Raw genomic sequence first — 115,343 nt, forward strand, 5'->3', positions numbered from 1 at the left:
ATTGTCGATCTGTTGCCGGGTATATGGTTTGCCTTCGAGAAACTCGAAATCGAGCACTTCCCAGAAAGTATCATCGGTGAACTTCTGGTCGATGGTCAGTTTTTTGTTGTTGATATAGGTATTCGTCGGTTGGTGGAAAGAAGTGATGGCCACCTTTTCCGGAGTTTTCATTTTTTTGACGTAATGGTCAAGAAAGTAAAAACTGGGCGGGCCGTTCTGGCTAAACCCGTGTTTTTCGCCGGTAAGCCGCATCATGCTGATGTAGAGGTTGCGGCTGCGATGCGCGTCGGGATAGGAGGAATCGACCAGGTGATCGGAAAACGCGGTGAGCACCATGATGATGGTAAGCGAAAAGCTGATGCCGAAAAGACTGATGAAAGTGAAGAATTTTCTTCTTTTCAGCACGGCTATTGCGATCTTGAAATAGTTTTTGAGCATGGGAAAGGTTTAAAGGTTATTGCACCTGTGATCCGTCGAACAAACGCACGAGGCGGTGTGTTTTGCGGGCCATGTTTTCGTCGTGCGTCACCATTACGATGGTGGTGCCTTCGTCTTTATTCAGCCGGATGAGGATGTCCATCACATCGCTGCCCATGGCGCTGTCCAGGTTGCCGGTGGGCTCGTCCGCGAGAATGATCTCCGGTTGCCCGACGATCGCCCGTGCGATCGCCACGCGTTGTTTCTGCCCGCCGGAAAGCTGTGTGGGGAAATGTTTGGTGCGGTTGCTGAGCCCTACTTTTTCCAGCGCTTCCAGCGCCAGCTGTTTTCTCTCTTTGGCGGTGCTTTTGCGGTAAAGCAGCGGCAGCTCCACGTTGTCGAGCACGCGCAGGTCGTTGATGAGGTGATAGCTTTGGAAAATGAAACCGATGGTGCGGTTGCGGAAATGCGCCAGCTGTTTGTCCGAAAGTTTGTCCGCCGTGCTGTCCGCAATGCGGATGCTGCCACGGGTAGGCTCATCCAGCAGGCCCATGATGTTCAGCAGCGTGCTTTTGCCGCAGCCGGACGGGCCCATGATGGAAAGGAACTCGCCTTTGGCCACGTTGAGGTTGATGCTGCTGAGGGCCTGTGTTTCCACCGTGTCGGTACGGTATACTTTCTCAATGTTCTGTAAATGTATCATACGTGATCTTTTTATTTTGTTCGAAATCGTATAGGGATAAATAACGTAACTCGTAATAAGCGCCCCAGAACCCGCGCAGGGCCAGTATAAAATCGCGTTTGGCCTGGTCTTTTTCCGCGAAGGCGATGCTGAGGTCGGTGATGCTGAGATCGCCCAGCACGTAACGGTTCTGCGCAATATCGTATTTCTCCGACGCAATGCTGTCCGCATGCGCGCTGAGCTGCACCTGCGCTTTCATCATGTCGAACAGGGTTACCTGCGTGGTAACGGCCTGCATGAAATTCTGTTTGTCCTGCTCCACTTCGTACTGCGAAAATTCGAGGTTGGCTTCCGCCGTTTTGGTGCGGGAGCGCGAGCGGCCCCAGTCGAGGATGGGGATGGCGAACGAAATTTCCACCAGCTGCTGGTTTTGCGGGTTGCTGTACACTTTCCGCACGGAAGGCGCCGTGTTGGTATAGCCCAGGTTCGCGTTGAGCGTGGCGTTGAGACCGGTTTCGCCGCGGGCTTTCGCCACGTCGCGTTTGGCTTCCTGGATGCGGCGCAGGTACCCGATCGATTCGGCGTTGTTCCGGAAAGCCTCTTCCAGCACCCGTTCCGCCTGCACGTTCATGTCTATCACGGCCGGTGGCAATTCCAGCGCTACTTTCCCGGCGTTTTGCAGGCCGGTATAGGCACGCAGGTTGAGACCGGCGATCTCCATATCGCGTTTGGCGGCGCCAACGGACTTCTCGGCTTTGAGCGCTTCCAGCTGCAATTGTAATATTTCGTTGCGGGAAATTTTCCCCAGCGCGAATTTTTCATCGGCAATGCGTTGTATCTGCCGGGTATTTTGCAGGTTGGTTTCCGCGATCTGGTGATTTACCTGCGCCAGCAGCAGGTCGAAAAAATACCCGCTAGCCCTCACGGCGATCAGCTCCATATCCGCGATGTATTGCTGGCGGCTTTCCTGGTAGCGGAGCGGCTCGATGCGTTTATCCCACTTCAGCTGGTTGAACTGGAACAGCGGCTGGCTGTACCCGATCGTATAGGGGATGGCGTTATAGAGCGTGGTATTGCGGTCGAAGTCGTCGAAACGCTGCAGCTCCGTGGCCCCGTAAATGCGCCCGCCGGTGGCGGTAATGCTCTGGCTGAAGGCGAGGTTGAGGGTGGAGTTGTTGTTATGGATCGGCTCGAACTTCACGGTGCCGTTCGGCTGGGTAACGGGCGTGGTGGTTTTCATGAAACCGGGCAAAGTGCCGGTGAGCGCCAGTTGCGGCTGGTAATTGGAGCGGTAGGTGCGCCATTCCCAGTATTTTGTTTTCCTGACGGTGCTGGCCTGTTTGGCGGCGATGGAACCGGCGCGCGCCATGTTCACCACTTCGGGAAGGGTCAGCAGCAGGGTATCGTCTGTTTTGCCGGCTTCGTGTTGCGAACTGCTTGCCGGCGCCGCGGGCTTTGCGGCAAACCGTGCTCCGTGCAACGAAGCATTGGCGGGGGCAATGAGCTTTGCTATTTGTAACGAACGGTGCCGCGAAGCGGCATCCTGTGCAAAGCACTTCGGCATGCCGGCGCAAATGTTCGCCCAAAGTATAATGATCAGTGTCGTTTTCATTTCAGCATAATTTCACGGGCGTTCCTGAATCGGCTCATATCGGAAGTAATGATCACGTCGCCGGGACGCACATTGTCTTTCAGCTCCACATAATCGAAATTGCTCATGCCCGTGTGCACCGTTCGGCGCACGGCCTTGTTGCCCTGAACTACGAACACGCCCTGGCCGGACGGGCCTTTGAACGCCGGGCCGTTTTTGATCCGCATGATGTTGTTGCCCGTAGCGGTCACCAGGTACACGTCTACCTTCAAATTCGGCCGCAATGCCGCATGATGCGGCTCTTCCAGCCGTATGTCGAACGTAACGGCGCTGTTCTGCACCGCCGGGTACACGGTTTGTATGCTGCCCCTGATCTCTTCTCCGTTGATGCGGATCACCACCGGCATGCCTTTCGAAAGCTGGCTGAGGTAGCTGTCTGCGATAGTGCCCGTGGCTTTGAAGCTGCCGAGGTCCGCGATCCGCGCCAGCGCTTCGCCTTCGCGCACCACCGTGCCGATGTTCTTATTGATCCAGGTCACCACGCCGCCGCGGCTGGCCGTAACGCTGGCCTGGTCCAGTTTCCGTTTTAATTCTTTTACTTCCTGCGCCTGTATGGCCGCCGTGATCTCGGATTCACGCATTTCCAGTTTCATGGATTGTTGTTTGTTGCGGATCTCGTTTTCGAGCTGTGTTTTTTCGAGCTGCGCTACTTTGAGGTTCATTTCGGCCTGCTCGATGTTTTCCCGCGTGCCGCCGCCGGCTTTGAACAGGCGTTTGCTGTTCTCCACGTCTGCCTGCAGCGCATTGATGCGCAGCTGTTTGATCTCGTTGCTGCTTTGCAGGTCGAAATAACTTTTGTCCAGCGCCAGTTTCAGCTTGCGCAGCTCGTTCTGTTTCGATTCGAGTTGGAATTTTCCTTTTTCATATTCCCCTTCGATGCCAGATTTGTCGAGGCGCAGCAGGCTTTGCCCGGCTTCGACGGCGCTGCCCGCATCGGCCAGCACTTCCTGTACGGACGCGCTCACCGGGCTGGTGATCACCGCTTCGAACTCGGGCAATATTTCCCCGGAAGCATTCAGTGTATTTTCAATGCGCCCGGTTTCCACAACGGCCGTGGTAACGGCGGAACGCTGAATGGAAGGGTGAAGGAAGGCGCGCAGCAGGAGCGCGCCGGCGATCAGCACGCACGCCGCAATCAGCAGCAGCAGGAGGCGCTTTCTTTTGCGTTGTGCAACATAGGCGGCGGGTAGCTCTTTATCCATGAAGGTTTTTAAATTTGTCCGCCCAGTTGTTTCAATGAAAATGCCAGAATTAAATATTTATAAATCAATTTGTTATGAAAAATCAATGAGCGGTTTTTGTCCGATATCGGACAAAATTTCCGTTATCGGAAATTCAAATTCACGCCCTGAGAGCAAACCTTGACGGGAATATATTATTTTGAGGCAGTCATTACTTAAATTTTAAAATTCCATGTACACAGTTTTGAAAACTATGCTCTGCGCATTGCTTTCCCTCATACCCGTTACCGGCATTTTCGCGCAGGGTTATCTCAGGGCCTCCGGCCAGCAGATCGTCAACGAAAAAGGCGGGAACGTTTTACTCCGCGGTATCGGCCTGGGCGGCTGGATGCTCCAGGAAGGATACATGTTGCGCGTGCCCCGCGAAGGCCAGCAGTACCGCATCAAAGAACGGATCGCCGAACTGGTGGGCGCCGAAAAAACACAGGCGTTCTACGACGCATGGCTGGCCAATCACACCACCCGGGCAGACATTGAGGCCATGAAAAAATGGGGCTTCAATTCCGTCCGCCTGCCCATGCACTTCAACCTGTACACGCTGCCGGCGGATAAAGAGCCCGTGGCAGGGCAGGACACCTGGATCGAAAAAGGGTTTACCATGACCGACAGCCTGCTGGCCTGGTGCAAAGACAACGGCATTTATCTCATCCTCGACCTGCACGCTGCGCCCGGCGGCCAGGGCAACGACTTCAACATTTCCGACCGCGACGGCTCCAAACCTTCGCTCTGGGAAGATGAAAGGCATCAGCGCAAAACCGTGGCGCTTTGGCGAAAACTCGCCGAGCGGTACAAAAACGAGCCCTGGATCGGCGCGTACGACATCATCAACGAGCCCAACTTCGGCTTCACCGATCCGAAGGGCGATAAAAACGGCACGAAGGAAAAAGACAACTCCCGCCTGCGGAAACTCATGGTAGAGATCACCGCGGCCATCCGCGAAGTGGACCAAAACCATATCGTGATCATCGAAGGCAATGGCTGGGGCAACAATTACAACGGGGTGTTGCCGCTCTGGGACAAAAACATGGTAATGAGTTTCCATAAATACTGGAACTACAACGACGAAAAATCCATCGCGCACATCCTGCGTTACCGCCAAGAAAACAACGTGCCGGTATGGATCGGCGAAACCGGCGAAAACTCCAATGTATGGTTCACCGAAGCCATTCGCCTGATGGAAACGAACAACATCGGCTGGGCCTGGTGGCCGCTGAAAAAGATCGGCATCAACAACCCGCTGGAAGTAAAAAACAATGCGAATTACCAGCAGGTGCTTGCTTACTGGCTGAACAATTCCAATCTCAAACCTTCCGCTGATTCCGCGTACCAGGGCCTGATGGAACTGGCCAACGCAACCAATTTCCGCAATAATGTGCCGCACAAAGACGTGCTGGACGCGATGCTGCGCCAGCCCGCCAATCCGGAGGCGGTTCCTTACGCGAAAGTGGATGTAAAAAAGGGCGTTGTGATACCCGCGGCGGAATACGATCTTGGTGCGAACGGTTATGCGTATTATGATATGGACACCGCGAATTACCGCGTGTCTAACCCCAATCACACCGGCGGCAACCGCGGCGGCGCATTCCGGAACGATGGCGTGGATATCCGTCGAGAAGAGGGCGGCTTCGCCATCGTGAATATCGAAAAAGGAGAGTGGCTGCAATACACGGTAAACGTGCCGAAAAAAGCCAGTTTTACCGTAAAACTGCTGGTGTCTGCAGGCAAAGAAGGCGGCAGCATTCAGCTGCTGGGCGATGGCGGTACGCCGCTGGCCCCCGCAAAAAACATCGCGGTGAAAGAAGGGTGGCAGGAACTGGAAATACCCAACGTGTCCCTGAAAAAAGGCGAACAAACGCTGCGCCTGCTGGCGGATACGGGCGGTTACAGCCTGAAGGAGATCCGGTTCGAGTAAGCTGTTAAAATCATACCAGGAAAGATCAATCGGGGATCAACATCCGATCGGGGAATTGCTTTAATTGTGGTAGCATATTTTGTGCTCACAGTTAAAGCAATTCCACTTTATGAAAAAAAAGCTACACCTTTTTTTATTGCTTCTTATTGCCCTGAAAGTACCGGCGGCCGTGATACCGGTCAATTCGCTGACAGCCCTTCAAACGGCTATCAACAACGCGGTTCCGGGCGATGTGATCGTGCTCGCCAACGGCGTGTACACGGCAACGTCAGACATTACCATCAACAAAAAGGGCACTAAAGACAAGCCCATCGTGATCACCGCCGCCACTACCGGCGGGGTGGAGCTGAAAGGCACGGGCGGTTTCAACATCGTCAGTCCCGCGAGCTACATCGTGGTGCAGGGATTTTATTTCACGCACAATGCGGGGCGCGCCAAAACGGCCAGCGGCACTACATTCTGCCGGTTCTCGCACAACATTTTCGAAAACCCCGGCGATGGCGACAATCTCACCATTTCCGGCAGCGATCACGAAGTGGATTACAACACTTTCCGGCATAAAGACGCGATGGCGCGTTTTCTCGCCATCCGTGGCTCCGGCAGCCAGATAGCGCAGCGCCTGCACATTCATCACAACTATTTTTACGATCACAAACCACAAGGCGCCAACGGAGCGGAAAGTTTCCAGTTCGGGCTCAGCGGCTTCAGTATGTCGCTCAGCAACAGTATTGTCGAATACAACGTGTTCGAAGCGCTGGACGGTGAAAACGAGGCGATTTCCATCAAAGCGGGCGGCATCGTGATCCGTTACAACACCATCCGCGATTGTCCCGGCCAGCTTACGCTGCGCCACGGCAATCACAACGACGTGTATGGCAACTACTTCCTGAACACGCCCGGCATCCGCATTTTCGGGGACGATCATAACGTGTTCAGTAATCATTTCGAGAACTGCAATCCCGCCATCAACATCGGCAACGGCGACGGCGAGGTGGCGGACGGGGCGGCGCTTACGGCGCACGACCGGCCGGACAGGGTGCTCATTGGTTTTAACACGATGGTGGACAATCCCGTGAACTATGTGCTGGCCAGCCGTACCAACGGTTTGGGGGCCACTTACGTTTCATTCGTCCACAACATCATCCAGGGAGGCGGCAATGCCGCGAGGATCTCCGGGCCGTACCCGAACGCGGTATGGAAGGGCAATATTTTGCACAACGTTCCCGCATTGGGCAACATGCCGGCGGAAGGCGCAATAACCGCGGACCCGTTGCTGGCAAGGGACCTCACGGGCACATACCATCTTCAGGCCGGCAGCCCGGCCATTGGCGCGGCGGACTCGCTTTTCCCGGTAGTGCTGCATGATATGGACGGGCAGGCCAGAACGCAGCCGCTGGACGCGGGGGCAGACCAGGTATCCGCTTCACCCGTAACCGCGCGCATCCTTACCAGCGCGGATGTGGGGCATCTCGCGGCGGCCGGCAAACCCGTGGCGGGCGTAAGCAGTCCTGCCAACGGCGCGGTGCTCGATGGCGGTATTGTGTTGCCCATTACCGCGGAAACCGTTTCGTTGGGAGACAGCATTGTGCGGGTGGATTTTTTTATCGACGGGGCGAAAGCGGGGGAGGCGCTTGCACGCCCTTTTGTTTTTAACTGGCAAACGGAAGAAGGCGCGCATACCATCGGCGTAAAAGCATTCGGCGCAAACGGCGCGGAAAGCGACACCGCGAACATCAGCGTGATCGTGAACGCCATTGGCACAAACGTGCGCATCGTTTCGCCGGTACAGAACGCCCTGCTCACTACGCCGCTGAACCTCACCATCAGCGCGGAAGCCGCCGATTCCATCAGCGGTGTACAACGCGTGGAGTTTTATAACGGGAGCACCTTTTTGGGCGCCGATTCCAGCAGTCCGTACGAATATGTATGGAACAACGTTCCCGCATCTGCTTATACCTTGCAGGCAAAAGCGGTGAACAATAACGGGAAAACCGCGGTGTCCACGCCGGTAAAGATCGCCGTGCAAACGCCTTCCGCCACATCGTTCGACATTACAGACAATGGCGGCGTAATCACCGGCCAGTACCCGAACACCACCAAACCCACGGAAGACGTGCCTTCGCTCATCGACAACACCACCGCCACCAAATATTACCGCAGCGGAAGAACCGCGCTATGGGTGCGTTACCAGTCCACCACGCCCGCGATCGTAGTGCGTTACACGATCAGTTCCGCCAACGACGTGCCCGGCCGTGACCCGAAAGACTGGCAGCTGCAGGGCTCCAGCAACGGCAGTAGCTGGACGACGTTGGACACGCGTACCGGCGAGGCTTTCACCGGTCGCAAACAAACGCGTTCCTTTACCGTGGCCAACGAAACGGCGTATTCATTTTATCGTCTCAATATCACTTCCAACAACGGCGAAACCGGCACGCAGTTTTCCGAATGGGAACTGTATGAAAGAAAACGCCAGACCGTTATGCTCGACAGCATCGGCGACCTCGCTTACGGCGAGCCGCCGGTGATACTGAACGCCTTGTCCAGCGCAGACCTGCCGGTTACGCTCGAAGTGGTTTCCGGTCCTGCGCAGTTAGAGGATTCGCTGCTGACCGTAACAGGAACCGGCGTTGTGACCGTGCGCGCATTTCAGCCGGGCGACGCCAACTTCTTCCCCGGCGATACCACTATCACCTTTACCGTTCACAAAGCGGAACAAAGCGTGTACTTCAAAGAGATCGGCGACAGGACCTACGGCGATTCCGCTTTCCCGCTGATGGCGAACGTAACATCCGGGCTGCCGGTGCATTTCAGGATCATATCCGGCCCGGCCGCGCTGGACGGCTCGCTGCTGCACATCACCGGTGCAGGCGAGGTAACGGTGATGGCGGTGCAGGAAGGCAATGAAAACTATTCCGCCGATTCGCTGGAGCAAACGTTCACCGTACACAAAGCCACGCAAACCGTAACGTTCCCGGTGATTGCGCCGCGCATCAAATACCAGACGGTAACACTGACTGCCGGCGCTTCCAGCGGTTTACCGGTGACGTATTCGCTGGTGGCCGGTTCTGGCGTGATAACGGGCAACCAGGTCCGGCTGACCGGTGAAGGCATTGTGGTGATAAAAGCCACGCAGGCGGGAAATGAAAATATTGAAGCGGCTTCCGCCGAGCAAAACATCCTGGTGCTGGGCGCGGGCCTTATCAAAGACCCGGTGGAGATCACCGTGTATCCCAATCCCACGTCCGGCCCGGTGCGCGTACGTCTCGACGATAAAAAAGACCGAACCTACACCTTCCGCATCATCGACCGGATGGGCAACCAGGTGGCCATCGCTACCATCCCGGCGGGGCAAAGCACGCGTGAGATAAGTTTCGACCTCAGCAGCCGCCGGGACGACTTGTATTTCCTGCACGTCAGTGACGGCGTGGGCACAACGGTGCGAGTGATCATTAAATATTAAGATGGTATGTCTATATGTAGCGCCGGGCGGGATCTTCCATTCCGGCGCTGTTATTTTTCCTACGGCCATTGTGATGGTATTTTGCTTTTCATAAAAAAGCCTGCCGGTGAACGCTGTGAAATAACCGGGAACCCGCCACGGTAAGTATAGGTTGAGCCGGACCCTGATGGGGTGGTGAAACGGGTGAATATCCTATCAGGACTGGTTGTGGCGGCAGTATTGCCCGGATCATACGCGGCCGAAATGACCCCTGAACAACATAAAATTATGAAGTAATAAAAATTTAATATATATTAGTAGTGAAAATTGCTTATTTAGCTACCGGATATGCCTTTACAATCTGTCATAAAGCGGTTCGAAACCAGCTGTATAGCCTGTGACATGTGGATCATAGCATACCATTCGTCTGCCTTCCCGCAGCCGTATTACCTCGTTTGGTACACGGGCAATGCGACGGGAGACAGGCTTTTGATGTTCAGGAAAGCCGGCATTTTCGCCACGGCGGACCTGGCCAACCTGCCCGCGGAGGCAGAAGCCCGGCTGGCTTCCCTTCAGTATGCAGACAATACCGCGCGTTGGCTGAAGCAGGTAGAGGGGCTGGAGCCTTCCGTCAGCAACGTGTACGATATGGACTATATCGCCAATGCTTTGCGGAGAAAAAAACTCAGTCTGAAAGTGATGGACGCCTTGTCTAATTTCATCGATCTTTTCGGGGACTATGCTAATTCGCTCGCATCCACGGATCATTTGCAGGCATTCCGCGAGCACCCGGTGATCGAGGCGTTCATTGCGCATTATTACCAGTATATTTTCTGGCCCCGTTTGCAGCGCGGGGAAAAGTTCAGGGATGCGGAAAGGCCCGAGCTGGCTGTTGACCACCGAGCGCTGCTGGATGTATTCCGGGAAATGAGAGGGCATTTTGAAGCGGACATCCGGGTGATGACCCCCATGGCACATTAATTCCTAAACCTGTATATCAACATGGAAAATTCCAATCTGTTCGACCTGAACATCGACGCCGAAGTGTCCGGCTACTTAAATGAAACGGCCCGCTGGGGCAAGTTCCTGGCTATTTTGGGGTTCATCGGCTGCGGTTTTATGATCTTTGTAGCGCTGATCATGAATTTTATGCCAATGGGGCCTGCCGGGTTCGCCGGCGAAGGCTATGGTTCGGGAGGCGCAGTAACGCGTACGCTGGTAATGGTCATTTATCTCGTCTTGGGCATTATTTCCATCTTTCCGTATATCTACCTTATGAGATTTTCAAAAAGGGTACAGCTGGCAATACAGTCCAACGACCAGGGATCGCTGGCATCGGCGTTCTCCAACCTGAAATCGCTTTTCAAATACGTGGGCGTGCTGACGATCATCATGCTTGCGTTTTTCGTGTTGGCATTGATCGGCGGGATCTTTGCGGGTATCATGGCCGCCAGCGGCAGTATATAGGAAGAATAAATTCTTATAGAAATACCCCGCGGACTGCGGGAAAATGAACATGCTTTTAAATACGGGCTGTTGTTTGTTGATCCTGTACTTTCAGTCCCTGGCAAAACATCGACCGCTGTATATCTTTTCTAAAAAAGCCGGCCCGGAATAATCGGGCCGGCTTTTATAATGTAAAGGTGGGCAAGGATCAGTAATCTTTGTTCTGGGAAAGGTTCCTGTTCAGGTCTATTTCGCTTTGCGGAACGGGGAAATAAAGATGTTTGGGTTCGGTATAGTTGACTTTGTTTGCTTTTATTTTGATGAACTCGCTGGCTTTGCCCGTTCTTCTGAGGTCGAAAAAACGCTGGCCTTCGCCGAAAAATTCGATGCGCCGTTCCTGCAGCACTGCGTTGCGGAAAGCGTCTTTCCCCAGGGCGGGCAGGGGATTCAAACCGGCGCGCACGCGGATGCTGTCCAGGTACGGGGCGGCGGCCGCGGTCTGATTGGTTTCGTTGAGCGCTTCTGCATAGATAAGCAGCACTTCCGCATAACGGATCACGGGCGCGTTACGCGCACCGTCGATATAACCTTCTGTTTTTACCGGCGGGTCGCCCACGATGTATTTGGCCAGGCTGGTACCGGTTGTGGACCATGTGGGGTCGTACGGCACTCCGTTGTATACGGAGCCAGCTTCGAATATATTTACCGCCCGGCGTTTGTCGTTCGGCTCGTAGATGTTTGCGTGATTCATTTCAGGAACGATAATACCCCATGCGCCGGACGCTACGTAGGGCCCGGGAGGGCCGGTGTAGGAGGGCATCCAGTTGCCTTCGTTCGGGCCCCAGCCGCCGGTGCCAGCCACAAACTGGATCTCGAACACGGATTCCACGGAGTTTTCATAAGCGGTCTGGAAATTTTTGATATAAGCATCATGGAGGTGATAAATGCCCATGTCTATCACTTCCTTGGATTTCGCGGCTGCTTCCGCAAATTTTCCCTGGTAGAGATAACTCCGCGCGAGAAATGCCTTTGCAGCGCCCCGTGTGGCCCTTCCGGCCTCCGTTGAAGGGTAGGATGCCGGTAAAGCCTCCGCGGCTTTAAAATCCGCTTCGATTTGCGCCCATATCGTTTCCTTCGGATCTCTTTTTACAGACATCAGCGCGGCCTGGTCCAGTTCTTTAAGGATCAGCGGCGCGTCTCCCCAAATGTTGACGATGTTGAAATAACATACCGCGCGCAGGAAATGCGCTTCGTTGATGAGCCTTTCTTTTTTCTCCTGGTTCATCTCGATGGCCGGCACCCGCTGGATAACGGAATTTGCGCGTGCCACGCCGGCCCACCACGCCCGCCACGACGCTTCCACCTGCAGATCGTCTGTCGTGACCGTGAAGTTATCCATCTTTACGAACCAGTTGGGATCAAAACAGTTCATATCATCGCCGGCCACATCGCCGAACATCAGCAACCCCAGCCTGTATCCAAGGTCCATCTGCAGGGCGTCGTAAATGGCGTTTACCGCATATTCCGCGTCCTGCTCGTTTTTCCAGTAACTTTCTTCGGATATCTGGTTCAGCGGCGGCCTCACCAGGAAGTCTTTGCCGCATCCCGCAAAAAACGCAGGCACAAGCAGCAGCCAATACAGGAATTTCTTTTTCATATGATGAATGATTTTGAATGAAGAATGATGCTAAAACCCGACGCTGATGCCCGCGAGAAAGATCCTGCTTTGCGGATAAATGGTGTTGTCCAGGCCGTTGTTGATGTTCTGCTGGTTTTGTGCGCCGATATCGGGGTTGTATCCTTTGTATTTCGTTACGGTAAACAGGTTTTCGGCGGAGAGATACACTCTTACTGCAGACAGTGACAGCCTTTTCAGTACAGCCTCGGGCAGCTTGTAGCCCAGTTGAACGTTCCGCAGGCGGAGATAAGAACCGTCTTCCACGAACCTGTCCGAAAACCGGTCGTTATAATTCGGATCGGTATTGATCGCCCTGGGATAAGTGTTGCCGGGGTTGGCGGTTGTCCAGCGGTTCAGCATGTCCCTGCTTTTGTTTTCGGTACCGGTGCTCGATTCGGTAATGAAACGGTTGACATTGACGATCTGGTTGCCCTGCACGCCCTGGAAAAGAATGTTGAGGTCGAACTTCCGGTAGTTCAATCCTGCATTGAGGCCATACGTAAAATTGGGAATCGGGCAGCCGATGTAGGTTTTGTCTTTATCGTTGATCACATGATCGCCGTTGAGGTCTTTGAACCGGATGTCGCCGGGCGCGGTGCCCGCGTTGATGAAAGGAACGGAAGGGTCGCCCAGCTGGTTGGCGTCCGCCACTTCCTTGTCTGTCTGGAAAATGCCGTCTGTTACGAACCCGTAAAATTCACCTACTGAACGCCCCTGCGTAGTGCGGGTGAGGTTGCCCTGCGTGGTGTTGCCGGTGCTGCCGCCGATGATGTCGTCGTCCAGCCTCACGACTTTATTGGTAAACGTGGTAAGGTTTGCGCCGATGCTGTAAGTGAAATCGCCTTTTCCGCCTTCGTAATTCAGCGCAAATTCGAAGCCTTTATTGTCTACATTGGCGCTGTTGACGGGCTGGCTGGTAGCAATGGTGTAATACACGTCGCTGATGATGCCGCCGTACATGGGAATGATCTTCTGGGTGATCATGTCCTGGTAACGTTTTACAAAATAATCCATGGTGATGCTCAGCTGGTCGTGGAAGAGGCCGATATCGAGGCCGATATCCGTCTGCGTAACGGTTTCCCATTTCAGCCGGTTGTTGGGTATGCGATTGGAAGCCATGCCTGAAACGGGTTTTCCCCCGAGATTGTAAAGATATCCTGCTGCGATGGTCGCGTATTCTGCGCCTGTGCCCAGGCTTCCGTCTATACCTACCTGCCCCCAGCTGCCCCTGAGCTTCAGGTTGCTGACCAACGGCAGCGCTTCCATAAAAGGTTCCCCCGAAATGCGCCATCCCCCGGAGAAAGACGGGAATACGGCGTATTTGTTCAGGGAGCTGAATACGGAAGAGCCGTCCCGGCGAACGTTGGCCGTGAAAAGATATTTATCGCCAAAGGAATAATTCAGCCTTGCCAGGTAGGAAATATAGCTGGTCTGGTTCTTGTTGCCGCCGGCGAGGCGGCCGGTAGTGGCACCCGCATCTACGGTGATCACGGTATTGGTGAGATGGTTCAGCGAAAGCGCATTTACGTTTTCGTAGGTGGAAAGCTGCGCGGTATAACCCGCAAGCGCTTCCAGTTTATGTTTTGTGCCCAGGTTCAGTTTGTAGGTCAGCGTATTTTCGGAGAGCACATTCGCCAGTGTGCTTTTGGATGAAAAGGCTTCGGGAATATTGTTCTGCAGCACGCCTTCCGTGTAGCTGGGGCGGAACCGGTTAAAATTCGTAAGCACGTAATCGATACCCAGGCTCGATCTGAAGGTGAGGCCGCGGGCCAGGTCCGCTTCGCCATAAACATTGCCCAGCGCGCGCAGTCTTTCGTTCGGGTTGTGATTGTCTGCGGCAACCCTTACCGGGTTGAGAATGTCTCCCACGATGGGCCTGTCGACGGCGTCTGGCCCGGCCCAGGAGCCATCGCTGTTGTATACGGGCAGGGTGGGCGAGCGGCGCAGCGCCAGCGCGGTAATACCGTCGAATTTATCGCCGTTGCCATTCGTGAGCGAAATATTGTAGGTGCGGCTGAGCGTGAGACTGTTGCCGAAACGGATGCGGTCTGTCACCTGGTTGTCCAGGTTAATTCTGAGCGAATACCGGTTGAATTTGGAGCCAGTGATAATGCCGTCCTGCGAAGTATAGCCGCCGGAAATAAAGTACTGGCTTTTTTCGCCGCCGCCCGATACGGACACCGCGTAATTCTGCGTAGGCGCCGTTCTGAATATTTCTTCCTGCCAGTCTGTACCCGCTCCCAGCGACGCCGGATCGGAAAATCTCGGGTGCACCGGCTGACCGGCCGCCTGGCGGGAAGCATTGCTGAAAGCCGCGTATTCACCGGCATTCATCAGGTCGAGTTTTTTTACGACTTTTTGAAAACCGTAATATGCGTCCAGCGTTACGCGCGGCTTGCCGGTCTTGCCGCGTTTAGTGGTGATGATCACCACGCCGTTCCCCGCACGGGCGCCGTAGATCGCGGAAGCGGAAGCGTCTTTCAGGACGTTCACAGAAGCGATGTCTGCCATATTCAGGGTAGACAGCGGGTTGTTGGACGTGGAATTGTCGCTGTAAGTAATGATCACGCCATCCACAACATACAGCGGTTCGCTTCCGCCGAAGCCGCCCATGCCGCGCACGCGTACAGACAAGCCTCCGCCGGGCTCACCGGAGTTGCTGGTCACATATACGCCGGATATTTTGCCCTGGAGCGCCTGGTCTACGCTCACTACCGGCGACCGTACGATATCTTTTCCGCTGATGGACGCTACCGAACCGGTGAGGTCTTTTTTCTGCTGCGTGCCGTAACCGATCACCACTACCTCACCCATGGTCTTTGTATCCGGCTGCAGGGTAACGTTCACGACGTGACGCCCGTTAATGCTTGCCTCCTGTGTGGCGAACCCCATGTAGGAAAATACCAGCACGCCGTCGCTGCCGGGGATGGCGAGGGAATAACCGCCGTCGCTGCGGGTGGCGGTACCGGCAGACGTGCCTTTCAGCATGACGCTGACGCCGGGCAAACCGGTGCCGTCCGGCGATGTAACGCGGCCGGTGACAGTTGCGGCGGTTTCCCGTGCGGAAACATTCAATGCGCCGCCGCGCGATGCCGGTTCGGGAAGGGCCGCCATGCCGGTCAAAAACGCGTGGCGGGAACTGCCGCTTTCGGTTCCTTTGCGCTGACCGGGAAGGATCAGGTAGATCCTGCCTTCGAGCTGCTCGAAGTGCAGATTGAGCGGATGAAGCAATTTGTCCAGCGTTTCGGGAAGCGTGTTGTAGAGGATGCTGTCTGCCTTCACACGTTTGTTTTCAACCGTGTTGCGGTCGAAGGAGAAAGAAACTTTGTACCTGTGTTCCAGGTCTTTTAAAACGCTCTTCAGCGTCCGTTCCCCTTTTGCCTGCGGCGGCGCGGCCGTGCTTGCGCCGGTAAGCGCGAGCGTTTGTGCCTGAGACGGGGAATGGGTATGCAGCAGCATACAGACCGCAATAAGGGACTGCGGCAGGAAAGTAGAACATTTCATGCTGTGTGGAATTTATATGAAGGTTGATCGGTTATTGCATAACTGCGCTTAATGCGAGGGGGTGGCGCCAAGCCTGACCTCAGCGCCGTTCCGGCTGATATCCAGCTGGTAGGCTTTGGACAACGCCTCTAATAATACGTTCACGTTGCCGGCGGGGAAAACGCCGTTGAATTGATGATGTTGGAAAGCGGTATCTTCGAAAATGACCTTCAGGTCGTAATTATCTTCCAGCACGCCTGCGATTTCCCTGATACTGGCATTCTCAAACTCCAGCCTGCCCGTTTTCCAGGAGGTATATATTTTGGCGTTCACTTTTTTCCGGACCGTATTACGGGTTCCCGGCGTGTATTTGACGAGCTCTCCGGGCGTCATCACAAGGGTGGCCGCGTCTTTCACATGTAGCTGCACCTTGCCGGATTCCAGCACTACGGTGGTTTGTTCACTGCGTTGTTTTACGTTGAATTTTGTGCCGAGCACTTCCACCTGCAGGTCTTTCGCGTGTACCAGGAAACGTGCCTGCCGCGTGGTGGACTTTACCTCGAAAAAACCTTCGCCGTTCAGCCATACTTCGCGGTTTCCTTCCGCATTCCAGTTGCCTGCGAGTTTCAGCGAGGAACTGGCGTTCAGCGTAACGGAAGTGCCGTCTGGCAATATAAACGACTTCGTTTCGCCGGGCGCCGTGGCATAAACGACCGGTTCGCGGGGCCTGAGCAGCACGACGGCGAATATCACCACTGCGGCTGCTGCTGCAGCCCAGCGGAACGCGCGGCGACGGTACAGCGGAACTGTTTTTACGCCGTTCAGTGCGCTCATCAGGCGGTCGCGGGCCTGGAACGTATGCGCGGACGCCGGGTGCAGTTCTTCCGTTTCCAGCAGCGAGAGCATACTGACCGCTTCTTCGGCAACCGCTTTATTAGCGGGGTTTCCGGCCATCCATGCCTCCCAGCGGCGGGCTTGCGTACGGTCGGTCCCGCGGCGCCAGGCTATAAAACTCTCATCGCCCAGAAAATCTTCCGGCGTTTGGTAATGTTCGTTCATTTCGTATGTGCTTTCATATATCCAGTGTAAACGAGCGCATTTTTATAATCGATTTTTTGAAATTATTTTTTGTGTATTTTGGAAAGCATTCGAAAACATCCCTACATGTCAGATGATCCTATACTTTGGCGGCGTTTCAAACAAGGTGATCAAAAGGCTTTCGAAGCATTGTTCCTGCATCATCATCGCCCGCTTTTCCAGTATGGAAGCAAAATGCTCAGGGATCGCCAGGTGCTGGACGATTGCATACAGGAATTGTTCCTGGAACTGTGGGATACCCGGGAGCGCCTTACAGACGTAGTTTCCGTCAGGGCGTACCTGTTCAGGGCGTTGAAGTTCAAACTGGCGCGGGCGATCAAAAAACGGGCGGCGCATTCGGAATTGTCTGAAGAAGGAACCGAATTGCTTGCGTTCAGCTACGAAACGGAACTGATCGCCAGGCAAACGGACGCGGACCAACGGGAGCGGCTGCTCAGGTCCGTCAGGCAACTCACGCGCCGGCAGCAGGAAGTGATCTACCTTCGTTTTTACAACCAGATGAGTTACGAGGAGATCAGTGTTACGATGGACATTAGCTACCAGGCAGTCGTAAACCTGGTTTCCCAGGCGCTGAAAGCCCTCCGCGTGATCTATATCGCATAATTTTAAGGGGAATATATTAAAAAGCCGGTCTGAATTTTCAGACCGGCTTTTTGTTTATGAAAGATTATTTTCCAGCGCTTTGACGAGTGAAACTTCCGGGGGTGGTATTTCCTGGTGAAGGCGGCTCAGTTCCTGCATAAATTCATCTGCCCAGAACTCGATATTATAATGACTGACGATCTGGTACAACCGTTTCATCCTGATCTGCCTTTCGGCGCGGTTCATGGAAATGGCTTCCAGCAACGAATCGATCATCGATACATTGTCGTACGGATTGGTGAGTATTGCGTTGGGCAGTTCCACCGATGCGCCGGCAAATTCAGACAGCACGAGCACGCCTGCAGAATCGGGGTTCAGTCCCTGTACGGCCACGTATTCTTTCGCCACGAGGTTGAGCCCGTCGCGCAGCGGCGTGATCCAGGCTACGTCTGCGACGGCGTAATAGGCCAGCACTTCTTCAAAAGAAAAAGAGCGGAAAAAGAAATGAATGGGCACCCAGTCGATCGTGGAATATTGCCCGTTGATCTTGCCGATCAGCTGTTCCATTTCCTGCTGTACCTGTTCGTATATTTTCATGCCGCTGGCGGGCGGTGTGCAGATGTTGATCAGTTCTACCTTGCCGTGCATGTTGGGGTGCTGCTCGAGGAACTGGTGGAAGGCTTTGAGTTTTTCCAGCGGTCCTTTCACATAATCCAGCCGCTCGATGCTGAGGATGGTCTTTTTGCCGGTGGTGGGTTTTTTCAGCTGCGAGATCAGCGCCTGAACGGAAGGTTTTTCCGTCAGTTCGCGGATATAGTCCACGTGCACGCCGACGGGATTGGCGCCGAGGCGTACCTTGCGGCGGCCTGTGTCTATCTCGCGGGTCATTACGCCGGTGCCCATGGCGCAGCTGTAAGTGAGGAAGCGCGGCGCGGCGTTTTCCTGTTCGGTGATCTTCACCGGCATCATGCTTTTCACCACATCCACAAAATTCTCCACGTACCGCGGGATGTGAAAACTTACGTAATCGCATTGCAGCAGGCTGTGGATGATCTCGCTGCGCCAGGGTATGATGTTAAACGTGTTGGCGGCGGGAAAAGCGGTGTGGTGGAAGAAACCGATCTTCAGGTCGGGCCGCAGCTGGCGCAGGTAACCCGGCACCATCCAGAGGTTGTAATCGTGTATCCACACCATCGCGTTGGGCTCCGCTTCGGCGGCGGCCTTTTCCGCGAAAATACGGTTCACCTTCAGGTAATGTTCCCAGTGCTCGTGGTTGAACTGCACCTTTTCGATAAAAGAAAAGATAGCGGGCCAGAATGCTTCTTTGGAAAAAAGTTTGTAGAAGATATCGATATCTTCTTTTTCCAGCATTACGGGACTGGCTTCCAGTTCGGGATACAATTCACGGTCGATATGAAAATTATCCGCCTGCTTTTGTCCTTTCTGCGCTTCCTGCCACGCGATCCAGAGGCCGGGCCTGCCGGTTTTGAAAAAGCTGGTGAGCGTGGGCAAAATACCGTTCGGGCTTTTGGGCGCGCGGCGCACTTTTTTGCCGTTCTCTTCCACGGTTTCGAACGGGAAGCGGTGATAGAGCATCACAAGCTGGTCCGATTCCGTTTCGGGAATGTCATTTTCCGGCATCTTTTTATAGAAAGGCCTGAAGGGCTCGAAATGATGCAGCGCTTCGAGAATGCCGCCCGCGCCGGCCGAATCGGCTACGTACACGTCGTGCAGGTCCTGCGCGGCTTCGGTGAGCGCTTCTTCCGCTTCGCCCACGATCACGCCGCGAAAGCCGCGGCCGTAGAGCGAAAGGTCGTTCAGCGTATCGCCCGCCACCAGCACTTTGTCTTGCGGTACCTGCAGAAGGTCTACCAGGTTGCGCAAAGTGCTGCCTTTGTTCACGGAAGAGGGCAGTACGTCGAGAAATTTGCCCGCGGAAAAAATGATATCGCAGCCGAGGGTGTCTTCCAGCCGGGAAACATGTGATTTTACACGCTCGTCGTCAAAAAAGAACGACACGCGCCGTTGCTGCGGCACCTGCTGGAGGCGGATGCCTTTTATATTTTTCACCGCTTCCATGACGGCTTTTTTGCCGGGCCATTTCAGTTCGATGTTGTTCTGTATGGGCTGAACGGGGCGGAGAGTATGGCCGTCGAGCACGGTGGCGCCCACGTCGCATATAATATAATCAGGCCTGGGGATCACGGGGTCGCTAAGCAGCGGGAGTACGCTTTCAACTCCGCGGCCCGTGACGAAAATAAGCCTGAAATCGTCGTTTTCCCTGATGGTTTTATAAAGATGTTCCTTGTGCTGTACGCTTCCGCCTAAAAATGTACCGTCCAGGTCTGTTGCTAAAATCATGCTTGTTTTTTTGGTGAAAGAAAAGGCATCATAGCCGTCGGCTATAGGATAATGCCATGAAATTCAATGAGTGATACGAGGGGTATCGGGTCCTGATAGGGATCACAAAGGTACGAAAAAATGAAGGGCGAAAGGGTGACAACTTGGCGAAAAAGGTGACTATTAGGCACTTGTACTGCTGAATTTTTTCGTTAACTTGGCTATAATGATACAGCCAAAACGATTATTTGACGCATTAGCGGTACAGCAGGAGAAATTCCCGAAAAAGGACATGCTTGTTTCCAAAGCGAACGGTGAATGGACGCCATGGGCTACGGAAAAGGTGCGGGAAACGGTGAACAGGCTTTCCGCGGGCCTGCTCAGTCTGGGCGTGGGCGGAAACGACTTTACCCCCGAAGGTGCGGACAAGATCGCCATTATCAGCAATAACCGGCCCGAATGGGTGATCGCCGACCTGGCGGTGCAGCAAACGGGCGCCATTTTGGTGCCGCTTTACCCCACCACCAACCCGCTCGAAGTTACATTCATTCTCAACGACGCAGGCGCGAAGTACATTTTCGTGAGCAATACTGAAATGTATGAAAAGATACAGGCCGTAAGAGGAGAAGTGCCCAGCCTGCAGCATATCTATACGTTCGACGAAGTTCCCGGCGCCACACACTGGAGTGAAATACTGAACGCATCCACCGATGCGCTGCAGGAAAAAGTGGCCGCCATTCGCGATAAAATAGACGAAGAACATCTCGCTACGCTGATCTATACTTCCGGCACCACCGGCACGCCCAAAGGCGTGATGCTGTCGCACAAAAACATCGTGAGCAACGTGTTTTTTTCCAAAGAAAGTTTTCCTTTTCCCGACGACCCTTCCTGCAAGGTGCTTAGCTTTCTGCCGCTGAACCACATCTTCGAGAAGATGGTCACTTATATTTATCTTTTCAGCGGCATCAGCATTTATTACGCGGAAAGCCTGGACAAGATCGCCGACAACCTGCGGGAAATACAACCCGACGGTTTCACCACCGTGCCGCGGCTGCTGGAGAAGGTATATGAAAAGATCATGAGCAAAGGCAACGAACTGACCGGCATCAAACGCGGCCTGTTCTTCTGGGCCGTGGCGCTCGGCAAAAAATACGACAACAACATCAGCGGCGGCCCCTGGTACAATCTCCAGCTCGCCATCGCGAACAAGCTCATCTTTTCCAAATGGCGCGAAGCGCTTGGCGGAAGGGTGTCTTTCATCGTAACTGGCGGCGCCGCCTGCCAGGAAAACCTGCTGCGCATTTTCAATGCCGCGAAGATCCCCGTGTACGAGGGTTACGGCCCTACTGAAAACAGCCCGGTGATCAGCGTAAACCGCCGCTACCCGCCCGGTAACACCATGTTCGGCACCACGGGCCCGGTATTGAACGGGGTAGACCTGAAGTTTAGCGAAGAAGGCGAGATCTGTGTGAAAGGCCCCAGCATGATGAAAGGATATTACAAACGCCCCGATCTCACCGCCGAAACCATCATCGACGGATGGCTGCACACCGGCGACATCGGCACGCTGATAGACGGGAAATTCCTCAAGATCACCGACCGCAAAAAAGAGCTGTTCAAAACCAGCGGCGGCAAATACGTGGCGCCGCAACCGATCGAGAACAAAATGAAAGAAAGTCCTTTCATCGAGCAGATCATGGTGATCGGGAACGAAAAAAAATTCGTGAGCGCCCTGGTGGTGCCTTCTTTCAACATCCTGAAAAAATGGATGTCTCAAAACAACATTCCTTTTACCACCAATGAAGATGCCTGTAAAAACGAACAGGTGATCGCGATGTATCAAAAGATCGCGGAACGGTATAACGCCGGGTTCAACCATGTGGAACAGGTAAAGAAAATTACGCTGATGCCGCAGGAATGGGGTGTGGATACGGGGGAAATGACGCCCAAGCTTAGCTTGAAGCGGAAGGCGATATTGGAGAAGTATAAAAAGGCGATCGATAAAATGTACGAGGGATTGCAGACGCACGCTTAAGTAGCTGGTGTAAGTCTTGTGCGCAGGCCCTGCGTGAGCTGACTTGTCCGGACGAAGGATGCTGATATTTCAATGCTATTCAATGTGCCAAGAAAACAACAAGGTCTGGGAATCCGTACAGACCTTGTTGTTTCGCTGAATGCTAGCCATTCCCCACCACCTTCGGCGGTATCAACTTATACACCACCGGCGTTACAATCCTCGATAACAAGGTAGAACTGATCAATCCCCCGATCAAAACAATCGCCAGCGGCGCGATCAGCGGGTTGTTGGAAATCGCGATCGGCGTAAGCCCGCCAATAGCTGTCAATGAAGTCAGCACAATTGGAAGAAACCGCACTTCCCCCGCTTCACGTATCGCTTCGTCCAGCGTACGGCCCTGTTCGCGCAGCTGATTGGTGAAATCCACCAGCAGGATCGTATTTTTTACTTCTATTCCCGCCAATGCGATCAGGCCGATAATCGCCACGAACGACAACGAATTGCCCGTGATCCACAACGCCAGCGCCGCGCCCACGATACCCAGCGGTATCACGGAGAGGATAATGAGCGTGCTTTTGAAGGTCTTGAACTCCAGGATCAGCACGGCAATGAACAAAAATATCGTCACGATGATGATGTTCTGGAACCCGCCAAACGACTGTTTCCTCGATTCTACTTCGCCGCCCATTTCATAATCATAACCCGTTGGCAGCTTCATCACATCCATTTTCGCGATCACTTCGTTGATCACCCTGTCTGCCAGGAAACCATGCCGCACAAAGGCTTTCACTGCCACTACGCGGCGTTTTTCCTGGTGGTTGATGTTCACCGGCGATGTTTCCATCTTCAGTTCAGCCACTTGTGAAAGAGGAATGGCCTTGCCCTGGAGGTTGTTGATGTAGAGGTTGCGAAACACGTCGAGCGTGGGCCTTCCTTCACGCGCACGGGTTAGCAGGATATTGTATTCGTTGCTGTTTTTGTCGGTGTATTTGCCCAGCGTCAGCCCGGCCACGGCAAGCCTTACCGTACGGTCTATCTGCACGAACGGAATGCCCAGCTGCTGCGCTTTTTCCGGTATAATGCCCACACGGATGTCGCTTTTGTTGAGGTCCACCGGGTTGTCTACGTACATGGTGCCCGCGGTTTTCCTTAACATCGTTTCCACGTTCGCAGCCAGGTGACGCAAAGTATCCAGGTCGTCGCCGAAAAGCCTTACTTCAACCGGGGCGGCCACTGGCGGGCCCTGCTCGAAATCTTTCACCTCCACCTTCGCGCCGGGGAATGGCGTCCAGGCTTTACGGAGACTTTCCATGATCTCGGCTTTCCGTGACGGATTGGTATGCTCGTCCAGCTGCACGAACACCTGCGCGAATTCGGTTTGTTCGTTGCGCGGGATCACATTGTAATAGATACGCGGATTGCCCTTGCCGACGTTGCTGGAGAAATATTTTACGTCCTTTTCCCGCTCAAGCCTTTTTTCGATCTGCCGCACAATGCCGTTCGTATACCCCAACTTCGACTGCGGCGGCGCTTCCACGTTGATCAAAAATTGCGGCTTCTCGGAATTGGGGAACAAACTGAAACCGATCAGCTGAAACACCACCAGCGAGCCCGCGAAAATGATCACCGTGATCACGATGGTGAGCACCGGGCGTTGCAGCGCTTTGTCCAGGAACCGTGCATAACTGCCATGGATCAGCTTTTTGAGCGCGCGCATGAAAATATTGCCGTCCGGGTGACCGGTATGATGTTTTAATATTTTACTGGTCATGAACGGGATGATGGTGAGCGAAACAAACATGCTCGCCAGCACGCAGAATATCACGGCCAGCGGCAGGCTGCGGATAAAATCGCCCGCGCCTTCGGGCATGAACACCAGCGGCATAAAAGCAATGATCAGCGTTACGGTACAGCCCACCACGGCCATGCCGATCTGTTTGGTGGCTTTCAGCGTGGCTTCCAGCGCACTGTGACCTTCCAGCATCCACCGCTCGATGTTTTCCACCACCACGATGCTGTCGTCTACCAGCAGGCCGAGCGCCACCACAAGCCCTACAATGCTGAGCTGGTTGAGGTTGTAGCCGAACAGCTGCAATAAAATGATGCCGATGGAAAGGCTCAGGGGGATGGAGATCATCACGATGATGGCCTGCCGGTAACCCAGCGGCAGCAACGTAATGGCCACGAGGCCGATGGCGAAGATGAAGTCCATGCCAAGACTGCCCAGCCTACGGTTTACATTATCTGCCTGGTCGAAATGCTGCACCATGTCGATGTTGGCGGGAAGGGTTTTGCGGAACTGCTCAAGTACGGGCTTGTAGAGCTCCTGCGTTTTGGTGATGTTCTCGCCCTCTTTCTGCGCGGCCGCCACAAACACGCAGCGGTAGCCGTTCAGGCGCGTCTGGTAACTTTCGTCGGCGTAACCGTAATACACTTTGGCAATGTCTTTCAGGAAAATATTCCTGCCGCCGCCGGTATATACGATGGTATTTTGTATTTCATCGAGACTATGGAAGTTCCCGCTGGTCTTGATGTTGAACGTGCGGTTCCCCGCTTCCACGGCGCCGCCGGGAATGCTGAGCGTTTCGTTTTGCAGGCTGGAGATCACATTGTTGACGGGCAGGTTCATCTGCGCCATTTTTTCGAGGTCGAGCTCGGCGCGCACCTGCTGTTCGGGCAGGCCAAAGATCTCCACGTTTTTCAGCGGCGTGATCCTTTCCAGTTGCTCCTGTAACTTGTCTGCATAGAATTTCAGCCTGTTGCGGGGCGCGTTCTCTGAGATCAGCGCCAGTTGCAGCACGTTTACGTCCGACGGCTGGAACTTTTCCACTTCGATGAAAAGATTGTCCTGCGGCAGATCGCGGCGTTTGTTGTTCACCACGCGCACTACTTCCTGGTATTTGTCTTCAACGTTGCTGTTGTATTTGTATTCGATACGGAACACGGCCAGCCCGTCGCGGATGGAGGTACGGATGCGCAGCACGTTTTCCATGCCGCTGAATTCTTTTTCCAGCGGGTCTACGATGAGTTCTTCCATGTCTTTCGGGCTGGTGCCGGGGTATACCGCCACTACGGAATAAGTAGGGGCGTGCATTTCCGGGTCTTCCGAGCGCGGCATGTTGAGAATGGTGGTGATGCCGAGCGCAATGATCATGATGAAGATCACGAGGGTAAACTGGTAGTTCTTTACGGCGTAATTGGATATTTTCATGGCGGCGGTTTATGGAATGATGCGGATGCGGCTGCTGTCCGTCAAATAGGCGCTGCCGGAAATAATAAGCTGCTGGGCGTTTTCGAGGCCCGCGCTGATGAGCACATGGTCTTTTTCGATGCCGGCGACGGTTACCGGTATTTTATGCGCGGTTTTGCCGTCGTTGGTGACGAACACGAAACCGTTGCTGCCATCGCCGTCCAGCAGCGCGTCGTAGGGAATGGACCAGCCGGATGCCCCGCCGTTGTTTTGTGCGCTGGTGCTGATGCTGGCTTTGCCGAACATGCCGAACGCGATGCTGGAAGGTTTTTGACCGGTCAGTTTAATATCTACGGTAAATGCGCCCGTTGCAGGATCGATACCCTCGCCACGGCGGGAAACAATGCCGGTAAAGGTTTTCCCGGGCACCGATTCTACTTCCACGCTGGCTTTATCGCCCAGCTGTATCGCGGCCCATTCGCGGTTGCTTACGGCCACACGCAGCAGCCATGCGCCGGATTGCGCGCCGTTGGTCTGCACCACGGGCGTGCCGGGCTGCACCATTTGCCCTTCGGCGGCCAGTTTCCGTAAGACGAACCCGTTACCAGGCGCGGAGATCACGCTGTGACTGCGGTTGAACTGCGCCGTGCGCAACTGCTGAGCGGCCATTTCTTTGGCGGTTTGCGCGTTCTGTAATTGTTCGAGCGTGGCCACGCTGTCGTTGTACAGGTTGGTGGCGCGCCGATGGTCCCTGCCGGCTTTTTCGAAGGCAAGCTGCGCCTGCTGCACGGCGGCGTCTATTTCGGTGGTGTTCAGCGTAGCGATGGTCTGCCCACGGCGGATGGCGTCGCCTTCTTTTACGAGTATGCGCTGGATGATACCGCCGGTTTTGAAGGACAGCAGTACTTCATCGTCTGTGGTGAACATGCCCGACACGGGAATGTTGCCGCCGGCGGGCTTCGCGGAAAGCGGCAGCAGTTTTACGGGTATCGCGTCCTGCGTGGGAATGCCGGAGGCGGTGGACTGGTCGCCGCATGCGCTCAGCAGGGCGGGGGCCGCTAAAAGAAGAAAAAGGTAAGATTTCATATGGAATGCGTTTATCCGGTGCTGTGGTTAGTTGTTAACGGTTGAAACAAGCGGGTAGGAGGCCTGCGCCCGCTCGATATCTGCCTGCGAGATCTGCACCTGCGCCCATGCCTGCAGCAGCTGCAAACGGGCATTGGTGAGCTGGTTCTGCGCATCGAGCAGCTCGATGTAAAGCAGCTGGCCTTCTTTGTATACTTTGAACTGGTCGCGGTAATATTTTTCGGCGAGTTGCAGCTGTGTGCGGGCGCTGCCGAAATTAGCCGCGGCGCTGCGGTGGTTATTGGCGGAGCGGTCCAGCTCCAGCTGTATGCCCTGCTGCGTTTCATTGTAAGCCGTCTGCGCGATCGCCGCGTCCGCGCTGGCCTGCTGGATGCGGTATTTGCGCTGGCCGCCGGTGAACAGGTCCCACTGCAGGTTCAGGCCCCAGAGATAATAACGGGTGTCTTTATTAAAAGCGAAATTAAATCCCTGCGAACCGAGATCGAGAAAGGTGCTCACTTTGGGCGTGAAAGCGGAGCGTTCTTTTTTTTCGGCGAGCAATGCCATCCTGCGGCTGGATTCCAGCTGCACGAGCTCTTCGCGCTGCTGCGGGCCGGTGGCGGGAAGAGCGGCGTCAGGGTTGAGGATGGCGCTGTCCAGCACGATGGAATCCTGCAACCCGCGGTTGAGCAGGAAATTAAAATAGGCTTTTGCGTTCAACCGGTTGTTCTGCGCCTGCTCGATAGCGGCTTCCACGCGCTGCTGTTCAGTTTGCGCGCGGGTGAGGGCGGTGTTGTTGCGAATGCCGTTGTCCAGCATGCTTTTGTTCACGCGGATATTTTCCATTACCAGCTGCAGGGCGTTGCGGTAGATGTCTACGGCGCGCGTAGCCTGGAAGTATTGATAGTAGGCCGTTTTGATGTCTTTTACCAGCTGGCGTTTATACACGTTTACGATGGCCTGCTGCCGGGTGATGTCTTCCTGCCGGATCTTTTTGGCGTACCAGATCTCGGTGTTCACCAGCGGGAGGGAGGCGCGCACTTTGGCGTCGTAGAAGTTGTCCGGCGAAAGTTGTATGGATTGGTTCTCCAGCTGCGGGAACTTCTGGCTTTGCGTCAGCTGGTTCAGCGTGGCGTACACGGGGTTGAGCATGTCGCCGGTGGGAATGTCTATCGTACGGCCGCCGCCGGCTTTGGTGTAGGTGCTGATCACGCTGGCGGTAGGCATAAAATAGGCGCGGGCTTCCTGGAGGGCCATCATGCTTCGTTCCAGCTGGAAATTCTGCCGGGCGATGGCCTGGTTGCGGCTGAACCCTTCCTGGATGTACGCGTCCAGCCGGCTTTCCTGGGCAAAAATGCCGCCGGGCAGTCCGATAAACACAATAAGGTTAATGACCTTTGATAACATAATGAACGGTGTTTAGTAGTGTGCCTTAAAAAAAGCAATCCGGAGATTGCGTGTTGGAGAAGAACGGATGAAGCGTTATGCCTTGATCGTTCTTAAAAATTCTTTGATCGAAAGATGGATCATGTTGCTCACCTGGTCGTCTGACAGCTGCATGACCTTAAACCGGCAACGCACCTGCAGCGACACGAGGCCGTGGCCCATCGACCAGATGGAGAGCGCCGCCACGCGCGGGTCTGAATACCGCAGCAGGCCTTTTTCCATACATTCCCCGATCGTATCGGTGAGGTAGTTGAAACAGGCGTCCCCATTGTCCCAGTCGCCTTTTTCCTCCGCCGTGTTCATCGGCGCGCGGATAATGAACATCAGGTCGTAGAGGTCCGGATGTTTGATACCGAAGTTCACGTACGAGTAAGCGATCTGCTCCAGTCTTTTCCAGGGGCTGCGGCTGGTGGCTTCCCGCTGGAAGGTTTCCAGCATTTTGGAAAAGGCCTCTTTCTGCACGGCGTAGAGCAGCTCGTCTTTGTCTTTGTAATACAGGTAAATGGTGCCCGGGCTGTATTCGATCCTGTCCGCAATGTTGCGGATGGAAGTTTTTTCATACCCGTCTTCCACGAACATCCGCAAAGCCGCATCGATGATGAGCTTCTTCATTTCCTGCTTCTCTCTTTCTTTTCTGTCGGATATACCCATTCGGTATTTTGTTTACGATGCAAATATACTGAACGGTGTTCAGAAAATCCAAATTTATTTTTTCCGGCTATCTTTAAACATGATCAGACCCGCCACGCCCGGAGATGCAGCCGCCGCCATCCGGCTTTTGTTCCTCGCCATGGAAGAAATAGCCCTCAAACTCACGGGATTAAACGATCCGCAGCTTGCCCTCCCCATATTCGAAGCCCTTTTCCGGCAAACCGGCAACCAGTATAGTTACGAGAACGCGCTGTTGTACGAGGATGAAAGTGGCGTTGGCGGCCTCATTATCGCTTACGACGGCGGAAAGCTGGACCAGCTCCGGAAACCCGTACTCGACTATATCGAACAGCAGCGTGGTCACCGCTTTCAGCCCGAAGACGAAACCGGCCCCGGCGAATATTACCTGGACAGCATCGCCGTTTCCCCCGCCAGCCAGGGCAAAGGCATCGGCAGGCAGCTAATACTGGCCGCCATGGAAAAAGGAAAAAGGGAAGGTCTTGGTTTTGCGGGTCTGCTGGTGCACGCGGAGAACCTCAACGCACAACAGGTGTACGAACGGCTTGGGTTCGGGGTAGTGAAGACGGTTGAATTCTCAGGCGGATTTTATTATCATTTACAGAAGGTCTTGTAGTATTCTGATGCCTGTTTCTATGATGTTAGATATTTTCGTAGTTTCTTAGGTATTTATCAAATTTTGCCCAGTCAATTTTAATGCTGTTCCTTTTCTCTCTGCCTGTTGGTTGATATGCAAATGCTCCATGGGAGATGTGGATAGTGCCCAGCAATTTTCCATCCTTTTTGACTTTGAAAGAGGCGTCGGCTTTGGTTAGTTCGGTAGAGGGCAGTTTGTTAAAAGGCACGTCTTCTCAAGAACCCATTTGATTGTTGTATGCATAGAATAATCTTGTTTTTGCTGGCTGTAAGCCTCTCCGGAAGCCTTTCCGCGCAAACCGCCGATTCCGTCCGCATTAAGCCCATCCCGCGGCTGCTCAGCTGGAACGCCCCGCTGGCGGACATCCGCGTGCGCTCAGACAATTCATTTACCATGAAAGCCGGAAAGGGCACCGATCTGTATTCGTTCGTAGACGGTAGTTTTTATGTGCACCAGGTGCCGCTGCTGCTGTTCAGGCCCGATACCGCGTTTATTTTCTCCGCCCGCATACAACCGCAGTTCAAAGCGTTGTACGATGGCGCGGCCATCATTCTCTACACCGATTCTTCCAACTGGGCCAAACTGCTGCTCGAAAAAATGGACGGCGGCGGCGTGTCCATCGGCTCTTCCGTGGTAAAACAACGCGCAACCGACGATAACTACCACCGCAGCGTTCCCGCCGGGGAATTGTACCTGAAAGCCGTTCGCAGCGGAAAGATCTACTGTTTTTATTGTTCTGCCGACGGCAAAAACTGGGAACTGCTGCGCACTTTCACACTGGCCGATTCGGCAGACCTGCGGATCGGTTTTTATGTACAATCGCCTAAAGGCGAAGGGATTACGGTAGAGGTGAGCGACCTGCGGTACCGCGCGGAGCCCTTCAAAAACTTCTTCACCGGCGAATAGCCGTCCCGCAAAATCGTTTCAGTACAGCGGCTTTCTCAATACCGCTTATGATGGATAATTGTCCGTTCAACACCCATTCGGCAACCATATCGCCTCCTGCCGTTTTCCTGCTAAACCCCGCTAAAACGCGTTATAACACTGTTTCGGCCGGAATGGCCGTCAATGCTGAATTGCAACCGCTTGCCACCCATCCATTTAATTCCATCCTTCCTTGCCTATTGTTTAATTTGCGGGCGAATGATAAATGGTCTTTTGACGTCAAACAAAGCATGAGGAAAAATATATTACGCTTATTAGCTGGATTTCTGTGCCTGAGCGTACAGTCGATGGCCCAGGATAACAACCGGGCGCAGGCGGAGATCCTTGGTAAATTATTGGACGATAAGAGCGGCAAACCCGTAGAATACGCTTCAGTAGCTCTTTTGAAAGCGACGGACAGTTCCATCGTGACCGGGATGCTCTCCAAGGGCAACGGCGACTTCAGTTTCCCGAACATCGCTCCCGGAAATTATATTCTCAAAGTTTATTTTATCGGTTATCAGACCTACTTCCGGGCGGTAAATGTAAAAAGCCGTTCGGATGTTGGCAATATCAAGCTCAAGACCGCCGCCACCGCGCTGAAAGGCGTGGAAGTAGTGGGAGAGAAGCCCGCGTTTACGATGGAAATAGACAAACGTGTGTTTAACGTGGAAAAAAACCTTGCCAGCATAGGCGGCACCGCTACCGACGTGCTCAGGCAGGTGCCTTCCGTGAACGTGGACATAGACGGCAACGTATCCGTGCGCAACGGCAGTCCTACCATTTTTATCGATGGCCGGCCCAGCACGCTTACGCTTGACCAGATACCGGCAGACGCCATCGCCAACGTGGAAGTGGTAACCAATCCCTCCGCCAAATACGACGCGGAAGGCATGAGCGGCATCCTGAACATCGTGCTGAAAAAGAACCGCCGTGCGGGCATCAACGGCCTCATCCAGGGCGGTTATTCCACCACCAAAAGCTCCAACGCCGGCGTAGACCTCAACGCGCGCCAGGGCAAGATCAACCTGTTCCTGAACTACCAGTTGAGAGACCGCCGCTCGCCCATGACGCAGCATATGCTGCGCAAAAACTGGGAAAACGGCGATACCACGTATCTCGATCAATACCAGGACGGCGAATTCGGCCGCAGGTTCCAGAACGGCCGCATAGGCTTCGACTGGTTCATCGACAACCGCAACACCATTACGCTTTCGCAGGGCATTACCGGCGGCGATTTCAATAACCTGAACAGCCAGACCGTGTACGACCTCGACGAACATAAAACCCGCCTGCGTTACGGCACCGGCATCAACGACAGCAAAAACAAATTCCGCAACTACGCCACGCAGCTGGGCTACAAACGCACCTTCGCCAAAGAAGGCCGCGAGCTCACGGCGGACCTTACCTATAACCGTTCGAACAATAGCGGCAACAGCGATTATTCGCTGCAGTATTACAATATGGACGGCACGCCGAGCAATTCGCCGAACCAGCCGGAGCTGCGTTACGGGAACAGCAGCGGCAACACCACCTATCTCACCGGCCAGGTGGATTTCGTGAACCCGATCAATGAAAAAACGAAGATAGAGGCGGGCCTGCGCGCCAACAGCCGCACTTTCAACAACGTGCTCAATACATTCGGTAAAGATTTTGCGACGGGCGAGTTCAGATACGATTCTTCCCTGTCTAACAACTACCACTACACGGAGCAGATCAACGCGGCGTACGTGAGTTATACCGGCGGTTTCGGCAACTTCGGTTTCCAGACGGGTTTGCGCGCGGAGCAATCGTTTTACACCGGTGAAATGAAAAACATCAAAGGCGCCAATTACGAGATCGATTACCCGATCAGCCTGTTCCCGAGCGTATTCCTGACGCAGAAGTTTAAAGGCGATCACGAGCTGCAGCTGAATTACAGCCGCCGCATCCAGCGCCCCTGGTTCCGCGACCTGCTGCCGAACATCGAATACAACGCCAATTCCGGCCGCAGGGGCAACCCCGCGCTGATGCCGGAGTTCACCAACAGCTTCGAGCTTTCTTACCTGAAAGATTTCGACCGCAAAGTGAACGTGCTGGCTTCGCTGTATTTCCGCAATACCAACAATGCCATCACCGATTTCTCCATCGACACCACGCTGAACCTGGACGGGCAGGAACGCAAAGTGGTGCTGCGCTACCCCATCAACGCGGACGTGCGCAATTCCTACGGCGCCGAGCTGACGGTGCGCACGCAGGTGACCAAAACATGGGACATCACGGCCAACGTGAACCTGCAACAGACCGAGATCAGCGCCGCCAACCTGGACAATTCGGGTTTCACCTGGTTCGGTAAAGTGAACAGCAACACCAAGCTGCCGTGGAACCTCACGCTGCAGGTCACCGGCGAATATGAAGGCCGCCGTATTGAACCGCAGGGAGAAGAGGCGCCGGAATACCAGGTAGACATGGCGGTGAAAAAAGACTTCTTCAAGAAAAAGAATTTCTCCGTGGCCCTCGGCCTGAACGATATTTTCAACACGGACCGTGACCTCAGCTGGACCACCACTTCGTTCTCCGATTCGGAACGTTACCGCAAACGCGTGAGCCGCGAGCTGCGCCTCAACGTGAGCTGGCGTTTCGGTAAAATGGACGCCAACATCTTCAAAAAGAAAAGAAGTAACGACGAAGGCGGCGGTGGCGGCGATATGGGGGGAGACGGTTTTTAGGATATTCCGGTCATCATGCTATTTAAAAAACGAGGGAACGTGTAATGCGTTCCCTTTTTCGTGCTTAATATTCTCCGTCCAGCTCGTACCAGCGGACGCCGGAAAGGGTAACATTTTTGTGTTATAAATTCCCGATACTACTGCTCTTTAGCTTCATTATCAGTTTAATAACGCGATAATTTCTTTTGATTTACGGTTGCCAGCGATATATTTGCTTCGTATTCTTAACCCGGATATCATCTACTATGCGTGAGAAAAATCAAGAATAAAGACGGATTCCCTGTGCCTGATACCTACTGAACCGTGTGAACCCGATCCCGAACCGGATTTATTGTCTATAACAGCCTCCTTATGCCTATCAAGTTTGGTGCAGTGTTATGCTGCATGCTGATAACCCTCACTGCGAATGCGCAGCAGCTACAGCGGGCTTTGCCGCCGGCTGATTCCGCCGGAAATATACCCATTGCGGCCAATCCGTTGATGCGCAGGATCATCATGGATTCGCTGAACCGGTACAAAGACCGGCTGAAAGGCCAGCCGGGGATTTCCCGGCCCGAAGGCCCTGCTGCCGTGCTGAACGGTCTCAATGAACCCGTAAAGCAGCAATTCCTTTCATACATACAGAAAACGTCGGGCCCGGAAAAGGCGAAGCAGCTGAAAGAAGGTTTCAGCGTGCTGAAAGATACCGCGCGCATGCAGCAATTCGTGGATGAAAAGCTCCGCGGCTTTTACGCGTTGTTCAAAGATGATCCTAATTTTTCCAAACTGGCGCTACCGGGCAAAATTGAGAACAAATTCTCCGGCGCCAAGGCCGAAACCAGTTTCGGAGATACCACCGGCAATGGTTCGGGCTGGTGGAGCAATGTGAACGTGCAGGACCGCTTCAGTGCGGGCAGTATCCCCGTAAACCTTCAATACGCCAACGTATCGGGGTATAGCCGGGTGGATACCCGGCTGGAAGACGACAATCTTGTAAAATTCAATTTCGACAAGGAAGCCTACCTCAAAAAGATCGATGCGCATGTAAAAAAGAATTACGATCTGAAAAAGTATTTTCTCGACGATATCGATTTCCGCGGGCAGCTGCAATCTTTTGTAAGCGCAAAGATGAAATCTTTCGACCAGCTGGGCGACAGTCTTTCAGGGATGGTGAAACCCGAACAGGTGATCTACCTGGACAGCATCCAGCTGCGCAACGTGCTGAACGAAAACGCGCTGAAGGAGCCGGCGCGCCGTATGGCAGATAGTTCGCTGGACAAATACATGGGCCGCCTGATGGACCTGAAAAAAGAACTGGGCGGCGGCCTGGAGATCAAAGACATGCTCAACAGCCAGCATACCGTACGCAACAACCTCGGTAAATGGATCAACGATCCCGCGTCTACTGCCCGCATGGCGCAGGACCTGGTGCCGATGAGCGGCCTGCAGCGGTTCTTCATGAAAGTAAAAGACCTCAATCTTGGCAATATCGCCGCCAACGCCAGCAAAGGCACCGTGTCTGACCTGTTCATGACCGGTATGGCGGGCTCGTTGCTGAGCAAAAATAATTACCTGATGACCGCCATCGGTAAAACGCGCGAGATCCGCGCGATGGATGCCGGTCTTGACGCTACGATGAACGCCCCCGCCAAAAGCCTGCAATTCGTGCGTTTGGGCAAGGGAGATCTTGGCAACGGGCATTCCCATTTGTCTGTGCTCAACGCCAATTCCCGCAACGAGCCGGGCCGCGCGCCAAACGTAAGGGCGCTGATGCAGAACACTTTCGTAGGCGCCGTTTCAAAACAGATCAGCCTGGGCGAATACGGTCAAATAGCGGCCGAACTTTCCAAATCTGCCAACCGGACCGGTGGAGCCGGCCCTTCCGCCGATCACGCGGCCATGACCAAAGCCGCCGTAGCGAACTTTTTCGACGATTTTTTCGTGACCCTTTCCACCGGCGTCAGCTACACCGGTTCCGTGCGCGAATGGGGCACCACGCATAAGGTATATTTCAATTATTCGGGCCTTGGTTACAACAACCCCGGCAATCCTTACGCCCGCCGCGGCATGATCCAGTACGGGCTGAACCTGAAACGCAGCTGGCTGAAGAACAGGGCTGTGGTGCAATTGCGTACCGACGTGAAAAACATGGAACGCTCCGCTGTAAGCGGCAGCCAATGGAAGAATTACAACTTTTCCCTCGACGGCCGTTACCGCCTCAGCCGCAAACTCACGCTCAGCGGCAGGTTGATGCAAAGCCAGATGAACACCGTGAGCGACAAATACAGCGATGCCGTTTTCACCAACCGCAAGATCTCTTTTTCTTCTTCCTGGAACGGCAAAACCGGCCGCCTGCCCTTCTTTAACCAGGCTTCGCTGGGATTGCAGCAGATGCATTACATCACCGCAGCGGAACCGGTGAAAAGTTTATTTGTGAACACGCAGGTAAGCCATACCATTCCTGTCAACGGCAAAATGATCGCAGCCACCATTTTTTACAACCGCGACCTGAAAAATGCGGCCGTTTACAGCAACCTGTTGAATATGGACGCGGGTTATCATTATACTTTGCTCAAGATCCTGCAATGTGGCAGCAGTCTGACGTTCCTCGACAACAAAGACGTGGTGCGGCAGATCGGCGTGAGGCAGCAGGCTTCGGCGCAGCTGCTGAAGCGATGGAACGTGAACCTGAGCGTGGATGCGCGCAAGGACCTGGTCACGTCCGCGCAGAATTACCTGTACGGCAACTTCAGAACGGAGTTGTCTTTACATTACCAGTTGAACTAATTGCATATGAAGAGATATTTTTTCACCCTTGCCGTGTTGTTGCTGCCATTTTTTTCGATGGCGCAGCTGAGCGTGACGTTTATGCCCGAAACGCAGGGCCGCACGCTGGAAGGATTGATGATGGCGAGGATCATGAATGGTGAAACGCAGCGCCGCCCGGTATTTATGGTGATAAGAGTAACGGAAGCCACGGCGGGTCTTATCACGGAAGGGCGCACCGCGTCTTTCGACGTGAACCCGGGCCTGAACAGCATACCGCCTTCCGCGGCTTACAACATGTCGTGGACCTTCGGCCAGCATGCCGCGGCCACCGTGCTTCGCCAGAGCCATTATTTTACGGAAGGGGAATATGAATACTGTTATGAACTGTATGAAAATGACGGCAACAAACCCGGCGCGCTTGCCGGCGAACAATGTTTCAACTACCTGCTTGAACCATTCAGTCCGCTGATGCTTACGGAGCCGTACGACGGCGACCAGATCTGCGAAAAACGGCCTACGTTGTTCTGGCAGCCGATGCTGCCAGCCATTCCCGGCATGATGTACCGGCTTTCGCTGGTGGAAGTGAAGCCGGGGCAGGCGAAAGCCGAAGCGCTGCATTACAACATGCCCGTTATCCAGCAGATCAATATTCCGACGCCCATGCTTTTTTACCCGCCGCTGAGCCGCGAGCTGGAGGAGGGGAAACGGTACGCCTGGCAGGTGCTGGCCACGAGGAACGAGATGATACTCGGGCGTTCGGAGATATGGGACTTTGAAGTGAAATGCCTGGACAGCACCGCCAAAAAACCGGCGGAAAGTTTCCGGAATATCGAAGACCTGGCGCGGGGGAATTTTTATATCGCGGAGGGAGACATTCGTTTCGCGGTACACAATTCTTATGACAAGGCTGCATTAAGCTATACTATTCAATGCATCACCAAACCTGAGGAAAAACCGGAAAAGCTGCCGAAGGTGCAGCTGAACCGCGGGCGCAACGAGGTGATCATTGACCTGAGGGATAGCAGGGGATTTACGGACGGGTATTATTACATCCTGAATCTAAAGCTGCCAAACGGAGAATCGCGGTCGCTGAGATTTATGTACAAAGAAGAAGTTGAATAACATGAAATACTGGTTGATATCGTTGGCTTTGCTGATCGCGGTTGTGTCTGGCATTGTTGGATACAGGAAGCACAAAGCGGCCGGCATTATGAAAGATCCTGGCAACAAGCTGATGCAGGTACAGGAAATAAACGGCTATACGTACCGTTTCATGTATCTGCCCAAAGGAACCCCGCGGGAATGGTGCTTCAGGATAAATGTCCACGTGCCACCCGACCCGGGTAATAACGCGCCGGAAAGCAACCAGGCGAGTTATGGCATAGATACGTTGTTCCATATTGTGAGCGGAGCAGACACGCTGCTGCCGGCGAAGGCTTTGCGGATTGCCAACGGTAATCTCAACGGCGTGGAATATATGGTCTGTTTCGCGCAAAGGAAATTAAAGGATGGAGATGCCATATTCGAATTTAAGGACAGGCTGTTCAATAACCGGTATGTTTCGTTTTCGGTAAATTTTTCCGCCATTCAGAAAATTGATCCCTTAAGTAAAAGTTTATGATAAGAAAAGCTGCCACCAAAAAGTGCATTGCGGTATTCTTCTTAAGTTTGATGACGTTGGAATCCCTGATACCGACATCCGCATGGGCCCTGACCTCGGGGCCGGTTCAGCCGGAAACGAAACAGTTTGCATCGGCGGGTACCAGCGAGATGGTGGATCTCTCTACCGGGAATTTTAAATACAATATTCCGCTTGGGGATGTGGATGGTTTCCCGCTTAACCTCAACTACGCATCAGGCGTGAGCATGGATGACGAAGCCAGCTGGGTAGGCCTTGGCTGGAACCTGAACGTAGGCGCCATTAACAGGCAGCTGCGCGGCATTGCAGACGATGCCAGCGGTGATGAGGTTGAGACCGAGAACTACATGAAACCTAAGATCACCGTGGGCGGTCGTGTTACAGGCAGGGTAGAATTGGCGGGCTGGTCCAGCGACTTTGGGGATATCGGTCTTAACGGCTCTTTATCCGTAAGTGTATTTAGCGATAATTACTTAGGGTACGGGGCAGACATCGGCGTTGGCACGGGCGCCTCGCTGGGCGTTTCGCTGGGAGGGGCGCAAACCACCGGGCTGTCGTTAGGCTCCGGCATTTCCATGAATTCGAGCACGGAGGATGGTGTGATGCTGTCGCCGACCATTTCGTTAGGCATCAAGAAACAAATGGACGATGTAACCTCGGTAAGCGCGGGCCTTTCCGCCAATCTCGGTTACAATACGCGGGAGGGGCTGAAAAGCACCACGCTGGGCGCGTCTTTCGGGATCAAAAGCGGTATGGACGACGATGACGAGGACGGGAAAAACGAGATCACTGCAAGGGGGAGCGCCGGCGGCGGCACTTCCTATTCCAATACCAGCTATAACACGCCCCCTTTTTACCCGCGTTCGGGCATTGCTTTTAAAACACGCAGCCATTCCTATGGCTTCGATATAGGCGGCTCCGTTTATTTCGGCTACCTGGGCGGTGGCATGACCGGTTATAAAACCGTGCGGCAGATACTTCAACCCGTCACCAGGCACAAGGCTTACGGCTATATGTACGCGCAGCGCGGCAAGCGGGACAGGGCCGCGCTGATGGACTTTATGCGGGAAAAAGATAATCCCGTGGTACCCAATCTTCCTAATCTCGCTATTCCCATCTCTACGCCCGACTTGTTTTCGTATACAGGCCATGCCGGGTCAGGGCAATTCAGGTTATACCGCGGTAATCTCGGAACGCTGGCGGACCCGGTGGCAGAGGATCAAACGGAAGTAGGCGCGTTTAACGTCGAATACGGCTTCGGTACGTACTTTCACGGAGGCATGACTTACAATCAGCAGATGGTGCTAAACAGGTCGGGCAAATGGATCGATAAAAATGATCTGCTGGCAAAAGCTGATTACCCGGTAATGACGGGCAGGCTGGAGGAAGATACATACTTCAGGATGGTGGGAGAAAAAAGCCTCAAAAGCCACGATCCGGCCGGTACGCTGGACAACGAGGATGCCGTAAGGGTGGCGTTGAAAGACAAGCTGCTTACGGACAATATCGTGGAAGGAAACTGGCCGATCAACCAGCCTCAGTTTGTAAACCCGTACAAGAAACAAGGGCGCCAGCCGAGAAGATCGCCCATTCTGGCATTGACCGCGGAAGACGCCGCTAAAGGCGGGTTAAACGAAGAGATTGAATCCTATCCGTTCATTACCACCGCCGATTTCCCGCAGGATGCCTGCAATATACAGATGCATCCGGTCAAAATAAAAAGAACCGAAGAGAACTCGTACAGGAAAAAACATCATATTTCTGAGATCACCATCGTGCAGGATGATGGTAAACAACTGGTGTACGGAATACCCGTGTATAATATAAAACAGGAGGAATACACGTTTGCCGTAGACCCGGCGGCAATGAGTACCCAGGATAAGGAACGCAACCTGGTGCCTTATACCCTGGCCGGAGGGAAAATTAAACACGATATAACAGGAACGGATCACTATTATCGCAGGGAAACGCAGCCGGCATACGCTACGGCCCACCTGCTTACCGGCATCCTGTCTCCGGATTATGTTGATCTCACCAACGACGGCATTTCAGACGATGATCCGGGTACTGCAGTGAAATTCAATTATTCCAAAGCCGATCAGGCATACAAATGGCGTTCCCCTGTTACAGAAGCGATAACGAACGGCGGCAAGGCCCAATACAACAAAGGCCTGCAGGCGGATCCCTTCGACGACAAAGGCAATATCGTATATGGCGAAAAAGAGCTGTGGTACCTTCATTCCATAGAAACCAAAACCAAGATCGCCTATTTTGTCACCGCGGAGAGAGACGATGCTAAAGGCGTACTTGGCGTGCATGGCGGGATAGCAGGCTCGTCTGGCCAGCGAAAACTGACGGAAATAAGAATCTACTCTAAAACAGACCTGAACGGCGCGCCGATACAGACTATTCATTTCAGCTACGGGGACAACAACACATACCTGTGCCCGGGCGCCCTCAACTCAAGCCTGACTAACAACGGCAAATTAACCCTGACAAAAGTATGGATCACTTATAATTCTACCCTGACCGATGAAATGTACGCCTTCGGCTACGACGATCTAAACCCGTCTTACGATTACCTGTCTACAGACCGTTGGGGCAACTATAAAAACAAAACCAATAACACCACCGATCATTTCAGCGATCTTAAAAATGATGAATTCCCTTACAGTGCGCAGAACGATGCGGCAGACGAAGACGCCGCTGCCTGGCAGCTGTCGAAGATAACCTTGCCCACAGGCGGGGAAATAACCGTCGAATACGAATCGGACGATTATGCTTACGTACAGGACCGGCGTGCGATGAAAATGCAGCGGATAGACGGTCTTATTGACGGTTCGGGCAACCCGGTGAACGGCCTGGAGGCCGCGGAAGGTTTCAGGATCGTACTGCCCCTGTTGCCCGCCGAGGCAAAAAATCCCGACGACGTGCTCAGGAAGGAATGGTTTGTGAGGAATTACTTGAGTGGCCAGCCTTATCTCTATGCGAAATTAAACGTAAACGTATCGGACCGTGTTACTTCAGGAGACCAGCAGTACTACGACTATGTTCCCTGCTACGGGGAAGTGGCCAGGGTGGATTATTCGGCGTCGGGTAGTACGGCATTCGTGTACTTCAAAAAAGAGGAGATAGGCAAGGTAAAGGCGAATCCCTTCTCCTTCGCCGCCTGGCAGAAAATGCGGCTGGAATATCCGATGTATGCGTATCCCGGTTATAAGAACAGGATCGACGACGACAGGCCGGTATCTGCCGCTGTAAGTGCGTTAGCCAGCGCATTGGGTAATTTCTCCGAACTGAGAATGAACTTCAATAAAAGGGCGGGGCAAAAGGACTTTGCCAATAAAGTGAACCTGGACAGGAGTTATGCGCGCCTGGCTTGTTACCAGTCGGATAAACACGGCGGCGGCAACAGGGTGAAGCGTATCCGCTTGAGCGACAAATGGAATGAAATGACCGAAGGGGCCGGCGGCGCCACCGCCAGCTACGGCCAGCAATACGATTATACGATCACGGAAGAAGGACATACTTACAGCAGCGGCGTGGCGGCTTACGAGCCGTCTATCGGTGCGGATGAGAACCCGATGCGCATGCCGGTGCCCTATTCGCAGGAATTCAAATGGGCGCTTAGTAATGTGTTTTACCTGGAAGAGCCGATGGGGGAATCGTTGTTCCCCGCTCCCGAGGTGATTTATCGCAGAGTGACAGTCAACAGCCTTGATGCGGAAGGTAATCCTTCCGCGAAAATGGGATATAGCGTCAGTGAATTCTATACTGCGAAAGAATTCCCGGTAGGTGTGCAGCAAACGGCTCCCGAAAAAGTGGAGACTGAGACCAAACGCTGGTTTCCTTTCTTCGGCGGAGATTACGCGCACGAATTGTATATGTCGCAGGGCTATGTGATCAGGCTGAACGATATGCACGGCAAGCCGTTTAAAGAAACAGTGCTGAACCAGACGGGCGATGTGATCTCTTCTATGGAATATCTTTATAACTCCGTGGAGGAAGGTGACCATCTTGCGCTTACCGGCGGGGCGGCGACGCCGCTGGACGAGGATATGGCTTCCTACAATAATCTTGGAAGGGAAACGGATATCTTTATCGATGTACGCGAACAGGAAACCGCCAATTCCAACAAGCTGTACAATGCCGGCGTAGACGTGATCCCCACGTTTCTGGCGGCTCCCACGCCGATCCCGCACGTGCCGCTAAGCAAGAATAACGACTACCGGCTTTTCCGTTCGGCCAGTCTTCTAAAAACAATAGAAGATTATGCCATCCTTACGGGGTCCATCAAAACGATCAACGGTTCAACGATAAAATCGGAAAACCTGTTGTTCGACGGTTATAGTGGAGAAGTAGTGATCTCGACGACGCAAAATGAATTCGAAGACCCTGTCTACACCTTTACTGTTCCGGCCTATTTCTCGCATGAAAGTATGGGCGGAGCCTATAAAACGCTCGGCCTCAATTTCCCTCAGCTCACGTCTGACTTCTATACCGGTGAAATACAAGGTGGACTGGGGAGTTTGCTACAGCCGGGGGATGAGCTGGTAGAACTGAATGGCAACAAGAGGAGAATGTGGGTAATAGAATCCGCCGAAGAAGGCAGTATAGTCAAAAAGAAAAGACTGATTGACGCCGGCGGACGGATTTTTTATTTTAATGGCCCGGCAAAAGTGATACGTTCCGGTTACCGCAATCATCTCACAGCCAAAGGCGCTTCATTTGTTACGCTTACCAACCCAATGCTGGGCGACGGTGACATGCTCAGGCAGTTCTTCCAGCCGGAATACGCAAATAATTACATGTTCCTCAACGCGTCGGCAATACTGTACCATGAAGCTTGGGGCAAACCTTCAGACTGCAACCTGAAGAGCTGCCCTCCCGGATATACCCTTTCGTCTGACGGGAAAAACTGCGTATTGGCAGCATTCCCGGGCGGAAACCTGCATCCGCTGAAACCGGCGCCATCCAATACCGCGAATGGGTATGGAACCGGGGGAACAGACATTTATCTCCGGGGAGAAAGCCAGCCCTACCACCGGCAGGACGGTTATTGGAGCGGCGGCCCGCCCGCCCGCCTGAATTTTGCCGGAAGATGGGCCGAAAACGTGCCTACCGGCCAATGGTGGGGAATGGAATTTTGCGTGGATGTACCGGCAGTGTTCAACTATCCGGGACATATATACATCGGCGCCGGCGTGGACAACAATGCGGATATATACATCGACGGCGAGCTTTTCATTAGCTGGCTGGATCATCAGCCCTGGACCTATGAAAGATGGAATGTAATGTCGAAAGACCTGGAGCCCGGGAAACATACGGTCAGGATCGAGGCCCAGGACCTGGATGCCAATTCATCTGCGGCCTTCGGCCTGGAAATGTACGTGATCACCGACCCGCAAACGCTCCTAGGCGGCGATATAAACGCTATGGAATCGGTCCGCTTCTTTTCTACCAGGTACCTCGCAGACGATGACAACGTGAACGTATTCACATTATCCGGTCCGAGCAGCCAGGACGGAGTAGTGCTGGATGCAAAGTGGAGCTGCCCCAACGGCGGCAAGCTGAACCTTTGCGACGGCACGCCCAACTGCGGCGTAAAACAGCCCGGAGACTGCCCGGATGGTTATACTAAATCCCCTGATGGAGCAGCTTGTATTCCTATAGAGGGAGGCGACGATAATACAGACGGCATACTCAACATTATGCCTGCACCCGATGAAAGCAGCTTCAACTCGATGGGCGCTATTTTATACGATGAACAATCCCCGCAGGGACAGGTGTTGATATCAGACTATTGGGGTGGCCCCGGTACAGACTGTACTCCGCCGCAGGAACCCGGTTATCCCCCGCCTCCGCAGCAGTTATGCGGCCGCCTGAACGCCGCGGGCGTAAGAATGAGGGATGCGTTGAAGCCGAATGAAACATATGCCGGTCTGCTGGCCTGTTTTACCATACCTCAGGGCACGGGCGGTGATCATTTTATTGGCTACTCGGCCAAAACGGCTATGAAGATATACATTGATGATGTGCTGTTCGATGCCCCGATGCCTAACCAGCACCAGCAATGGTACATCCGCAAAAAGTCCCTGAGCGAGGGAGAACATAGATTGAGGATCGAGGCGAAAGCGTCGCCTGGGGTACAGCCTGTGTGGGGTTTTGATATCTATCGCGCTACGCGTGCCGAAGTGGTGGGCGCCAGTGCGGCAAACAGGCCGACACTAGCTTATTCAACAAACATGTTAAAAGATCTTGAAGGCAATAGTTTCACAATGTCCGCATCCGGTGCTATCCGGAGAGCGCGTTACAAATGCGGACCCGAACTGAAGGACCCATGCACGGGCCTTTGCCTGCCCAAAACCAACGGCATGGTGCTGAACCCTTACGTTACGGGGTATCTCGGCAACTGGGCGGTATGGAAAGAACTTGTTTACCTGGACGTGAGAGATCAGAACAATGTGTTCGACCCCGCGCGCAAAGACCTGAACATCCGGCAAAGCGGCGGGTATCATATGGTAACGCCTTTTTATGATAAAGGCTCCACCGACGGATATGTTTATTCCGTGCGCGACCGTACAGGTTTAACGCCGGGTTGGGTAGTGGCGCGCACAGCCACTATGCAGGACATTAACTCGCAGGAACTGGAGAGCAAGGATGCGCTGGACCGTTTCAGCTCGGCCGTTTTTGGATTCAGGAACACCCTGCCTGTGGCTGTGGCCGCTAATGCGATGCACAGGGAGATCTATTACGACGGGTTTGAGGACTATAGATATTTTGGGAACTGTCTTGCCAAACCGGCCTGTACCGTAGACGGGTTCGATATCCGGAAAACCCTTGGTGAGCAAGCGCTGACGAGGCTGATATCCACCGAATCGCACAGCGGAAATTATTGCCTGGATCTTTCGCAGGATATTACGCTGAGCACCTGGCGGTTCGATAAATCGCACGAACACAAGCCTGATATTTATCTCGACAATAATATTAACGGGGAATTCTTCCGGAAGATCGCTCCCTGGCTGGGCTTATGGGGCTTCGCGCCCATCGGTGGCAAAAGTTATGTGTTCTCAGCCTGGGTGAAAGACGACTTCCCGACGAATGCGCCAACGGTTAAACTGGAAGTGGATGCGCAGGACGTTCCGCTTACGCATAAGGCAACCGTGGAACGCTGGAAACTCGTGGAAGGGACCTTTGTAATGGAAGGCGGCGCAGATGAAATGATACCGGTTACCCTCACTATAAAAGGAGGGGCTAACATCAGGATAGACGACATCCGGATCTTCCCCTCAGAAGCGAATATCAAAACCTACAGCTACGACGACCGCACGTTGCGGCTCATGGGCGAACTGGACGAAAACAACTACACGACCTTCTATGAATACGACGTTTGGGGCAAGTTGCTCAGAGTGAAAAAGGAAACAGAACGCGGCATTATTACCATTAAAGAAAGCAGATCTGCTTTAAAGAAAAAGAACTTATAATGAAATTCATCAGGCAAATACTCATCCCGGTATTGATTGTAACCTCGGCCGTCGCCGCGGTAGCATCCGGGTCAGCGATACGCGGAATATTTACGCCGGCCCGGCCCGCGGCGGCTGCCAGGCCCAATATCACCTTTCCGGTGTACGATGCCGGGGCAGACAGTCTTTTCCACGAACTGGCCGCACTGTATAACCGGATAGGCGAGCTGAAGGCTTACCTGGCGGAGGGTACCATCAGGGTAACAGACCAGGGCGATAGCAGCCGGAATACGGATCTGCGTTTCCGTTATTGCCATAAAGATTCGATGGATTATTATCAGCTGGGAGACCAGGAAATGCTGGCGGTCCCCGGCCTTTATCTTTCGGTGAACCACACGCTTAAAAAGATCATGATGAGCCCGCGGCCGCAGGCCGGGCAGTTCAAACTGCTGATAAACGAAGAGCAGCTCAGCGAACTGAAAAAAGAAGGGTACGATATCACTAAAGAAAACGCTGATCCTTTCACAGTGATACGCCTGAAAAGAGAAAAACATGTTTCCTGCAGGGAGTATCGTGTAACGTACGACAGTACCGGGTTTATCAGGGGCATTTTTATGCGCAACGCCAATGAGGCCGTGCCGGAAGATTTTTCGAAAGACAGGCTGATATCGGTGCAGATAAACCCCTGGCGCACGGAATACCTGCCTGCACAATTGTTCAGGGTGAACCGTTATATCGTGAAAAACGGGGACAGCTGGATGCCGGCCTCCGCTTTCAGAAACTATGAGATCAAGTATATCTACTAATGTCGTCCCGATTTTCATCCCTATGTTGAAATTATCCGTATACTGCAGATTCCTTTTACTCAGCCTGCTCGTGCTGTGTGCCGGGATGCCCGCGATAGCCGCTACCGAACCCTACCAGCATTCCCTCCAGGGAAAAATAAAGAAGGGCGACACACTGATCGTGAAGGATGAGAAGTTTCAGAATGCCGCTTTTAAGTGGTCGCTGATCCGCAACCTTTCGGTAAACAACATCGTCACTTTCGGATTGTACCGCGACCAGGAAGCGCTGCCCAATAAGAAGTTCAGCTGTAAAGTAGACCTGAAGATCGAGTATTGGTCGCAGCCGGACCAGGCGGATCCTATCACGGAAGATCATGTTGAACTGGAGATCAGCTACGATCCGCGGGCAGGAGTAGTATACCAGGCTGAAAAGGCCTATCAGTTCAAAAACGGCCACCGTGTTAAATTGACGGTGAACGACATTACGAGCGCAGAACTGGGTGATGAGCTGCCGGACGTATTCAGGCTTACGAATATGGTGAGCATCGAAAGGCAATACCTCCGGGACCCGGAAGATACTACCAAACGTACTCCATACGTCATCCCGGTAGCAGCGCTGCCTTCCGGCGGAATGACCACCTTCGGGTTTCAACCGCCGGTAGAATCGGATGGCGAAGTACTGATCGGTTGGGACGAAATACTGGGCGCGGAAGATTATGATCTCGAATGGACATTTGTGTCGTCTCCTATCATTACCGGCGAAGCGCCGGGAACTCCCGCCGGCGAATACCCCCAGTTGTTCAGAAAAGGGGCTACCAGGGTAACGATACATGGTCACCAGTATCCCATCACGATTGTGCACGACATGGGTTACCTGGTAGTGCGGGTTAGAGGCGTATATTATGCTGGTGAAAAACGGAGCGAATTCGACTGGGAGCCTGCTCTCATTCATACAATAAGTACGCCGCGGCATATGGAGAATATGAACTGGCAGTACAATGCTACCTATGCCGAAGAGGGAAAAAAGAAGGAAGTGGTTTCTTATGTTGACGGTGGCGGCAAAACCCGTCAGACCCTGACAGTGGCCAATCCCGGTGCTAATTCTTCAGATGTCGAGGGCAGGTATGCGGTAGTGCAGGAAAATGTGTATGATGAATTCGGCCGGCCGGCTTTATCTATTTTGCCCGCGCCCATTAAAGAAACGGAATTTAAATATTATGGGGGGCTGCATTTGAATGCAGCCGGTCAACCCTATAATTTTCAAAACATGTATGGTGCGAACACGGCCTGCCAGAACACGCCGGACCCGATGTTTGCGCCAGCAGCCAGTCCCGGTAAAGGCGCAGCAGGATATTATTCGGCGAATAACCCGTTCAAAAATGATGTAATCAATAACAAATTCATCCCCGATGCAGGCGGCTACCCCTTTTCGGTTACCCGTTATATGCCGGACAATACCGGCCGTGTTAGTGTGCAGGGCGGGGTAGGATTAACATTTCAACCGGGCGGGAAAGCCACCCGCATATATTATGGAAAGCCCGAAGCCTGGGAGCTGGACCGTCTGTTTGGCAACGATGTAGGGTATGCGCATCACTACCTGAAAACGATGACGGTAAGCCCGGACGGTCAGATCGCCATCAGCTACACGAATGCTTCCGGTCAAACCATCGCGACGGCGCTGGCCGGCGCCAAACCCGCTAATCTGGACAAACTGGATTCCCAGCATGAACCGGAGGATAAAACGACAGTTTTGCTTACGCCGGCCCAATTCAAATTCGACCATACAAAACTTACACTTACCGCATCTGCCAATTACATGGTGGCTGTTCCGAACGAGGAGTTCAAAGTAAGTTATAATATCAGCCGGCTGATCCACCAGTATAATGCAGGCGGATTCGAGATTTGCAGCAATTGTTATTATACGCTGAAAATAACCGTGTCTGATGATTGTGGTAATTCCGAAGTAAAATTGAACACTTTTGTGGGCAGCAAATCGGCAAATTGTTCGCTGAATGGCAACGAAATAGGTTTTATTACGCACACACCACCAACAGAAGGCACCTATTACATCAGGTTCGAACTTGGGCTTTCGCAGGACGTGATCGGCGCGTATACCGACGAATACCTCCGGAAAAATACAGATCTGCGCAGCAGGTTCAGTTTTATCCTGGAAGAACTGGACAATCTCGATTTCCAGGCCTGTATCGCCGACTGCCAGAGTTGCCGCGCGACGCTGGGTGAAAAGCCGGCTTTCATTCAAAGGGTAAAAGACCAGTTCGCATTGCAGGAGGTGAGCATGGAAACCTATGGCACAGACGTGGAAACCTGGGCTTCCGGCATGTACGATGCGCTGCTGGAGCACTGCAATATGATCAGCACTCAATGCGACGCCTCCCCATGCGCGGAAACCAAAAGCCAGATGCTGCTCGACGTAAGCCCCGGCGGCCAGTACGCCTTATTTACCGAAAACTTTTCGGCGCTGGAACCGGCGATCAACGTGGTTAGCAACAACTGGAGAAGTGTTTTTGACATTCTCGAGCCCAATACAGCGCCATACATCAGGGAGCAGGTCGAGCTGGAAGATGGCACCATCACTTCCCCGCACGACGCCAACTTTACACTGGCTCAGCTGATCAAATACTGGAAGCCTGCTTATGCAGAGAAATTCCTGCGTTTTCACCCCGAGCAATGTATGCTGACCAACTGTGAAGAGCTTAAACAGTATATGAGCTGGGATAACCGGCTGAAAACGGAGATACTCTCCGCCGCGAAGATCGGCCAATTGCAGCCAGGGTTGCAATATGACCATGCCGTGGCGGACTGGCTCATGAACGCAGATCCGTTCTTCCAGCCCGGGGCGCCCGGGGAGTATGACGCCTTTTATATGAGATCGGGTTTAACATCGTATTCTCTCAATAAAGGGTTACCCGCTCCATCTAAAGGATTGACGCAGTTCGTAGACTATTTTCTGTATTGCGCCGATAGAGGAGGAAACACGAATACGGGCACGGACGAAAACACCTGGACGGATTGTGTTCCAGACCCATTATGCAGGGTACCTGACCGCGAATGGATCATGTACAGGAATAAATACCTGGAGTTAAAAGAAGAGGTATACCAGCGCGTCAGGGTAAGAGAATGCCCGAACAACGTTGCTAATTGCGGAGGCTTATGGCTGCAACCTTTAACCGGCAATTGCCCCACACCGGCCATGTTTTCCTTTTATGAAATGGGAGTTGAGACGATTCCCGGCTTTGGAACTTTCCTGCGCATCGGTCTCAGGTTCAACGGAGGGGTCGCACCTTTTTCAGAAGTACAGGTAAACTATAAATATCCCGATAACGACGTAGATCAGGCCGTAAAGGTGATCTGGTTCCAACCGGGATCGGGGGGCGTTGCCACCGCCAGGGTGCCGGTAGGGCTCGATGTAAATAAGATCAGGATACTAAGCACATGGTGCACCCCTGTAACTACCGCTCCTTCCGAATGCAACGGTATAGCCGGAACAATAACGCTCAGCTCAGCCGGAGCCCAGGCAGCGCAGCATACTTTTACGGATGTGGAAAACGGCATTCCCGTTCAATATCATATCCGGAAAGGTTATTCCGACGAACAACCTAACCTTGCGGATTTTTGCCCGGGAGCTTCCGCTGAGTTCTATAATTGCCTGGAAGTGAAGATAACTGGTATTGACGCGCCATACAGGTACTTCAACGTATGGGTGATAACCTGTTATACTGGCGGTGGCCCCTGCACCCCGGCGCTTTACAATATGGAGGTGCAGATCGGTACTGGAAAATATTACGCAGACGGAAAATATTATTACTTCGGCATCACGCCCGATTGCGGCAACCCGCAATTGCTGGCGGAACATAATTGTGCGGAGGTGTTTTTACCGGGCAGTACAACGCCCGTTCAATTTTCCGGAAATGGTACGGAGCCCCTGGAAGTTTACATTTGCCCGGACTGTACGGGCCCTTCAAACAGTCTTGCCGCCAGCTCGCTGATCCAGGAAAACGGCAACCAGGCCGCGTACCTGTCCGGCACCGGCACTTACCTGATCTTCAGCAATACCGGCCCCAGCGATGTAATCGACCCGGGGGACGGCGGTACGCCGATCGTCACCTGCTCTAACCCGCTCCGTAACTGGTATGCATGTTTTACGGTAATCGAGGGAGGAACGTCCAAAGTGTACAAAAACGCCACGGTATTCCAGTGTATGAGCGGTGGGGAAACCTGTACGCCGGATGTGATATTTAACGTAACGGCAAGCACCGGTACAAATGATCATCCGTCTTATACAACCAGTGGCGATCACGAGCGCAATTACATGCTCAACGTAGTGGATGGCGAATGCGATGAAGAATTGGGATACACAGAAGTAGATCACGGATTACTGAGCTGCGTGGCATTTTATGTAAGCTCGGAAGATCAGACGTATACCTATAGCAACGTAACCGTAACGGAATGTTACCGGATCATCAACCCGCTTGCGCGCGCCGGCGCCGGGGCCCTGTCCGCGAACCTGCTGGTTGCGCCGTTGCCGGCAGATTCTTCACTGATCACTGATTATACCGATGGCCAGCGGTACCGCGTTGTGACTGGAGACAGCGCGAATGCGCCCCTGGCATTGGCCGGTTATACGGAATGGCAATATCTGCAAAGATACGCAGTACGTATGAACGAATCGATGGTGCGGAACTTCTCGAATGTATGGATAGCCAGGGCGCTTCCGGCGTCCCCGAATACGGCACCAGTGCAAATGGCGCTCTCACTGGCGGCCGAAGATCCGGAGGAAAGCTGTGTAGTTACCGAGGAAGATTTTGAAGTGTTGCACCAGGTTCCGGTTCCCGGTACTTATCGGTATACCGTCCGTTATATCGGTACGCAGCCTATTCCGGCAGACAAGCGCATACGCGTAACCGTAGAGGTTGATTTCAGCCAGAGCGCCCCGCAACGGGATTACTTTGATTTTACAACGGCTAATGCAGGCGAGATACAACACGGCGAAGCGACAAGAACAGAACCGTATGAAAATATCGGAGGGATCTCTCACACGGTTAATTGTTTCGATGTTCCCCCGTTACCAACGCCTGTTTGTTCGCTTTACCAGCACAAAACACCCCGGTTCAGAACAGTGCCGGCATCGCCTGTTATACCGCCTGCGGACCTTGAACAGCAGAACACCGCCGCAGAAATGGCCGTTAAACAACAGGTAACCCAAAGCTGCGAATCCAACGCCGAAACCTGGGTGCAGCAACTGGAAGACTGTTTGCGTGCATTGCCCGCCAACGAATACGTCACCAAACGCGCAGCCCTGAAAACCGGCTTCATCGAGGTGTGCAAGTTTGGCGGAGACCCCGATCATATTATGGGCGCGAGCACTACGCCGCCCAATACAACCACCACACCGGGTGGTTATGTGTCTTTCGGCGACGTGATCGTGAAAGTGCTCGGAACAGGGATGGCCACTTCCATGGACTGTAATCCCTGGCTGATAGACGGGCCCGCGCCTTACAAAGTAAAAACGCAGGCGATCCGGTTGTCCATCTCCGCATTAACACCAGACATCTGTACTAAACTGACCGCGCTCCAGACGGAATTCGGCAACGGTAGCGGCACCTTTTACCAGTTTGTGAAAAACAAATACGGCGACGGTGCGGACCTTACCGAAGCAGAGCTGAACATGCTCATAAAAGGTTGCACCAATTGCCGCTACCTGCTGGAAAAAGATATGAAGTTGCCTGTGTTCCTGGAACCGGGCGCTACCGGCTGCGTGACGGCGGCTGATTACAACGCCGCGGTAACCGCATTCAACAGCAGCTTCAACGCCGCTCCGGATGTGAATCACCCGCAATATGGCCGCATCTTTTCATCATTCATGAATCAGCGCTGGGGCTTCACCCTGGGTTATGAGGATTATATGGCCTACCAGCAGGCGCTGCAGGGAGACCCATCGAAGCTGTTATGCAATAAACCCGCTTTTGGTACGGTGAAGGACGATAAATTGTCCTGCCTGGCGGGCTTGGTAAGCGACGCCATCAACAGGGGCAACTACGCTTACAATATTTATATCGAAGAAGAACGTAAGAAATTCAAACAGGAATATATCACGCTCTGCTCGGGCGTAAACGCGAGTGCGGACCTGACGGGTAAGCAACAGGTTTATCATTATACGCTGTATTATTACAACCAGGCCGGCCAGCTGATCAGAACGGTGCCGCCGGAAGGAGTGAATCCGCTTAGCGATGCGGATGTGCTGAAAGTACAGCGGGCAAGGGAAGCGGCCGGCGATCCCGTATGCGACGGATATGCAGGCCCCGGAACGGAAGGCGACAAGGGTGTGGTGAACAATGCGTTGAATCAATTGATGACCGGCGGCGGCGCGATGGAATACTGGCTGAAGGGTTCCGGTAACGGTTCTCTGCAGGCATTGCACACCACCACGGGAGAAACCCGTTACCTGGTCAATACTTGCATCAGCGGCAACTTTCTGCGGATAGACCTGTACCAGTTGGAGCCTTCCACAGACAATACGAGGATAAACGCGGTCGCTTCCAGGCATACCGCCGTGGATATTTCGGGCAGTCTGCCGCTGACGGAATGGGTACATGTGGTGATCCAGTCGCCGGTGCTGTTCAGCAACGATCTCAAGATTTTTGTGAACGGCAAGAGCTGCCCGGCCACTGCTGCCCCGCCGGGCGATTGCGATTGGGAGATCATATATACCCCGCAGGGCTTCGTATATCCCGAGAATTACACCGCAATACGCCACATACGGGCTTACAGCGGGCAGCTGCTGCCGGCACAGGTAGCGGCGCTGGCAGCGAATAACTGCCTGTTGGAGGGGCCCAGCTATTCGAGAACAATATGGGAACGTTTTAACGTGGAACCGGGTGCTCCGGAAAACGACCTGCCGGGCGGCGGCGTAGCCGAACAGCCGGTATACCCGGATCATAAAATGGCGACCTCGTACGCTTACAATACTTTAGGGCAGGTCGTGCAGCAGAAATCGCCCGATGCAGGAATATCAAAATTCTGGTACGATTACCTGGGAAGACTGGTCCTGTCCCAGAATGCCGAGCAACTGGCGCCTTCCGGCAGCGGCGCCGCGAACCGGTATTCTTATACGGAATATGACCGCCTCGGCAGGATAGAGGAAGTGGGTGAGGCATCCGATGTGGAGGCCAGTCCGGGTGCGCAGTTCCTGACCGATACCCAATACGGGCAGGTAATGGACGATGCCGTACGAAAGGACATTACACGCACGGTATACGACAATGTGCCCTTGTGGATACCCAGCTCCATTCAGCCGGAAAACCTGCGCAAGCGGGTGGTAGCGAGCGTATTTGAAGAAACGGAGGATGTGCGCCAGCACGTCACTTATTACAGCTACGACCAGCTGGGCAATGTCAAAAGCTTGTGGCAGCAGCTGGACGGAATGTCGCAGCCCAAGCGGATTGACTACAAATACGACCTGGCGAGCGGTAAAGTAAACGCAGTGCGCTACCAGGCAGGTTATAACGACCGGTTCATTTACGGGTACGAATACGATGCGGAAAACAGGCTGATAAAGGTAAAGAACGGCAGCAGTTTTGCCGGCTGGACGATCCTGAATGAAAAGCCGCAGGCGTTATACTCCTATTACCCTCACGGGCCGCTTTCACGTATGGAACTTGGCGAACATAACATCCAGGGGGTTGATTACGCCTATACGCTGCAGGGCTGGCTGAAAGGGGTTAACGGCAACTTCCTCGGGCAGGGGAAAGATATGGGCCAGGATGGGGAAGCCGGGCCGAGGAGTACTTTTGCCAGCGATGTTTTCGCTTATTCACTGAACTATTTCAACAGCGATTATTCACCGGTTGAGAATACAGTGAATCCTTTCCCGTTAAGTTTTAATGCGACGGGCAGCGGAGAAGGCAAGGATCTGTTTTCGGGGAACATCCGCGGCATTACGGTCGCCATGTCTGCCCTCCGGGCAGGCGCGCCAGTGGGTTATACGTATGCATACGATCAGTTGAACCGGCTCACGCGCATGCGCCAGCAGGACCTGGCGGCCGACGCTACCGCCTGGGGGGTGAGAACCGGCACCCATCAGCCATATGCGGAAGATATAACTTACGATGCCAACGGTAATATACTGTCATATGTCCGTAAGGGCATCGGCACAGCCGAAAAGCCGCTGGAGATGGATGATTTGAGCTACAGCTATGCATTGGTGAACGGCGAACGGTCCAACCGGCTGGCCAGCGTGTCCGACGCCATTGGTAATTCAGCTTATGGTAATGATCTGAAGGGCACAAAAAACTATATTTACGATAAAATCGGTAATTTAACCGCCGAAACCAGTTCACAACCGGCCGGGACGAATAATATCAGCTGGAACGTCTATGGAAAGATCCGGAGTGTGACGATGGGCAGCAATGGTTCTTTGATTTATAAATATGATGCTTCAGGCAACAGGGTATCTAAACGTTATACCAGACCCGATGGTACCGACGAAACTACCTGGTATATCCGCGATGCGCAGGGGAATACACTTGCCACTTATGTCAAAAAAGGAAGCGAGGCTGTCAAGTGGAGCGAGCAACAATTGTACGGCAGCAGCCGGTTAGGCTATTGGCAACCGGACATGACTGAAAATGGCACAGACATAGATGCCCGGTGGGGAGCGGAAAGGAATAAGCGTTACGAGTTGACCAACCATTTGGGCAACGTAATGGCAGTGCTGAACGATGTGAAAGGCGAGGTGGTGAGCATGCAGGATTATTATCCATTTGGCAGCGCTATGCCAGGCAGGTATGGGCCGGTGGTGAATGGGGTGGTAAGTGCTGACGTTGCAGGGACAGGCTATCGTTATGGGTTTAACGGGAAGGAGAATGATAATGAGATCAAAGGAGAGGGGAACCAGCAGGATTATGGATTTAGAATCTACGATCCACGCATCGGTAAGTTCTTATCGGTTGATCCGTTGACTGCGCAATACGCTTATTATACCCCTTATCAGTTTGCGGGTAATAAACCGATTTGGGCTACCGATTTAGATGGAGCAGAAGAGAATACATCTAGTACGTACACTAACAAGCCTCCGGTATTCAAGGTTGCAACTTATAACTGGTTTACGCCTTCTCCGCCACAAGCTACCGTTCAAGCCGATACCCGAACGCCGGAAACGAGGCAGATGATGAAGGAAGCGGTGGCATATCGGGATCGGTTGAGGACATTATATGAAACGCCACAAGGTGAATCATTTAGGTTAATGTCGGGCGCGGGAGCGGGGATCGTAGCGGTGGCGGAAGAGTTTGCATTTGCTTGGGCGCTCGCTCAGGGCAAAAGAGTTATTGATGTTGCGAAGTTATTAAGATATGAGAGGAGGGTTAGCTCTCTTCAGGTTGACAGGTCTGCGCTTGCAGCCCAATACGGCGCTCAAGTACTGGACGACGATTTTGCAAGAACGGTAAGTGGGCTGGATGCTTCTGTCAATACTAGCACTCCAACATCAACGTATTTGGGTGGCGCTAAGGGTAGTTTGTTCTCTAAAAGGAATATTTTAGAAGCGAATCATTCTCCGACAATGAAATCTTACGAAATTGCAGGGTTTAGCATTTCTTATAGCGAAGGGAGCGCCTTTCAAATGGTTTATGCTGAGCATAGGGCATTTGTTTCCACTGGAAGTAGCAAGGCTGCGCAAGCTTTCCGTGCTCAAGAGGCCAGTCTTTTAAAACAAGGTAAATTTATGGAGGCGTTTGATTTGAACATGAATAGTATAAAAAGCCAGTTTGGTAATAAATATAATGAGGCGATGTCTCAGGCGAGAGAGCACTTTCAGAAAAATATAGTTCCTCGATTGCAAAAACAATTATCTCAGCAGCCCTAAAATAATGGTATGATTTTTAAATATATTCCAACAGGTACGGTTATAATCGATGGTATAATCTCGGAGTTCGGCGAAAGTAGAAGTTCTATTCGAACTCGCCTTAGGGGAACCCACCGGGAAGACAATCAAGTTATTCAAATTGGAGATGGAGACAGTATTAGTCAGCGCCGGGATATTTATACTGACTTTAATTCAAAAGAGAACTATTTTTTTTTGATATACAACGATCATGATCTATTGACAGAAGTAGAGATTCATCATTGTCAGGGAATAAAAATAATGAGCGCTGAATTTGATTTTGATAATAACTTGGATGAAATTGCTGAAAAATTAAGTGCATTTTCCCCAGTTATTAGACAAAGCAATGGTGAGATTTTTGGGAGGGAGTTAAAGGTTGTTCTTATGAGTAAAGCTCAAATGGGAGGAGATGACGATACTCTTGGGTATTTTTATTGTGCATCGGATGTTTCTCATTTAGACGAAGAAGTCGTTTAAGTGTGAATTCAAAGCCCTAGCTGTCGCAAGTCTTGTGGATAGATTATGCGGGTGCGGTGACTTGTGCCGAACTTTTGCAACGTATCACGCAGTGTATAAAAAAACGCCAGACCGTTTTGGTCTGGCGTTTTTTTATTTATAAGCTGCTCTGGTTTTGGCGTCCCGGAGTAATCCATCGATCGCATAGAGTATACATTGTTTGTCCGTCTCTGGTAGCGCGTCAATATCATTGAGCCTTTTGAGCATGGCTGGGTCTTTGAGGACGTTTACCTGTTTGGTCTCTCCGAGGAGGAATCCCACGGTGGTCTCCAGTTCTTCAGCGAGGCGCTTTACTACGTCAATGGTGGGTTTAACCTCCTCTCGTTCGTATTTACCGATGATGGAGTGGTTTGTATTGAGCAGCTTTGCCAGTTCGCTTTGCGAAAGCCCCTTAGCGTCCCTGCACTCTCTTAGTTTTTTACCGAAACTGCTCATGTTTTTGGGTTATTTATGGTTCAAAAAGCCTGTTATTAGGCGTGTATAGCAAAAATACCGTTCATATGTGAATATAAAAAGTCAGATATTTTTGTTCATAAAAGTCAGATGTTATATTTTTGGGTCAAATGTGAACGGGTAAAATATTTTTTGCAATGGAGATATCGGAGATCAAACAACGCCTTGGGCTGTCGCAAGTGCTGCAACATTATGGTCTGAAGCCGGATAAATCGCACCGGCTGCACTGCCCGTTCCATGACGATACAACGCCGAGCCTGCAGGTGTATTACAAGACGCAGACGTGTTACTGCTTCTCGTCGAACTGCCGGACACATGGCAAAGCGCTGGACGTGATCGACTTCGTGATGTACAAAGAGGGTTTTTCTAAGGGCGAGGCGATCCGGCGTTGCCAGGAGTTGGCAGGCGGTGTGCCGGCAGCGGTTCCCCTGAGCGCGCAGCCCCGCACGGCGATCCTGGGCAGGATGTTCACGTACTTCAAAAACGCGGTGCATAACAGCAAACCCGCGCAGGATTATATCCAAAGCCGGGGACTGGACGCTACGCAGCTGGAGATCGGGTACAACAGCGGGCAGTTCCACCACGGCCAGCGCAAGGACGCGGCACTGATCACGGCCTGCGAACAGGCGGGGCTGTTGGCCGCCTGGGGGACGAACACGCGGGAAGGCGGACAGGCGTATAAAGCGTTCGGGCGCAACTGCATCGTGTTTGCGCTGCGCAACGCGCAGCACCAGGTCAGCGGCCTGTACTTCCGCAGTATTATCAATGATAGTGATCAACGACATTTTTACTTAAAAGATCGTTCCGGCCTTTATCCCTGTTACCCTGCAGCCGCCACACAGCGGTTGATTTTGACGGAATCCGTGATCGACGCGGCAGTGCTGGCGCAGCACAGTTTTGTAACCAGGCAGTACAGTGTATTGGCCTGTTATGGAACGAACGGCTTGACGCCGGAACACCGCGGCGCGATCGCGGCGCTTCCACACTTAACAGAAATCATCTTTGCGTTTGACGGGGATGATGCGGGCAAAGCCGCGACCGCTAAATACAGCACCGTGCTGGGCGAGCAGCTGCCGCATGTACAGCAAAGTTTTTTGCCGATCCCGGAGGGCGAAGACCTGGCCGGCCTTGCCGCCGGCCACGAGCCGGACGTGCTGGAACACCTGTTCACCGAAAGAAAGCCCCTTTTTACTTCATCTGAAAAACCAGTTGAAAGAACAAGCCCTTCACCACAAACGTCCTCTTCCACGCTGGACAGCGCCGATCCTTATAAACTACGTTACACCACGGCTACGGCTATTTACACGGTACAGGGCGGCGTGAGCAAAGCACCAGACAGTATGAAAGTCACGTTGGTGATCGAGCACCCCTGCGGCAGCAAGCGGCGTAACAAGCTGGACTTGTATGAGGATAAGCAGGTGGAACGGCTGGCGCGGGAAGTGGCCACCGCGTTGGGATTGGACGAGGTGCAGGTTGCCGATGACTTGCGACACCTCACGGACGCGTTGGACGCGTACCGGGACAGCCAGCGGCAGCCAAAGCCCGACCCTGCCACTAACGTGTACCCGTTAACGGTAGCGGAACGCAGCGAGGCGGAAACGTTTTTAAAAGCGCCGGCACTGGTGCAACGCCTGGGCGAGTTGCTCGGTAAGACCGGTATCATCGGGGAAGAGCAACACCGTATTTTTTTGCTGCTGATCGCCATCAGCCACAAGATGCCACAGCCGCTGCATGCGTTGATACAGGGTTCGAGCGGCAGCGGCAAAACGCGGCTGCTGCGGCAGATCAGCGATTGCATGCCGCCGGAAAAAGTGACACGACTGACGCGGGTAAGCGATAAAGTGCTGTACAATTACCCGGAGACTTATTTTGAAAACCGGCTGCTGTGCCTGGAAGATATCGACGGGCTGGGAGAGGAAGCAGAGTTTGCTTTTAGAGAACTGCAGAGCAATGGAGAGCTGAACAGCGCGACCTCCATCAAGCTGGAAGACGGGCGGATCACGAGCGGACAGAAAACGGTGCGCGGCCCTATTGCCTCGCTGGCCTGTACGACGCGGGGCGAGCTGTATGAGGATAATATGAGCCGGGTGTTTTTGGTGGCGGTGGATGAGAGCGCGGAACAGACGCAGCGGATCCTGACCTACCAGAACAGCGTAGCGGCGGGCATTGTCCGCAAAACGGAAGAAGCGCAGTCCCAGGCGCTGATCCGCAACCTGGTGCGGACGCTGATGCCGTTGCCGGTAATCAATCCCTACGCCGGCCGTTTGCAGCTGCCGCCGGCCGCGCACAAGATCAGGCGCCTCAATGACCTGTTTTTGAGTTTTGTGAAGATGGTGACGCTGCTGCACCAGTACCAGCGGGAAAAGGACGACGAAGGCCGGCTGCTGACGACGGTAAGCGATCTTGCCACGGCGATCGATATCCTGTTTGACAGCATCGTGCTGAAGGTGGACGAACTGGACGGAAGCCTGCGGCAGTTCTTTGAGCAACTGAAACAGTATTTAGAAAAGCAACACGGGACAGAACACCCGCGCCATCTTTACTTTGCGTGAAATCCGCCAGGGGCTGAAGGTGAGCAAGACACAGCTGTTCCGGTATATCAACGACCTGGTGCGGCTGGAATACGTGCGGATCACGGGCGGCCATATCAACAAGGGGTTCAGTTACCAGGTAAGCTGGTGGGATCATTATACCGCGATGCGCCAGCAGGTGCGCCAGCACTTGCACGATCAGCTGGCGGCCCTGGAAGCTGGAACGCCAGGGAACGCCAGTGGAACGCTGGAACCCGCTACAGTATTGTAAAAATGGCCTGGCGTTCCGTGTTCCAAAAAAATGTGCAAGGGCACCTTTTAAGAAAACGCCATAGGGATAGCCGGTTATTATCAAAATGCCATTGTTATGCACCAAATACAACTTGCGTTATCACAGTTCAAATCTTATTTGCAGGCCGTGGGGTATAGTACGACCAGCGTGTACATGTTGCCGTATTGCACGGGGGAATTTTTATCCTTCACCGGCGGCAGTGACCTGGCTGCGATCACTGTTACGGATCTCCTTGCTTTTTATGATCACCTGCAGGTGCGGCCGCTGGTGCGGCGGGAAGGCACGCTGAGCGGAGCGATGATCGATCATTACGGGTACGGGTTGCGGGTGTTTTTTAACTGGCTGCAGTCCACCGGTCAGATCGATATGAACCCGGCCAGCGGGTTGCGGTTGCCGCGGTGGGGATCAGCGGAGCGGCAGCCGTTGAACCCTGCGCAGATCGGGTTGCTGTTCGACCATGCCGGCAACCTGCGCAACCGGGTGATCCTGCACCTGTTCTACAGTTGTGGGTTGCGGCGCAGTGAGGCCGAAGCGTTGAATATTGCGGACGTGTCTTTTACGCAGCGGTTGTTGTATGTACGCAGCGGGAAGGGGGCGCGGCGGCGGGTGGTGCCGCTGCCGGCCAGCGTAGCGGCCTGCCTGGAGCGTTATTACCTGGCGGAGCGGCAGCATGCGCCAGGCGCATCTGATCCGGATTGCTGGCTGCTCAACCGGGTGGGGCAGCGGTTGCGGGGCGGGCGTTTAAATGAGGTGGTGGGTGCGATCGCGGCGCGGGCAAAGATCGCCGAGCCGGTGACGGCGCACCGGTTGCGGCACTCGATCGCTACGCATCTTTTAGGCCGTGGGATGGACATGGAGCAGGTACGTGTGTTCTTAGGCCACCGTTGCCTGGAGACGACGCAGCGTTACGCTAAAACGGATGAAGCAAAAATCCTGGCGTTATGACCCTGGAGCAGTACCTGGGAGCCCGGCACACGCCGGGCACGGCCGCCAGCTACGGGCGGGAGATCGCTATTTATCTATCCAACTGCCCGGGGGCTTCCAGCGCGTGTTTTGCGGATGTGGCCGCTTACCTGGGTGCGCTGCGGCAGCGTTATAGGAGTGCGGCCACGTTGAACCGCATCCTTTGCAGCCTCAAGGCGTATTACGCGTACCTGGTAGCGAGCGGGCAGCGCAGCGACGATCCTGCGCGCAGCGTTTACCTGCGCGATCAGCGGAGCCGGGACGTGCAGCTGCAGGACCTGTTTACGCCACAGGAACTGGAAGTGTTATTGCAGCGAAAAGAGCGTTATGCGGCCTTATCTTACCGCAACCGGGTACTGATGAGCCTGCTGGTCTACCAGGGCTTACAGCCGGCTGAAATCGCCCAAATACGCACAACGGACATCGACCTGGATGCCGGCACGATCCACACGGCCGGCACGGCGACGACCAGCGCCCGCACCTTGCCCCTGAAACCGAACCAGGTGTTATTATTTTTTGCTTACCTGCAGGACGTGCGGCCGGCGTTACAGAAAGGAAAGGCCACGGACATTTTTATGTTGGGCATCCGCGGCCATGCGATGAAGGCTGCCGATATCAGCAAGCATGTGCTGCGGCTTTACGGGGAGCTGTTTGCGCCGCGCCGGGTGAGCGCGGAAACGATCCGGCAGAGCGTTATTGCGAATCTTTTAAAAGCGGGTCATCCGCTGCACCTGGTGCAAAAGTTTGCCGGGCATAAATATCCCTCCAGTACGGAACGTTACCGGCAAAGCGCCGTCATCACGCTGCAATCGGCGGTAGCCCAATATCACCCCATGCAATGACTTATCCTATGAAACGGACTGTATCGAACCATTGTTTAACTTCAAATGACAACAAAATGGAAATACGCTTGGGTAAGCTACAGAAAACGAAGATCAAGGCGCACCAGGACGTTTATGAGATCATGCGGATGGTGCTGCTGCGGGGACAGAAGATCGACCGCAACCGGGAGCATTTATGGGTGATCGGCCTGTCGGCGGATAACACGATCCTGTTGGTGGAGCTGGTGAGCATGGGTTCTGTGACGCGGACGATCGCCGAGCCGATGGAGATCTTCAGCCTTGCGCTGCAGAAAAGGAGTGTGAAGATCATCCTGGTGCACAATCATCCGAGTGGTTCGCTCAAACCCTCGGCGGCCGATAAGGACATGACGGACCGGATGATCCAGGTGGGGCGGATCGTGCATGTACCGGTGTTTGATCACTACATCATCAGCGAGCAGGGCTATTTTAGTTTTAAGGAGGACGGTTTGCTGGATGATCTTGAAAAGAGTTTGAAATACGTACCGGAATATGAGCAGGTAGCGCGTGAGGTGGAAGTGAGCCGGGAAGCGTGGCGTCGGTCAGGCAAACGGGAGCAGGCGCGAGAAATGGCGCGCACGATGAAAGCAGACGGTTACCGCATGGAGGAGATCATGAAGCTGACGGGTTTATCCAAAGCGGCGGTACAGCGTCTTAAACCTACTTTACGCCGCATATAGTGCTGGAAGCAACGGCAGCAAAAATACAACACATCATGGGCGGGAAGCAGGCCATCGGGGAATACGTTGCCCATGAAAGCGGCCTGCTTCCCGCCCATGATGCGCTAAGACGATCCTGTTGCCGATCAGGGCGCCACTGTCGCCGTTCGCGGCAGGACTTGCACTGCCGCCCGTCCCTGTTCCGCCGCCTTCCGCACGGGTCCATCCGCTTACCATCCAACCGCTTCCGCCACCTCGACCGCCATGCCTTGCCCGGCACGGTGGCGGGAGCGCGCAGCGCGGAGCCGCCGTAGGCGGGCAAGGCAGGCAGGTGGCGGACAGCATGGGGCAGCGCAGGGATGTGCGCCTTTAGGCGCATAGACCGACAGCTGCCCGAACGCAGGGAGCAGGCAGGGGCGGCACGGAGAACGTTGCCTGGAAGTAAGCCCCTGGCTGCGACCGGAGAGAGACCGCTTTACCGGCTGTTGGATGAAAGAGCGGAGCAGGAAAAGAAAAACGTAGCTCATTGCCTGCACTGAAATCCCCCAGCTGAAAAAGAAAAGCCTTCGCCCGATCGTTTGCCTTGATGATCTGCGTTTGTCCATCCACGTTACTGTGCTGAAATCCCCCATGCCACAACGTTTATTACTATCATGTCAGGAAAAGCGGTCTCACTGCGGCTACGGGGCGGGCTGGAGCCTGTTCAGGATGAAGTTTGCCGTGAACACTGCGCTTATCGGTGCAGCCCTTCCCTTCGCCTTCGTTCGGGCAGCTGTCGGTCTGTTCGCTTTGCTCACATCCCTTCGCAGCCTCATATCTGTCCGCCACCTGCCGGCGTCGCGTGGTGAGCGGTGGCTCCGTGCTCGCTTTGCTCGCCCTCCCGCCCCCGCACCCCGCGCCGCATGGCGGGTGGTGGCGGTGAGCGGATGGTAATGCCGCGAAGGGGCGAAAGAATAAAGCTGAGCGGGAGAATATGCCCTGCCGCGAACGGCGGCGGTAGTACATTGATCGGCGGCGGAATGATCTTGGCGGCAGCCCGTGCCGGAAGGCAGCCGCTGGCAGTAGCAAGGTTCTTCCTGGTAAAGCTGCCTTCCGCCCCGGACTGCTTTTGTGTTTTTTTCTTTCAGTTGAAAAAAGAAGCATTAAGAAAAAAGTATATCTTTAGATCAGTTCTTTGAGAGTAACACCAGTGTAACACACGAGGCAAAAAGTGCGAGACGCGCGAGGGCAAAAAGGCTGCGAGGTACTACAGGTATGGGTTTAACGGGAAGGAGAATGACAACGATGTAGGCAAGGGTGAAGGCAATCAGCAGGATTATGGGATGAGGATTTATGATCCGCGAGTAGCACGCTTTTTATCTATTGACCCGTTGACTACAAAATATCCCTTTTACTCTCCTTACCAGTTTGCAGGGAATACACCTACTAATGCGATTGATTTAGATGGAGCTGAGCCGTATGGTGACGTAATGAATCCCAGGCGACACACTAAGGTCATACACGTCGATGGCAACGGTGATTTGATTTTGCTAGACAATAGAACATGGATATTTGCACAACCTTATACCATCAATAGTGGTATAATGAAAGGTGCACAATCTTATCGGTTTTATTGGTGGAGGGGAGATCATTGGGATCCATTCAGACAAGGACATGCACTGTATGATTTAAGTAATGGAATAGGTGAAACAGCTTCAACAGCAACTGTTGCAGTTGGAGGAGGAATGTTAGCAAGGGGATTGCTTGGTGCTGTAGGGGCAAGTTCTTGGGGTACTAATATTCTTCTAAAGGTATATCAGAAAGCTCCAGCTATTGCGACTCTACTTAGGTTTGGGGCAGAAATAGCAGATGAAAGCGGTGTTATAGGGGCTCAGAATGCAGCTTACAGTAAAGTTGTTAGCTATAGCGCTAGTCAAATTGAAAAATTCATAACGACGGAAGAAGGCGCATTATTTCAAGTTGATAAATTTAAGAAGATAATAAATCAAGGAGGAGAAGCATTGGATAAGTTACTTGCTGATCCTATATATGCGGTGGAGCATGGGGGGAAACAATATATTTTAGATGGGCATAATCGATTGAAGGCATTTTCGGAGTTAGAGAAAAATGCGAATGTAACCATGCTCTCGAAGGAAGAAGCAACAAAAATGTTTAAAGATAAAATGGATGATATTACGAAAGGTGAATTTAAAACAGAGTTAAAAGATGATAACTGATGTTTCCTTTTTTGAAAATGTTTTATTTGAATATACTGATCGCATACATATATTCAATGATAGTTTGGTACGGAAGTATAAATTAAAAGATATTCCGTATAATGAATCTGGCAAGTCGTTTCCGAAGATTGGTGAGTTATATGTTGAAGACAAGCTTATTAGTTATAGGTTCCATGGTAGAGGAGCCACTATTTTCTGGGATAAGGCTGAGATTAAGTTTGATATTGATGCTTTAAGTAATCATAAAATTATCACCTCTTCGTGGCCTTATCTTGAATTTTTAAGTCATTTTATTGATGATTTTAAAGAAGAGGAATATCCTTTTTCCTTCATTGATCAATTGTTGATTGGGTTCGAAGAAAGAGGGCTTTTTATGGAAAGAAAAATTAATGAGAAAGTTTACCACATAAATGAAGCTTGGTATGAACATCGAAAGTCGGGGCTTGCATTTAGTGGAGACAATAAGAAGGAAATAGATTGGTAGTACCTCGCTGTCCCCGCTGGCGCAAGTCTGATGGGGAGGTTGGGGAGTGAGGGGAGGGACTTGTGCCGAACCTTCTGCAAAGAATACGAAGTGTATATAAAAAAAGTCCAGACGGTTTTGGTCTGGACTTTTTTATTTGCTGTATGCTGCTCTTGTTTTGGCATCTCGAAGTAATCCATCGAGTGCATATAGGATACATTGTTTGTCAGTCTCTGGTAGCGCGTCAATATCGTTGAGTCTTTTGAGCATGGCTGGGTCTTTTAGGACGTTGACCTGTTTTGTCTCACCGAGCAGAAACCCCACCGTTGTCTCCAGTTCTTCAGCGAGTCGCTTCACCACGTCGATGGTGGGTTTAACCTCTTCCCGTTCGTATTTACCGATGATGGAGTGGTTTGTATTGAGCAGTTTGGCCAGTTCGCTTTGCGAAAGCCCCTTTGCGTCCCTGCACTCCCTTAGTTTTTTACCGAAACTGCTCATGTTTTTGGGTTATTTATGGTTCAAAAAGCCCGTTATTAGGCGTTTGTAGCAAAAATACCGTTCATATGTGAATATAAAAAGTCAGATATTTTTGTTCATAAAAGTCAGATGTTATATTTTTGGGTCAGATGTGAACGGGTAAAATATTTTTTCAAAGGAGAGGCCGGAGAAGAAATACGTTTCGGTAGCATTTGTATCTGATAAGTATTGACCTAAAAATTTATCCACATGAACAAAACAATCCGTACCGGTAAAATCCACGGGCGTCATCAACAGGTAGCGGGCCACTATAACGGTGGCCGTGATGTTGCCTGGCTGAATGTTAGCGGTCTTTGGCTGGAACAGGCCGGTTTTAAGGTAGGTGATGGAATCGTGATCGAAGTGCAGGACGGGCAGCTCGTGATTAAAAAACAGCGGGCGCATGGAAATCGCTGATATCAAAGCCCACTTGCCCATCAGCGCCGTGTTATCGCACTACGGCTTACAGCCGGACTGCGCGGGGAGGCTGCGTTGCCCGTTCCACGATGACAAGACACCGAGTATGCAGGTGTATAAAAAGACACAAACGTGTTACTGTTTTTCGGGGAACTGCGCTACGCATGGAAAATCGCTGGACGTGATCGACTTTGTGATGCATAAAGAACAATGCAGTAAAGGTGAAGCGATCCGTTATTGCGAACGGTTGTGCGGTGGTGCGATTGTGTCGGCCGTGCAGCCTTCACCACGGGTTACTCCTCCCGCGTCAGTGCCGCCCGTAGGTAACATCCTGGAACAGATGTTCACGTACTTCCGCAACGCGGTAGCGAGTTCAAAACCGGCACAGGATTATATCCGCAGCCGTGGATTGGATGCGACACGTTTGGAAGTGGGTTATAACAGCGCACAGTTCCATCACGGCAGCCGCAAAGATGCTGCGCTGATCGACGCGTGCGTGCAGGCGGGCCTGCTGACGCCGTGGGGCACGAACACGCGGGAAGGTGGACAGGCGTATAAACCTTTTGGGAAGTACTGCGTCGTGTTTGCGTTGCGCAGCCGTGGCGGCGCAATTACTGGCATGTACTTCCGCAGCACCGTGAACGACAGCGATGCGAAGCATTTTTACTTAAAGGATCGGAAAGGATTATATCCGTGTCATCCTGCTACGGATGCTGTCAAATTGCTTCTTACGGAATCAGTGATCGACGCGGCGACGCTGCTGCAGCACGAAACTATTACGCGTGAATACGCCGTGCTGGCTTGTTACGGCACCAATGGTTTTACTGATGAGCATGCGGCAGCAATCGCATCGTTACCGCAGTTGCGCGAAATAATCTTCGCGTTTGACGGTGATGATGCCGGGAATAAAGCCGTACAAAAATACGCAGCACAATTACATGCGCAGTATCCGCAGCTACAGTTCACCACGCTGGAACTGCCTGCCGGCGAGGACATCAACAGCATGAGCTGCACGCATGAACCGGAGATCTTCAGTGCTTTATTAGACAGCCGCCAGCCGGTTGTTTTATCTTCAACTGAAAACAACACTTTTCTACAATCCGCGACCAGTGATGCTTCCGACGTTAGCGAGCTGGACACGCGTAATCCGCATAAGCTGCGTTACAGCGGCGCTGCTGCGGATTACGAGGTGCAGGGCGGGGTGAGCAAAGGGCTGGACAGCTTAAAAGTGACGCTGGTGATCACGGGCAAAGGCAGTGGCCGCAAGAGCCGTCAGAAGCTGGATCTGTACGAAGAAAAAGCGGTTGATAAATGCTGCCGCGAGCTGAGCGAAAAACTTTTTATCAGCCAGCCCGATCTCTCTGCTGATCTATATCGTTTAACGGACTTGCTGGAGACTTACCGCGAGCGCGAACTTTTGTTAAGTGAGCAGCCGGAACCAGCCGCCACGGTGGATTATCCGTTGACGGCGGTGGAGCGCGCCGCTGCGGAAGAATTTTTACGCGCGCCGGACCTGTTGGGGCGGATTAACGGGCAGCTGGAAGCGGCGGGGATCATCGGCGAGGAGAGCAACCGCTTATTACTCTGGCTGATCGCGTCGAGCCACAAGCTGGCGGAGCCTTTGCACGCACTGATCCAGGGCAGCAGTGGCAGCGGTAAGACGCGGCTGTTAAAGCAGGTGTCGGCGTGCATGCCGCCGGAGCGGTTGACCAAACTCACGCGGGTGAGCGAGAAAGTTTTTTACAACTACCCGGAAACGTACTTCGTGCATCGTTTGTTGTGTCTGGAAGATATCGACGGGCTGGGGGAAGAAGCGGAGTTTGCGTTGAGAGAATTGCAGAGCAATGGCGAGCTGACGAGCGCGATGAGCATCAAGCTGGAGAGTGGCCAGATCACCAGCGGCCAGAAAACGGTACGCGGGCCGATTGCGAGCCTGGCGTGTACGACACGCGGGGAATGGTACGAAGATAACATGAGCCGTGTGTTCCTGGTGGCAGTGGATGAACGGGCCACACAAACGGCGCGGATATTGGATTACCAGAACCGTAAAGCGGCCGGCCAGCTGAGCAGCGACAAGGAACGTGCAGCCACCTTGCAGCTGCAACAGCTGGTGCGGGCGCTGGGTGTGGTGGAGGTAGTGAACCCTTATGCAGGGCGGTTACAGCTGCCACCGGAAGCGCACAAGCTGCGGCGGTTGAATGATCTGTTTTTAAATTTTGTGAAAGTGGTGACGTGGGTGCATCAGTATCAACGAAAGCGTGACGGGAAAAATCGTTTGCTGGTAGAAATATCCGATCTTGCGCAGGCGGTAGATATTTTGTTTGATAGTATCGTGCTGAAGGTGGACGAGTTGGATGGGAGCCTTCGGCAGTTTTTTGAGCAGCTGAAAAATTATTTGCAAAAGACGCATGCCGATGACTGGCAAAAGGCGACGTTTACGTTACGGGAAGTGCGGCAGGGCTTGAACGTGAGCAAGACGCAGCTGTTCCGTTACGTGAACGATCTGTTGCGTTTGGAGTACATCCGGATCACGGGTGGTCATGTGAACCGGGGCTTTACCTATCAGATCAGTTACTGGGACGGCTACACGGCGTTGCGTGAGCGGTTGCGCAAATCGCTGACGGATCAGCTGGCTGCTTTGCAGGCTGGTGGCGAAAATAGCGGGATTGGAACGCCAGAGTTGGCTACGGTGGCTGAATGCGAATAATGCTTCTTGCTTTTGGAACGCCAGGGAACGCCAGTGGAACGCTGGAATCCGCTACAGTACTGGAAAAATGGTCTGGCGTTCCGTGTTCCAAAAAAATGCTCAAGGGGGTGTTAAAAAACGATGATTTTGGCGAAGCTGGTCGTAGTTGTTTTGCTATCACTTTTTACCTGTTTTTTTCTTTTACTGTCTGAACATTTATCCTTCTACTTTTATTGTTAACCCATCTTCTCTTCATCTGAAGTTCTTCAGATCCTTTTAATCACTAAATGAAAATTTTATGGAACAGCTGCTTGGTAGCTTTACGGATTACCTGTGTGTAATCGGCTACAGTAAAGGCACGCAGACGATGATTGGTTCTTGCGTGCGTGATTTTTTACAGTGGTGTGGTCATCATGGCGAAGCCATGGGCGCACCTGGTGCGATCCGTACGTTTTACGGGTGGTTGCACACGCGGCCGTTGCGGCGTGGTACGGGAGCTTTGAGTGCGATGATGATCGGCCATTACGTGTACAGTCTAAAAGTGTTTTTTGGCTGGCAGCAGGCCAGTGGTCTATTACCTGTTAACCCGATGAGTGGCTTGCGGTTCGCGGGCACCCGTTGTGAGCGGCGGGCGGCACTGAGCGTATCAGAGGTGACGGCGTTGTTCGATGCGGTTGAAACGATGGGGGAGCGGGCGTTGCTGCATGTTTTTTACAGTTGTGGTTTGCGTCGCAGTGAAGGCGTGATGCTGCGCGTGCGTGATGTAGCCTGCCGGGAGCGGTTGTTGTACGTGCGTCTCGGCAAAGGCGCCCGCCGCCGGGTGGTGCCGCTGGCGGGGCGTGTGGCGGCGGAGCTGCGTGCTTATCTGGCTGAGCGTCACAGCAGCAGCGATGCGTTTTTGGTAACGGCTGCCGGCAATGCGATGGATGGGGCACAGTGCCTGGCGTTATTAAAAACGTTACTGGCAAAAGCGGGATTACCGAACAGGATCACGTTGCATGATCTTCGCCGTTCGATCGCGACGCATCTTTTGCAGGGCGGCATGAGCGCTGAACAGGTACGTGATTTTTTAGGGCATCAGCACATCGAAACGACGCAGCTGTACGCTCGTCCTGCTGCGGACCAACTCTTGCGCGTATGAGGCTGCCGTCTGCTTTACAAACGTACCTGCAACATCATTATACGTCGGCGACGGTAGCGAGTTATGGTCGTCAGATCGCCGCGTACCTTGGGAGCTGCCCGGCTTCGGCTACAGCGGGTTATACGGAGGTGCTGGCTTATATCGGGATGCTGCGGCAGCGGTACGGTAATGCGTATACGCTGGCCCGTGAGCTGGCTGCGATCAAAGTGTATTACGATTGGTTGTGCGATAGCGGGCAACGTGACGATCATCCGGCGCGGATCATCGGGTTAAAAGATCCGCGTTCGAGGGATGTACAGTTGCAGGATTTGCTCTCGCCTGCGGAGCTGCAGCGCTTATTGCATCAACAATCGCGTTACGGGGCTTTATATTACCGTAACGCGGTTTTGATGGGATTACTGGTTCATCAGGGTTTACGCGTGTCAGAAATGGCCGGATTACGGGCAAATGATATCAACCTTGATGCGGGCACAATCTACATTGCTTCCACGGCACAGACGAACGCCCGAACGTTATCCTTACAACCCGACCAGGTGCTTTTGTTCTACAGTTATCTGCATGGTGTTCGCCCGAAACTGCTCAAAGGAAATGCCTGCGATGCTTTACTGATCGGCCTTCGCGGAAATCCCATGCCGGCGGAAGATATCGTAAAGCATGTGCAGCGTTATTGCAAACCTATCTTCAAGGATAAAAAAGTGAGTGCGGGCGTGATCCATCAGAGTGTGATTGCGAATCTTTTGAAAGCCGGTCATGATCTGCTGATAGTGCAGGCTTTTGCGGGGCATAAATATCCGTCGAGTACGGAGCGTTACCGGGGCGGCGATACGATGAATTTACAGGCGGCCATCGATCAGTATTATCCGTTGTAAAAAGGTTCAACTCCCGTTCCCGATGGAGAAGGGGAGAAATGTTGAACCCGTATCAGAAGGAGTGAAACCAAACCCATCATGGGCGGACAAGCAGGCCATCGGGGAGGACATTGTCCTGGAGAGCGGCCTGCTTGTCCGCCCATGATGCGCCAAGAGACTCCCGCCGCTGATCAAGGTGCCGCTGTCGCCGTTCGCGGCAGGGCTTGCACCGCCGCCCGTTCCTGATCCTTCTGCCCCTCCGCTTCGATCCCTTCCGCTCCCGCCACCTGCCCACCGCCACGGCCTGGACGGCACGGTGGCGGGAGCGCGCGAGCGCGGAGCCGCCGTAGGCGGCCAGGCCTGGCAGGTGGCGGACAAAATGGGGCAGCGCAAGGACAGGGCGCCAACGGCGCATGGCCTGAGAGCTGCCCGAGCGCAGGGAGCGGGCAGGGGCGGCCTCGAGAAACGTTGCCTAAGAGTAAGGCCCCTGTCTGCGACTGGAGGGAGACCGCTTTACCGGCTGTTGGATGAAAGAGCGGAGCAGGAAAAGAAAAACGTAGCTCATTGCCTGCACTGAAATCCCCCAGCTGAAAAAGAAAAGCCTTCGCCCGATCGTTTGCCTTGATGATCTGCGTTTGTCCATCCACGTTACTGTGCTGAAATCCCCCATGCCACAACGTTTATTACTATCATGTCAGGAAAAGCGGTCTCACTGCGGCTACGGGGCGGGCTGGAGCCTGTTCAGGATGAAGTTTGCCGTGAACACTGCGCTTATCGGTGCAGCCCTTCCCTTCGCCTTCGTTCGGGCAGCTGTCGGTCTGTTCGCTTTGCTCACATCCCTTCGCAGCCTCATATCTGTCCGCCACCTGCCGGCGTCGCGTGGTGAGCGGTGGCTCCGTGCTCGCTTTGCTCGCCCTCCCGCCCCCGCACCCCGCGCCGCATGGCGGGTGGTGGCGGTGAGCGGATGGTAATGCCGCGAAGGGGCGAAAGAATAAAGCTGAGCGGGAGAATATGCCCTGCCGCGAACGGCGGCGGTAGTACATTGATCGGCGGCGGAATGATCTTGGCGGCAGCCCGTGCCGGAAGGCAGCCGCTGGCAGTAGCAAGGTTCTTCCTGGTAAAGCTGCCTTCCGCCCCGGACTGCTTTTGTGTTTTTTTCTTTCAGTTGAAAAAAGAAGCATTAAGAAAAAAGTATATCTTTAGATCAGTTCTTTGAGAGTAACACCAGTGTAACACACGAGGCAAAAAGTGCGAGACGCGCGAGGGCAAAAAGGCTGCGAGGTACTACAGGTATGGGTTTAATGGGAAGGAGAATGATAATGAGGTGAAGGGTGAGGGGAATCAGCAGGATTATGGGATGAGGATTTATGATCCGAGGTTAGGGAAGTTTTTGTCGGTTGATCCTATTACGAAAGATTATCCTGAGTTAACGCCGTATCAGTTTGCGAGTAATAGGCCGATAGAAGGGGTCGATATAGATGGTATGGAGGTTGGTTACATGGATCCGACTACTGGTCATTATTCCATGCCGTCGGATGCGATTCGTCATCCTATACCCAAGGGTGCATATTTGTCATCTGTTGTAGCGCAGGAGGATGGAAAGAGTGCATCCATTATGACTGCACCTTTGTATATATTCGGAGGAACGGTACTGACGGTCGTAGCGGCACCTACTGTTATATCGTTAGCAGAAACCGGTTTCTGGAATATTGCACTTTGGGCTTCGGTTCCGACCAACCAAATGGCAGCAATGACAGTTGCTGGGTTTACATTTAATATATTGAATCCTGATCCAGGCACTCAGGTAGATTTTGGAGCAGGGTCTAAAGCTGGTAGTTATTTAAGTCTTGCATTAAGAAATAAATCAGGGAAGGCTGTACAATTTATTGCAGAGGCCGGGTCGCAAGTTAATAAATCGGAATTACACTGGACAGGAAGGCTTTTGGATGAAGGTAAAAATGTAGCAGTTTTGGCTGAAAGTAAAATATCGGGAGCGAGAACTGCAGACTTTTTGGTCAATGGTATTAATACGGAAATTAAAGAATTGTCCAATATGACTGTGGGACAGAACTTTGTCAGGAACTTAGTAAATAAGTTTAAAGATGCGGCAGGACAAGCTTCTTCGGTTATTATTGATGGAACGAAGCAAACAGGGTTTACAAAGGAGGCGGCCGAACAAGCGTTAGAGGGGTTAAAAGGTAAATTGAAGAACGAAACAACCTATAGAGTTGTAGGAGAGGGATTTGATTTTGAGAGAACTGTTAAACCAAGTAATTAATATAATCAATGAGTCGCGTAACTAATTTGCTAATTATCTTTAGCACATTGGAAAATGAAAATAATATAATCGCAGAGATGAGCAATTATATTATTAATGGCAATAATTTTAATATTCTTTCCATTAATGATGAGAGAATGCCTCAAGACTGGTATGGAGGTACAAAACGTTTGGAATGCAATGTGCTTATAGGCGCTTATAATTATTTAGATCTGGGGCCATTTTTGGCTTTCCTTCGAACAGAAGTGAGTTGGGAAGCTGCAGATTTAGTTCAGGTATTTGTAAAAGAACAAAATGATATGAAGTTTAGATTGATTGACCTGATTCCATGCTAACGCAAGACTTGCGGGTGAGTTATGAGAGTGAAGTGACGGTAATGTTCACTACGTAGCTTGCGTATTCTTAAAATGTATTAAAGCTTATAAAGCAGCACATTACTGCTCTATAGAAAGGAGTTTTGTCAGGTATTGTCAATCTGATAAGCTCCTTTTTTATTGTTTGAATCCGCTAGTTTTGCTTTCGTTATACTTTTGTGTTCAATACGTCACCTGGTTGATTTATGAAATGTAAACATTGCGGCACGGCCTGGCATTAAAAAGGGAATTCGTAGACAAGTACAGCAATATTATTGCAAACTATGCCGCAAGTATCAGCGTAGCCAATACCAAAGAAAAAAAGTTACAAAAGAAGATGTCGAAATGATTGGCGTCTTGAACAATGAGGGCATTGGTGTAAACAGCATGGCGAGGGTTTTAAAGTTTTCTCCAGGCACAATTATTAACTATTTGCGTAAAATATCCGCCAATGCCTGCTTTTCAATTCCAGACGAAAGTAACCAGGAATATGAAGTGGACGAAATCCGGACCTTTGTCAGGAAGAATAACCCGCAATATGGTACCTGGATCATGTATGCAATAAACAGAGCGTCACGAAAGGTGATACATTTTATTGTCGGCCGAAGAACCAAAAATAACCTTCGTGCATTGATTGAAGCGCTTCAGAAACTTAATCCTAAACGTATACATACCGATAGCTTAAATATATACCCCGGGATCATTCAAAAGAACTTGCATCGCACCTGGATACATGGAACGAATTATATTGAGAAGAATTGGTAAGGTATTACGCTAGGGAGTTGCTTTGCGTAAGGAGGCTGGGGGTGAACATAAAATCCAGGGATTTGATTACCACGCTCAACCTCCATGGCCCTCGGCCTGAACGATATTTTTAACACAGGCCGCTGGATCGCCACTCCGTTATCCCATTCGGAACACTATCGCAAACGCATGAGCCGTGAGCTGCGCCTCAATAAAAAACGCAATCCTTGGAATTGCGTTTTTTATTGTATTAAGATTGACATTATTGATCATAGTATCGAGGGCACAGAGGATGCGGGTTTTATCATGCTCTTGCGGCTTATTTTAACGGTAAAAGATTTGCTACTGATCGAATCCCCCGATACAGGCATAAAAGCTATCACCGTAGATGTTCAGTGCTAATTTCAAGTTTGCATTCCCGGCACTGCTGGGTAGATATGCCGATGAATGCCGGCACAACGCGGCGGAAAGGCCGGGGTAAAGAGAGGGAGATGGGAGAGTAGTACAACGATTGCTATGGGAATAGTGTAGAAAACGTGGACTTGATATGCTGATCATACGGAAGTGATATGCAGCAGGCAAAAATGGCGCATATGAAGCCCCATTCGTTATATTCATGGAATTTGGTTGATGAAAAGAAGTTTAAGAAAGGAAAATAGGGTTCAAAAAATGAATTTGCAGGTTTAAAAGCGTGTGGGAAAAGGCGTTCCGGAAGGCATAGGCACGAAGGAGCGTCCAATAATCGGTGAATTTATTGTCAGGAAGAAGGGCAAGAGGGGGTGGTCACAGCCGTCAGCCCGGCGGATAGCGGGATTTGCGGCCGGCTTCGGCGGGCGGTACATTATGAAGCTTTTTCATGCCCGGCCTGCCGGCGGTGCGTTTGTTCTTCGGCGCCACGGCTTCCACTGCGGCGATCACTTCGGCGGCGTAATACCGGCGGTTGCGGATGGGATAATACACGCCATTTTCTTCCGTGACAAAAATCACTTCCACGATAACGGCGGCGGCATCTTTTGCGGCGTATGGCACGGTGAGCACCGCTTCCTGCTGCGGGTATGCGAGGCTTACCAGGAAGGGCTCCGAAGCAGCCGCCTGCCGGTCGCGCGCGGCGTTCAATGCAATGGCTTTAATGGCAAGGTGCGTTGCCTGCGGGGGCCTTTTGAGTACTTTGCCGGGGCTCGCAACCGTTACCAGCAGGTTTCCGTGAAAATCACGGCGAACGACGGGTTGGGCGCCCAATACTTTCTGCAGCCGGGTGTACTGCGAAAAACTGAAGCCTTCCAGGGAGGAGAGGTCTTTCCAGCTCGGCCGGTCTATCGCCGCTTTATAAAGCAGGGCGTTCAGCCGGTTCACGACGGTGGTGTCGTACGGAATGTCCAGCGCGGGTATCACCGCTTCGCGTATATACCTGCCGGCTGCGCTTGCTGCGCCAAAGAGGCGGCTGGCCGTTTTGGTGGCGGCCGTTTGTTTTACCCTGGTTGGAGCCGCGCGCATGCAATATTTGCCGCCGCGGCGGTAGCCGATCATACCGCCAGCCTTACCGGTAAATTGCAGGATGGTTTTTTGTATGGCCATATGGGGTTATTTCCCGGAATTTACGGAAAGAACCTCACATGAAAAGAATAGTTGTTATAATATATTCGTTAGCGTTATTATATGAATCGCGGGCGTTGGCAATTGAAGCAAGTGAAGTTTTTTGAATGCAGCCTGCTCACACATTAGGGGCCTCTTTGACTGTTGACAAATGAAACGCCCGCAGAAGCATCGCCTGACAAAACAGTCATATTATGTTAAACATCAATGTGTTTTCCCGTCTGCCGGTTTTAAAATGTAAGAAATAACCATATATTTATACTGCGGTTTTGTACTTTTGATCGCGAAAACCTATGCAACCTGATTCGTTATTTCCCCCGTATCGATATCCCCGCGGCTATACCGGCAATCAGGATTCGTATGCCCCTTCTAACCTGATCATAAATGTGTTTTTGTATGGATATTATTGCGTACCAGGAATTTCATAACATCCGGCTCAGCGACTTCTATGCCGGTCCCGATTACCGGGAAGTGGAGAACTATGATTTTATGGGTGAACAATGGGTGGGAGAGCTGTCTGGCTTCAACACATTTCTCCGCCTGCTCAACGAGCCAGAAGAAACCCGCGCCATTTCCCTGGATTTTACGAAAGACGATGGCGGCATGATCGGCAAAGTGCTCGAAGCCTTGCATCTGCCCATCCGCACCGCATGCTCGGAGGCTGACCTGGTAGCCCTTTTCGGTGAACCGTATAAAAAACTCCGCCTCGCGAAAGATACCGTTACCATGGATTATATTATCGGGGAAGAGTTCACCTATTACCTTTCCTGCACGCTGCACCATGTGAACGGCCTGATGTACCTGGATATCATGAACGAGGAAAAGGTGATAAAAAAGCTGAAAGGAAAAGAAAAAAAGAAAAAAGAATAGCCTATATTGGCAACAGTGTTCACCCGCTTATACCTATTATGTTTACCCGTGTATTGCTTTTGATTGTTTTGTCTTTACCCGCCGCGGCGCAGGACAGCCTTCTCAGCAAGGCGGAAGCCGTGCCTGAAAAGTATTTGTCGCAGGTGAAACAGAAAAGCCGCAAGCTGGAAGCCCGGGTGGACAAACGCACCGAAAAGGACCTAGCATTGATGATCCGCCAGGAAAAACGCCTGCAGCGGAAAATGATGAAGATCGATTCCCTTGCCGCTAAAAACATCTTTACCCGTTCCATCGATTCCCTGGGCCATCTCAAAGCTTCCCTGAAAGGGAAAACTGATAAATACCAGAAGGTGCTTAACGGGCAATATTTTGGGTATCTGGACACGCTCTCCGGTTCCCTCGGCTTCCTGAAAGATTCCAAAAAGCTCCTCGGCAGCGCAAAAGGCATGCAGGATAAGCTGAAAGGCTCCATGGACCAGGTGAAGGCCCTCCAGGGAAAACTGCAGCAAGCCGAAAACATCAAACAATACATCCGCGAACGGCGCGAACAGCTGAAAAGTCAGCTGAGCCAGTATACCAGTCTTACCAAAGACCTGCAAAAGATCAATAAGGAAGCCTATTATTACGCACAACAGCTGAAAGAGTACAAAGAAGTGTTCAGCGACCGCAAAAAGGCGGAAGCCAAAGCCATGGAGCTTTTGCAGAAAGTGCCGGCCTATAAGGACTTTCTGGCCCGCAACAGCCAGCTGGCAAGTCTGTTCAATCTTAACGTGGGAGACGGCAGCGCAGCCAATCTCGAGCAGCAGCTGGAAGGCCTGCAAACCCGCAGCCAGGTGGAACAGCTCATCCAGCAGCGCATCGGCGGGGGAGGACCTAATGCCCGTCAGGCCATCAGTCAGCAGATGGACGCCGCCCGTTCGCAGTTCGACGAATTGAAAAAGAATTTCCCCGACCTGGACAATGCCGCGGAAATGCCTGATTTCAAGCCCAAAGAACTGAAAACGAAAAGTTTCCTCCAGCGCCTGGAATTCGGCACCAACGTGCAATTCCAGCGTTCCAACCAATATTTCCCCACCACCGGTGATTTCGCGGGCCAGGTTGGTTACAAGTTCAGCAAAAACGGCATACTCGGCCTCGGCGCTTCCTACAAACTCGGCATGGGAACGGGTTTCAACAACATCCGTTTCAGTCACCAGGGCATGGGCCTGCGTTCCTTCGGCGATTACAAACTGAAAGGCACTTTTTTTGTGAACGGAGGTTTCGAGTTCAACTACAATTCCGCGTTCTCCAGCACTACCCAGCTTATGAATGCCACGGTGTGGACGAAAAGCGCATTGATCGGCATATCAAAAAAGTACAAGATCAACAACAAGCTGAAAGGGAATATGATGTTGTTGTATGATTTCCTCGCCAATACCCAGACGCCGAAGACCGATCCGGTGAAGTTTAGGTTGGGGTATAGTTTTTAATGATCCCCGAAACGAAAAAATATCCAAAAGCCTTAATACAAAGTTTTCATGTTTAAGAAATTATTCCTTTACCTGACAATCGTACTTTTAACCCGCGATTCATTAGCCCAGAATGGTCCTGTTGAACTGAAGAACGTGGTGAACTTTGAAAGTCCTACCAGCCCGGAGCTTGCATCATTGGGCAGTTATGCAATGTCGCCGCCAAGCCTTTCAAATGGTTTGCCACAACAGAATATACCATTGTTTGAATTAAAAGAGAATGGGCTTGAGTACCCCGTTTCATTATTTTACGATTACAGTGGTTTTAAAGTAAAAGAAGACGCTTCTGCCATCGGCCTTGGCTGGGGGATTACAGAAAGCGTAATCATACGAGTAATAAAGCATGTTCCTGACGATCATGGAACGTTGATGAAACGATATGACGATTTTTTACCCGAGCTAACGGAGGAGCTGGGGCCTGGCGTAACCGAGTATTATTATTACACCGCGCCGGGAAACGTGGGTTATGAATATAACCTTACCTATAACCGTCTCAACTTTAAATTGTATGATGCCCAACCCGACCTCTATATATACAATATTCCTAGATATTCCGGAAAATTTATGATGCTCAATGGCGAAGCGGTGAAAATCGACTATAATGATTTACTGATAGAAAGAACTGGTGACCCTGTATCTCCTGTATTCAAGGTCACGACGCCGGATGGCATTGAATATACTTTTGATGCAGCGGACTGGGCCACTTCAGCTTCGGTAAGTCGCCCGGGTACTTGCAGCGGCTCTACTATCGATACTTATAATGAGGGCCAGCCTACTACGGCATGGCGGGTGTCCAGAATGGAAAATAAGAATACCAAATCAAAAATTGACTTCCGATATACTTCGAATGGTAATGTGAATACGAAAGGGGTGCATCAAATCGGATCGGTTACACTTATTGCAAGGGAACAGATTGATGGCACTCAATATATTACAGAATTTGAAAGAGAAGATGCTTTTAGTAAGACCGTTACACGGACCTATTATACAAATGAAATAGAAAGTGATAATTTTTTGATTAAATACATCACAGCCGGTCGCAGCGACGGAGGAGAAACACGTATTGATACGATAAAGATCTTTAGTAAAACTGATCTGGTTAATCCAATGAAGGTTATCTCCTTTACGCATGGGTATTTTGGCAGCACAACGAGCGCGGCCACATGCTGGCTAAAGCTTTAAGGGTAAGTATTGCCGGTGGTGGAGAAAACAAGATTTTTGACTTCGCTTACGTGGACGAAAATCGAGTTGATCCGGCTAGTACGATGAGCAAGGAAGAACTGAGCATCGATCACTGGAATTATTATAACGGAGCATACAACACATCGCTGGTGCCACTTCAAGGTAGTGATGTAGAATCTGTGATCCAGAATGAATCCAGCATTTCTGTCGGTTACGTTAATAACTGGGCAGACCGGAACGTTGTGTTTTATAATGCCCGGATATTTGCGCTTGAAAAAGTCTCTTATCCAACTGGTGGTTATACGAAGATAAATTACGAGGTGGCCGCCAAAGGGATAAGAGTTGCTTCCCTGGAAGATAATGATGGCCAGAACAGCATGTTCAGATATTACGATTATGGAGCTCCGGGCACACCCTACAATAATCCCGGCTATGGATGGGTCGATTATTACCTAATGGATTGTTGCGGACCGTGGGGGGCTCCACCTGGCGCATTTCCTTCTACGAGGATCAGGACATATACATCGTCTCCTTATTCTACTAATGATTACTTTGGCGACTTAGGGCTTTTTTATGAAAATGTAACGGAATTCATTGGAACACCCGATGGTCAAGGGGGAAAGACTACTTATAACTTTATGAGAACCTATTCGGGAAATGTTTTTCTGATGGAAAAAACTGTCTACAAATACGGTTCCACAGACCCCGTGCATAAAGAAACCAATAATTACACGTTTGAGTTTACACGTGATATTGATTACTGGCGTGTGCCGGAAATGATGGGCATTGGTGTGAATACCGGCTTTTGTAATAATGACCTGCAGAACAGGGACGGATGCTGTCCGTCCGATCCGCAGGTGAGTTATATTCTGGGTGAATTCAATTGCGGGATAAGCGGCTTCGATTGTTTTTGGGTGAAACTCAGTTCTAAAACGGTGTTTGATGGGCAGCTGACGCGTACAATTATGTATGGCTACAAAGATGTTGTTCCTGCAACCGGCTTACCGCGTTTGACTGCACCTGTAAGTTCAGAAGAAACTAGCTCGAATGGTCAGTTACGGAAAACGCTGATGTATTATCCTGGTGATACGGACCCGGATAATGCCAGTATCACGCTCGGTTTACCTCAAATGTGGCAGCAATATACCGCTAACTACAAGCACATGCTGGCACCTGTCCTGAAGTCAGCAACGTACCAGGGAACTAAGCTGGTAAGTACGGAAAAAACAGAATATACTTACGATGCAGTGAACGACATGGTGTTGAAAACAGGTTATGAGTTTTTGCCGACTGGCAGCACGATGGGTAAAACGAGATATGACTTCTCTTTCGACAATAGGGGGAGAGTACTGAATGCCTTGAAGGATAGTGGCGAAAGACAAGCTTATATCTGGAGTGCGGATAGGCTGCGTATTATCGGAAGCGCTACCAATGCAGCTGCCAGTCAGATCGCATATACTTCATTTGAATCGGACGGTTTGGGCGGTTGGTCGCTTGGAAGCAATCCGGTTATTGCAGGCACCGGTGGAATTACTGGCGCCAAAGTCCTGAACGGCAGCATTACAAAATCCCTTCCTTTAGGTAATTATATTCTGCATGTTTGGAGTACAGGCAATACATGGGTCAACAATGTTTTGCTTACGCAGGCGCCGACTTTGCAAGTGGCTGGCTGGAAATGTTATGTGGTAGAGCTTTCTTCAGTGGCAAATGTAGAGGTAAGAGGAGGAAATATCGATGAAATAAAAATTTATCCCAAAGGAAGCGAATTGGTAACTTTTGTTTACGATCCAGGGAAAGGCATGATCGCCCAGGGAGGTGCTAATGGCTCACTTATTTATTATGAATATGATGCCTTTGACCGGCTTAAGCTGATTCGGGACCAGGATGGCAAGATACTCAAGCAGTTCGATTATCAGTATAACGTTAATCCCTAATAGCGCCCTATGAAAGGATACAAACCGCTCTCTTTTTTTGTTATCATAACCTTGGGCAGCGCAACGGTTTTTGCGCAAAAGCCGAACGGTGCTACGCAGCCTGCTGCGCCATCACAGACGATCAATACGGTCCCTTCTGCTTACCCGGCGGGCACTAAAATTAACTACGTACGCACGTGGGAACCCTCGCTTCCGTTGACCGATCCGGCTGTGGTGTCAGCGGAAATAGACGTCAAAAAAGTGCGCCAGACCACCCAATACGTGGACGGCCTGGGCCGTCCCTTGCAAACGGTGACGCGCAAAGGTTCTCCTTTGCAAAAAGACCTGGTGGCGCCGGTGGTGTACGATGCTTTTGGCCGGCAGCAATATCAATACCTGCCGTATATATCTTCTGCCAGCGACGGGGCTTTTAAAACCAACCCTTTCAACGATCAGAAAAACTTTTACGCCCCCACTTCGGGCTCGGCGCCTTACCCGGGTGAGCAGGTGTTTTACAGCCAGACGCAATTTGAAGCTTCGCCACTCAACCGGGTGACTAAAACACTGGCGCCGGGCAATGCCTGGGCGGGCTCGAACGTAGGCGTGAGCCAGCAATATTTGGTAAACACCGCGGCCGATTCGGTAAAGATCTGGACGATCGCGGCGGCGGACGGCAGCTATCCTGCCAGCAGTGCTAATTACCCGGCCGGCGAGTTGTATAAAAACGTGACAACGGATGAAGCAGGTAACCAGGTGGTGGAATACAAGGATAAATCCGGGCTGGTCATCTTAAAAAAAGTACAGCTGTCGGCCACACCGGGCACGGCGCACCTGGGCTGGCTGAACACCTATTACGTATACGACGATCTGAACAACCTGCGTTACGTGCTGCCGCCCAAAGCGGTGGAAACGCTGATGGGCACGGGCTGGAGCCTGGCCAACGCTTCTTTGCGCAAAGAGCTGTGTTTCCGCTATGAATACGACGGCCGCCAACGGATGATCCTTAAACAGGTACCCGGTACCGAACCGGTACTGATGGTCTATGACGTACGGGACCGGCTGGTGTTCAGCCAGGACGGGCAGCTTCGCCGGGCCAACCAGTGGCTGACCACGCTTTACGATGGGCTGAACCGGCCGGTGATGACGGGGCTTTACACAACGACTACCCCGGTGGCAACACTGCGCAGCAATCTGAACGTGGCCACGGGCAACCAGACGGTCACCAAAAAGGTCCCCGTCGAAGACGACCTGGTGGTGAACGTTCACGATGGCCGCGCGGCCTACAAAGGCCGGCAGAGCGTCACGGTGTTGCCGGGCTTCGAAGTGCTGGCCGGAGAAACGGTGCTGGAGATCGACCCGGCAGCGTACCTATATATCGATACGTTGATCGCTGTCAATGCACCGGCATTAGATACGACGAAGCTGTATGCATTGACCTATACCAATTACGACGATTACAACTATACGGGTAAAAAAACAGAAAACACGGCTTATTACACGACCACGGAACTGCCGGCGCCACTGGGCACGGGGCCTTTCTACGAAGAACGCCCCACGGCCGCTTCCGGGCTGACCAAGGGATTGGTGACCGGCACGAGGGTGCGGGTACTGGACACGGACCAATGGCTGACCACCAGCATCTACTACAACGACAAAGGCCGGGTGCAGCAGGTGCTGGCTGACAATATCACGGGTGGAACGGATGTGGTCACGAACCTGTACGACTTCGGCGGCAAACTGCTGGTAAGCGCCCAGCGTCATACAAATCAACGTAGCTCCGTAACGCCCAACAGCCGGATCATTACCCGCACGGCCTATGACCATGCCGGCAGGGTGCTGCAGGTAGGTAAAAAGCTCAACAGCGGCACCGAATACATCATTGCCCAAAACAGCTACGACGAACTGGGGCAGTTGCGTAATAAAGCATTGAAAATTGGTGCTTCCACGAACCTGGAAACGCTGGATTACGGGTACAATATCCGTGGCTGGCTGCGTTCGGTCAACGAGGACTACGTGGTGGCAGCCATACACAGCAACCACTTCTTCGGCCAGGAACTGGCTTACGACTACGGTTTTCAAAACCGGGAACTGAACGGCAATATCGCGGGGATCAAATGGCGGGGTTATAACGACACGATGGCGCGGGCGTATGGTTTTACCTATGACAAAGCCAACCGGCTGCTGAAAGCGGACTTTAACCAGCGGGTGGGCAGCTCCCCGACCACCTGGGACATCTCCGCCGGTTATAATTACAGCGTGCTGATGGGAGACGGTGCCACGCCCACTACCGCCTATGATGCCAACGGCAACATCCTGAAAATGGTGCAATACGGCCGCAAAGGCGCGACCAGCGTCGCCATCGACAACCTGACCTATAGTTACAACGATGTGTCCAACAAGCTAAAAGCGGTTACTGACATTGCCAACGATCCGGCTTCCACATTGGGAGACTTCAAAGAAACTACATCCGGCCAGGCAGTGGACTATGCCTATGACACCAACGGCAACATGGGCAAGGACAACAACAAGCTGATCGATTCTATCCGGTACAACCACCTGAACCTGCCGGCGTTTATCCATATCAACGGCAAAGGCAGTATTGCCTACCAATACGACGCGGCCGGCGTCAAACACCGCAAGACAGTAACAGACAGCACGGTGAGCCCGGTGAAGATCACGACTACCGACTATATTGGCGGTTTTGTATACGAGCAGGACAGCCTGCGGTTCGTGTCGCACGAGGAAGGCCGTATCCGGGCAGCGTACAAAACGGGCCAGCCGGTGGCGTATTTTTATGATTACTTCCTCAAAGACCATTTGGGCAACATACGGATGGTACTGACCGAACAGACGGATTTTTCCACTTACCTGGCCAGCATGGAAACGCAGAATGCCGCGAAGGAAAATGCCTTGTTCAGTAACATCGACGCCACAAGGGCGGATAAACCGGTGGGTTACCCCGAGGATGCTACCACGGATCAGAATAGCTTCGTCTCGAAGCTCAATGGGGACAACCCGGACAAAAAGATTGGTCCGAGCCTGGTGCTGAAAGTGATGGCGGGGGACACGGTGCAGATCGGTGCCAAGGCTTTCTACAAGTCCGGGCAGGCACAGCAAAACAAAAAGACGGCCCCTCCGGCCGATATGCTGGGTGCGCTGATCAGCGCCTTTGGGGGCCAATCCCCGGCAGAAACGGGCCACGCAGGAAATATGGCAGCGACCGCTGGCAATACGCCCTTCAACAACGCGTTCAGCAACGCCTACCAGCGTTTAAAAGACAAAGACCCGCAGGCATCCAACCCCCAGCGGCCGAAAGCTTACCTGAACTACGTGCTATTCGACGACCAGTTCAACCTGGTGGAAGACAACAGCGGTGTCAAACAGGTGCAGGCCACGCCGGACGAACTGCAGACACTGGCGCAGGGTAAAATGGTGATGGAAAAGAGCGGATTTTTGTATGTTTACACGAGCAACGAAACGTCGCAGGACGTTTATTTTGACAACCTGGTGGTGATCACCAACCCGGGGCCGGTGCTGGAAGAGACGCATTTTTATCCATTTGGGTTGACGATGGACGGCATAAGCGGGAAGGCTATTTACAGGCCGGAGAATAAATACGGTTACAATGGGAATGAGTTACAGAGCAAGGAGTTCAGCAATGGCAGTGGGTTAGAGTTATATGATTTTAATGCGAGAACTTATGATCAACAGATTGGACGGTTTTTGCAGTTAGATCCGTTAATGGAAGATAATCAGGAAGATTTAACACCTTACCACTTTTCATATAACAACCCAGTTACCTTTAGTGATCCGGATGGCAAATGCCCGATTTGCCCCGCAATACCTTATGTCTTACCGGCATTAGCCGATGCACTGGCTGCTTTGGGTGCCTCTGCAGGTATCGTAATGGTCATAGATAAGGTGAAAGATAGAGTAAGTGTCAATCCAGGACTGGTAGGCACCGGGAACTTAACATTTGCACCTCAAATAACGATATCACAGAGCGAGTTGCGAACACAGCAGGCTGAGAAGGCCGCTAAAAAAGAGGCGGAGGGTTCAGTGACAGTTCCAGAATCCTCGAATCTTCCAGGCAATGTAGCGCTTAAAGGAGCCTTGAAAGGAAATGCGCCTGCTGCTGATTCAAAAGGCAAATATTCTCACTTAAAGGAGCCTAGAAAGGTTGAACCTGGAAAAGAAACAACGAGGGCGCAGCGGCAAAGGATATTGGAAGAAAATCGGAAGCAAAATGGTGGGAAATTAAAAAGTGATGGTGATGGGCGTGAATTAAATCCCCCTGGGAAACTTAAGAAGGGAGAAAAGGCCGATCCAAATTCTGCAGAGGTGGATCATGTAACTCCCCGATCCAAAGGCGGCTCCAATAGCAATGCTAACCAACAAGTGCTATCAAAGGAAGAGAATTTAAAAAAATCAAATAATTAAAGTGAAAAAAAGATTTGATGATACCTTAAATACTGCCGTATTAACAACTAAGTTTGTTTTTATAGATAAGAAGCCAATTTTATCAGTCTTCCATCATGAGGATGATGGTATGTGGGAGTTTATCGGAGATGATGAATGTACTAATGACAGCGACTATTTAATAGTCTCACTTGAAGAAATGATTAAATTGGATGAATCTATCTTAGAAATTTCTGATTTACCTATTGGCGGAGTAGCTTATCGAGCAGGAAGTAGGCAGCCATGGATTATCCAATAAATAATATGTGAATAAACAAAGAGCCCTCGCGGATCGCGGGGGCTCTTTGTTTATCTGGAATATGCTTTTTTAGTTTTGTTGTAAGTGATAGCCATGTCGATAAAATAATACACTTTCTCTTTTTCTTCCGGCGGCAGGGCTTCGATGTCTTCCATTCTTTTGAGGAGTTTTTTATCCAGCACCATATTGGCGGTTCCGCCGATCAGGTAATCCACGGTCACTTCCAGCTCATCGGCGATTTTCTTGGCCATCTCTATGGATGGTTTTATCTCCCCGCGTTCATACCTGCCGATGATGGGCGCGGAAGTTCCCACCTTTTTAGCCAGGTCGTCTTGCGAGAGTTTTAATTGCTTGCGCTGCAAGGCGATGCGTTCACCGAAAGTCATATAAAAGTGCTTTTAAAGCCCTGTAAATGCAGGGGTTAACAAATTTAGGTTACTTATTTGTGCTATACAAAATAAAAAAGTATTGGTAGTTTAAAACCAATCCATTACTTTTGTTACCAATAGGTACTATAAAATATTTTTCCACATGGCACGCAAGGTTAACAAACTGCGCCTGATAAAGGTAGGTGCAAAAGCGCATCCGCGAGACAGGGGTCATAAATATTTACCGTGGCTGAACCTGAGCGGGGTTTGGCTGGAGCAGGCGGGTTTTGCTATCGGCGATCAACTGGAGATCATCGTGAACGATGGTTACCTGACGATCAAAAAACAGTTGTGCAATGGAGATCAAAGAGCTTAAGCATCGTTTGCGGCTGTCGGAGGTGATCGCCCATTACGGCCTGTGCCCGGACAAACACGGTCGTTTGCTCTGCCCGTTCCACGCCGATAAAACGCCCTCACTGCAACTGTACCCGAAGACGAACACGTTTTGCTGCTTCTCCACCAACTGCAACGCAGGTACGGGTGACGTGATCCGGTTCATCGAGCTGATGGACAGGTGCAGCACCCACGAAGCGATCATGAAGGCAAAGACGCTCATCGGTGTAACGTCCGCCGTGCCAGCCGTCCTGCCGGTAGCAGCATCTTCCGCTGATCCACTTGAACGGGAAGCAGTTCTAACCAAAGTGTTCGGCTCGTTCAGGAAGGCGCTGCCGGCCTCGCGCAAGGCGACCGATTACCTGCAAGGCCGCGGGCTGGATTACCGGCAGCACGAGTGTGGGTATAACAGCGGCGGACTACACGTGGAAAGCAAGAACCATCATTTGGTTACCAGCATGGTAAAACATGGCTTGCTCAAAGCCAAGCCAGCCGGAGGTTACAGCGTGTGGGCAAAGGATTGCGTGATCTTCCCGTTAAAGGATGCGGCCGGCAAGATCGTGAGCTTGTACGGGCGTAGCATCACGAACAACAACGATCAGCGGCATTTTTATATGACGGGCAGAACGGGTTTATATCCGTGCTATCCTGCACCGGTTACCACAAAGCTGATCCTGACGGAAAGCATCCTCGATGCGGCGAGCCTGTTGCAGCAACCGGCCATTGCCGCGCAATACAGTGTGCTGGCTTTGTATGGGACCAATGGCCTTACCGAAGAACATCAGCAGGCGATCATCAAGCTGCCGGCGTTATGTGAAATCCTCTTCATCCTGGACGGAGACGAAGCGGGCAGGGCGGCCACGATCAAACACGCGCAAACCTTATCCGGCCTGCTGCCGCATGTGCAGTTCACGCAGGTGGTGCTACCTGATGGCGAGGACGTCAACAGCGTCTTGCAAAGCCATGATGATGCGCAGGTGTTGGTTGATCTAGTCGAACAACGTCAACCAATAGAATTTTTTGTTTCAATTGAAAACAAGCAGGCTCCTGTTATCCCTATACCTACTACTATCGATGACCGGTTGCACACGGCTAACCCGGAGCTGCTGGTGTATGAGAGTGCGCTGCTGCAGGTGACGGTGTTGGGCGGTGTCCGGCTGACCGGCTTAGATCGGTTGCGGGTGACGTTGAAAGTGGAACACAAGCAGGGCCTGTTTTTGCCGGTACGGCACAGCCTTGACCTGTACCATCACGGGCAGGTGCAGCAGCTGGTGCAGCTGGTTACGGAGACCTTTGATATGAACGGTCAGGCGGTGGTGACGCTGGTGGCGCAGCTGACGGGTGCGCTGGAAAGCTACCGTGCGCAGCGTCTGGAGCGGTTGCAGTCGAAGCCGGAGAGCAAACCTGCGCTCACACCTGCGCAAAGGCAGGCAGCTATCCAGTATTTACAGCAGCCGAATTTACTACGCCGCACCAGCGATGATATTGGCCAGTCGGGCATTGTGGGGGAAGAAATGAACCGGCTGATCGCCTACCTGGTGTATAGTAGCCGCAGGCAGGCCACGCCGTTGCACGTGATGTTCCTCGGCGCCAGCGGCAGCGGTAAGACGTATTTGCAGGAGAAAGTGAGTGACCTGGTGCCTGCTGAGGAAAAGATCGAGATCACGCAGGTGACGGAGAACGCTTTTTATTACTTCCGGCAGGATGAGCTTAAACACAAGCTGCTGCTGATCGAAGACCTGGACGGGGCGGAGAGTTCGCTGTACCCGTTAAGGGAGTTGCAAAGTAAAAAACGTATCTCCAAAACGGTGACCATCAAGGACACGAAGGGGAATTTAAAGACGATCACGGTGGTGGTGGAAGGCCCGGTGAGCGTGAGCGGTTGTACGACGCGGGAGAAGCTCTACGAGGATAACGCCAACCGCTGTCTGCTGCTGTACGTGGATGGTTCGGCCGAACAGGACGGTCGTATCATGGCCTATCAAACGCGCGCCAGCGCCGGGCAGATCGATCAAGGCAAAGAGCAGGCCATCAAATCTCTTTTACGCAACGTGCAGCAAGTGCTGCAGCCGGTGCGGGTGGTCAGCCCTTATGCGCAGCACATCACGCTGCCTTCGGAGATCTTCAAGCCGCGGCGGACGATGACGCTGCTGCTGGCCTTTATCGAGGCAGTGACGTTTTATCACCAGTACCAGCGGGTGCAAAAGAAAGACGGCAGCGGCCAACCCTATATTGAGACCACGCCGGAAGATATCCGGGCGGCGCTGCACCTGTTAAAGGAAGTGCTGTTCAGCAAGGGCGACGAGCTGGCCAAAGCCACGCGGATTTTTTTGGAGCAGCTCAAGGCGCTGTTGGCGGCGGAGGGCAAGGATAGTTTTACGGCGCGTGAAATCCGCCAGCAGCTGCGCATCGCGCCGGGTACGCTCAAACGCTACCTGTCGGAGCTGGAACGGTACGGTTACCTGAAAGGCAGCGGCAACCGCTACCGGCATTACGAATACACGATCATCCGCATGGATGAATACGAGGCGCTGAAAAGCAGCATCGACAGCCAGCTGCAGGCGATCGTTGCCCGCATCGAAGTAAAGCCGGCCAGCCCGGTGGTGCAGTAGTTCACCAGTGGTTCAGTTGGGCAGGTGAACCACTCTGGCCGGCCACAGTAAAGGGATCACGTCAGTGGTTCAGTAGTTCGGTGAAAAGATAATAATAGGAAATTTTGTTAGCCCTCCTCCATCGGATTGTAACCTTATCAAACTGATTTTATGGCATCCTTGAACTTATTGTACAGCCCGGCGTATGCGCGGTTGCAGGATAGTTTTAGCGTATGGCTGCAAACGCTGGGCTATGCGCCCACTACGGTGTACAACCTGCCGCGGCATATATCGGAATACCTCCGTTGGCAAGAGCATCAGGGCAACGTTACCCTCGATAGTTTAACCGCATCTTCGGCGAACGCTTTTATCAGTCACCAGCAATTACAAACAGGCATCCGCACTAAAAGAAACCACAGTGCGGGCCATCTCAACAAATACGTACAGGCGTTGGCGTTACTGGGTCGTTACCTGCGGCAGACGGGTGCGGGGGGCGAGGGTTTTGCGTTGCGGCAGGTAGCAGGAGAAAAGCGGCTGCCGGTATGGCTGACGGTGGAAGAAGTGCGGCAGCTCTACCATGTTACCGGTGATACGGTGCTGGGCATCCGTGACCGTGCGATGCTGGCAGTGTTCTATGGCTGCGGGCTACGGCTGAACGAGGGCACGAGCCTTGAAATATCGGATATCCTCACAGATCGGCGGCTGCTTTACGTGCGCAAGGGCAAGGGGTATAAAGAACGTTACGTTCCACTCACGCAGCAAAATCTGCAACACATACAGGACTACCTGAGCGAAAGCCGTCCGCAGTTGTTACAACGATCTACGGAAAGCCTGTTTTTAGGCGCAAATACGGGCAAGGGGCTTAGCAAGCAGTCTTTGTATGTCCGGGTCAAGCAACTGGCTAAAACGGCCGGTATTATTAAGGATATCGGCACGCACACCTTGCGGCATAGTATTGCTACACATCTTTTGCAAAATGGTGTGCCGCTGGAAAAAATACAGCTCTTCCTCGGCCATGAAAGCCTTGACAGCACGCAGTTATACACTCACCTTGTAAATGGTTCTTTATGACGTTCGGACAATATTTACAAAGCAAGGCTCATAGCGTGGCCACGATCTGTACGTATGAAAAGTATCTGTCGGTGTTTACGGACTGGCTGCAATCGGAATATATACATCCTGACGGCGTATGTTACGAGGAGCTGCTGGAGTTTATGCGGTGGCTGCAGGCGGGCGGTCGTAGCCGGGAGACGGTAGCGATGCTGCTGTGCGTGGTGCGGCATTTTTATGACTGGCGGATCGCTATTAAAGCAACGGGCAGCAACCCGGCGGCGGGCGTGTACATCAAAGGCATCCCGCGGCGGTTACCGGCGGGCATGCTGGATGAGGAAACGCTGCATGAGCTGTACAAAAACTATTGCGCGTTATATGCTTCTACGTTATGCGGGCGTGTGATCCTTGGGTTGCTGGTGTTCCAGGGTCTGACGGTTCGTGAAATACGCCAGCTGGAAATTACGGACGTGCGATTGGAGGAAGGTATGTTATATGTACGCGGAGGCAGAACATATAACGGTCGCCGTTTAAAGCTGGACGCGGCGCAGGTACGCCAGTTGGAGCATTGCGTGCGTGTGCACGGGAAGTTATCGAAACCGGCTATGCGCGGCATGCGGCTGCTGAACGGGCATTACCTGCGGGAAGAAGTGAGCAGGCTGCTAAAAGCCCTGAAAACATTGCATCCTGCGATCAGGAGCGTGCAGCAGATCAGGGGGAGCGTGATCACGGAGTGGTTGGGTCATTACAATGTGCGGCAGGTGCAGTATATGGCCGGTCACAAATACGCGAGCAGCACGCAGCGTTACCAGTTATCCGGGCTGGAAGATCTGCAGGCGCAGTTAGATCAGCATCACCCCATTGAGATCGGGATCCACTCGGATCATCACGGCTCCCTGTAGCGGCGGGCAAAGCCAGGTTCCCCATCACTTGCACGTTCCCTTTATGCAAGGACAGGAAAAGCGGTCTCACTGCGGGCATGGGAAGGGCGCGGGTGTACACGAGCGAAGGTTCTCCCTGACTGACTGCGTTCTTTTGTGGCCGCCCTTCCCATGCCCTTCGTTCGGGCAGCTCCCGGCCTGCTCCCTTCGGTCGCATCCCTGCGCAGCCCCATATACGTCCGCCACCTGCCGGCGGCGCAGGGTAACCGGTGGCTCCGTGTTCGCTTCGCTCACACTCCCGCCCCCGGACCCTGCGCCGCATGGCGGGTGGACAGGTGGCGGGAGCGCGGATGATCGAAGCGGAAGAAAATGCAGCGGAGGGGCGGCGGATCAGGGACGAGCGGGAGAACATGCCCTGCCGCGAACGGGGGCAGCAGTACCCTGATCGGCGGCAGTGCAGTCTTGGCGCATCCATAGCGGGCGAAGGCGGCGCAAGGCGTTCCTGTTCAAGGTCTCCCTGCCGCCTTCGCCCGCTATGGATGTGTTTTTTGCCCTTCCCTTTTGTTTTTTCAATTGAAAATAAAAACGCATATCTTTAAAACCGGTTCTTTGAAAAAGCCGACAGGCGTGCGGGGAAGGCGGTAATTTTTATCCATTTGGATTGACCATGGATCAGATCAGTTATAAGGCGCTGTACAAGACAGAGAATAAGTTCCAGTATAATAGGAAGGAGCTACAGAACAAGGAGTTCGCGGGCAATGGAGGTAGTGGATTAGAGTGGTATGATTACGGGGCGAGGATCTATGATCCGCAGATAGGGAGATGGAATCATATTGATCCACTTACTGAAATGTCCAGAAGATGGTCGCCATATAATTATACGTTTAATAATCCAGTCCGTTTTATAGATCCTGATGGGATGCTTACGTATGATTGGATAGCTAAAAAATATATTGATGAAAATGGGGAAATAGTAAATGATGAAAACGCTTGGACGCAAATAAATGCAATGGGTAGCACAGTTTATAAGGCTGCTGATGATGATAATGAAAACAGTGATAATAGTGATAATGGCAAAGATGATGACCCCATGAAAAAAAGACAAAAAGAATATCAGAAAATTATTGATGCCACAGCTACAACATTGGGAGCTACTTCAACTTCGACGGATTTTACTATTAACGGTCTTAATGGTTTGCAGCAATTTGTAAATAGATATACGGGAACCACCTATGAAGTTATAAATATGGGTGAGTGTAAAGTGGTGAAAGGCCTTACTGTTGATGCTTTAGGACGAAGAGTAGCTCTTGTTGGTATCATTGTGACGGGATTTGATATTGCTAATAATGGCTTGAACTGGAAAAATGGTACAGATGCAATTATGGGTGGAGTGGCTCTGATTCCCGGAGTGGGATGGGTGATTGGAGCTGCTTATTATCTTGTGGATCCAATTGTTAAAAAAGCCACAGGGAAAAATATTGGTAACCATATTGGAGATTTAACCGATAAAACATCAAATTTTGTTTCATCTACATGGGATACTATGATTTCAGGTTTTTCAAACATGGAATATCAGCTTAGAAATGGATGGCTACCATAACAATATAAATTGTAACTAATGTTATTTTTTGATTTTTTATATTATCTCCTTTACAAACTTTATTCGCGCTATAATGAAAAAAGTGCAGAATCAACTTCAGCTGGAATAGTAGGGGGATTTCAAGCAATAAATGTGCTGACTATACTTATGCTTATTCAAGCGGTGGTTAACCCTAAAGGAAAACTCAATAAGCTCATAGCTGTCGTTGTATTTATAGTCTTTCAAGTATTCACCTACATAAGATATATATATCGAGAGAAGCACTCTGTTAGAATAGTAGAAAAGAAATGGTTGGAGAAAGCAGAGTCGTCAAGAAAACAAAGAAGCGGGTTCTTCTTTCTATACGGAGTCATAAGTATAATTGGCTTCTTTGGGTTAGCCATATATCTCGGTTCCAAGAAATGATTTTTGTATGCTATTTACATTATTGTTAATGTACAGCGTGATGATGAGTCTTTATTGGATTAAAGTTGAGTATTGCTGCAAGCTGGGGCGCAATATCTTGATAGGATTTAGCGACTTCTAGGCGATGAGATCGAATACAGTTGGATAGCGATTGAGAGATTAAGCAGTTGAATGCGTCTATGGGATAGGCTATTCTAGGTAATTGTTGTAAGTAGCCTGCTCTCTCTAATATTGATATCCAGCTTGAATCCTTCTATTGTCTTAAATGATTCGATGGTGAAAATACCTGTAATCATTTGACTGTTGATACTTTTTGTTGCAACATGTGACTACAGAAAGAAATTGCCTTTTACTCAGAATGCCTCAACAGGTATGGCAGTGAAGGATATCTCGGTTTTACATTTAAAAGAGCCTACTTTTCTTTAAAACAAACGAAAGCGGAGTGTTAAAAGAGAGAAGAGAGTATTTTCTTGAAAGGGAAGACGGGATGCATGGCGTTACCATTGATGTCAACACTGGAAAAGACAGTGTTATACTGTATAAGAACAAAACTATAGAATATATTTTCCTGCCTAAAAATGAAATAGCTACGATTTAATCTGACAGTTAGGGTTAATTTTAAGTAACCACACTTTAATCAACCCTTTAAAACTGCCAGACATGAATGTAGCGGTAAAGTTAATTAAAAACAAAGTAGGCTTATTAAGATTAGCCGAAGAATTGGGAAATGTGTTCCATGCATGTAAATTATTCGGTTACAGCCGTGATAGTTTCTACAGGTTCAAAGAGTTATACGATGAAGGCGGGGAAGCGGCCCTGCAAGAGATCAGTAGAAAGAAACCCCTTGTTAAGAACCGGATAGATCCACAAATTGAGGAGGCTGTCGTATCAATGGCTATTGATCAACCGGCTTATGGTCAGCTGCGGGCCAGTAATGAACTCAAAAAGCAAGGCATTTTTATTTCACCAGCAGGTGTACGATGTGTCTGGTTACGCGATGACCTGGAAACATTTAAGAAGCGCCTTAAAGCCCTGGAGGCCAAATCCGGAATCGAAGGTACGGTTCTCACCGAGGCCCAGGTAATCGCCCTTGAACGGGCCAAAGAAGAAAAAACAGCCCACGGGGAGATAGAGACCCATCACCCGGGCTATCTCGGTGCTCAAGACACCTACTATGTCGGCACCATTAAGGGCGTCGGCAGGATCTACCAGCAAACCTTTAATGACACCTACTCAAAGGTCGCTTTTGCCAAGTTGTACGACCGCAAACATGCTTTGATAGCTGCCGATATGCTCAATGACCGCGTTCTGCCCTTCTTCGAGGAGTACGGCGTCCGTTTGCTGCGTGTTCTGACTGATCGGGGAACCGAATACTGTGGTGCCCGTGAACATCATGAATACGAACTTTACCTGGCGCTGGAAGACATCGATCATAGCAAGACAAAGGCTAGGAGCCCACAAACTAACGGGATTTGTGAAAGATTCAACCGGACTGTTCAAGATGAATTTTATGCCATCGCCTTCCGAAAGAAACTTTATAATTCGCTAGAAGAAATGCAAACGGATCTTGACACCTGGATGGATGATTATAACCGTAATCGGACACATACGGGCAAATACTGCTTCGGGAGGACACCTTTACAGACTTTTGAAGAAACACTATCTTTAGCAAAAGAAAAACAGCTGGACGACATACCGCCAGCTGCCTAATATTTTAACCCGACTGTCAGGGCAAATCGGAACTATTACACCTAAAAAGAGCATGCGGAAAATTCCCCCATGCTCTTTTTGTTGCGCTAAACGGGACTATCTCATTTACTGTGTAAATTTCAAAAATCGGAGTTCGTATCAGGAACTATATTCTGATCCTGTTTTCAAAAATAGTTAAAAACTGATCCAGGACAATGCCCCGGTTTCGTATTGGCATTGTCCATTTTTTTGTCACCTCTCTTAGTGCCAGGTCGACGGATTTGAGTACACCCTCATCAGTGGGGAAAGATAGCTTGTTTTTAGTGTACTTCCTGATCTTGCCGTTAAGATTTTCAATCAGGTTGGTGGTGTAGATGATTGGTGAATCTAGATGGGGAAGTCAAAGAATACGGTCAGCTCCTCCCAGTTGTCCTTCCAGCTTTTAATCGCATAGCCATATTTAACCTCCCTTTTGCTGCCGAAGCTATCCAGCGTAGCCTGACGGGTAGGAGCCGCATAAATATCCCTCAGATCCTGGGTGAACTCCCTTTGTCTTTCCAGACCACATAACGGCAGCTATTGCGGATCTGATGAACAAGACAGATCTAGGTGGAAGATTGCAGAAATGCGGTCCGGATGGTTTGGGTGAAGCCATTGAGATTATCGGTTGCGGTGATAAGGTAAATCAGGGTATTTATTAGATTGTTCCAGTTGAAATTCCATGCACTGAATGTGCATAGGCAGGGACCAATAAAATCGAGAAAGGCCGCATCCCCAAAATGCGGTCTTTCTCTTCAATAAGAATCCTATAGAAATAAAGTTTTTTACCTAAACAACCGCACCTTAATCCCCAACCCGAAATTCCCGTCAATATTATTCTTCACCCCGGCCGTCTGCGTGGTATAGCTCGCCTGCACCTGGATCGAGTTTTTGAACTGGAAACCCACGCCCGCGGTCATTGCGTTGTTGGTATGATACAGCGCGAAAAGGTTCACGAAATTTTTGGCGAGGCTTACCTTGGTGCCCACGTCGAGGATGCTTTTGTAGCCTTTTATGCCGCGGAAGGCCACCATCGGCTCGATGGACGATATCTGGAAGCTTTTGGTGCCGAATTTATAGGAGCCCGCCACCATAAAAGTGGAGGAATTGCGCGGCTCTATTTTGTCTGTGTTCTTGAATGTGCCCAGCACATTGGGCAGCGCTGCCTGAATAGTCAGTTTTTCGTTCGTATAAGCGATGCCGAGGTCGGTTTCGAATTGGGTATCACGACTGTCCTGTATATCCGGCGTGGGATTGACGGGCGGTACCACGGTCTTTTTCGTTTCCACGCGTTTGTTGTCGATCGCCGTCGTGAGGCCGACATGCAGAAATTCGGTGTTGTTTTCGTCCAGCGGCATGTGGTAAGCGTAGGAGAGGGCAGCGCGGGTATGTTTGAGAGGACCTGCCTGGTCGTTGAAAACGGTCAGACCGACGCCGAACTTTTTGGCCAGCTGGTAATCCGCCGTGAGTGCGAAGGTAACGGGCGCGTCGGGTATGTCTTTCCATTGTTTGCGGTAGCCGAGGTCTATGTTCAGCCCGGCATCCGCGCCTGCAAGGGAGGGATTGCCGAGGAAACGGTTCTCGTAATACTGCGAGATCAGCGGGTCCAGTTGTTGAATAGGCGTGCGCGCGTTTTGCGCTTTTACTGCCACCGGCAGCGATGCGATGAAGAGAAGCGCGGAAAGTAGGGTAAAGATTTTCTTCATGTACGATCAATTAGGTATAGGAAATATGTTTAGTTATAATGGCTGTCAGGGTTGATGCACCTGCCGGCTGACCGATCTGGGCGGGATGGAAAGCCTTATTGCAAATATAGATTTAATCATTAATTAAACAAAAATATAAATATGAAATAAACCGCATGAGACCTTTAACGGGCGCGGGTTTGGGGTGAAAATGGAATTGATGGGTATTATAAATGAATATTTCCTAATGCGTGATAATCAGGCGATTAAATAAATGCATTAACGATGAAATAAAATTTGAAGTAAATGAAGAAATTTTTTTTCTGCGAAACCACCCTGAAAACATCTATTGAGGAATCCGGGAGATATAAAGCTCCCTTGGGTAATTAAAGTTGAATTGGAAGTCGCTCCCCAAACACAAAAAACCCGGCCGGGAAAAATGTCTTATAAATTATCGTCAGAACGGGTAACCGATCGCAATATTAAGGATCAGGTTTTCCTTCCGCCACGCCTTGTCCCCAAAATTGATCTCGTCAAACACCCAACGGTTTCCTTCGTCGTACCACGGCTTGCGCAACGGGAACGAAATGTCGAACCGTATCAGCAGGATGGATGCGTCTATCCTCAAACCGATACCCGTGCCCACCGCTATTTCCTTATAAAACCGGTCAAACGCAAATACCTTTTTCGTGGAATCCGATTTACCCAGCCAGATGTTCCCCGCATCCACAAATGCCGCCAGCTCGATCAGCTTCTGCGGCTTAAAACGCAGCTCGGAATTGAACTCCAGCTTGATGTCGCCCGCCGCATTGGCCAGCAGCAGGTTCGTGCCCGGTTGCTCGCTCTCATGGTACGAGCCCGGCCCCAGCGTCCGCGCCCTGAACGCCCTGATACTGTTGCTGCCCCCGCTGAAGAATTGTTTTACGAACGGCAGCGTTACCGGCACCGTCGGGTCGGCGACAGACTTGCCATATGCATACCCATACCCCGCAAATAAACGGTTCACCCAGCGGAGGTTATCACCCAGTTTCCAGTAGTGCCGCCCGTCTACACTGCCACGCAGGTATTGCGAAAAATCCTGTTTGAATACCGTCTTCGAACCGTCGTCCTGTTTTTTCGCGATCAGCCCTGCGAGGTTGCCGGCTATGTCGCCATTGAAGCTCGCATAAAAACTATGGTACCGCGCAGGCGACTGATTATTAAAGGTTAGTGTGTAGTTGCTTCCTAAAATGAATTGTTTCGAAATGGATTGTTTTAATGCAGGGTCCTGCTCGAGCTGCACCTGGAACTCCGGCGAAATATTCCCGGGCAGGGCATATGTGATCGCCACCGGGTATAACATATGGTCCAGGAATTTTGTCTGTTTCCAGATATAACCGTATTGCAGCGTAAACGCGTTCAGGTTGTACATGGCCGGCCTGTTCAGCAATTCGTACCCGATGCTGAACCGCGTGCGCGGAACATAAGGCGTGCGAGGGTTGAAATAGATCAGCGGCGTATAAAATCTCGGCAGGGTCAATGCTACCTCGGTATTGAAGCTGTACGCATTGGTGGAAAGATTGGTCGTTTTCCCGCCCACCTGCGTTTCAAAGCCGCCGCCAAGATTGATTTCCAGCACGTTCGCCTTCCGCTGGAAATTCCGGTTGCGCGCCGAGATCTTCACCTGGCTGCCCACAAACCCGTTGCTTTTCGACGTGCCTGACACTTCGAACTGCAACGACCGCTTGGGGTAAGGCGTCAGGTAAAAACGAGCCGCCAGCAGCGAACTGTCGCGGATCGGCCTGAAACTGCCCCGCACGAACTTGAACGTGCCCAGGTTCACCAGCCTTTGCAACGTGATGTTATGCGAACTGAGCCGGTAAATGCTGTCTCTTTGAAGAAATACCGACCGGTCGAACACGATGGGCTTAAACAGGCTGTCCGGGTCGATGATCGTAAAGTTCTGGTACTGCCGCCCTTCCATGGCTTTCAGCGCGCTGTCGCGGGTAAGGTCGTAGTTCGGGTACACTTCCACGCTTTGCATCCAGTACTGGCGCAGTGCCGTGGCGGGCGCCGTGTTTTTCAGCTTCACGTACAGGTCTACCTGTCCCTTCAGCGTACTGTCCACCTGGATGAGCATGTAATCGGGCGTGAAATAATAAAATCCTTCTTCTTTCAGATGATTGTGTATCCGTTCGCGTTCGGCCTTGATCATGTCGAGGCTGTAATTGTCGTCGGGCTTAAGCAGCGTGTGTTTGGCGTTGAGAATGATCTCCCGGCTGATCACGCCGGTGTCGGTATCGAAACGCACGCGGTGGATGGTGTACCGGTGCCCCGGCTCCGCGGAGATCACCAGGCTGGCTTTTTTGCTGCCTTTATTTTTGACCTCGCTCTCTACCTCGCTCTGGAAATATCCGTTGTCTTCGAGGTAACTGTTTAATATCCTTTCCGTTCTGTTCGGCCTTACCTGGCTCATCAGCACGGGTGCTTCGCCCCATTTGTTGCGTAAAAGATGGTTCAGGCCTTTGCCTTTCGGTTCGTTGCCGAGGTTGTACAGCCACAGCTTGATGGGCATCCCCAGGAACTTGCGGTTGGGAGAAGGGCGAACGCGTTCGTCCATGCCGGATTTGAGGTCGCTCCAGTCTTTCGGTTTTTTCTTTTCCGTCCATTTAATCTCGTGGCCGGTATACAGGCGGTCTCCCTCCGGCACCGTGCGGGTGGTGGAGCAGGCCGCCAGCAGGAGGGCGAGCGCTGACAGGCTTATGTATCTCAGGTTACGGGTCATGTTACTTGTTTTCCTTTCGCAGGCGTTCCTGTTCTTTTTCTTTTTTCGTTTTGCTGAATATTTCCCTGAACTCGTTGTAGTCCACAATAAGCATGAAGGTAAGCCCCGTTTCCACCACCTGTCCCTGTATCACTGTTTCGGTGAGGTTGCGCTGGTAAGCGCGCACGCGGTACCGGCCGTCTGCGGTGAGCATGTATTCCGCGCTCATATCGCCGATGATGGAGCTGGCGGTTTGCCCCTGCGTTTGCGCGCCGGATATGCCGATGTTGGAGCCCACGCTCACGGTGAGGCGGTCGCTGAACAGGCGTTTGGACACGTCTACTTTCAGGTTGGTGCTTTCTTCACGCGAGCCGGCGTCCGTATAGGCGTTTTCGCTTTGCAGGTCGAAATTCACGTCAAACCCTTTGATCAGGCTGCCCGCAAGGTTGTTCAGCTGCTGGGAAAGGATCTTGCTCACGCTGCTGCGCGCAATGTCTTCCGCCGCACTGCCGCCCTGGCTGTCCAGCGCGTCGAAGGGGTTTTCGGAAATGAACCGGTTGAGCACCAGCAGGCCCATTACCTGTTTGTTCAGCTCCGATTCCACCTGGTTGATCTGTTTGATGCGGGTATACACCTGCCCGTCCAGCACGCCCTGGTCTTTTTCAGGCATGTCCAGCTCAAACGCGATGTCCGGTTTCAGCAGCTCGCCGGTGATCTTGAGATATACTTCCACGGGCACTTTCTGTTTGTACCGGTTCCGCGCCGGGTCGTCAGACCGGATCTGGTCCTGTATCAGGTCGGCGGCCACGGCGTTCACGTCGTACCGCGCGGTAATGTTCACGTCGGCCAGCATCGGGTCGCCGTTCCAGATGATGGTGCTTCCTTTTTCGATCTGGAACTCCCGTTTGATCAACTGGTTGAGGCTCATGTTGTATTTCCCCTCGTTGATCTCGTAACGGCCGGTCAGGCTCATTTTGCTGCTCGGGTCCATGGAGAAATTGAGCGTGGCGTTGCCTTTTACTTCCAGGAAGTCGCCGTTCGTCTGGTCTATCACCAGTTTCAGGGTCGATTCGGGCGTTACTTCCAGGTCGGCCGATATCACGAAGCCTTTCAGCCTGCTGGTGGTGGCGGTGTCTTTTTTCAGCGCCAGCCGCAGGGTTGTGTCCGTCCACATCGCCGGGTCTATAAATTGCACAATGCCCTTCCGGTCCGCTATGCCCGGCTCTTCTTCCGGTATCATCACGGTTACCTCCGATTTTTCGCGCAGCTTCAGTTTCATCTGCACACGGGGCAGGTCCAGCGTGCCGCGTACCTGGGCGGTCACGTCCACGTACGCCGGGCCGTAATAGAACTGGTCTTTGTTTTTCACGTCCTGCGCGCCCAGGGCCATAAAGTTTTCGGCGTTTACGTCTAAGTTGAGCTGGAAGGAACTGAGGTCGGTGGTGCGTATCTCTCCATCGATCACAGCTTCGTTGCCGGTGCTGTCTGCGATCACGAACTTGTTGAAACGTATGCCCGTTTCCGTGAGCGCCAGGTCTTCAGACGGCAGCCGCAAATAGTTGTTGATCATCGTGACGCGCCCCGCCACATCGTCGAAATGCATATTGCCGCGTATCACCGGTTTGTCGGTGGTGCCCTGCAAGGTAGCCCTGCCGCTCAGCTTGCCGCTCATGTTCGTGACGTTGCCAAACGTAAGCGATTCGATGCTTTTCATATTGAGACTGGTGATGTCCAGCTGGAAATTCATTTGTTCCGCGTAAGTGCCCGCCAGGCGCAGGTCGTTGTCGTTGCCCTGGATCGTGGCGTTCATTTGCACCTGTTTGTCCGCCGTGGTACTGGCGTCCAGCGCGAGGCGGCCGAGAGAGGAGCCCATCACGGCAAGACTGTCCACCGTCAGTTTTCCGTCTATCAGCGGCGTCTGGTCCAGCCCGCTGATCCTGATCTCGCCGTTGCTGATGCCTTCCGCCAGCGCCGTGTCTTTTTCGATCAGGCTGGTAACGGTGCTGAGCCTGAAGTCTTTCAAAGCCACCGTCAGGTCGGGCAGGGTAGCGCCCTGCGCCGCCGGCGAGGACGTGATCAGCAATTGCTGCTGGCCCCGCTGCAGCCCGATATTGGCATAGGCAACGCCTCCATTATATATCACCACCTGGTTGTCTCCCGCCACATTCCAGTCCTGCTGGTTAAGCAGCAGGTCCTTTTTAAGGGAAATCAGCAAGCTGTCGCCCTGCGCGAAACGCACAAGCCCTCCCAGCTTGTATTTCTCCTGTGCCTGCCGCTGCTCCCGGCCTTGCCGCCTTCCTCTTCTGCCGGCCATGGCCAGGTCCCAGTCCAGCAATCCGTCTTTCGCCACCACATCTATCGTGGTGCGCCCCAGCGGGATCTGCGGGTGCCGCAAACGGCCCAGCAGCACATGGGTCTCCATCCGGGTAGTGTCCGCGGAAACGTCCACCAGCAGTGTATCTACCCTGAACGAATCGTACCGCATGCGGGGAACGGAAAGCTGCGCCACGAGGAATGCGCTGTCTGTATCCATCCTGCCGTTAAGGGTCATCGGCCGGGGAAGTTCTATGTCGGGCAAAAGTTTGCGGAGCGTTTTGGGTATGCTGATGCTCCCGTTGAAGTTCACCCATTGCGATTCCCCGGGCGCCGGCGGCGTGCCTTCGGCTTCGAGGTGGCGGGTGATCAGGTCGCCGGCCGCGGTGGCGAAGGTCTGGTAGTTAAAGTCGCCGGATGCCGTCAGGAAACCGAACGGCCCGGTAAGACTGATCTTCTGCACGCTGTCCGCCGCATCGGCCTTCAGCAGGATGCTGTCCAGCGTATAGATCTCGTTTGCATCGGCGATCTGTATCTTATGAATGGTGGCAAAACCGCTGAGCCTGCGCGGGCTGAGATTGTCCAGCTCGGCGTCGAGACAGGAGCGGACCACCAGTGGTGAGGTCGTGAAATTCGTGGCGAACAGGTCCAGCCGGTCCAGGTCGGCCCTGGCGGTGATGGCGGGGTTCAGCGTATCGAGCTTGCCTTTTACGTCGAAGCGTGCCTGTGCGCTGGTGTCTTTAATGCTGCCTTTGGCGGAATAGGCGCCCTGTGCGAGCGCCGCTTCCGCCTCGATGCCGGTGTAGGTGTAACGGTTATAGGTAAACGAAGTAATATTGATGCCGGCTTCCACGTCCGCCTTTTGGGGATCGGTGCCACTGCCATTCACGGTAAAGCTGCCGTTGAGGTTTCCCATGGAAGTATCTCCCAATAAACGCCCCAGTTGCAGGTTGCGGGTGCCCAAGGCCATATCGTACCGGATCTTGTCCATATCCATAAAATCGGCTACCTGGCCTTTGATGTCCGCATTGCCGAGGTTGGTGCCGATCGTGAGGTCGGGTTTAAGCAGCTGCATGCCGCCGCGGATGCTGCCGTTTACGTTCAGCGTGGCGGGCAGCGTCATGGAAGCGGGCAGGGTATTGGGCGGCAGCCACGATTCGATGCCGCTTTTGGTGCTGCGCAGCGTTACGGTGGAAAGGTCGGCCCCCATACGGCCCGGGTCGGTCACCTGGAAGGCGGTGCCTTTTACGAACAGGTAATTCTGGTCATTGTCCTTTACCTCGAAGCCGGGGATCGAAAGTTGGGCCAAACTGCCGCTTATACTGCCTTTCAGGGCGAGGCGCTTTTTCCAGAGAGGCTGAAGGGAGGGCGTAGTGCGCATTTCGGGCACAAAAAACAGGGCTTCTTTCAGCGCAACGTTCGTAGGCCGCACGGTGGCCTGTACAGCCAGTTGCCCGAGCTGGTCGGAAACGGTCGCCCAGGATTCGGTCTGCAGCTGCACGTCGGCGTCTATGCGGCTTTCGGCGGTTTGCAGCAGGAATTGCTGCAGCCGCGCTTCTTTCGGGGTGTAACGTACTTTGCCCCTGAGCGCCTTCATATGCATGCCGCTTTTTTCTTTCAGCGCGCCGTTGCGGATGGTCAGCAGCGTGCTGTCTTCGCTGTAAACCAGGTCGTTCACGTCCAGGAACAGGCCGGTAATGCCGAGGTGATTGTAATCCACGGCGTCTTTATAGGGTAAAGGCGGCGCCAGGTGATTGTCCATGCTGAAATTCACTTCGCGCGCCTGCACGCTTTTGGCGGCCACTTTCCAGGTATTGGGCGCGGAGGGCGTATCGGCGGGAAGGGCCGCGGCCGTGTCCATCGGTTGGAGGAAGTCCAGCGAAGCGGTGGTTTTTTCCAGCGCCAGCTCCTCGGCTTCGATCAGCGTCTGCAACAGGTCGAAACGCGCTTTGCTCAGCTTCATCGTGCCGATGCGGCCCCTGGTGTCCAGCCCGCTGCTTTCGTCGGTATACGACCAGCCGGTGTTGCGGATGGAAAGGTCGCGCACCGTGAAGTCGAAAGGCGTGGAAGAGGTATCGGTAGCGGGCGGCTCGGGCGCCGGGGGGCGGTATTGCTGCAGGATGCCGGCCTGAAGACCGTCCAGCTGGAAACTTTTCAGATGGTATTTGCCGTTTGACGGCTGGAGGATGTCGGGCAACATGCTCAGGCTGGCGAGGCGCACGCTGGCGAGCATGCCGCCAAGACTGTCGTTGTACCGTACGTATATGCGTTGCAGTTGTACCTCTCCGATCTCGTATTGAAGGGTGGTGCCGGATTCTTCGATCAGCGTGTCTTTTTTGTCTTCCGGCGAGCTGAACGCGTCGATGGCGAACTGGAAATTGAAACTGGAATCGCCGGCCGGTCGGTAAACGTTCACCACCGCGTCTTCCCATCGCAGCGACCTGATCTTGAGATCGTTGTTGAGCAATGCCAGCAGGTTATATTTTATGGCGAGCTCCCCGCTGGACAGCAGGGTGTCTTTCCGGGTATCGCCCACGAACACGTCTGAAAGGGTGAGGGAGTTCCACCACGAAAACCGCAGCCCGCCGATGCGCACGTCCGTTTTTAATTGTTTTTGAAGGTAAGATTCCGCTTTATCCCGCATGAAATTCTGTATTACCGGGAGCTGCAGCAGCAGGAGCAGCAATACCGGCAGCAGCAGCAAGGTTAAAACACTACCAACGATCCAGCGAATGATTTTTTTCCGGCGGAGGGTATTCACGTATTAATTACAGTTTATAAAGTAAAAAGGTTAAAACATCGCTCACTCAAATATCATACCTGCCGCAAAAATAAGGCTTTACGCCCTATGGTCGCGTAAAAGGCTTTTATAATCATATCTTTAGAATTGTAATAAAGTGGAAAATTGTATAATTTAGTTCCCGGTTACACATGCCCGGGATACTTTTTTGACAGCCTGGAGCGTTGTAGTAATCAGTAACCTGTTAAAACCTTACAACCTTGAAAAAGATCATCGGGTTCGTCGCATTGCTCGCTGCTCCCTTTGTTGGTAAATCCCAGGACTGGCACGTTGGCGGCATCGCCGGTATCAGTAATTATAGCGGAGACCTCTCTGAAAAACGCGTGAACTTCAGTTATACGCGGCCCATGCTGGGATTGCTGGTAAAGAAAGATATCAACCGATTTCTTACGTTACGCGCGGGCTTCACATGGGGCATGGCCGCGGCGGACGATAAGTCCAATTCGAGCCCGGCGCTTCAGCAGCGTAACCTCAGCTTCAGCTCTCATCTTTGGGAAGGCCATCTCGGCGCCGAACTGAATATTCTCGATATCGACGACAAAGGGTTTACGCCTTACGTATTCGGTGGCGTTGCGCTTTTCAGTTTTTATCCCACCGCGAAAGATTCGCTGGGCAACCGCATCCCGCTGCGCCGCCTGAGCACGGAAGGGCAGGGGCTGCCGCAGTACCCGGAAAGAGGCAATCAATATGCGCTTCACCAGATCTCCATTCCTTTCGGCGTGGGTTTCAAATATCTTTTTACAGACCGCATTACCCTCGGGCTTGAGGTGGGCCTGCGCCCCACCTTCACCGATTACCTGGACGACGTGAGCACCACCTACATCGATCAGAACACGCTGCTGGCCGAAAGAGGGCAAACGGCGGTGGACTGGGCCTGGCGGGGCGACGAGGTGAACAAAAGCGGCGTGATCGGCAATTACCCGCCCGACGGCACGCAGCGCGGCTCGGCAAAATATAAAGACTGGTATACATTTTCAGGCATCACCGTGATGTACCGCATCGGCGGCAGCAGCGGGCGGCGTACCACGAACTTCTCGAAGTGCTTCAAAATGTAGGAACATAAAATGACTTTGGCACGATGGTTGCATAAAGGTGAGTATACACCCCCCAATCAAGTCCAAATAGAAAAGTAAAAGGCTGTCTTTAAAGACAGCCTTTTTTGTACCCGCATCTTTTCAATGCCGCAAAATATTTTATGACGTTTTCTTTTTTGTAAAGGACGAACCGTTTTTATTTTTGCATTTCCCACCACGCAATTTTCTTCCTCTTGCACCGCATTATTTTTTCTTTTCAATATTTTTTATTGAAACCCTTACCCTATTAATATTTCATCGTTCATTTCCATCGTACGCGCGATATTTTTTCAAATATCCGTTCATTTCCATTCATCACTTTTTTTATCCGCAACGATGGATTGCATTTCCGTTCATCAGTCCGAACACTTCTTTGAAACCCGCTGTGGCAGCGGCTTCAAGGCGAAATAAAGTTCTTGGCATACCTTTTGGATTTATGAGGGCAAGTCCGTCCGCCTTAGGCAAATAAGGGGATGAACGGACAGAAAGACCAATTAAAACAGCAGGCTATGAAAAAGCTGATTCTCGTGATGCTCCTTCTCGGAGCAACCTACGCAACAACACAGGCACAGCACAGGGGCCGCGGCCACGACCGCGACCGCGGCAGACATGAGCGTTATGACGATTGTGACGATGACCGCAGGGGAAGAGGGCATGGGCGCCACAAAAAAGTAGTGTATGTCAATCATCGCCACCGCGACTACCGCAGGTTCGACGATTGCAGCAGGGAAAGAGTAGTGGTAGTGCGTCCCGGCATACCCTTGCCCCCGCCGCTTCCGTTGCCCGTTCCACCGCGCAGGCCAAGGGTTTCAGGCGTGATTGTGTTCGGCAATTAATTGCCGGTGTAGAGGACAATAGCCGAAAGGCCCCGTTTCGGAAACGGGGCCTTTTTTTATTCCCCATATCCAACGTACTTTTGCCCATTGAACGTAAAGCTGGACCAATGGCATTTAAGCATCTCAGGCATTTTATCGATACGCTGGAAAAAGCGGGGGAACTGGTGAGGATCAGTGAATATGTGAACCCGCATCTCGAAATCGCCGAAATCACCGACCGCATCAGCAAGTCGCCGGACGGCGGCAAGGCGCTGCTGTTTGAAAATACAGGGTACGACTTCCCCGTGCTCATCAACTCCATGGGAAGTTACCGTCGCATGTGCATGGCCCTCGGCGTGCAGGAGCTGGACGATGTAGCCTCCGAAATCGAGGGGCTCTTTAAAATGCTCTCCAAACCGAAAGAAAGCATCCTCGACAAACTCGCCATGCTGCCCAAGCTCAGCCAGTTCGCCTCCTGGATGCCCAAAGTGGTGAGCGGCAGGGGCGCCTGCCAGGAAGTGGTGATGACCAGCCCCGACCTCGGCAAATTGCCGGTAATGACCTGCTGGCCGCAAGACGGCGGGCCTTTTATTACCCTGCCCGTGATCCATACCAAAGACCCGCACACCCAAAGCCGCAACGTAGGTATGTACCGCATGCAGGTGTTCGAAAAAGACATGACAGGCATGCACTGGCATAAACACAAAGTGTCCGCCAAACATTTCTCCGAATATAAAAAATTGGGCAAACGCATGCCTGTAGCTGTTATCCTCGGCGGCGACCCGGTGTACACCTATTCCGCCACCGCGCCGCTTCCCGAAAATGTGGACGAGTACATGCTGGCCGGTTTTCTCCGGAAAAAGAAAGTGGAACTGGTGAAATGTATTTCCCAGCCCGAACTGGAAGTGCCTGCGGACGCCGATTTTGTGATAGAAGGATATGTAGAGCCGGGTGAAGACCTGGTTTGGGAAGGGCCTTTCGGCGACCATACGGGGTATTATTCACTGGCGGACTGGTACCCGCGTTTTCATGTTACCGCCATCACCCACCGCAAAGACGCGGTGTATCCCTCTACCATCGTGGGCATTCCCCCGCAGGAAGACGCCTGGATCGGGAAAGCCACGGAAAGGATCTTCCTGGCGCCGATCAAAATGACGCTGGTGCCGGAGATCGTGGATATGGAAATGCCCGTGGAGGGCGTATTTCACAATCTCGTGATCGCGCAGATACAGAAAGATTACCCCGGCCAGGCGCAGAAAGTGATGAATGCCATGTGGGGCGCGGGACAGATGATGTTCAATAAGATCCTCGCGGTAACGGACACCGGCACCCGCATAAATGATTATAAATCCCTCGCGCAATACGCGTTTAAAAATCTGAACCCGGCGACCGATATCTATTTCAGCCAGGGCCCGATGGACGTGCTCGACCATTCCTGCTCACGCATGGGTTTCGGCGGGAAAATGTGCATCGACGGTACCGCGCGCCTGCCCGAAGAAACAGACGACCGTTTCGATACTGCCGCTTTTACGCCCGATGTGAACGTAGCCACGCTGCAGGCTGCTTTCCCTGAAATAAAAGCCGTCAATACTTCGCTGCTGAAGCTGGACATTCCCTGCATCGTAATCGCAGTGGAAAAGAACCGCCGCAACCACCTGCGCGAGCTGCACCCGCAACTCTACGCGCAGCCAGGTATGGAAGGCATTAAAATGGTGCTGTACGTGGAACATACGGTAGACCCGCACGACCTGCCCTCCGCGCTCTGGCGTTTCTGCAATAACCTCGATCCGAAACGAGACAACTTCCTCGCAGAGCGGCCTTCCAGCCGTCACGCGCATAAAGCGACCGCCTGCATGGGCCTCGACGGTACGATCAAAACCAAAGAGCACGACGATTTTCAGCGGGACTGGCCGAACATTATCGTGGCAGACGACGCCACGATCAAAGCCATCGACGAAAAATGGAATAAGCTGGGGCTCGGAGCGTTTTTGGCTTCGCCTTCCTTAAAATATAAGCAACAGATCTACGGGCACGGGGCTGTGGTAGACCTGTGAGCGGCGCAGGCGGTGCTCAGGGAATGGAAATAGAGAATGATACAAATCGCCGAGAAGATGATACGAATCGGCGAGCGGATTAAAGGGGCGTTAATTATTTTTAGAGCGTTGAACCCACATTAACCCTCTAAAAATCTATCTCATGAAAAAAAGAACTTCCCTTTTTATTGCCGCCATCATTCTCAGCTGCGGTTTTAGCCTGAACGCAACTTCCGGCCTCAAAAAGGCTGATCCCGCACCGGCCCTGCATGCGCCCGCTTTTGCATGGAGTTTTACATATGCTTTCGGCGCTGGCCCCATATCCGGCTTAAGCTGGTCCGGCGATTATTTATATGTTTCTTCCGGCAGCTACGTGGTGTATTCCGCGAACGGGTATGGATTCCTCACACCGTCTACCCCGGTGTATTGCAGCGCCCTGGATAATGCCAATACATATGTGCAGGTGGCGCCGGGCGGCGGCAGCGGTAGCGTATCTTACTATGATTTTATGGAATATTAGCAACACATTTTTTCCGCATTGCGTAAATACATTTACCGAATTCATAAATGATTCGGGTGCGGCCGCGCTACTTTTGTGGCTCGCGCAATATAGCCGAGCTTTACAATAATTGAGTTGGTCGTACATGAAAACGGCGCCTTGTTCAGGGCGCCGTTCTTTTTATGTGGAAGTCTTCTGTTACTTATGGATCTCGGAAGTGAAATGGAACTCGATGTCCGGGTTGTTGGCCCTTTCCGTATTCAGGTACCATTCGCTTTGCGCGAGGTAAACGAGATGACCGTCTTTATCCTGCACCACGTTGGCGCCTTTGAAGCGGATGAATTCCTCCAGCTTTTGTTTCGGGCCGGTGATCCAGCAGGCTTTGTAGAACGGGAGGGTGTTGAACTGGCAAGAAGCGCCGTATTCCTGCAGCAGGCGGTACTGGATCACTTCAAACTGCAGGTCGCCCACGCAGCCGATGATCTTGCGGTTGCCGTTGTGCTGGGTGAACAGCTGCGCAACGCCTTCGTCCGTAAGCTGTGAAATGCCTTTTTCCAGCTGTTTGGTTTTCATCGGGTCTTTATTCACCAGTTCTTTGAACAACTCGGGCGAGAAACTGGGGATGCCGGTGAAATAGAAGTTTTCGCCTTCGGTGAGCGTATCGCCGATCTTGAAGTTGCCGGTGTCGAAAAGGCCTACCACGTCGCCGGGGAAGGCATCGTCCACGATATTTTTTTCACGCGCCAGGAAGCTGTAGGGGTTGGCGAAGCGCACGTCTTTATCGAGGCGCACGTGATGATAGAATTTATTCCGCTCGAACTTGCCGGAGCATACACGGAGAAACGCGATGCGGTCGCGGTGGCGCGGGTCGAGGTTGGCGTGGATCTTGAACACGAAACCGGAGAACTTATCTTCGCCGACCTGCACGGTACGGGTGCTCGATTCGCGGTCGCGCGGGGTGGGGGCGATTTCCACGAACGTGTCCAGCAGGTCTTTCACGCCGAAGTTGTTCACAGCGCTGCCGAAAAATACGGGCGCCAGTTTGCCTTCGAGGTAAGGCTGTTTGTCGAACTCGTCGTACACGCCTTCGATCAGTTCCACATCGTTGCGCAGCTGCGCGGCGTCTTGTGCGTTGAACAGCTCGTCTATCTGCGGGCTGCCGAGGTCGGCCATCGGCACGATGTCATCGTCCGTCGCTTTGCGGTTGGCCGCGAAAGACACGAAACTTTTATCATAAAGATTATAAACGCCTTTGAAATCTTTACCGCCGTTGATCGGCCAGCTGAGCGGGCGTACGCGGATGTTGAGCAGTTCTTCCAGTTCGTCCAGCAGGTCGAAAGGATTTTTGCCGTCGCGGTCGAGTTTGTTCACGAAAATGATCACGGGCGTATCGCGCATGCGGCATACTTCCATGAGTTTTTTGGTCTGTTCTTCCACGCCTTTCACGCAGTCGATCACCAGCACCACGCTGTCTACCGCGGTGAGGGTACGGTAGGTGTCTTCCGCAAAGTCTTTGTGACCGGGCGTATCGAGCAGGTTCACGAGAATGTCGCGGTATTCGAAGGTCATCACGGAGGTGGCCACGGAGATGCCGCGCTGCCGTTCGATCTCCATGAAATCGGAGGTAGTATGTTTTTTGATCTTGTTGGACTTTACCGCGCCCGCCGTCTGGATGGCGCCGCCGAACAGGAGGAATTTCTCCGTAAGGGTGGTTTTGCCGGCATCCGGGTGGGCGATGATGGCGAAGGATTTCCTTTTGTTGATCTCGTTTGTATATTTCATTTCTACTTGTTCGTCTTTTTCAGTTGTGAAATGGAACTTCGCGAAGCGCTTCGTTTCATTTCTACTTGTTCGTCTTTTTCAGTTGTGAAATGGAACTTCGCGAAGCGCTTCGTTTCATTTCTACTTGTTCGTCTTTTTCAGTTGTGAAATGGAACTTCGCGAAGCGCTTCGTTGCATTTCTACTTGTTCGTCTTTTTCAGTTGTGAAATGGAACTTCGCGAAGCGCTTCGTTGCATTTCTACTTGTTCGTCTTTTTCAGTTGTGAAATGGAACTTCGCGAAGCGCTTCGTTTCATTTGACCACTCACCCCCGCCGGGGCGGGGCATGTTTTTAAATGGCAGCAAAGGTACATTTTTCTCCGAAAACCCGGGATTTTGCCATTGGTCAAAATAGGATTCGCCGCATTGTTTTATATGCTAAATTTGGATCATGCTATCGACCCTCAAAATTCTCTGGAGCAGTTTCAAAATGGCCCTGCAGGAGCTGCGGGTGAATAAACTCCGTACTTTTCTCTCCCTGCTGGGCATCACTATAGGCATTTTTTGCATCATCGCCGTGCTGACGGTTACCGACAGCCTGGAATCCAATATCCGGAAAGACCTCAACTCGCTGGGCACCAACGTGGTATTCCTCGAAAAATGGCCCTGGGACGGGGATGGGGACTGGTGGCGGTATGTGAACCGCCCTAAACCGAAATACACAGAGCTTCGTTCCATCAGGGAAAAGGTACAGTCCGCCGAATCGGTGGCTTTCGTATTCGTTTCCGGCGGCCGGAACGTTGAATTCGGCTCGGATTACATGGAAAATGTGCAATTGCTCGCCACCACGGCCGATCTTGAAAAGATGCAGCCGGTAGAACTGGTGGCGGGGCGGTATTTCAGTCCCACAGAGCTTACCAACGGCACCAATGTTACGGTGCTGGGGGCAGATATCTGGGAAGGACTGTTTTTCACCCCCGAAGCCGCCGTGGGCAAGGTAGTGCGTATCGGCGGGCGCAATACCCGCGTGATAGGCGCGCTGAAACGGAGGGGCGAAAGCCTGATGGGCGGCATCATCAACGATAATACCTTTATTCTTCCTTATACATTTGCCCGGACCATTATCGACGAACGCCGCAATGCAGACCCCTGGTTCATGATCAAAGCCAAACCGGGCATAGCCGTGGGCCAGTTAAAAGACGAGCTGACCGGCGCCATGCGGGCCATTCACCGGCTGAAGCCCACCGAAGAGAACGATTTTGCGCTCAACGAGATCACTATCGCGCAAAGACAGCTGGAAAGCGTCTTCGGAGCGATCAATCTCGGCGGTGGGTTGATAGCGTTCTTTTCCTTGCTGGTGGGATCTTTCGGCATTGCGAACATTATGTTTGTGACCGTAAAGGAACGCACCAATATCATCGGCCTGAAAAAAGCCATTGGTGCGCGGCCGGGCATCATTTTGCTGGAATTCCTGATGGAATCCATCATGCTTTGCCTGATCGGTGGCGGATTGGGACTGTTGTTGGTGTTCGTCGGCACGCTGCTGGCGGGCAATATGTTCCCGCGTTTTGTGATTGCCCTGTCTCCCTGGAACATATTTATAGGATTTGCCATATCAGCGATAGTAGGCATTATCGCGGGTTTCATTCCTGCTTATTCGGCCAGCCGGCTCGATCCGGTGGTGGCGATACGCAGCAATTGATTAACTTTGCGGCCTTATGCCGGTCAACATTCTAGCCATCGAATCTTCCTGCGACGATACCAGCGCCGCCGTGATAGCGGAGGGAAGAGTATTGTCGAATATCATCGCCAGCCAGGCCGTACACCAGCAATACGGCGGCGTGGTGCCGGAACTGGCTTCGCGCGCGCACCAGGAGAACATTGTGCCGGTGGTAGACCTCGCCCTGAAAAAGGCGGGGATGCAGCTGGCCGATCTCAATGCAGTCGCTTTTACGCAAAGCCCGGGCCTGATAGGTTCGCTGCTGGTAGGCAGCTGTTTTGCAAAATCGCTCGCCCTCGCGCTGGACGTTCCGCTGATAGGCGTGCATCACATGCAGGCCCACGTGCTGGCCAATTTCATCGACGATCCGAAACCGCAGTTCCCCTGCCTTTGCCTCACCGTTTCCGGCGGGCATACGCAGATCGTGTTGTGTGAAAGCCCGTTGAAAATGACCGTGATCGGCGAAACCATGGACGATGCGGCCGGCGAAGCCTTCGATAAAAGCGCCAAACTGCTCGGGCTGCCTTATCCCGGCGGGCCTTTGGTAGATAAAAACGCGAAGCAAGGGAACCCGGAAAGGTTCCGTTTCCCCGAACCGCAGATACCGGGCCTTAACTTCAGTTTTTCCGGGCTTAAAACGGCCATCCTCTATTTTCTCCAGGAGAACCGGGCCAAACAGGCCGATTTTGCGGAGGCGAACATGGCGGACATCTGCGCGTCCATCCAGCACCGCATCATTACGATCCTGATGAATAAAGTGGTGAAGGCTTCGAAAGAAACCGGCATCAAAGAGATCTGCATCGCCGGCGGCGTGAGCGCCAATTCCGGGCTGCGCAAGGCTTTGGAAGTATACGGCGCGGAGCACGGCTGGAACGTGTATATCCCGAAATTCGAGTATTGTACGGACAATGCGGCGATGATAGCCATCACGGCGCATTACAAATACCTCGCGGGCGAATTCAGCCCGCTGGATACGGTGCCCACCGCAAGGGCGGCGTTTTCCGCGATCTAATCCCGGTTGTATGGGCAACAGTTATTTCCGGTTCAAACAGTTTACGGTAGAGCAGGCGGGCAGCGCCATGAAAGTGTGCACGGATGCATGCATCCAGGGCGCTTTTACAGCGGCTTTTGTGAAAAATGAAACGCGTGTGCTCGACATCGGCACAGGTACCGGGCTGCTAAGCCTTATGCTGGCGCAACAAAGCCCGGCGGCTATCGACGCGCTGGAGCTGGACGAAGCCGCGTACCGGCAGGCGCTTTCCAACTTCGAAGCTTCTCCCTGGCATCGCCGTTTGCGGGCCATCCATGCAGACGTGCAAAGTTACCGCCCTGAAATGCTTTATCCTTTCATCATCACCAACCCGCCCTTTTTCGAAAACGACCTCAAAAGCCCGGACAGTCGCAGGAATGCGGCGATGCACACCACCACGCTCGATTATGCCGCGCTGATGAACGCGATCCGGCGCCTGCTTTCACCCGGAGGGCGTTTCTCCGTATTGCTGCCCTGGGAAGGGTTTCAGCGTTTTTGCGGGATGGCGGAAGCGGTAGGTTTTACTTTGCAGGAACTGCTGGAAGTGCGTCAAACGCCCAGCCACGGCTTTTTTCGCGCGGCGGGCATATTCGGCGAAGGAGGGGAGCGGCGCGTGCGCCAAATGTCGGTGTACGATGCTGAAAAGCAATACACGCCGGAATTTACGGCTTTGCTGAAGGATTATTATCTCTACCTGTAGGCTGATTTACCCTGCCGTTTCTTTCACGACGCCTTTGGCGTATTCTTCCATGTACGCATACCGTTTGGTTAGCTGCCCGTCCTGCGTGATGGTGGCTTTGTCGATCATTTCGCTGTCGCTTTTCAGCAGGTCGTCGAAAATGTATTTCATGAGATGGTCCCCGAAAAACTGCGAAGCGTCGCGGGGCAGTTCGTTGGGCAGGTTGCCGACGGCCATCATGGTTACGGAGCCGTCTTCGTAAGGTGCCGTACGTTCGCGCGTGGCGCGGTTTACACCGTACACGGGATCTTCGATGGTGGCGTCGCCGAGGTTGCAGGGGATAGAGCCGTTCTGATCGTCGGTAATATCGGCGATCACTTTGATGCGGAAATTTTCTTTGGCAAGAGCTTCCCAGGTGAACAGCGGCTCGATCTTTTTATCCCAGTAAATGCCGTTCATGAGCACGTCGCTGCAGGTTACGTAGGGGAGGAACTTGCAGTCGTACAGTTCGGGATGGGCGTGGAAGTCTTCGCGGGAGTAGGTTTTATCCGTCCTGCGCAGGTACAGCTCGCCCGCTTTGAGTTGCGTGTATACGGGGTATTCGTAACTGTTGATGAGGAATTCTTCCGGCGGGATGTATTTGATGCCGAGCAGGCCCATTACTTCGAGGATGCCCGCCGTTACGCGCCCGGAGCCGGTTGCGACGATCTTCATGGGCGGGAGTTTTACCCCGAAATAATGCGTGATCAGTTCCTGGAAATCGTGGCATTCGTGTACGCGTTTGAAATCGAACAGGCCGGTGCGGCGGCCGTATTCCAGCAGCCCGTTGTGCGCGCCCACCACGCCGGCGAAGAAACCGAAGCCGAGGATGCGCTGCCCGTCCGCATGCACGAGGCATTCGTAGTCGATCAGCGTGATGCCTTTGTTGATGATGCTTTTCAACATGCCCTGGTTTTGCGGCTGGAGTTTTTTGGTATGGGAGAAAAAGAGGTATGTTTTGTGAGGGATGAGTTTGTCGGCCGGCACTTCCTTGATGCCCAGCAGGATGTTGCAATGGGAAAGGTCTTCGGCGAGTGTGATGCCGGCGGCGGCATATTCATCGTCTTTATAACAGCGGTGCGGCGAAGGCTGCACGGTGATCTGCACGTCGGGGTAATTGTTCATGATCCACTGGCATTGCAGCGGCGTGAAGGCAACGCGGTTGTCCAGCGGTTTTTTTTCTTCCCGGATGAGGCCTATGTGGAGTTGTGCCATGATTGTTTTTGGGTATGAAGGAATGCTGCAACATTACTGTAAATTTGCATTTTAGCAAAATAAGATGGAATACCTGGATCAATTGGAAGGGATACTGGGGGAAGAGGAACGTTACCCGATGCCCGAGTTGTTCAAAATGGAAATGCTTGCATTGGGCGAGCGGATGCTGGAATTGGAAATGGCCGCGACGCCTGAAGAGCGGGCGCAGTTTGAAAGCCGGATACGGGAGCTGATGGGCCGGCAGTTCCTGGAAGTGGTCGCGGATATAGCCGATTATGCCCGCGGCAAGGCCACAACGGCGCAGATCGGGCTGTTGAAAGGCTATTACGTGAAGCAAAAATATTGTTTGCGGATTATGGAGAGATTATCTACATTTGCATCCCGCGATCAGGTTTTCTAGCCTGAAAGCGATTGCCCAGATGGCGGAACTGGTAGACGCGCTAGACTCAAAATCTTGTTTCGGCAACGGAGTGCAGGTTCGATTCCTGTTCTGGGCACTGGATAAAATCCTGGTAATCAATAGATTATCAGGATTTTTTTTATTCCCCATGGTTCTGAGATTTGCCGTTTTTGTTTGTTTTCAATCACTTATTCCCGTTTTTGTGGGCACACAAGCTTGCACTTACATGGCACATCATTTGGCACACAAAAAAGAAAATGAAAGTCATAGTAACGCCGCGATTATCACGCGATCACAGCAAGATATTTTACTCCTTTGAGTGGGGAAGAAAGCAGGACAACGTATAGCCACCGGAGTATTTCCTATATGCATCCTGCGAATACGATTCAAAAGAGTTGCTGCCTGAGGCTTAAAAAATCCTCAACTTTGTTTTTTTTACGTCGACAGGTTACTCATGATAAAATAACAACACTTCAAAATTTTTCGTAAAATTATATCCTGTTCCTTCCAAAGTTAAATACGTAGGATCTTACACATGACAGTCCAAACATTACCATTCAGCACGCTTATCGCAATTGATCGACAATCTACAACTCCTATATTCACCCAACTCGCAAATGCCCTGATTGATTTAATCAAGAAAGGA

The 115,343-nt window shown here is 52.4% G+C and carries 74 protein-coding genes, 1 tRNA gene and 2 pseudogenes (2 of these 77 only partly in view); 55 read left to right on the top strand and 22 right to left on the bottom strand.

The features are described from left to right. The 4 genes in view from J7I43_RS17595 to J7I43_RS17610 are tightly spaced (at most 16 nt apart) and all read right to left on the bottom strand, a layout consistent with a single transcriptional unit that may run on beyond the window. Positions 1-438, bottom strand: the beginning of a protein-coding gene (locus J7I43_RS17595) for an ABC transporter permease (protein WP_209147165.1). The gene continues 801 nt to the left of window position 1, outside the view; the window shows 438 of its 1,239 coding nt (coding positions 1-438); the start codon lies at positions 436-438; the stop codon falls past the left edge of the window. Between the two features lie 16 nt (positions 439-454). Beyond that, on the bottom strand, positions 455-1,120 hold the full coding sequence (locus J7I43_RS17600; protein ID WP_209147166.1) for an ABC transporter ATP-binding protein: 666 nt from the start codon (positions 1,118-1,120) through the stop codon (positions 455-457). Beyond that, positions 1,098-2,711: a TolC family protein gene (locus tag J7I43_RS17605; protein WP_209147167.1), complete on the bottom strand. Its 1,614-nt coding sequence runs from the start codon at positions 2,709-2,711 to the stop codon at positions 1,098-1,100. Before J7I43_RS17605 ends, J7I43_RS17600 begins: the two co-directional genes overlap by 23 nt. After that, positions 2,708-3,952 carry an efflux RND transporter periplasmic adaptor subunit gene (locus J7I43_RS17610; protein WP_209147168.1) on the bottom strand — a complete coding sequence of 415 codons (1,245 nt, stop codon included), beginning with the start codon at positions 3,950-3,952 and terminating at the stop codon, positions 2,708-2,710. The genes J7I43_RS17605 and J7I43_RS17610 overlap by 4 nt, the downstream gene beginning before the upstream one ends. Before the next feature lie 211 nt (positions 3,953-4,163). Between J7I43_RS17610 and J7I43_RS17615 the strand changes: the two genes are divergently transcribed. The 4 genes from J7I43_RS17615 to J7I43_RS17630 all read left to right on the top strand — a co-directional run bounded on the left by J7I43_RS17615 (position 4,164) and on the right by J7I43_RS17630 (position 10,809). Then, positions 4,164-5,903 (top strand): cellulase family glycosylhydrolase, encoded by a 1,740-nt coding sequence (locus tag J7I43_RS17615; RefSeq protein WP_209147169.1) that lies wholly within the window; start codon positions 4,164-4,166, stop codon positions 5,901-5,903. Positions 5,904-6,012: 109 nt separating this feature from the next. Then, positions 6,013-9,363 (top strand): chondroitinase-B domain-containing protein, encoded by a 3,351-nt coding sequence (locus J7I43_RS17620; protein ID WP_209147170.1) that lies wholly within the window; start codon positions 6,013-6,015, stop codon positions 9,361-9,363. A gap of 381 nt (positions 9,364-9,744) precedes the next feature. Further along, a complete protein-coding gene (locus J7I43_RS17625; RefSeq protein ID WP_209147171.1) occupies positions 9,745-10,323 on the top strand; it encodes a hypothetical protein in 579 nt (192 codons plus the stop codon). 21 nt (positions 10,324-10,344) lie between these two features. Then, positions 10,345-10,809 (top strand): DUF5362 family protein, encoded by a 465-nt coding sequence (locus tag J7I43_RS17630; RefSeq protein WP_209147172.1) that lies wholly within the window; start codon positions 10,345-10,347, stop codon positions 10,807-10,809. 187 nt (positions 10,810-10,996) lie between these two features. Here J7I43_RS17630 and J7I43_RS17635 read toward each other — a convergent pair whose 3' ends face one another. The 3 genes from J7I43_RS17635 to J7I43_RS17645 are packed head-to-tail and all read right to left on the bottom strand — an operon-like array spanning position 10,997 to position 17,008. After that, on the bottom strand, positions 10,997-12,445 hold the full coding sequence (locus J7I43_RS17635; RefSeq protein WP_209147173.1) for a RagB/SusD family nutrient uptake outer membrane protein: 1,449 nt from the start codon (positions 12,443-12,445) through the stop codon (positions 10,997-10,999). A 30-nt stretch (positions 12,446-12,475) separates the two neighbouring features. Next, positions 12,476-15,970, bottom strand: a complete 3,495-nt coding sequence (locus J7I43_RS17640) for a SusC/RagA family TonB-linked outer membrane protein (RefSeq protein WP_209147174.1) — start codon at positions 15,968-15,970, stop codon at positions 12,476-12,478. Between the two features lie 48 nt (positions 15,971-16,018). After that, complete coding sequence (locus J7I43_RS17645; RefSeq protein WP_209147175.1) at positions 16,019-17,008, bottom strand: FecR family protein; 990 nt, start codon at positions 17,006-17,008, stop codon at positions 16,019-16,021. 105 nt (positions 17,009-17,113) lie between these two features. Between J7I43_RS17645 and J7I43_RS17650 the strand changes: the two genes are divergently transcribed. Then, complete coding sequence (locus J7I43_RS17650; RefSeq protein WP_209147176.1) at positions 17,114-17,650, top strand: RNA polymerase sigma factor; 537 nt, start codon at positions 17,114-17,116, stop codon at positions 17,648-17,650. A gap of 54 nt (positions 17,651-17,704) precedes the next feature. Here J7I43_RS17650 and ggpS read toward each other — a convergent pair whose 3' ends face one another. Continuing rightward, the gene (ggpS, locus tag J7I43_RS17655; RefSeq protein ID WP_209147177.1) at positions 17,705-19,990 is read right to left on the bottom strand and encodes a glucosylglycerol-phosphate synthase; all 2,286 of its coding nucleotides are present in this window, start codon (positions 19,988-19,990) and stop codon (positions 17,705-17,707) included. 205 nt (positions 19,991-20,195) lie between these two features. On the opposite strand from ggpS, the gene J7I43_RS17660 reads away from it, so the two are divergent. Beyond that, positions 20,196-22,004, top strand: a complete 1,809-nt coding sequence (locus tag J7I43_RS17660) for an AMP-dependent synthetase/ligase (RefSeq protein WP_209147178.1) — start codon at positions 20,196-20,198, stop codon at positions 22,002-22,004. Positions 22,005-22,146: 142 nt separating this feature from the next. Here J7I43_RS17660 and J7I43_RS17665 read toward each other — a convergent pair whose 3' ends face one another. The 4 genes from J7I43_RS17665 to J7I43_RS17680 all read right to left on the bottom strand — a co-directional run bounded on the left by J7I43_RS17665 (position 22,147) and on the right by J7I43_RS17680 (position 28,338). Next, complete coding sequence (locus tag J7I43_RS17665) at positions 22,147-25,197, bottom strand: efflux RND transporter permease subunit (RefSeq protein WP_209147179.1); 3,051 nt, start codon at positions 25,195-25,197, stop codon at positions 22,147-22,149. 9 nt (positions 25,198-25,206) lie between these two features. Then, entirely contained in the window at positions 25,207-26,262 is a 1,056-nt protein-coding gene (locus J7I43_RS17670; RefSeq protein WP_209147180.1) for an efflux RND transporter periplasmic adaptor subunit, read from the bottom strand. A gap of 27 nt (positions 26,263-26,289) precedes the next feature. Next, positions 26,290-27,648 (bottom strand): TolC family protein, encoded by a 1,359-nt coding sequence (locus J7I43_RS17675; protein WP_209147181.1) that lies wholly within the window; start codon positions 27,646-27,648, stop codon positions 26,290-26,292. A 75-nt stretch (positions 27,649-27,723) separates the two neighbouring features. Further along, a complete protein-coding gene (locus tag J7I43_RS17680) occupies positions 27,724-28,338 on the bottom strand; it encodes a TetR/AcrR family transcriptional regulator (protein WP_209147182.1) in 615 nt (204 codons plus the stop codon). Between the two features lie 79 nt (positions 28,339-28,417). Between J7I43_RS17680 and J7I43_RS17685 the strand changes: the two genes are divergently transcribed. From J7I43_RS17685 to J7I43_RS17730, 10 genes are all read left to right on the top strand, one after another. Beyond that, positions 28,418-28,972, top strand: coding sequence for a GNAT family N-acetyltransferase (locus J7I43_RS17685; protein ID WP_209147183.1), 555 nt, complete (start codon positions 28,418-28,420; stop codon positions 28,970-28,972). A 258-nt stretch (positions 28,973-29,230) separates the two neighbouring features. Beyond that, the gene (locus tag J7I43_RS17690) at positions 29,231-29,899 is read left to right on the top strand and encodes a DUF1349 domain-containing protein (RefSeq protein WP_209147184.1); all 669 of its coding nucleotides are present in this window, start codon (positions 29,231-29,233) and stop codon (positions 29,897-29,899) included. A 326-nt stretch (positions 29,900-30,225) separates the two neighbouring features. Next, on the top strand, positions 30,226-32,625 hold the full coding sequence (locus tag J7I43_RS17695; protein ID WP_209147185.1) for an outer membrane beta-barrel family protein: 2,400 nt from the start codon (positions 30,226-30,228) through the stop codon (positions 32,623-32,625). Positions 32,626-32,976: 351 nt separating this feature from the next. Then, on the top strand, positions 32,977-35,391 hold the full coding sequence (locus tag J7I43_RS17700; RefSeq protein WP_209147186.1) for a hypothetical protein: 2,415 nt from the start codon (positions 32,977-32,979) through the stop codon (positions 35,389-35,391). Between the two features lie 6 nt (positions 35,392-35,397). Further along, positions 35,398-36,495 (top strand): hypothetical protein, encoded by a 1,098-nt coding sequence (locus J7I43_RS17705; RefSeq protein WP_209147187.1) that lies wholly within the window; start codon positions 35,398-35,400, stop codon positions 36,493-36,495. Position 36,496: 1 nt separating this feature from the next. After that, complete coding sequence (locus J7I43_RS17710) at positions 36,497-36,994, top strand: hypothetical protein (RefSeq protein ID WP_209147188.1); 498 nt, start codon at positions 36,497-36,499, stop codon at positions 36,992-36,994. After that, positions 36,991-44,496, top strand: coding sequence for a calcium-binding EGF-like domain-containing protein (locus J7I43_RS17715; protein WP_209147189.1), 7,506 nt, complete (start codon positions 36,991-36,993; stop codon positions 44,494-44,496). The genes J7I43_RS17710 and J7I43_RS17715 overlap by 4 nt, the downstream gene beginning before the upstream one ends. After that, positions 44,496-45,281 (top strand): hypothetical protein, encoded by a 786-nt coding sequence (locus J7I43_RS17720; protein ID WP_209147190.1) that lies wholly within the window; start codon positions 44,496-44,498, stop codon positions 45,279-45,281. Before J7I43_RS17715 ends, J7I43_RS17720 begins: the two co-directional genes overlap by 1 nt. A gap of 22 nt (positions 45,282-45,303) precedes the next feature. Further along, positions 45,304-55,140 carry an RHS repeat domain-containing protein gene (locus J7I43_RS17725; RefSeq protein WP_209147191.1) on the top strand — a complete coding sequence of 3,279 codons (9,837 nt, stop codon included), beginning with the start codon at positions 45,304-45,306 and terminating at the stop codon, positions 55,138-55,140. A 9-nt stretch (positions 55,141-55,149) separates the two neighbouring features. After that, the gene (locus J7I43_RS17730) at positions 55,150-55,635 is read left to right on the top strand and encodes a hypothetical protein (protein WP_209147192.1); all 486 of its coding nucleotides are present in this window, start codon (positions 55,150-55,152) and stop codon (positions 55,633-55,635) included. 132 nt (positions 55,636-55,767) lie between these two features. Here J7I43_RS17730 and J7I43_RS17735 read toward each other — a convergent pair whose 3' ends face one another. Further along, positions 55,768-56,109 (bottom strand): helix-turn-helix domain-containing protein, encoded by a 342-nt coding sequence (locus tag J7I43_RS17735; protein ID WP_209147193.1) that lies wholly within the window; start codon positions 56,107-56,109, stop codon positions 55,768-55,770. A gap of 155 nt (positions 56,110-56,264) precedes the next feature. Here J7I43_RS17735 and J7I43_RS17740 point away from each other — a divergent pair, with 155 nt between their 5' ends. The 7 genes and pseudogenes from J7I43_RS17740 to J7I43_RS17770 all read left to right on the top strand — a co-directional run bounded on the left by J7I43_RS17740 (position 56,265) and on the right by J7I43_RS17770 (position 64,132). Further along, positions 56,265-58,679: a CHC2 zinc finger domain-containing protein gene (locus J7I43_RS17740; RefSeq protein ID WP_209147194.1), complete on the top strand. Its 2,415-nt coding sequence runs from the start codon at positions 56,265-56,267 to the stop codon at positions 58,677-58,679. A 19-nt stretch (positions 58,680-58,698) separates the two neighbouring features. After that, entirely contained in the window at positions 58,699-58,929 is a 231-nt protein-coding gene (locus J7I43_RS17745) for a hypothetical protein (protein WP_209147195.1), read from the top strand. A 96-nt stretch (positions 58,930-59,025) separates the two neighbouring features. Next, positions 59,026-59,895: a tyrosine-type recombinase/integrase gene (locus J7I43_RS17750; RefSeq protein ID WP_209147196.1), complete on the top strand. Its 870-nt coding sequence runs from the start codon at positions 59,026-59,028 to the stop codon at positions 59,893-59,895. Beyond that, complete coding sequence (locus J7I43_RS17755; protein WP_209147197.1) at positions 59,892-60,755, top strand: tyrosine-type recombinase/integrase; 864 nt, start codon at positions 59,892-59,894, stop codon at positions 60,753-60,755. The genes J7I43_RS17750 and J7I43_RS17755 overlap by 4 nt, the downstream gene beginning before the upstream one ends. Positions 60,756-60,811: 56 nt before the next feature. After that, positions 60,812-61,453: a JAB domain-containing protein gene (locus tag J7I43_RS17760; RefSeq protein WP_209147198.1), complete on the top strand. Its 642-nt coding sequence runs from the start codon at positions 60,812-60,814 to the stop codon at positions 61,451-61,453. Positions 61,454-62,685: 1,232 nt separating this feature from the next. After that, positions 62,686-63,648, top strand: a pseudogene (locus J7I43_RS17765) (RHS repeat-associated core domain-containing protein); the annotation flags it as partial. Further along, on the top strand, positions 63,638-64,132 hold the full coding sequence (locus J7I43_RS17770; RefSeq protein WP_209147199.1) for a DUF6896 domain-containing protein: 495 nt from the start codon (positions 63,638-63,640) through the stop codon (positions 64,130-64,132). The pseudogene J7I43_RS17765 and the gene J7I43_RS17770, both read left to right, overlap by 11 nt. A gap of 132 nt (positions 64,133-64,264) precedes the next feature. On the opposite strand, the gene J7I43_RS17775 is transcribed toward J7I43_RS17770, so the two are convergent. Then, on the bottom strand, positions 64,265-64,609 hold the full coding sequence (locus J7I43_RS17775; RefSeq protein ID WP_209147200.1) for a helix-turn-helix domain-containing protein: 345 nt from the start codon (positions 64,607-64,609) through the stop codon (positions 64,265-64,267). A gap of 228 nt (positions 64,610-64,837) precedes the next feature. Between J7I43_RS17775 and J7I43_RS17780 the strand changes: the two genes are divergently transcribed. The 10 genes and pseudogenes from J7I43_RS17780 (at position 64,838) to J7I43_RS17820 (ending at position 73,496) form a co-directional block, all read left to right on the top strand. Beyond that, positions 64,838-65,044: a SymE family type I addiction module toxin gene (locus J7I43_RS17780; protein WP_209147201.1), complete on the top strand. Its 207-nt coding sequence runs from the start codon at positions 64,838-64,840 to the stop codon at positions 65,042-65,044. Continuing rightward, entirely contained in the window at positions 65,031-67,751 is a 2,721-nt protein-coding gene (locus J7I43_RS17785) for a toprim domain-containing protein (protein ID WP_209147202.1), read from the top strand. The genes J7I43_RS17780 and J7I43_RS17785 overlap by 14 nt, the downstream gene beginning before the upstream one ends. Before the next feature lie 277 nt (positions 67,752-68,028). After that, a complete protein-coding gene (locus tag J7I43_RS17790; RefSeq protein WP_209147203.1) occupies positions 68,029-68,871 on the top strand; it encodes a tyrosine-type recombinase/integrase in 843 nt (280 codons plus the stop codon). Then, positions 68,868-69,740, top strand: coding sequence for a tyrosine-type recombinase/integrase (locus J7I43_RS17795; protein WP_209147204.1), 873 nt, complete (start codon positions 68,868-68,870; stop codon positions 69,738-69,740). The genes J7I43_RS17790 and J7I43_RS17795 overlap by 4 nt, the downstream gene beginning before the upstream one ends. Positions 69,741-69,915: 175 nt before the next feature. After that, positions 69,916-70,296 (top strand): hypothetical protein, encoded by a 381-nt coding sequence (locus tag J7I43_RS17800; RefSeq protein ID WP_209147205.1) that lies wholly within the window; start codon positions 69,916-69,918, stop codon positions 70,294-70,296. Between the two features lie 714 nt (positions 70,297-71,010). Beyond that, positions 71,011-71,193 (top strand): annotated as a pseudogene (locus tag J7I43_RS24865) (RHS repeat-associated core domain-containing protein); the annotation flags it as partial. A 276-nt stretch (positions 71,194-71,469) separates the two neighbouring features. Continuing rightward, complete coding sequence (locus tag J7I43_RS24870; RefSeq protein ID WP_262898790.1) at positions 71,470-71,997, top strand: CdiA C-terminal domain-containing protein; 528 nt, start codon at positions 71,470-71,472, stop codon at positions 71,995-71,997. A gap of 8 nt (positions 71,998-72,005) precedes the next feature. Continuing rightward, positions 72,006-72,332 (top strand): hypothetical protein, encoded by a 327-nt coding sequence (locus J7I43_RS17810; protein WP_209147207.1) that lies wholly within the window; start codon positions 72,006-72,008, stop codon positions 72,330-72,332. A 405-nt stretch (positions 72,333-72,737) separates the two neighbouring features. Further along, positions 72,738-73,115 carry an IS1 family transposase gene (locus tag J7I43_RS25040; RefSeq protein ID WP_378108791.1) on the top strand — a complete coding sequence of 126 codons (378 nt, stop codon included), beginning with the start codon at positions 72,738-72,740 and terminating at the stop codon, positions 73,113-73,115. An 84-nt stretch (positions 73,116-73,199) separates the two neighbouring features. Continuing rightward, positions 73,200-73,496, top strand: coding sequence for a hypothetical protein (locus J7I43_RS17820; protein ID WP_209147209.1), 297 nt, complete (start codon positions 73,200-73,202; stop codon positions 73,494-73,496). Between the two features lie 390 nt (positions 73,497-73,886). Here the strand turns inward: J7I43_RS17820 and J7I43_RS17825 are convergent, their stop codons facing one another. After that, positions 73,887-74,669: a hypothetical protein gene (locus J7I43_RS17825; RefSeq protein WP_209147210.1), complete on the bottom strand. Its 783-nt coding sequence runs from the start codon at positions 74,667-74,669 to the stop codon at positions 73,887-73,889. Between the two features lie 414 nt (positions 74,670-75,083). Between J7I43_RS17825 and J7I43_RS17830 the strand changes: the two genes are divergently transcribed. The 6 genes from J7I43_RS17830 to J7I43_RS17855 all read left to right on the top strand — a co-directional run bounded on the left by J7I43_RS17830 (position 75,084) and on the right by J7I43_RS17855 (position 84,877). Beyond that, the gene (locus J7I43_RS17830; RefSeq protein ID WP_209147211.1) at positions 75,084-75,557 is read left to right on the top strand and encodes a hypothetical protein; all 474 of its coding nucleotides are present in this window, start codon (positions 75,084-75,086) and stop codon (positions 75,555-75,557) included. 68 nt (positions 75,558-75,625) lie between these two features. Continuing rightward, positions 75,626-77,026 carry a hypothetical protein gene (locus tag J7I43_RS17835; protein WP_209147212.1) on the top strand — a complete coding sequence of 467 codons (1,401 nt, stop codon included), beginning with the start codon at positions 75,626-75,628 and terminating at the stop codon, positions 77,024-77,026. A 48-nt stretch (positions 77,027-77,074) separates the two neighbouring features. Continuing rightward, positions 77,075-78,247, top strand: a complete 1,173-nt coding sequence (locus J7I43_RS17840) for a hypothetical protein (protein WP_209147213.1) — start codon at positions 77,075-77,077, stop codon at positions 78,245-78,247. Continuing rightward, entirely contained in the window at positions 78,229-80,181 is a 1,953-nt protein-coding gene (locus tag J7I43_RS17845) for a hypothetical protein (RefSeq protein WP_209147214.1), read from the top strand. Before J7I43_RS17840 ends, J7I43_RS17845 begins: the two co-directional genes overlap by 19 nt. 195 nt (positions 80,182-80,376) lie before the next feature. Next, positions 80,377-84,600 carry a DUF6443 domain-containing protein gene (locus J7I43_RS17850; protein ID WP_209147215.1) on the top strand — a complete coding sequence of 1,408 codons (4,224 nt, stop codon included), beginning with the start codon at positions 80,377-80,379 and terminating at the stop codon, positions 84,598-84,600. Between the two features lies 1 nt (position 84,601). Next, complete coding sequence (locus tag J7I43_RS17855; RefSeq protein ID WP_209147216.1) at positions 84,602-84,877, top strand: hypothetical protein; 276 nt, start codon at positions 84,602-84,604, stop codon at positions 84,875-84,877. A 50-nt stretch (positions 84,878-84,927) separates the two neighbouring features. Here the strand turns inward: J7I43_RS17855 and J7I43_RS17860 are convergent, their stop codons facing one another. After that, positions 84,928-85,263: a helix-turn-helix domain-containing protein gene (locus tag J7I43_RS17860; RefSeq protein ID WP_142678029.1), complete on the bottom strand. Its 336-nt coding sequence runs from the start codon at positions 85,261-85,263 to the stop codon at positions 84,928-84,930. Positions 85,264-85,408: 145 nt separating this feature from the next. Here J7I43_RS17860 and J7I43_RS17865 point away from each other — a divergent pair, with 145 nt between their 5' ends. From J7I43_RS17865 to J7I43_RS17890, 6 genes are all read left to right on the top strand, one after another. Beyond that, positions 85,409-85,621, top strand: a complete 213-nt coding sequence (locus tag J7I43_RS17865; RefSeq protein WP_209147217.1) for a SymE family type I addiction module toxin — start codon at positions 85,409-85,411, stop codon at positions 85,619-85,621. Then, positions 85,602-88,250, top strand: a complete 2,649-nt coding sequence (locus J7I43_RS17870) for a CHC2 zinc finger domain-containing protein (RefSeq protein ID WP_209147218.1) — start codon at positions 85,602-85,604, stop codon at positions 88,248-88,250. Before J7I43_RS17865 ends, J7I43_RS17870 begins: the two co-directional genes overlap by 20 nt. A 150-nt stretch (positions 88,251-88,400) precedes the next feature. Further along, positions 88,401-89,300, top strand: coding sequence for a tyrosine-type recombinase/integrase (locus J7I43_RS17875; protein ID WP_209147219.1), 900 nt, complete (start codon positions 88,401-88,403; stop codon positions 89,298-89,300). Further along, a complete protein-coding gene (locus tag J7I43_RS17880; protein ID WP_209147220.1) occupies positions 89,297-90,181 on the top strand; it encodes a tyrosine-type recombinase/integrase in 885 nt (294 codons plus the stop codon). Before J7I43_RS17875 ends, J7I43_RS17880 begins: the two co-directional genes overlap by 4 nt. Before the next feature lie 640 nt (positions 90,182-90,821). Continuing rightward, complete coding sequence (locus J7I43_RS17885) at positions 90,822-91,760, top strand: RHS repeat-associated core domain-containing protein (protein WP_262898771.1); 939 nt, start codon at positions 90,822-90,824, stop codon at positions 91,758-91,760. Between the two features lie 1,065 nt (positions 91,761-92,825). After that, positions 92,826-93,875, top strand: coding sequence for an IS481 family transposase (locus tag J7I43_RS17890; RefSeq protein WP_209147222.1), 1,050 nt, complete (start codon positions 92,826-92,828; stop codon positions 93,873-93,875). A gap of 145 nt (positions 93,876-94,020) precedes the next feature. Here J7I43_RS17890 and J7I43_RS25045 read toward each other — a convergent pair whose 3' ends face one another. From J7I43_RS25045 to J7I43_RS24945, 4 genes are all read right to left on the bottom strand, one after another. Next, entirely contained in the window at positions 94,021-94,233 is a 213-nt protein-coding gene (locus tag J7I43_RS25045) for a transposase (protein WP_378108792.1), read from the bottom strand. Between the two features lie 445 nt (positions 94,234-94,678). Further along, positions 94,679-95,599 (bottom strand): PorP/SprF family type IX secretion system membrane protein, encoded by a 921-nt coding sequence (locus tag J7I43_RS17900; protein ID WP_209147223.1) that lies wholly within the window; start codon positions 95,597-95,599, stop codon positions 94,679-94,681. 436 nt (positions 95,600-96,035) lie between these two features. Beyond that, positions 96,036-98,342, bottom strand: coding sequence for a translocation and assembly module lipoprotein TamL (gene tamL, locus J7I43_RS17905; RefSeq protein WP_209147224.1), 2,307 nt, complete (start codon positions 98,340-98,342; stop codon positions 96,036-96,038). A gap of 1 nt (position 98,343) precedes the next feature. Beyond that, the gene (locus tag J7I43_RS24945) at positions 98,344-103,395 is read right to left on the bottom strand and encodes a translocation/assembly module TamB domain-containing protein (RefSeq protein ID WP_209147225.1); all 5,052 of its coding nucleotides are present in this window, start codon (positions 103,393-103,395) and stop codon (positions 98,344-98,346) included. Positions 103,396-103,634: 239 nt separating this feature from the next. Between J7I43_RS24945 and porG the strand changes: the two genes are divergently transcribed. The 4 genes from porG to J7I43_RS17930 all read left to right on the top strand — a co-directional run bounded on the left by porG (position 103,635) and on the right by J7I43_RS17930 (position 107,875). Continuing rightward, entirely contained in the window at positions 103,635-104,489 is an 855-nt protein-coding gene (gene porG, locus J7I43_RS17915; protein ID WP_209147226.1) for a type IX secretion system protein PorG, read from the top strand. 527 nt (positions 104,490-105,016) lie between these two features. Next, on the top strand, positions 105,017-105,343 hold the full coding sequence (locus J7I43_RS17920; RefSeq protein WP_209147227.1) for a hypothetical protein: 327 nt from the start codon (positions 105,017-105,019) through the stop codon (positions 105,341-105,343). Between the two features lie 107 nt (positions 105,344-105,450). Further along, on the top strand, positions 105,451-107,376 hold the full coding sequence (locus J7I43_RS17925; protein ID WP_209147228.1) for a menaquinone biosynthesis decarboxylase: 1,926 nt from the start codon (positions 105,451-105,453) through the stop codon (positions 107,374-107,376). A 142-nt stretch (positions 107,377-107,518) separates the two neighbouring features. Then, positions 107,519-107,875: a hypothetical protein gene (locus J7I43_RS17930; RefSeq protein WP_209147229.1), complete on the top strand. Its 357-nt coding sequence runs from the start codon at positions 107,519-107,521 to the stop codon at positions 107,873-107,875. A 177-nt stretch (positions 107,876-108,052) separates the two neighbouring features. Here J7I43_RS17930 and J7I43_RS17935 read toward each other — a convergent pair whose 3' ends face one another. Continuing rightward, the gene (locus J7I43_RS17935) at positions 108,053-109,636 is read right to left on the bottom strand and encodes a peptide chain release factor 3 (RefSeq protein WP_209147230.1); all 1,584 of its coding nucleotides are present in this window, start codon (positions 109,634-109,636) and stop codon (positions 108,053-108,055) included. Positions 109,637-110,065: 429 nt separating this feature from the next. Here J7I43_RS17935 and J7I43_RS17940 point away from each other — a divergent pair, with 429 nt between their 5' ends. From J7I43_RS17940 to J7I43_RS17950, 3 genes are read left to right on the top strand one after another with little or no spacing between them, the layout of a single operon-like run. Then, positions 110,066-111,316, top strand: coding sequence for an ABC transporter permease (locus J7I43_RS17940; protein WP_209147231.1), 1,251 nt, complete (start codon positions 110,066-110,068; stop codon positions 111,314-111,316). Between the two features lie 16 nt (positions 111,317-111,332). Next, the gene (tsaD, locus tag J7I43_RS17945) at positions 111,333-112,346 is read left to right on the top strand and encodes a tRNA (adenosine(37)-N6)-threonylcarbamoyltransferase complex transferase subunit TsaD (protein WP_209147232.1); all 1,014 of its coding nucleotides are present in this window, start codon (positions 111,333-111,335) and stop codon (positions 112,344-112,346) included. Positions 112,347-112,356: 10 nt separating this feature from the next. Then, positions 112,357-113,064: a tRNA1(Val) (adenine(37)-N6)-methyltransferase gene (locus J7I43_RS17950; RefSeq protein WP_209147233.1), complete on the top strand. Its 708-nt coding sequence runs from the start codon at positions 112,357-112,359 to the stop codon at positions 113,062-113,064. A 6-nt stretch (positions 113,065-113,070) separates the two neighbouring features. On the opposite strand, the gene J7I43_RS17955 is transcribed toward J7I43_RS17950, so the two are convergent. Beyond that, positions 113,071-114,297 carry an NAD(P)-dependent oxidoreductase gene (locus J7I43_RS17955; RefSeq protein WP_209147234.1) on the bottom strand — a complete coding sequence of 409 codons (1,227 nt, stop codon included), beginning with the start codon at positions 114,295-114,297 and terminating at the stop codon, positions 113,071-113,073. Positions 114,298-114,361: 64 nt separating this feature from the next. Between J7I43_RS17955 and J7I43_RS17960 the strand changes: the two genes are divergently transcribed. The 3 genes from J7I43_RS17960 to J7I43_RS17970 all read left to right on the top strand — a co-directional run. Further along, entirely contained in the window at positions 114,362-114,697 is a 336-nt protein-coding gene (locus J7I43_RS17960; RefSeq protein WP_209147235.1) for a hypothetical protein, read from the top strand. Between the two features lie 13 nt (positions 114,698-114,710). After that, positions 114,711-114,794: transfer RNA gene (locus J7I43_RS17965), tRNA-Leu, on the top strand. Positions 114,795-115,232: 438 nt separating this feature from the next. Beyond that, positions 115,233-115,343 carry the start of an aminotransferase-like domain-containing protein gene (locus tag J7I43_RS17970; RefSeq protein WP_209147236.1) on the top strand. It continues 1,365 nt past the right edge of the window, so only the first 111 of its 1,476 coding nucleotides appear in the window; the start codon lies at positions 115,233-115,235; its stop codon lies off the right edge, out of view.

This window comes from Chitinophaga chungangae, from assembly GCF_017742215.1.
GTDB classification, from domain to species: Bacteria; Bacteroidota; Bacteroidia; order Chitinophagales; family Chitinophagaceae; genus Chitinophaga; species Chitinophaga chungangae.

Bases quoted from the DNA above. Each gene is read 5' to 3' on its own strand.
- J7I43_RS17600 (WP_209147166.1), bottom strand. From the start codon at position 1,120: ATGATACATTTACAGAACATTGAGAAAGTATACCGTACCGACACGGTG.
- J7I43_RS17605 (WP_209147167.1), bottom strand. From the start codon at position 2,711: ATGAAAACGACACTGATCATTATACTTTGGGCGAACATTTGCGCCGGC.
- J7I43_RS17610 (WP_209147168.1), bottom strand. From the start codon at position 3,952: ATGGATAAAGAGCTACCCGCCGCCTATGTTGCACAACGCAAAAGAAAG.
- J7I43_RS17615 (WP_209147169.1), top strand. From the start codon at position 4,164: ATGTACACAGTTTTGAAAACTATGCTCTGCGCATTGCTTTCCCTCATA.
- J7I43_RS17620 (WP_209147170.1), top strand. From the start codon at position 6,013: ATGAAAAAAAAGCTACACCTTTTTTTATTGCTTCTTATTGCCCTGAAA.
- J7I43_RS17625 (WP_209147171.1), top strand. From the start codon at position 9,745: ATGTGGATCATAGCATACCATTCGTCTGCCTTCCCGCAGCCGTATTAC.
- J7I43_RS17630 (WP_209147172.1), top strand. From the start codon at position 10,345: ATGGAAAATTCCAATCTGTTCGACCTGAACATCGACGCCGAAGTGTCC.
- J7I43_RS17635 (WP_209147173.1), bottom strand. From the start codon at position 12,445: ATGAAAAAGAAATTCCTGTATTGGCTGCTGCTTGTGCCTGCGTTTTTT.
- J7I43_RS17640 (WP_209147174.1), bottom strand. From the start codon at position 15,970: ATGAAATGTTCTACTTTCCTGCCGCAGTCCCTTATTGCGGTCTGTATG.
- J7I43_RS17645 (WP_209147175.1), bottom strand. From the start codon at position 17,008: ATGAACGAACATTACCAAACGCCGGAAGATTTTCTGGGCGATGAGAGT.
- J7I43_RS17650 (WP_209147176.1), top strand. From the start codon at position 17,114: ATGTCAGATGATCCTATACTTTGGCGGCGTTTCAAACAAGGTGATCAA.
- ggpS (WP_209147177.1), bottom strand. From the start codon at position 19,990: ATGATTTTAGCAACAGACCTGGACGGTACATTTTTAGGCGGAAGCGTA.
- J7I43_RS17660 (WP_209147178.1), top strand. From the start codon at position 20,196: ATGATACAGCCAAAACGATTATTTGACGCATTAGCGGTACAGCAGGAG.
- J7I43_RS17665 (WP_209147179.1), bottom strand. From the start codon at position 25,197: ATGAAAATATCCAATTACGCCGTAAAGAACTACCAGTTTACCCTCGTG.
- J7I43_RS17670 (WP_209147180.1), bottom strand. From the start codon at position 26,262: ATGAAATCTTACCTTTTTCTTCTTTTAGCGGCCCCCGCCCTGCTGAGC.
- J7I43_RS17675 (WP_209147181.1), bottom strand. From the start codon at position 27,648: ATGTTATCAAAGGTCATTAACCTTATTGTGTTTATCGGACTGCCCGGC.
- J7I43_RS17680 (WP_209147182.1), bottom strand. From the start codon at position 28,338: ATGGGTATATCCGACAGAAAAGAAAGAGAGAAGCAGGAAATGAAGAAG.
- J7I43_RS17685 (WP_209147183.1), top strand. From the start codon at position 28,418: ATGATCAGACCCGCCACGCCCGGAGATGCAGCCGCCGCCATCCGGCTT.
- J7I43_RS17690 (WP_209147184.1), top strand. From the start codon at position 29,231: ATGCATAGAATAATCTTGTTTTTGCTGGCTGTAAGCCTCTCCGGAAGC.
- J7I43_RS17695 (WP_209147185.1), top strand. From the start codon at position 30,226: ATGGCCCAGGATAACAACCGGGCGCAGGCGGAGATCCTTGGTAAATTA.
- J7I43_RS17700 (WP_209147186.1), top strand. From the start codon at position 32,977: ATGCCTATCAAGTTTGGTGCAGTGTTATGCTGCATGCTGATAACCCTC.
- J7I43_RS17705 (WP_209147187.1), top strand. From the start codon at position 35,398: ATGAAGAGATATTTTTTCACCCTTGCCGTGTTGTTGCTGCCATTTTTT.
- J7I43_RS17710 (WP_209147188.1), top strand. From the start codon at position 36,497: ATGAAATACTGGTTGATATCGTTGGCTTTGCTGATCGCGGTTGTGTCT.
- J7I43_RS17715 (WP_209147189.1), top strand. From the start codon at position 36,991: ATGATAAGAAAAGCTGCCACCAAAAAGTGCATTGCGGTATTCTTCTTA.
- J7I43_RS17720 (WP_209147190.1), top strand. From the start codon at position 44,496: ATGAAATTCATCAGGCAAATACTCATCCCGGTATTGATTGTAACCTCG.
- J7I43_RS17725 (WP_209147191.1), top strand. From the start codon at position 45,304: ATGTTGAAATTATCCGTATACTGCAGATTCCTTTTACTCAGCCTGCTC.
- J7I43_RS17730 (WP_209147192.1), top strand. From the start codon at position 55,150: ATGATTTTTAAATATATTCCAACAGGTACGGTTATAATCGATGGTATA.
- J7I43_RS17735 (WP_209147193.1), bottom strand. From the start codon at position 56,109: ATGAGCAGTTTCGGTAAAAAACTAAGAGAGTGCAGGGACGCTAAGGGG.
- J7I43_RS17740 (WP_209147194.1), top strand. From the start codon at position 56,265: ATGGAGATATCGGAGATCAAACAACGCCTTGGGCTGTCGCAAGTGCTG.
- J7I43_RS17750 (WP_209147196.1), top strand. From the start codon at position 59,026: ATGCACCAAATACAACTTGCGTTATCACAGTTCAAATCTTATTTGCAG.
- J7I43_RS17755 (WP_209147197.1), top strand. From the start codon at position 59,892: ATGACCCTGGAGCAGTACCTGGGAGCCCGGCACACGCCGGGCACGGCC.
- J7I43_RS17760 (WP_209147198.1), top strand. From the start codon at position 60,812: ATGGAAATACGCTTGGGTAAGCTACAGAAAACGAAGATCAAGGCGCAC.
- J7I43_RS17770 (WP_209147199.1), top strand. From the start codon at position 63,638: ATGATAACTGATGTTTCCTTTTTTGAAAATGTTTTATTTGAATATACT.
- J7I43_RS17775 (WP_209147200.1), bottom strand. From the start codon at position 64,609: ATGAGCAGTTTCGGTAAAAAACTAAGGGAGTGCAGGGACGCAAAGGGG.
- J7I43_RS17780 (WP_209147201.1), top strand. From the start codon at position 64,838: ATGAACAAAACAATCCGTACCGGTAAAATCCACGGGCGTCATCAACAG.
- J7I43_RS17785 (WP_209147202.1), top strand. From the start codon at position 65,031: ATGGAAATCGCTGATATCAAAGCCCACTTGCCCATCAGCGCCGTGTTA.
- J7I43_RS17790 (WP_209147203.1), top strand. From the start codon at position 68,029: ATGGAACAGCTGCTTGGTAGCTTTACGGATTACCTGTGTGTAATCGGC.
- J7I43_RS17795 (WP_209147204.1), top strand. From the start codon at position 68,868: ATGAGGCTGCCGTCTGCTTTACAAACGTACCTGCAACATCATTATACG.
- J7I43_RS24870 (WP_262898790.1), top strand. From the start codon at position 71,470: ATGACAGTTGCTGGGTTTACATTTAATATATTGAATCCTGATCCAGGC.
- J7I43_RS17810 (WP_209147207.1), top strand. From the start codon at position 72,006: ATGAGTCGCGTAACTAATTTGCTAATTATCTTTAGCACATTGGAAAAT.
- J7I43_RS25040 (WP_378108791.1), top strand. From the start codon at position 72,738: ATGGCGAGGGTTTTAAAGTTTTCTCCAGGCACAATTATTAACTATTTG.
- J7I43_RS17820 (WP_209147209.1), top strand. From the start codon at position 73,200: ATGGCCCTCGGCCTGAACGATATTTTTAACACAGGCCGCTGGATCGCC.
- J7I43_RS17825 (WP_209147210.1), bottom strand. From the start codon at position 74,669: ATGGCCATACAAAAAACCATCCTGCAATTTACCGGTAAGGCTGGCGGT.
- J7I43_RS17830 (WP_209147211.1), top strand. From the start codon at position 75,084: ATGGATATTATTGCGTACCAGGAATTTCATAACATCCGGCTCAGCGAC.
- J7I43_RS17840 (WP_209147213.1), top strand. From the start codon at position 77,075: ATGTTTAAGAAATTATTCCTTTACCTGACAATCGTACTTTTAACCCGC.
- J7I43_RS17845 (WP_209147214.1), top strand. From the start codon at position 78,229: ATGCTGGCTAAAGCTTTAAGGGTAAGTATTGCCGGTGGTGGAGAAAAC.
- J7I43_RS17860 (WP_142678029.1), bottom strand. From the start codon at position 85,263: ATGACTTTCGGTGAACGCATCGCCTTGCAGCGCAAGCAATTAAAACTC.
- J7I43_RS17865 (WP_209147217.1), top strand. From the start codon at position 85,409: ATGGCACGCAAGGTTAACAAACTGCGCCTGATAAAGGTAGGTGCAAAA.
- J7I43_RS17870 (WP_209147218.1), top strand. From the start codon at position 85,602: ATGGAGATCAAAGAGCTTAAGCATCGTTTGCGGCTGTCGGAGGTGATC.
- J7I43_RS17875 (WP_209147219.1), top strand. From the start codon at position 88,401: ATGGCATCCTTGAACTTATTGTACAGCCCGGCGTATGCGCGGTTGCAG.
- J7I43_RS17880 (WP_209147220.1), top strand. From the start codon at position 89,297: ATGACGTTCGGACAATATTTACAAAGCAAGGCTCATAGCGTGGCCACG.
- J7I43_RS17890 (WP_209147222.1), top strand. From the start codon at position 92,826: ATGAATGTAGCGGTAAAGTTAATTAAAAACAAAGTAGGCTTATTAAGA.
- J7I43_RS17900 (WP_209147223.1), bottom strand. From the start codon at position 95,599: ATGAAGAAAATCTTTACCCTACTTTCCGCGCTTCTCTTCATCGCATCG.
- tamL (WP_209147224.1), bottom strand. From the start codon at position 98,342: ATGACCCGTAACCTGAGATACATAAGCCTGTCAGCGCTCGCCCTCCTG.
- J7I43_RS17920 (WP_209147227.1), top strand. From the start codon at position 105,017: ATGAAAAAGCTGATTCTCGTGATGCTCCTTCTCGGAGCAACCTACGCA.
- J7I43_RS17925 (WP_209147228.1), top strand. From the start codon at position 105,451: ATGGCATTTAAGCATCTCAGGCATTTTATCGATACGCTGGAAAAAGCG.
- J7I43_RS17930 (WP_209147229.1), top strand. From the start codon at position 107,519: ATGAAAAAAAGAACTTCCCTTTTTATTGCCGCCATCATTCTCAGCTGC.
- J7I43_RS17935 (WP_209147230.1), bottom strand. From the start codon at position 109,636: ATGAAATATACAAACGAGATCAACAAAAGGAAATCCTTCGCCATCATC.
- J7I43_RS17940 (WP_209147231.1), top strand. From the start codon at position 110,066: ATGCTATCGACCCTCAAAATTCTCTGGAGCAGTTTCAAAATGGCCCTG.
- tsaD (WP_209147232.1), top strand. From the start codon at position 111,333: ATGCCGGTCAACATTCTAGCCATCGAATCTTCCTGCGACGATACCAGC.
- J7I43_RS17950 (WP_209147233.1), top strand. From the start codon at position 112,357: ATGGGCAACAGTTATTTCCGGTTCAAACAGTTTACGGTAGAGCAGGCG.
- J7I43_RS17955 (WP_209147234.1), bottom strand. From the start codon at position 114,297: ATGGCACAACTCCACATAGGCCTCATCCGGGAAGAAAAAAAACCGCTG.
- J7I43_RS17960 (WP_209147235.1), top strand. From the start codon at position 114,362: ATGGAATACCTGGATCAATTGGAAGGGATACTGGGGGAAGAGGAACGT.